At 54.8% G+C, this 115,343-nt stretch carries 95 protein-coding genes (2 of these 95 only partly in view); 47 read left to right on the plus strand and 48 right to left on the minus strand.

What is annotated here, in order from left to right; genetic code table 11:
• Nucleotides 1-242 carry the 3' end of a DNA-3-methyladenine glycosylase gene (locus K0V07_RS07030; protein ID WP_220623828.1) on the plus strand. It extends 301 nt beyond the left edge of the window, so only the last 242 of its 543 coding nucleotides appear in the window; its start codon lies beyond the left edge, outside the window; its stop codon occupies nucleotides 240-242.
• A gap of 100 nt (nucleotides 243-342) precedes the next feature.
• Here K0V07_RS07030 and K0V07_RS07035 read toward each other — a convergent pair whose 3' ends face one another.
• Together K0V07_RS07035 and K0V07_RS07040 are read right to left on the minus strand one after the other, a co-directional pair.
• Entirely contained in the window at nucleotides 343-1,113 is a 771-nt protein-coding gene (locus K0V07_RS07035; RefSeq protein ID WP_220623829.1) for a superoxide dismutase, read from the minus strand.
• 82 nt (nucleotides 1,114-1,195) lie between these two features.
• Nucleotides 1,196-2,059: a helix-turn-helix transcriptional regulator gene (locus K0V07_RS07040; protein ID WP_220623830.1), complete on the minus strand. Its 864-nt coding sequence runs from the start codon at nucleotides 2,057-2,059 to the stop codon at nucleotides 1,196-1,198.
• A gap of 109 nt (nucleotides 2,060-2,168) precedes the next feature.
• On the opposite strand from K0V07_RS07040, the gene K0V07_RS07045 reads away from it, so the two are divergent.
• The 3 genes from K0V07_RS07045 (at nucleotide 2,169) to K0V07_RS07055 (ending at nucleotide 5,038) form a co-directional block, all read left to right on the plus strand.
• On the plus strand, nucleotides 2,169-3,335 hold the full coding sequence (locus K0V07_RS07045; protein WP_220623831.1) for a mandelate racemase/muconate lactonizing enzyme family protein: 1,167 nt from the start codon (nucleotides 2,169-2,171) through the stop codon (nucleotides 3,333-3,335).
• Between the two features lie 50 nt (nucleotides 3,336-3,385).
• On the plus strand, nucleotides 3,386-4,162 hold the full coding sequence (locus K0V07_RS07050; RefSeq protein WP_220623832.1) for an SDR family oxidoreductase: 777 nt from the start codon (nucleotides 3,386-3,388) through the stop codon (nucleotides 4,160-4,162).
• 183 nt (nucleotides 4,163-4,345) lie between these two features.
• Nucleotides 4,346-5,038: an SGNH/GDSL hydrolase family protein gene (locus K0V07_RS07055; RefSeq protein ID WP_220623833.1), complete on the plus strand. Its 693-nt coding sequence runs from the start codon at nucleotides 4,346-4,348 to the stop codon at nucleotides 5,036-5,038.
• Between the two features lie 50 nt (nucleotides 5,039-5,088).
• Here the strand turns inward: K0V07_RS07055 and K0V07_RS07060 are convergent, their stop codons facing one another.
• The 3 genes from K0V07_RS07060 to K0V07_RS07070 form a co-directional block, all read right to left on the minus strand.
• Complete coding sequence (locus K0V07_RS07060) at nucleotides 5,089-5,760, minus strand: hypothetical protein (RefSeq protein WP_220623834.1); 672 nt, start codon at nucleotides 5,758-5,760, stop codon at nucleotides 5,089-5,091.
• Between the two features lie 20 nt (nucleotides 5,761-5,780).
• Complete coding sequence (locus K0V07_RS07065; RefSeq protein ID WP_220623835.1) at nucleotides 5,781-9,254, minus strand: hypothetical protein; 3,474 nt, start codon at nucleotides 9,252-9,254, stop codon at nucleotides 5,781-5,783.
• 260 nt (nucleotides 9,255-9,514) lie between these two features.
• Entirely contained in the window at nucleotides 9,515-10,501 is a 987-nt protein-coding gene (locus K0V07_RS07070; RefSeq protein ID WP_220623836.1) for a hydroxyacid dehydrogenase, read from the minus strand.
• A gap of 372 nt (nucleotides 10,502-10,873) precedes the next feature.
• On the opposite strand from K0V07_RS07070, the gene K0V07_RS07075 reads away from it, so the two are divergent.
• Nucleotides 10,874-11,908: a LacI family DNA-binding transcriptional regulator gene (locus K0V07_RS07075; RefSeq protein WP_220623837.1), complete on the plus strand. Its 1,035-nt coding sequence runs from the start codon at nucleotides 10,874-10,876 to the stop codon at nucleotides 11,906-11,908.
• A gap of 74 nt (nucleotides 11,909-11,982) precedes the next feature.
• Here the strand turns inward: K0V07_RS07075 and K0V07_RS07080 are convergent, their stop codons facing one another.
• Nucleotides 11,983-13,461: a sialate O-acetylesterase gene (locus tag K0V07_RS07080; RefSeq protein ID WP_220623838.1), complete on the minus strand. Its 1,479-nt coding sequence runs from the start codon at nucleotides 13,459-13,461 to the stop codon at nucleotides 11,983-11,985.
• A gap of 178 nt (nucleotides 13,462-13,639) precedes the next feature.
• Nucleotides 13,640-15,010, minus strand: coding sequence for a sulfatase (locus K0V07_RS07085; protein ID WP_220623839.1), 1,371 nt, complete (start codon nucleotides 15,008-15,010; stop codon nucleotides 13,640-13,642).
• Between the two features lie 336 nt (nucleotides 15,011-15,346).
• On the opposite strand from K0V07_RS07085, the gene K0V07_RS07090 reads away from it, so the two are divergent.
• Nucleotides 15,347-16,738 (plus strand): sulfatase, encoded by a 1,392-nt coding sequence (locus tag K0V07_RS07090; protein ID WP_220623840.1) that lies wholly within the window; start codon nucleotides 15,347-15,349, stop codon nucleotides 16,736-16,738.
• Nucleotides 16,739-16,877: 139 nt separating this feature from the next.
• Here K0V07_RS07090 and K0V07_RS07095 read toward each other — a convergent pair whose 3' ends face one another.
• Nucleotides 16,878-18,128: a Gfo/Idh/MocA family oxidoreductase gene (locus tag K0V07_RS07095; protein WP_220623841.1), complete on the minus strand. Its 1,251-nt coding sequence runs from the start codon at nucleotides 18,126-18,128 to the stop codon at nucleotides 16,878-16,880.
• A 460-nt stretch (nucleotides 18,129-18,588) separates the two neighbouring features.
• Between K0V07_RS07095 and K0V07_RS07100 the strand changes: the two genes are divergently transcribed.
• The 3 genes from K0V07_RS07100 (at nucleotide 18,589) to K0V07_RS07110 (ending at nucleotide 21,018) form a co-directional block, all read left to right on the plus strand.
• On the plus strand, nucleotides 18,589-19,065 hold the full coding sequence (locus K0V07_RS07100) for an AraC family transcriptional regulator (protein WP_220623842.1): 477 nt from the start codon (nucleotides 18,589-18,591) through the stop codon (nucleotides 19,063-19,065).
• A 146-nt stretch (nucleotides 19,066-19,211) separates the two neighbouring features.
• The gene (locus K0V07_RS07105) at nucleotides 19,212-20,054 is read left to right on the plus strand and encodes a PEP-CTERM sorting domain-containing protein (RefSeq protein WP_220623843.1); all 843 of its coding nucleotides are present in this window, start codon (nucleotides 19,212-19,214) and stop codon (nucleotides 20,052-20,054) included.
• 148 nt (nucleotides 20,055-20,202) lie between these two features.
• Complete coding sequence (locus K0V07_RS07110) at nucleotides 20,203-21,018, plus strand: heparin lyase I family protein (protein ID WP_220623844.1); 816 nt, start codon at nucleotides 20,203-20,205, stop codon at nucleotides 21,016-21,018.
• A 153-nt stretch (nucleotides 21,019-21,171) separates the two neighbouring features.
• Here the strand turns inward: K0V07_RS07110 and K0V07_RS07115 are convergent, their stop codons facing one another.
• Nucleotides 21,172-22,197: a hydroxyacid dehydrogenase gene (locus K0V07_RS07115; protein WP_220623845.1), complete on the minus strand. Its 1,026-nt coding sequence runs from the start codon at nucleotides 22,195-22,197 to the stop codon at nucleotides 21,172-21,174.
• A 221-nt stretch (nucleotides 22,198-22,418) separates the two neighbouring features.
• Between K0V07_RS07115 and K0V07_RS07120 the strand changes: the two genes are divergently transcribed.
• The 3 genes from K0V07_RS07120 to K0V07_RS07130 all read left to right on the plus strand — a co-directional run bounded on the left by K0V07_RS07120 (nucleotide 22,419) and on the right by K0V07_RS07130 (nucleotide 27,128).
• Nucleotides 22,419-23,246 carry an AraC family transcriptional regulator gene (locus K0V07_RS07120; protein ID WP_220623846.1) on the plus strand — a complete coding sequence of 276 codons (828 nt, stop codon included), beginning with the start codon at nucleotides 22,419-22,421 and terminating at the stop codon, nucleotides 23,244-23,246.
• Between the two features lie 157 nt (nucleotides 23,247-23,403).
• Nucleotides 23,404-24,609, plus strand: coding sequence for a trehalase family glycosidase (locus K0V07_RS07125; protein WP_220623847.1), 1,206 nt, complete (start codon nucleotides 23,404-23,406; stop codon nucleotides 24,607-24,609).
• A 551-nt stretch (nucleotides 24,610-25,160) separates the two neighbouring features.
• Nucleotides 25,161-27,128, plus strand: coding sequence for a polysaccharide deacetylase family protein (locus K0V07_RS07130; protein WP_220623848.1), 1,968 nt, complete (start codon nucleotides 25,161-25,163; stop codon nucleotides 27,126-27,128).
• A 96-nt stretch (nucleotides 27,129-27,224) separates the two neighbouring features.
• Here the strand turns inward: K0V07_RS07130 and K0V07_RS07135 are convergent, their stop codons facing one another.
• The 4 genes from K0V07_RS07135 to K0V07_RS07150 all read right to left on the minus strand — a co-directional run bounded on the left by K0V07_RS07135 (nucleotide 27,225) and on the right by K0V07_RS07150 (nucleotide 32,381).
• Nucleotides 27,225-28,928, minus strand: a complete 1,704-nt coding sequence (locus K0V07_RS07135; protein WP_345778162.1) for a glycoside hydrolase family 3 N-terminal domain-containing protein — start codon at nucleotides 28,926-28,928, stop codon at nucleotides 27,225-27,227.
• A gap of 261 nt (nucleotides 28,929-29,189) precedes the next feature.
• On the minus strand, nucleotides 29,190-30,056 hold the full coding sequence (locus K0V07_RS07140) for a hypothetical protein (protein WP_220623850.1): 867 nt from the start codon (nucleotides 30,054-30,056) through the stop codon (nucleotides 29,190-29,192).
• Between the two features lie 66 nt (nucleotides 30,057-30,122).
• A complete protein-coding gene (locus tag K0V07_RS07145; protein WP_220623851.1) occupies nucleotides 30,123-31,121 on the minus strand; it encodes a hydroxyacid dehydrogenase in 999 nt (332 codons plus the stop codon).
• A 198-nt stretch (nucleotides 31,122-31,319) separates the two neighbouring features.
• Nucleotides 31,320-32,381, minus strand: coding sequence for a LacI family DNA-binding transcriptional regulator (locus tag K0V07_RS07150; RefSeq protein ID WP_220623852.1), 1,062 nt, complete (start codon nucleotides 32,379-32,381; stop codon nucleotides 31,320-31,322).
• An 88-nt stretch (nucleotides 32,382-32,469) separates the two neighbouring features.
• Between K0V07_RS07150 and K0V07_RS07155 the strand changes: the two genes are divergently transcribed.
• From K0V07_RS07155 to K0V07_RS07165, 3 genes are all read left to right on the plus strand, one after another.
• Nucleotides 32,470-33,114, plus strand: a complete 645-nt coding sequence (locus K0V07_RS07155) for a type II secretion system protein (protein ID WP_220624074.1) — start codon at nucleotides 32,470-32,472, stop codon at nucleotides 33,112-33,114.
• 443 nt (nucleotides 33,115-33,557) lie between these two features.
• Nucleotides 33,558-34,949: a sulfatase-like hydrolase/transferase gene (locus tag K0V07_RS07160; RefSeq protein ID WP_220623853.1), complete on the plus strand. Its 1,392-nt coding sequence runs from the start codon at nucleotides 33,558-33,560 to the stop codon at nucleotides 34,947-34,949.
• A 55-nt stretch (nucleotides 34,950-35,004) separates the two neighbouring features.
• Nucleotides 35,005-36,333 carry an FAD-dependent oxidoreductase gene (locus K0V07_RS07165; protein WP_220623854.1) on the plus strand — a complete coding sequence of 443 codons (1,329 nt, stop codon included), beginning with the start codon at nucleotides 35,005-35,007 and terminating at the stop codon, nucleotides 36,331-36,333.
• A gap of 468 nt (nucleotides 36,334-36,801) precedes the next feature.
• Here K0V07_RS07165 and K0V07_RS07170 read toward each other — a convergent pair whose 3' ends face one another.
• Nucleotides 36,802-38,226, minus strand: coding sequence for an MFS transporter (locus K0V07_RS07170; protein WP_220623855.1), 1,425 nt, complete (start codon nucleotides 38,224-38,226; stop codon nucleotides 36,802-36,804).
• Between the two features lie 201 nt (nucleotides 38,227-38,427).
• On the opposite strand from K0V07_RS07170, the gene K0V07_RS07175 reads away from it, so the two are divergent.
• The 4 genes from K0V07_RS07175 to K0V07_RS07190 all read left to right on the plus strand — a co-directional run bounded on the left by K0V07_RS07175 (nucleotide 38,428) and on the right by K0V07_RS07190 (nucleotide 42,909).
• The gene (locus tag K0V07_RS07175) at nucleotides 38,428-39,270 is read left to right on the plus strand and encodes a hypothetical protein (RefSeq protein WP_220623856.1); all 843 of its coding nucleotides are present in this window, start codon (nucleotides 38,428-38,430) and stop codon (nucleotides 39,268-39,270) included.
• A gap of 178 nt (nucleotides 39,271-39,448) precedes the next feature.
• On the plus strand, nucleotides 39,449-41,083 hold the full coding sequence (locus tag K0V07_RS07180) for a hypothetical protein (protein ID WP_220623857.1): 1,635 nt from the start codon (nucleotides 39,449-39,451) through the stop codon (nucleotides 41,081-41,083).
• On the plus strand, nucleotides 41,080-41,721 hold the full coding sequence (locus K0V07_RS07185; RefSeq protein ID WP_220623858.1) for a type II secretion system protein: 642 nt from the start codon (nucleotides 41,080-41,082) through the stop codon (nucleotides 41,719-41,721). The genes K0V07_RS07180 and K0V07_RS07185 overlap by 4 nt, the downstream gene beginning before the upstream one ends.
• 42 nt (nucleotides 41,722-41,763) lie before the next feature.
• Nucleotides 41,764-42,909 (plus strand): LacI family DNA-binding transcriptional regulator, encoded by a 1,146-nt coding sequence (locus K0V07_RS07190; RefSeq protein WP_220623859.1) that lies wholly within the window; start codon nucleotides 41,764-41,766, stop codon nucleotides 42,907-42,909.
• Nucleotides 42,910-43,488: 579 nt separating this feature from the next.
• Here K0V07_RS07190 and K0V07_RS07195 read toward each other — a convergent pair.
• The gene (locus K0V07_RS07195) at nucleotides 43,489-44,868 is read right to left on the minus strand and encodes an MFS transporter (protein WP_345778163.1); all 1,380 of its coding nucleotides are present in this window, start codon (nucleotides 44,866-44,868) and stop codon (nucleotides 43,489-43,491) included.
• A gap of 233 nt (nucleotides 44,869-45,101) precedes the next feature.
• On the opposite strand from K0V07_RS07195, the gene K0V07_RS07200 reads away from it, so the two are divergent.
• On the plus strand, nucleotides 45,102-46,022 hold the full coding sequence (locus tag K0V07_RS07200) for a hypothetical protein (RefSeq protein WP_220623861.1): 921 nt from the start codon (nucleotides 45,102-45,104) through the stop codon (nucleotides 46,020-46,022).
• 262 nt (nucleotides 46,023-46,284) lie between these two features.
• On the opposite strand, the gene K0V07_RS07205 is transcribed toward K0V07_RS07200, so the two are convergent.
• The 3 genes from K0V07_RS07205 to K0V07_RS07215 form a co-directional block, all read right to left on the minus strand.
• Complete coding sequence (locus K0V07_RS07205; protein ID WP_220623862.1) at nucleotides 46,285-47,289, minus strand: hydroxyacid dehydrogenase; 1,005 nt, start codon at nucleotides 47,287-47,289, stop codon at nucleotides 46,285-46,287.
• Between the two features lie 37 nt (nucleotides 47,290-47,326).
• A complete protein-coding gene (locus K0V07_RS07210; RefSeq protein ID WP_220623863.1) occupies nucleotides 47,327-50,188 on the minus strand; it encodes a GDSL-type esterase/lipase family protein in 2,862 nt (953 codons plus the stop codon).
• Nucleotides 50,189-50,464: 276 nt separating this feature from the next.
• Nucleotides 50,465-51,187 carry a prepilin-type N-terminal cleavage/methylation domain-containing protein gene (locus K0V07_RS07215; RefSeq protein ID WP_220623864.1) on the minus strand — a complete coding sequence of 241 codons (723 nt, stop codon included), beginning with the start codon at nucleotides 51,185-51,187 and terminating at the stop codon, nucleotides 50,465-50,467.
• An 11-nt stretch (nucleotides 51,188-51,198) separates the two neighbouring features.
• Here K0V07_RS07215 and K0V07_RS07220 point away from each other — a divergent pair, with 11 nt between their 5' ends.
• The 4 genes from K0V07_RS07220 (at nucleotide 51,199) to K0V07_RS07235 (ending at nucleotide 55,003) form a co-directional block, all read left to right on the plus strand.
• Nucleotides 51,199-52,299, plus strand: a complete 1,101-nt coding sequence (locus K0V07_RS07220) for a LacI family DNA-binding transcriptional regulator (RefSeq protein ID WP_220623865.1) — start codon at nucleotides 51,199-51,201, stop codon at nucleotides 52,297-52,299.
• A gap of 68 nt (nucleotides 52,300-52,367) precedes the next feature.
• On the plus strand, nucleotides 52,368-53,147 hold the full coding sequence (locus K0V07_RS07225) for a hypothetical protein (RefSeq protein WP_220623866.1): 780 nt from the start codon (nucleotides 52,368-52,370) through the stop codon (nucleotides 53,145-53,147).
• A gap of 34 nt (nucleotides 53,148-53,181) precedes the next feature.
• Nucleotides 53,182-53,958 (plus strand): GDSL-type esterase/lipase family protein, encoded by a 777-nt coding sequence (locus K0V07_RS07230; protein WP_220623867.1) that lies wholly within the window; start codon nucleotides 53,182-53,184, stop codon nucleotides 53,956-53,958.
• Between the two features lie 40 nt (nucleotides 53,959-53,998).
• Nucleotides 53,999-55,003, plus strand: coding sequence for a glycoside hydrolase family 130 protein (locus tag K0V07_RS07235; RefSeq protein WP_220623868.1), 1,005 nt, complete (start codon nucleotides 53,999-54,001; stop codon nucleotides 55,001-55,003).
• Nucleotides 55,004-55,432: 429 nt separating this feature from the next.
• On the opposite strand, the gene K0V07_RS07240 is transcribed toward K0V07_RS07235, so the two are convergent.
• Complete coding sequence (locus K0V07_RS07240) at nucleotides 55,433-56,461, minus strand: LacI family DNA-binding transcriptional regulator (RefSeq protein ID WP_220623869.1); 1,029 nt, start codon at nucleotides 56,459-56,461, stop codon at nucleotides 55,433-55,435.
• A 135-nt stretch (nucleotides 56,462-56,596) separates the two neighbouring features.
• On the opposite strand from K0V07_RS07240, the gene K0V07_RS07245 reads away from it, so the two are divergent.
• The 5 genes from K0V07_RS07245 to K0V07_RS07265 all read left to right on the plus strand — a co-directional run bounded on the left by K0V07_RS07245 (nucleotide 56,597) and on the right by K0V07_RS07265 (nucleotide 63,500).
• On the plus strand, nucleotides 56,597-57,712 hold the full coding sequence (locus K0V07_RS07245; RefSeq protein ID WP_220623870.1) for a Gfo/Idh/MocA family oxidoreductase: 1,116 nt from the start codon (nucleotides 56,597-56,599) through the stop codon (nucleotides 57,710-57,712).
• An 86-nt stretch (nucleotides 57,713-57,798) separates the two neighbouring features.
• The gene (locus tag K0V07_RS07250) at nucleotides 57,799-58,647 is read left to right on the plus strand and encodes a hypothetical protein (RefSeq protein ID WP_220623871.1); all 849 of its coding nucleotides are present in this window, start codon (nucleotides 57,799-57,801) and stop codon (nucleotides 58,645-58,647) included.
• Nucleotides 58,648-58,870: 223 nt separating this feature from the next.
• Nucleotides 58,871-61,186, plus strand: coding sequence for a DUF4962 domain-containing protein (locus K0V07_RS07255; RefSeq protein WP_220623872.1), 2,316 nt, complete (start codon nucleotides 58,871-58,873; stop codon nucleotides 61,184-61,186).
• Entirely contained in the window at nucleotides 61,186-61,899 is a 714-nt protein-coding gene (locus K0V07_RS07260) for a prepilin-type N-terminal cleavage/methylation domain-containing protein (RefSeq protein ID WP_220623873.1), read from the plus strand. Before K0V07_RS07255 ends, K0V07_RS07260 begins: the two co-directional genes overlap by 1 nt.
• 128 nt (nucleotides 61,900-62,027) lie before the next feature.
• Complete coding sequence (locus K0V07_RS07265) at nucleotides 62,028-63,500, plus strand: MFS transporter (protein WP_220623874.1); 1,473 nt, start codon at nucleotides 62,028-62,030, stop codon at nucleotides 63,498-63,500.
• Between the two features lie 78 nt (nucleotides 63,501-63,578).
• On the opposite strand, the gene K0V07_RS07270 is transcribed toward K0V07_RS07265, so the two are convergent.
• Nucleotides 63,579-64,547 (minus strand): hydroxyacid dehydrogenase, encoded by a 969-nt coding sequence (locus K0V07_RS07270; RefSeq protein WP_220623875.1) that lies wholly within the window; start codon nucleotides 64,545-64,547, stop codon nucleotides 63,579-63,581.
• The gene (locus K0V07_RS07275) at nucleotides 64,544-65,362 is read right to left on the minus strand and encodes a hypothetical protein (RefSeq protein ID WP_220623876.1); all 819 of its coding nucleotides are present in this window, start codon (nucleotides 65,360-65,362) and stop codon (nucleotides 64,544-64,546) included. The genes K0V07_RS07270 and K0V07_RS07275 overlap by 4 nt, the downstream gene beginning before the upstream one ends.
• Nucleotides 65,363-66,221: 859 nt before the next feature.
• Here K0V07_RS07275 and K0V07_RS07280 point away from each other — a divergent pair.
• Both K0V07_RS07280 and K0V07_RS07285 read left to right on the plus strand, forming a co-directional pair.
• On the plus strand, nucleotides 66,222-67,328 hold the full coding sequence (locus tag K0V07_RS07280; RefSeq protein ID WP_220623877.1) for an oligogalacturonate lyase family protein: 1,107 nt from the start codon (nucleotides 66,222-66,224) through the stop codon (nucleotides 67,326-67,328).
• 438 nt (nucleotides 67,329-67,766) lie between these two features.
• A complete protein-coding gene (locus K0V07_RS07285; protein ID WP_220623878.1) occupies nucleotides 67,767-70,640 on the plus strand; it encodes a cellulase family glycosylhydrolase in 2,874 nt (957 codons plus the stop codon).
• A gap of 322 nt (nucleotides 70,641-70,962) precedes the next feature.
• Here K0V07_RS07285 and K0V07_RS07290 read toward each other — a convergent pair whose 3' ends face one another.
• Entirely contained in the window at nucleotides 70,963-71,685 is a 723-nt protein-coding gene (locus K0V07_RS07290; protein WP_220623879.1) for a prepilin-type N-terminal cleavage/methylation domain-containing protein, read from the minus strand.
• Nucleotides 71,686-71,977: 292 nt separating this feature from the next.
• Between K0V07_RS07290 and K0V07_RS07295 the strand changes: the two genes are divergently transcribed.
• The 3 genes from K0V07_RS07295 (at nucleotide 71,978) to K0V07_RS07305 (ending at nucleotide 76,489) form a co-directional block, all read left to right on the plus strand.
• Nucleotides 71,978-72,694: a PEP-CTERM sorting domain-containing protein gene (locus tag K0V07_RS07295; RefSeq protein WP_220623880.1), complete on the plus strand. Its 717-nt coding sequence runs from the start codon at nucleotides 71,978-71,980 to the stop codon at nucleotides 72,692-72,694.
• Between the two features lie 262 nt (nucleotides 72,695-72,956).
• Nucleotides 72,957-75,257, plus strand: coding sequence for a hypothetical protein (locus K0V07_RS07300; protein ID WP_220623881.1), 2,301 nt, complete (start codon nucleotides 72,957-72,959; stop codon nucleotides 75,255-75,257).
• Nucleotides 75,258-75,481: 224 nt separating this feature from the next.
• Nucleotides 75,482-76,489, plus strand: coding sequence for a LacI family DNA-binding transcriptional regulator (locus K0V07_RS07305; protein ID WP_220623882.1), 1,008 nt, complete (start codon nucleotides 75,482-75,484; stop codon nucleotides 76,487-76,489).
• 110 nt (nucleotides 76,490-76,599) lie between these two features.
• Here the strand turns inward: K0V07_RS07305 and K0V07_RS07310 are convergent, their stop codons facing one another.
• Nucleotides 76,600-78,537, minus strand: coding sequence for an alpha-galactosidase (locus K0V07_RS07310; protein WP_220623883.1), 1,938 nt, complete (start codon nucleotides 78,535-78,537; stop codon nucleotides 76,600-76,602).
• A gap of 105 nt (nucleotides 78,538-78,642) precedes the next feature.
• On the opposite strand from K0V07_RS07310, the gene K0V07_RS07315 reads away from it, so the two are divergent.
• Entirely contained in the window at nucleotides 78,643-79,743 is a 1,101-nt protein-coding gene (locus K0V07_RS07315) for a LacI family DNA-binding transcriptional regulator (RefSeq protein ID WP_220623884.1), read from the plus strand.
• A gap of 143 nt (nucleotides 79,744-79,886) precedes the next feature.
• On the opposite strand, the gene K0V07_RS07320 is transcribed toward K0V07_RS07315, so the two are convergent.
• Nucleotides 79,887-81,269 (minus strand): SGNH/GDSL hydrolase family protein, encoded by a 1,383-nt coding sequence (locus K0V07_RS07320; RefSeq protein WP_220623885.1) that lies wholly within the window; start codon nucleotides 81,267-81,269, stop codon nucleotides 79,887-79,889.
• 822 nt (nucleotides 81,270-82,091) lie between these two features.
• Between K0V07_RS07320 and K0V07_RS07325 the strand changes: the two genes are divergently transcribed.
• Nucleotides 82,092-83,282: a site-specific integrase gene (locus K0V07_RS07325; RefSeq protein WP_220623886.1), complete on the plus strand. Its 1,191-nt coding sequence runs from the start codon at nucleotides 82,092-82,094 to the stop codon at nucleotides 83,280-83,282.
• Nucleotides 83,283-83,444: 162 nt separating this feature from the next.
• On the opposite strand, the gene K0V07_RS07330 is transcribed toward K0V07_RS07325, so the two are convergent.
• The 8 genes from K0V07_RS07330 to K0V07_RS07365 form a co-directional block, all read right to left on the minus strand.
• Nucleotides 83,445-84,395 (minus strand): hypothetical protein, encoded by a 951-nt coding sequence (locus tag K0V07_RS07330; RefSeq protein WP_220623887.1) that lies wholly within the window; start codon nucleotides 84,393-84,395, stop codon nucleotides 83,445-83,447.
• Between the two features lie 98 nt (nucleotides 84,396-84,493).
• Nucleotides 84,494-84,991, minus strand: coding sequence for a hypothetical protein (locus K0V07_RS07335; protein ID WP_220621405.1), 498 nt, complete (start codon nucleotides 84,989-84,991; stop codon nucleotides 84,494-84,496).
• 78 nt (nucleotides 84,992-85,069) lie between these two features.
• A complete protein-coding gene (locus K0V07_RS07340) occupies nucleotides 85,070-85,705 on the minus strand; it encodes a hypothetical protein (protein ID WP_220621406.1) in 636 nt (211 codons plus the stop codon).
• Between the two features lie 10 nt (nucleotides 85,706-85,715).
• Nucleotides 85,716-86,399, minus strand: coding sequence for a hypothetical protein (locus K0V07_RS07345; protein ID WP_220621407.1), 684 nt, complete (start codon nucleotides 86,397-86,399; stop codon nucleotides 85,716-85,718).
• A 97-nt stretch (nucleotides 86,400-86,496) separates the two neighbouring features.
• Nucleotides 86,497-87,141 (minus strand): hypothetical protein, encoded by a 645-nt coding sequence (locus K0V07_RS07350; RefSeq protein ID WP_220621408.1) that lies wholly within the window; start codon nucleotides 87,139-87,141, stop codon nucleotides 86,497-86,499.
• A gap of 38 nt (nucleotides 87,142-87,179) precedes the next feature.
• On the minus strand, nucleotides 87,180-87,638 hold the full coding sequence (locus K0V07_RS07355; protein ID WP_220621409.1) for a hypothetical protein: 459 nt from the start codon (nucleotides 87,636-87,638) through the stop codon (nucleotides 87,180-87,182).
• 16 nt (nucleotides 87,639-87,654) lie between these two features.
• Complete coding sequence (locus K0V07_RS07360) at nucleotides 87,655-88,212, minus strand: hypothetical protein (protein ID WP_220621410.1); 558 nt, start codon at nucleotides 88,210-88,212, stop codon at nucleotides 87,655-87,657.
• 78 nt (nucleotides 88,213-88,290) lie between these two features.
• Nucleotides 88,291-88,794: a hypothetical protein gene (locus tag K0V07_RS07365; RefSeq protein ID WP_220621411.1), complete on the minus strand. Its 504-nt coding sequence runs from the start codon at nucleotides 88,792-88,794 to the stop codon at nucleotides 88,291-88,293.
• 568 nt (nucleotides 88,795-89,362) lie between these two features.
• Between K0V07_RS07365 and K0V07_RS07370 the strand changes: the two genes are divergently transcribed.
• Nucleotides 89,363-90,484: a hypothetical protein gene (locus K0V07_RS07370; protein ID WP_220621412.1), complete on the plus strand. Its 1,122-nt coding sequence runs from the start codon at nucleotides 89,363-89,365 to the stop codon at nucleotides 90,482-90,484.
• Nucleotides 90,485-90,681: 197 nt separating this feature from the next.
• Here the strand turns inward: K0V07_RS07370 and K0V07_RS07375 are convergent, their stop codons facing one another.
• Complete coding sequence (locus tag K0V07_RS07375; protein ID WP_220621413.1) at nucleotides 90,682-90,969, minus strand: helix-turn-helix transcriptional regulator; 288 nt, start codon at nucleotides 90,967-90,969, stop codon at nucleotides 90,682-90,684.
• A 93-nt stretch (nucleotides 90,970-91,062) separates the two neighbouring features.
• Here K0V07_RS07375 and K0V07_RS07380 point away from each other — a divergent pair, with 93 nt between their 5' ends.
• Nucleotides 91,063-92,367 (plus strand): hypothetical protein, encoded by a 1,305-nt coding sequence (locus tag K0V07_RS07380; RefSeq protein ID WP_220623888.1) that lies wholly within the window; start codon nucleotides 91,063-91,065, stop codon nucleotides 92,365-92,367.
• 195 nt (nucleotides 92,368-92,562) lie between these two features.
• On the opposite strand, the gene K0V07_RS07385 is transcribed toward K0V07_RS07380, so the two are convergent.
• Nucleotides 92,563-92,832 (minus strand): hypothetical protein, encoded by a 270-nt coding sequence (locus K0V07_RS07385; RefSeq protein ID WP_220623889.1) that lies wholly within the window; start codon nucleotides 92,830-92,832, stop codon nucleotides 92,563-92,565.
• Between the two features lie 83 nt (nucleotides 92,833-92,915).
• On the opposite strand from K0V07_RS07385, the gene K0V07_RS07390 reads away from it, so the two are divergent.
• Together K0V07_RS07390 and K0V07_RS07395 are read left to right on the plus strand one after the other, a co-directional pair.
• Complete coding sequence (locus tag K0V07_RS07390) at nucleotides 92,916-93,464, plus strand: hypothetical protein (RefSeq protein WP_220623890.1); 549 nt, start codon at nucleotides 92,916-92,918, stop codon at nucleotides 93,462-93,464.
• A gap of 1 nt (nucleotide 93,465) precedes the next feature.
• A complete protein-coding gene (locus K0V07_RS07395) occupies nucleotides 93,466-94,311 on the plus strand; it encodes a hypothetical protein (protein ID WP_220623891.1) in 846 nt (281 codons plus the stop codon).
• A gap of 347 nt (nucleotides 94,312-94,658) precedes the next feature.
• Here the strand turns inward: K0V07_RS07395 and K0V07_RS07400 are convergent, their stop codons facing one another.
• On the minus strand, nucleotides 94,659-96,515 hold the full coding sequence (locus K0V07_RS07400; protein WP_220623892.1) for a protein kinase: 1,857 nt from the start codon (nucleotides 96,513-96,515) through the stop codon (nucleotides 94,659-94,661).
• A 135-nt stretch (nucleotides 96,516-96,650) separates the two neighbouring features.
• On the opposite strand from K0V07_RS07400, the gene K0V07_RS07405 reads away from it, so the two are divergent.
• A complete protein-coding gene (locus tag K0V07_RS07405) occupies nucleotides 96,651-97,235 on the plus strand; it encodes a hypothetical protein (protein WP_220623893.1) in 585 nt (194 codons plus the stop codon).
• Nucleotides 97,236-97,244: 9 nt separating this feature from the next.
• On the opposite strand, the gene K0V07_RS07410 is transcribed toward K0V07_RS07405, so the two are convergent.
• The 12 genes from K0V07_RS07410 to K0V07_RS07465 form a co-directional block, all read right to left on the minus strand.
• Nucleotides 97,245-98,336: a patatin-like phospholipase family protein gene (locus K0V07_RS07410; RefSeq protein WP_220623894.1), complete on the minus strand. Its 1,092-nt coding sequence runs from the start codon at nucleotides 98,334-98,336 to the stop codon at nucleotides 97,245-97,247.
• A 171-nt stretch (nucleotides 98,337-98,507) separates the two neighbouring features.
• The gene (locus K0V07_RS07415) at nucleotides 98,508-99,818 is read right to left on the minus strand and encodes a hypothetical protein (protein ID WP_220623895.1); all 1,311 of its coding nucleotides are present in this window, start codon (nucleotides 99,816-99,818) and stop codon (nucleotides 98,508-98,510) included.
• A 6-nt stretch (nucleotides 99,819-99,824) separates the two neighbouring features.
• Complete coding sequence (locus tag K0V07_RS07420; protein WP_220623896.1) at nucleotides 99,825-101,789, minus strand: serine protease; 1,965 nt, start codon at nucleotides 101,787-101,789, stop codon at nucleotides 99,825-99,827.
• A gap of 43 nt (nucleotides 101,790-101,832) precedes the next feature.
• Nucleotides 101,833-103,020: a hypothetical protein gene (locus K0V07_RS07425; RefSeq protein ID WP_220623897.1), complete on the minus strand. Its 1,188-nt coding sequence runs from the start codon at nucleotides 103,018-103,020 to the stop codon at nucleotides 101,833-101,835.
• A gap of 243 nt (nucleotides 103,021-103,263) precedes the next feature.
• Nucleotides 103,264-104,556: a hypothetical protein gene (locus K0V07_RS07430; protein WP_220623898.1), complete on the minus strand. Its 1,293-nt coding sequence runs from the start codon at nucleotides 104,554-104,556 to the stop codon at nucleotides 103,264-103,266.
• Between the two features lie 135 nt (nucleotides 104,557-104,691).
• On the minus strand, nucleotides 104,692-105,165 hold the full coding sequence (locus tag K0V07_RS07435) for a hypothetical protein (protein ID WP_220623899.1): 474 nt from the start codon (nucleotides 105,163-105,165) through the stop codon (nucleotides 104,692-104,694).
• A 50-nt stretch (nucleotides 105,166-105,215) separates the two neighbouring features.
• Complete coding sequence (locus K0V07_RS07440; protein ID WP_220623900.1) at nucleotides 105,216-105,929, minus strand: hypothetical protein; 714 nt, start codon at nucleotides 105,927-105,929, stop codon at nucleotides 105,216-105,218.
• 429 nt (nucleotides 105,930-106,358) lie between these two features.
• A complete protein-coding gene (locus tag K0V07_RS07445; protein ID WP_220623901.1) occupies nucleotides 106,359-106,793 on the minus strand; it encodes a biopolymer transporter ExbD in 435 nt (144 codons plus the stop codon).
• Nucleotides 106,790-107,326: a MotA/TolQ/ExbB proton channel family protein gene (locus K0V07_RS07450; RefSeq protein ID WP_220623902.1), complete on the minus strand. Its 537-nt coding sequence runs from the start codon at nucleotides 107,324-107,326 to the stop codon at nucleotides 106,790-106,792. Before K0V07_RS07450 ends, K0V07_RS07445 begins: the two co-directional genes overlap by 4 nt.
• On the minus strand, nucleotides 107,319-107,843 hold the full coding sequence (locus tag K0V07_RS07455) for a hypothetical protein (protein WP_220623903.1): 525 nt from the start codon (nucleotides 107,841-107,843) through the stop codon (nucleotides 107,319-107,321). The genes K0V07_RS07450 and K0V07_RS07455 overlap by 8 nt, the downstream gene beginning before the upstream one ends.
• Before the next feature lie 32 nt (nucleotides 107,844-107,875).
• Complete coding sequence (locus K0V07_RS07460; protein ID WP_220623904.1) at nucleotides 107,876-108,784, minus strand: hypothetical protein; 909 nt, start codon at nucleotides 108,782-108,784, stop codon at nucleotides 107,876-107,878.
• 52 nt (nucleotides 108,785-108,836) lie between these two features.
• On the minus strand, nucleotides 108,837-109,388 hold the full coding sequence (locus K0V07_RS07465) for a hypothetical protein (protein WP_220623905.1): 552 nt from the start codon (nucleotides 109,386-109,388) through the stop codon (nucleotides 108,837-108,839).
• A gap of 140 nt (nucleotides 109,389-109,528) precedes the next feature.
• Here K0V07_RS07465 and K0V07_RS07470 point away from each other — a divergent pair, with 140 nt between their 5' ends.
• The 6 genes from K0V07_RS07470 (at nucleotide 109,529) to K0V07_RS07495 (ending at nucleotide 114,712) form a co-directional block, all read left to right on the plus strand.
• Nucleotides 109,529-110,119, plus strand: a complete 591-nt coding sequence (locus tag K0V07_RS07470) for a sigma-70 family RNA polymerase sigma factor (protein WP_220623906.1) — start codon at nucleotides 109,529-109,531, stop codon at nucleotides 110,117-110,119.
• 97 nt (nucleotides 110,120-110,216) lie between these two features.
• Nucleotides 110,217-110,768 (plus strand): FHA domain-containing protein, encoded by a 552-nt coding sequence (locus K0V07_RS07475; RefSeq protein WP_220623907.1) that lies wholly within the window; start codon nucleotides 110,217-110,219, stop codon nucleotides 110,766-110,768.
• A gap of 80 nt (nucleotides 110,769-110,848) precedes the next feature.
• Nucleotides 110,849-111,814, plus strand: coding sequence for a hypothetical protein (locus tag K0V07_RS07480; RefSeq protein ID WP_220623908.1), 966 nt, complete (start codon nucleotides 110,849-110,851; stop codon nucleotides 111,812-111,814).
• Nucleotides 111,815-111,850: 36 nt separating this feature from the next.
• A complete protein-coding gene (locus K0V07_RS07485; RefSeq protein ID WP_220623909.1) occupies nucleotides 111,851-112,039 on the plus strand; it encodes a hypothetical protein in 189 nt (62 codons plus the stop codon).
• A gap of 1,052 nt (nucleotides 112,040-113,091) precedes the next feature.
• Entirely contained in the window at nucleotides 113,092-113,319 is a 228-nt protein-coding gene (locus K0V07_RS07490) for a hypothetical protein (protein WP_220623910.1), read from the plus strand.
• 139 nt (nucleotides 113,320-113,458) lie between these two features.
• The gene (locus K0V07_RS07495; RefSeq protein WP_220623911.1) at nucleotides 113,459-114,712 is read left to right on the plus strand and encodes a hypothetical protein; all 1,254 of its coding nucleotides are present in this window, start codon (nucleotides 113,459-113,461) and stop codon (nucleotides 114,710-114,712) included.
• A 438-nt stretch (nucleotides 114,713-115,150) separates the two neighbouring features.
• Here the strand turns inward: K0V07_RS07495 and K0V07_RS07500 are convergent, their stop codons facing one another.
• A protein-coding gene (locus tag K0V07_RS07500; protein WP_220623912.1) for a S8 family peptidase crosses the window boundary here: on the minus strand, nucleotides 115,151-115,343 show its end. It continues 2,372 nt past the right edge of the window; only the last 193 of its 2,565 coding nucleotides appear in the window; the start codon falls outside the window, past its right edge; its stop codon occupies nucleotides 115,151-115,153.

Genomic DNA, 115,343 nt, shown 5'->3' on the forward strand with positions numbered 1-115,343 from the left:
CCGCCATCCTCGTACGAGGCGTCGAGGGCATGAGCGGACCTGGGCGCGTGACGAAGCATCTCGCCGTGGACCGGGCGTTGAACGCCCGCCCGGTTCGCAAAACCTGCGGGCTCTGGGTGGAGGACGACGGTATCCATATTTCGGATACACAGATCGAGCGCACGCCGCGCATTGGGATCGGCTACGCGGGTGAATACTGGATCAACCAGCCGCTGAGATTTGTCTTAGACACAGTAAGATAAAGGTCTCCGCCCTGAGCCGCTAAGCCGTATGGAGGGGTAAAAACAAGAAGCCCTTTTGCGGACAAAAGGGCTTCCGGTATTCGTTAAAGGTGATCTGGCCTTAGGAGATTTTCATCGCGGCCTCAGTGCGCTCGGCGACGTTGTCCCAGTTGACGACGTCCCACCACTTGTCGACGTATTCACCGCGACGGTTCTGGTACTTGAGGTAGTAGGCGTGCTCCCACACATCGAGGGCGAGGATCGGTACGACACCCCACTGAGTGAGGTTCTGGTGCTTCTCGGCCTGGAGTACGACGAGCTTTTTTCCAAAGGACTGGTATCCGAGCAGCCCCCAGCCACTGCCCTGCACGCGCTTGGCTACGGCGGAGAACTGTGACTTAAAGTTCTCAAAACCGCCGAAGTGATCGGCGATCGTTTTCTTCAGGGAGGAGGAGAGCTTGGTCGATCCGGCCGGGGCCATGTTCTGGAAAAAAACAGTGTGCAGGTTGTAACCGGCACCGTTGAAGCTGAGCTGATTCTGCCAGTAGGAGACTTCGGGGAAGTCCTCTTCGGCGCGTTGCTCCTTAAGCTTGGCCAGTGCTTTGTTCAGCCCGTCCATGTACCCCTTGAAGTGGATATCGTGGTGCAGGCGCATGGTCTCGGCATCGATCGAGGGTTCCAGCGCGTCATAGGCGTAGGGGAGGGGGGGGAGCTCGTACTGGCCGTCGGCGCTCATCGGCACCTCGAAAAGCACAGAATCAGTAGAGGCGGGGGTGGGGGCGGCCTGTGCCCGGGAGGCACCCAGGAGGCCGAGGCCGGCGAGACCGGCTGCGCCGACAAAACTGCGGCGATTCAGAGCAGAGGGGGGAGTTTGATCAGGTGTCTGTTCCATGCAGGAGCATAGGGGAGGCTCCTTTTCAAGTCAACTGGCCCCCACCGATTTCTGGAGTCTTGCAGTTCGTCAGTAGGCAGGCTCAGGCGTAGGGGCGGTTGCGGTAGCTGCGGGGAGACTCGTTATGGCGGGCCCGGAACCAGTTGGAGAACTGCGATAGGTGCCGGAAACCCAGATCGGCGGCGATCTCCTTGACCGAGACCGCCCGGCGGCGCAGTTGTTCGCAGGCGTACGCGAACCGCCGGTTGTCACGGTACTGCTGCGGGGTCAGCCCCAGCTCCTGCCGCCAGAGTCGGTCAAGCTGGCCGGGGGTCAGCCCCTGCTCGGATGCCAACTGCTCCCGCGAGAAGCGAGCCTGCATCGCCATCGTGGCCACACAGAGATGGCTGTCGCGCACGCGGGGGTCTCGGATCGGGGGCACCTCGTAGCGCATGCCCAGCGGCAGGGCCAGGCGCAGCAGGTGTGCGAAAAGGCTGGAGGCCGCAGCGTGGACGCAGAGGGCTGCCGGTAGCTCCATGGGCAGGCCCCGGATGTCGAGCTGCCGGGGTGGGATACCGGCAGCGGTGACAGCTCGCTGTAGCTGATGCAGTGCCTGGCGTGCAGGCTCGTCCGGGATGGCTACCACCAGCGGCTTACCGCGCCACTCAGCCCCGTTGCACGGATTACTCAGGCACAGGTGGACAGAGATGATATCCGGATCGTCGGAGAAGTGCTGGGTACGCTCGCCGGGGATATTAAGGATCCATGGGCGCTCGGTCGCATCCGTATGGATGGCGATATCGTCGTGACTCATCTCCAGGCTGCCGCGCTGGAGTTGGCACAGGGTAAAAACCGTGCCGGGATAGGTTCCAGAGAGCCCGCAGGGGATGCCCTCGTAGCACCGGTCGACTGTGAGCTGGAGGGCCTGCCAATCGGCGGGCGGGAAGGGTGATTCGTCGGTGGACATAGTCGCCAATGCCCATAATTATTAACTCTAAGCCCACCTGCGTAAAGCTCCTAAACGTGCGTCAGCAGGCAAATATGTTAACTTTATCCCACAAGAGAAAGACATCGTTATGAAAATTGTTTCCCTTAAGCCCTTTATCGCTGACTGCTTCCGCACCAACTGGGTTTTCCTGCGCGTCGAGACCGACGACGGGTTGATCGGCTGGGGCGAAGCTTCGCTCGAATACCGTGAAAAGACCGTGGCCGAGGCCATGCTCGAAATCGGCCGCAACCTTATCGGCCGCCGTGCCAACGACATCGAGGCGATCTGGCAGGATGTGAACCGCGAGGTCTATTTTCGTGGTGGTCCCGTCTACATGTCCGCCCTTGGCGCGCTGGAGATGGCCCTGTGGGACATCAAGGGCAAGGCGCTCGGTGTGCCGGTCTACGAGCTGCTCGGCGGTAAGGTCCGCGACAGCATCCAGTGCTACGCCAATGCCTGGTTCGCCGGAGCGAAGGAGCCCGAAGAGTTTGCTACCAAGGCCAAGGCCGCGATCGAGGCCGGGTACAAGGGCCTCAAGTGGGACCCCTTCGGCTCGGCTTATCTGGACATTGCTCCGCAGGAGTTCGTCAAAGCTGAGGCCTGTGTCGCTGCCGTGGCCGAGGTTGTCTCTGGCCGTGCCGAGCTCTTGATCGAGGGCCATGGCCGGTTCAATGTTCCCACCGCTGTGCGTGCTGGCGATATGCTCTCAGCCTACAATGTGGGCTGGTTCGAGGAGCCGCTGCCCCCCGGTAATCTGGACGCCCTCGCCGACGTACGTCGCCGCACGAAGGTGCCGATCGCTGCGGGTGAACGCCTCTACAGCCGCTGGGACTATGTGCCGTTCTTCAGTTCCCGCTGTGCGGACTTTGCCCAGCCCGACGTGACGCACGTCGGCGGTATTTCTGAGCTGCGCCGTATCTCGGATATGGCCGAGGCGCAGTTCCTGCCCTGCTGCCCGCATAATCCCTGTGGTCCGGTCGCCAACGCCGCTACGCTCCATGCTGCCGCCGCCACGCTGAACATCCGCCGCCTCGAAACGATGGCCACCGACGTTCCATGGCGTGCTGAGATTGCGCGTGAGGATACGGACTTTGTCGATGGTTGCCTGACCATCCCGCAGTCGCCCGGCCTGGGCGTCGATATCGATCTGGAGGCGCTGGAAAAGCATCCCTACCAGCCGCACGAGCTGCGCCACTACATCGGCACCTTGACGGACATTCGCCCGGACGATGCCGGCTTCATCTTTAAAAAGTAACCCCGCTTAGATCCTAAATTACCATGGACGCGATATTTCCCTCTTCCCTTATGTCCTTCGCTGGAAAGACCGTGCTGGTTACCGGTTCCAGCCGTAATCTCGGCTATACTATCGCAGCAGCTTTTGCTGAGGCAGGCGCACGTGTGATCATGCACGGCTCGCATGGCTCCGTCGAGGCGTCTCGCGATAAGCTGGCCGCCGCTTTCCCGCAGGCGGAGCTGCATGCCGCCAGCTTTAACCTCGGCGACTCCGCAGCGATCGACGCGGCTTTCGCGAGCTTCAAGGAGCAGGGCCTGATGCCCGACGTACTCGTTAACAACGCGGCCCACCTCGGGCTGGGCGAGTCCGATTTCCTCAAGCAGACACCGGAGCATTTCCGTGAGGTGCTGGAGGTAAATCTCTTTGGTGCATTCCGCTGTGCGCAGCTCGTGGCCCAGCATCTCAAAGAGATCGGCGGTGGTGCTATCGTCAATATCTCCTCGCTGGCCGGTGAGCGTGGCATCTTCGGGCGCAGTGGCTATAACACCAGTAAGGCTGCCCTCGACGGCATGACCCGCTCGATGGCTCAGGAGCTCTCGGGAGATGGCATCCGCGTTAATGCCATCGTCCTGGGCTATGTCTGGACGGAGCGCTGGAATGCTCTCAGCGAGGCTGACACGCAGCGCCGCCTGATGAACACCCCGGCCGCTGCCCCCAGCTCGCAGGAGGAGATCTCGCGCCTGGTGCTCTTTGTCGCCTCCGAGGCTGTTCCTACGCTGGTCGGTGCCCGCATCGTCCTCGATGGCGGTCTCAACGTGCAGCAAGTGCCCCGCGACGTCGTGGTTTGATTTTGAGTAAATGTGTGTGACGTGGGCCGTAGGCGTGAATCGCCGCGGCCCCGTCTCAATTTCCTTCGGCGCCCAAGTTTAGCTTGGGCGCTTTTATGTTTCCGTATCTATTGGGCAGGCGACTGTTTATAGTTAAAATCGCAAGGAGTTCGTTTTTGGCAGTGAGTTGAAGAGCATAGCTGCATGATTCAAGAGAGTCACTTTGAGCGCATAGGCAGTTTGGCTGAGCGCCGCCGCATGGATCCATCCTGGCAGCCGAGGCTATTTGTCTACGGGGACAGTATTTCGATCCAGTATGGACCCCATCTCAAGCGTATGCTTGAAGGCAAAATCCGCTATGACCGCATCACGGACAATCCCGGCGAAGTCGCTCTTGCGGACCTCAATCGCCCGATCGGTGCCAATGGGGGAGATACAAACCGCGCCGTCGGCTATATGCGTCGTCGCCATCGAGATGATCCGATCCCGGCTGATATCCTTATGATCAACTGTGGCCTGCATGATCTGAAGACCGACCTGGAGACTGGTCAGAAGCAGGTGCCTCTCTGCCACTATGTAAAAAACCTGCGGCAAATCCTCGAATTGGCAGAGGCGATGAACTTGGTGGTGATCTGGGTTCGTATCACTCCAGTGATGGATGAGGTGCACGATGCGGTTCAGCCGGTCCTCAGCCAGCGTTTTGCCCATGATGTCGATGCTTATAACAAGGAGGCGGATCAGGTAATGCTGAGTGCTAAAGTCCCTGTCCTGGACTTGTATGGTTTTTCGAGCCACTTTGTCCCCGCCGGATACAAAGATCATGTGCACTATAAGGACGAGGTCTGCGCGCTGCAGGCAGCCTACCTGGCTGGAGCCATCGAGATGCTGCTTAGATAAGACCCTGCCTTCAGCTTCTCAGCAGAGCAGCTTGTGTGTGGGGGTTGCGGCTAGAGCACCAGATTGACTCGTTTCACAGATACCCCTCCTCGCTGTCCCTGTGGGAAGAGAAAGACGAGCGTGAGGGCATCGGGGTTCCTTTGCCAAATGGAGCTGTAGACACGCTTCCATTTTCCATTGTCGGGGACAGCCATCTGCACTTGCTCACCCTTTCTGTCTGTCTGGTTACTGCGGATGACTTGCTGAGACTGTTGTTGGATAGATATCGGGGTCTGAGAGCCTGCCTTGAATACGAGAGGCGATTGTGTGAGGTTATAGACCAGCCATGAGCCGGGGGCAGAGTTTGCGCGATCATAGGGGACTGGAAAAACCTGATACCGTCCGTTTCCGGTTGGAGAAAAAACGAAGAGCCACTTGCCGTGCATTCCGCTGAGGTTGACGCTGGCAATGGGGGTTCGTGTGTTTATGTTCTCGCTCGTATTTTTGCCCTTATAAAAGGTCAACTGTGCTGGGCCGTTATATGACTCTAGCTCGGTATGTGAGGCATTGGTAATGAATAGCGTGTGCACACCGGTAGTGTCGCTGTAGCTGCAGTCAGGTATCGAAGATCCCAGACTGAGCGTGGCAAACTTTAGAGAGACATTTTCCTTTTGCTGAGCCTGCGTACTACCAGTAGCCAGTGTTGCTAACAGCAAGATGGTAGATATGGATCGAATTGACATCGGGGTGATGGGGTTCGGGGTTAAATCTCGTTTTCATTGAGCCAGCGGAAACTGACGATGACGAAGCGTCGGTTGGCATCGCGGTCGAGCATGTCCCGGCCATTGACGGTTTCGTCGGGTAAGCGCTGTACGATGGCCTCACACCAGGCACGGGCCTGGATACTACCGGTGAGGGGGGAGGTGGCATCTCCGTAGCTACGGATCACAAACGTGTCGGAGCGTGCACTCAGGACTGGCCCCAGGGCCTGAAGGATATCGGCCTGCGTCAGATATGAGGTGAAGCCCACTCCTTGGTTGGAGCCGTTCAACTCGTCATGGGTGACTTCGCCAGGCAGGGATTGTCCGGATATGCTTGAAGAGGCTACCGAGTTGTTCAGCCCCGCTGCATCGATGGCCCTCTGCAGCAGGCCAGCCTTACCATTGGCACTGTTTTCAAGCGGTCGGTTCACAAACTCTGCCAGGTTGGCGAAGGGGCTGCCGCGGGCTTCAATCTCGGTAACGATAGCCTGCGCAAGATCATTCAATTCACTATCCGAGAGACTGCGATAGCCGCTCCAGTAGGTCGCGCTGTCGCCGCTGCTGTAAGCGGTGTTTACAGGGTTGGGTAGATGGGAGATGGCTGTGTCTGCCTCGGTCTGTGTCCCTGTGTATAGGCCTGCGTTGCTCCCTTGTTTTGCGTACTGTGGGATCTCCAGCTCCTTCAGCGATCCAAGCAGTGATTTCCAGGCAGCGACCGAGGTGGAGTTGATGTTGAAGGCACCATTGACCATCAGGTGGGTGGCGTTCTTATAAAAGGTATCCGCGTCATCTGCGGTGTCAGTTAGTTCCAGCGGAGTGATCGTTTTGGCATCGACGTAGAGACTTAGACGGTGGTTGTTGAGTGCGGCAGTGCCGTCGGTGAGCGTGTCGAGCTGTGACTGATCGAGGTCGTCCGGAATGGTGGAAAAATAATAACTGTCCCAGAGCTGTTGGTTGATGAGCCAGCTCAGGTCCCAGATGTCATAGCCGCTTTTGCCAGCGAAATTCGTGGAGTAGGGATTGTTTAAGCTCTTGAGTCGAAAGGGGGCGAAGCTATGCCCGACGATGTAAGTGGGGTCGGTATTGTAGCGTCCAAGGTTGGCATGCTGAAAGGCTCCGAGCGAGAGTATCGGCTCGCGTGGGATGTCGAAGAGGACAACGCGCTCGGTTCCGCCATTTGCCGTGGTACTGTTCCCCCAGAAGCCGCTCAGACGACCCATATCGCTGATCTGCGGAAGCGGGTCTGTTGTCACAAATCCGTACGTTTCGGAGCCTTCGATTTCACCGCTGTACAGGCCCATGAAATTGAAACTTCCGCTGGGGTCTTCCAGTCCCATGTGGCCGGTGACGGCGCGCAGGTTAGAGTCGATCAGTGTGCGTGTCTGAGTGCCCGCCTCGTTTGCTGTGCGTAGCCCGAATCCCCAGCTGGCCAGAATCGGATTCGCGCCATTGGAATAACTGCCGACGGGGACCTTGCTTGCGACTGTGAAGGATTGGGGAGCGGGAGCTACTCCTGTAGGCAGCGAGCTGGAGGCAAGAGATACAAAGCGTATGGCGTACTTGTTCTTAGCCTGAACATCGTTCAGGAAATTGTTTGTCGAAAGCCGCAGGGCCCCACCATTTATTTTGTCGAATGTGATGGTTACGATGTCGGAGCTGTCCTGGGCTTGAAGCTGTGTAATTTCATTGGCAGTCAGTCCAAAGTCTCCCGACGAAACGTCCTCGGAGAGACCGTCGACAGTGGCGACCCAGCAGGTCGTTTCATCTTTAGACGTGTCATAGAGGGGCAGTTGAAGGTAGCCTTGAGACTCATCCCAAAGGCTGGCACTGCTTTCCAGGGTAGCTTCGAAAGTCGAGCGCAGAGAATCGTTGGCGAATGTGAAGTAGCGGGTTTCACCGGGTTGGAGGTCTGTATTCGGGAGTTTGAATGACAGATATTTGGCGGCTTTGTAACCTATGCTCTGCCGTTCTTTGCTGCTGAAAATCTCCTGAAGGGAAAATGACACGGTCGTGTTTCCACCTACGGTTATGTTCAGTGTCGGTGAGGACTCCCACTGGAAGATGTTTGTCACCAGAGATCCAGAGGCATCCAGTCCTGGGTTTAGTGTGACGTTATAGGGGTTGTAGAGTGCGACAATGGGCTTCAGCAATATCGTGGGGCTATAGACATTTTCCGTGGCGCCCGTAATGCTGTTGGTGATTGTATGCTGGTCGAAGCGTAGACCGATACAGACCTGCATCCGTGCTACGACGGGCAGGACAGGGTTGTTGCGTTGATACTGGTCGCTCGCATAGGTGTCCTTCCACGGGAATGCCTTCGGGGACAGCGATGTGTCGCCATTGGCATCCTTGGGGTTGGGCATCGTCATGTTAATTCCACCGTTGGATACCTTGTCTTTGAGGAGGTAATAATCGCGCAGGATATCCCAATTGGGAAAGCCCGAGACGTAGCTATACTGGTCAATGTCGATAAAGTAGAGCGTGTTATCTGTCTCATTGAAGTAGCGTACGAAGAGTGTATCCGATTCGAAGGCCTGGCTCAGGTCTCCCCTCATGCCACCCCATCGGGTGTCTGTGAGCAGCCCGTAGGAGCTGAGAGTGAGATCATGCCACCTCCCGCGTATTCCCTGTTTCTGCGCGTCGTTGGCAGCGTATATTTCCAATGCTTTCCGGTTGATGCAGCGTGCCAATGTTGATTCGTCCCGATCAAGGAATTCCAGTCCACCGATGAGCTCCGGATTTGAGGCGCTCGGAAGTTGAAAGGCGAGCTGTGTGCCAAGGCTAACTGTGTTACCGAGCGGCACAGGTGTTTCGCGGTACTGGACACGAGCCTTGACCCCTTCGTCTCCGACCCACCAGGCATAGTGACCTTCGGTTGCATTATTCGTGCCCTTAACACGGACTTTGGGAGCGACGACATTACCTGTCGCACCAGCTACGGTCTCCTCTCCTGATCCGATGAGCGTGCCAGCGCCAACCAAATAAACGGCTTCGGCAGTGGCGCTGTGCCCAAAGTCGGCGTTGCTCTCCAGATTCCGCTGTGGACTGATGATTGGTATGGCATCCGCACCGTCCACCGTTTGTGTGCCCTCATTACCACTGACGAGCCAGTTCATCAGGTATAGGTTGGAGTCGGTGTAGGTTTCCATCCCGTTCATGCGGGGTGGGATGGGGGCGAGAGCGTTGTACTCCAGAGGGGGGGTGCTCTTCCAGACGCCGGTCCACATGGGGTTGGGGGTGGCGGCAGCGGTGATTTCTGCTCTCGCTGTGACACGCCTGTCTGGCCCTGCCAGTTGCTGAAGCTTCCCCATCGCGACAAGTAGCCCGAATTTCGCATTCTGACGGGCTACGACCTCCGAAGAACTTGTTTGTGTGGACATCGTTTCGACTCTCACCAGTGCTGTAAGGCTGGTGAGCAGCAGAAAGATAAACGCCATCAGTACCAGTGCGACCAGAAGTGCGAAGCCTCCGCGCATGAATGGTTGGTAAGCGTCTGGGGTGGGGCAATTGATCCGTTTACGGGGCATCCAAAAACCAATGAGCTTGTGCACGGCTGCTCGGACTTATGGGAAAGTCCGTGCAGTGGCTGGGTGAGATGAAGCTAGATTGAAATGTACAAGAAAAGAGATCGAATACGCCGGGGAAATGGGGCGCTACCCGAGCTTGACTGTTTTGGGGGTATGGTGATCAAAAGGGTATGAGACCCCTGCTTACCGCGGTGGTGGCTCACCGGGGATCACGTGGTGATCTTCCATACCTCGGGGGTTATGACGTTATCCAGAGGCTGGCCCTCAAGATAGTGGAATATCTGGCGAAGCGCATAGGCTCCGATATCCTTGAGACGGTCCTGGGTCGGGCCGGCCTGATGGGGCATGAGAAAAACATTGGGGTCACTACGCAGGGGAGAGTCTGCGGGCAGCGGCTCCTGGTGGTAGACGTCCAGTCCGAGACGCAGGTTTTTGCCCGCAGCGACTTCAATAAGGTCGTCTTCGCGTACGACTTTCCCGCGGCCGACATTGATGAAGCATGCTCCGTTCGGAAGTCGCTCCAGCAGTTTGCGACCGACGAGGAATTGTGTCTGCGCGTTCAACGGCGCCGCCTCCACGAGTATCTCGGACGTTTCAAAAAGCTCCTCTACGCTCTGGCAGAAGTGTATGCCGTTCCAGTTGCCATCCGGAATAAAGGGCGTATAGGTCTGGATGTTGCAGCCAAAGGGTTTTAGCAGCTCGACGAGTGACTGGGCGACATTTCCAAAGCCATGGATGCCGACCGTGCGCCCGAACAGACTGCGCTCAAGGCGTTCCTTATTGTGTTGGCTCTTCCAGCCTTGACGGTGATGTAGAAGATACTGATGGCTGGCCGCATTGCGCAGGGTGGCAAGTATCATCATCAGTGCGCATTCTGCCACCACGCGACTGATGGACGGTCCCCAGTTTGTCACCTGTATGCCGCTCTCGATCCAGTCCAGCGGGATGCGTGTACGGACGGTTCCTGCCAGGTAGCAAATATACTTCAGCTCACTCGGGGGAGCGAGCTCCTGGATAGGAGGCAGTGCAGGCATACTTCTGCCCACGAGCAGAATCTCGCAGCGAGTGCTTTCTAAAAAGTCCTTCCAGTTTACGCCGGAGGGTTCCTGACACCATACGAATTCGGAGACCCGCTTTTTGAGGTCATTGAGACCGTCTGGGAAGTGGTCCTCGTACTCGCGTGGCGTCAACAGCATGCTCACGTGAGGCTTGCTGGTTGTGTGACTGGTGCTTGACGCCGGAGAATGAGTGTTCGGGACAGTGATGGACATGATCAGGAAGCGTTACGGTAGGGGGTGGGGTAGAGCTCTGCCCGTTAGGAGCTTTGCTTGATGCGTGTTATCATGCGCATTCGTGGAGGAGGATAAATCAGTCCTGTCCTGTAACTATAAAATGACTTGCTGATCGGAATCGCTGATGATTATTGTCGGGTACTGTTGCTACAGGGTGAAATTCCGCTTTTGCGTACGTTTTTCAGGCGTCGTGAGGGGATGACGCCCTCGGCAGCTTACCCACCCCCATCCGCTGCGCCTTTTCATTACGGCTGCGGCAGTTCTTTTTCTCTCTCGATGCCTACCCTGAAAAGAGTTTCCATGCGCGAGATCGCCGACGCGGTCGGTGTCAGCGTGATGACCGTCTCACTCGCTTTACGAGGGCAGCCTCATGTAGCTGCTGAAACGCGAGATCGTGTCTTGAAGATGGCCGATAAAATGGGCTACAGGCCTGATCCTGCTTTGTCGGCACTGGTCGCCTACCGAAGTGTGAAGGCAACGCCGAAGTTTCATGGCCTGATCACATACCTGAACTGCACGCCTTATCCCAATGTCGAGCACACAAACCAACTGCATACCGACTACTTCGAGGGAGCCTGTGAGCGTGCCCGGGAGTTGGGCTATCGGTTGGAGCCATTTTGGCTGAACGAGCCGGGTATGACATCGCGTCGTGCCAGTCAGATTCTCAGCTATAAGCAAGTCGCCGGTATATTGGTCGCTCCGGTGCATCGGCTGGACGTGTCGATTGATCTGGAGTGGGAGCGTTTTGTTAGCGTCTCGTATGGCTTCTCGCTTGCGCACCCGAAGCTCTCCGCCGTGAGCACGCACAACTTCCAGTGCATCTCGCTGGCGATGGAGAAGATCGTGGAGTATGGCTACAAACGGGTGGGCCTGGTCATTAATAAAAGCCAGGACAAGCGTAAGCTCGGTGCTTGGTCGGGTGCCTACCTGATGCAGCAGAGGAATTTGATCAAAGCGAAAGACCGCATCCCCATTCTCTCGATCGACGATGAAAATCTCGAACACTTCGAGAAATGGTATAAGCGCTATCGGCCGGACGCCGTGCTAGTCGGCTACACCTCCGTCATTGATGCGTTCGATAAGATGGGGCTACGTATCGGGGAAGATGTCGGTGTCGTGCTGGCCTATACGGGGACGACGCACTACGACCTGGCCCACGTGGACCATAACAACCGCATCGTCGGGCGGGAGGCGATGAATGTACTCTCCGGCTTCATCTATCATAACGAAAAGGGCCTCCCCTCTCATCCTGTGCAGACGCTGGTTGATGGCGAATGGAAGGACGGCTACTCCCTGCCAGACAAGCGGTAACTCTTCGATACTGTCGTGCGACGAAAAAGCCTACGCTCCAGCGTAGGCTTTTTGTGGAAACGAATGCACTGCCCCTATGGGTTCTTCGCTGTCGTGAAAGGCACAGCGGGTAGGCCTTCGCGGTTGTACAGATTTACCTCGGGGGCGGGAGCCCAGCCATAGCGGACGGCCGCCGGGGTCGCGACTGCATCACTACTGACGACGACGCACTCACCCTCGATCATGGCCTGCGCCGGATGGAACTCCCCATCAGCCCCGGCGATCTCAAAGCCGGTCAGGTGGTCGAGTGCCGATGCGGGTTGCTCACCGGGCTTACGAGGCGGGTTACTGTCAATCATCAGCCCGCTACCGGTCTGGGTGTAGTGAATACGTGCCCGGTTGCCCTCGATATCGAGAGAGGCAAACATCGGCCCGGCATAGACGATATCCTTTCCGTATGCGAGAGCCTGGGCGGCCAGTGCCAGCCGCTTTGCCACCGTGCGCTTGTTACGCGGGTGAATGTTGCCGGCGTTGCCGACATCGATGGCGAGTGCCATCGCGGTGTTGGGGACTGAGAGCGTGGCCGTCTGCTGGTCGCGGAGGTCGGGCAGTGTGGGCGGTTGTTTGTAGGCGGCCAGCTGGACGTAGAGGAAGGGGAACTCACCCTCGCCCCACTGCTGTCGCCAGTCCTCGATCAGAGTGCTAAAAAGAGCCTGATAGTCACCAGGGCTTTTTGCGTTGGCCTCGCCCTGATACCAGAGCACACCCTTGATCCCGTAGGGAATGAGCGGGGCGATCATGCCGTTGTAGAGGGAGGAGGGGACGCGCTTGCTGAGCGGTGGAAGGGGCTTCCACGGTGCCTTGCGGTTCGCGGGTTTGCGACCGGCGGCCTTGGCCTCGGCGACTTCCTTTTCCCAAGCGTCGTATTTGACCTGCCAGGCCGGTAGGAATTCCTCGTCGTAGCGCTTTTGCCGCGCATCGAAGTTATTGACCACGTTTTGGTAGGCATCTGCGTAGGTCTTGAGGGTCGGATTTGCCTCAAGCGCGCCCAGACGGATCCATGCCTGTGCATGGGTGCCGCCCCAGTTGCTGCCGATCAGGCCAATGGGGATACCCTCGCTTTGCTGGATATCGCGCGCGAAAAAATAGCCGATAGCAGAAAAGTCTTTCACGACCTCAGGGCTGCACCTGCTCCAGCTGACGGGAACTTCCGAGACGGGCTTAAACTGCGCGTTGCGGGGAATGTCGATCAGGCGGATAAGCGGGTTGTTGGCGGTGGGGATCGCTTCGTTCGCGCTGTACGACCATTCCACGTCGAACTCCATGTTTGACTGTCCCGAGCACACCCAGACATCCCCGACCAGCACGTCAGTAAACGTCAGCTCATTGCCTTCTCCGCTGACGCGTAGCTGCTGCGGCGTGGTAGAGGCAGAGAGCGGTTGCAGGCGGACGATCCATTTCCCGTCTTCTGCAGCGGTGGTTTCGGCGATTTGCCCGGCGATGGCGACGGTGACTTTCTCGCCCGGATCAGCCTCTCCCCACACGGGCAGAGGTATCTCGCGCTGCAGGACCATGTGATCCGAGAATAGGGTCGGTAGGCTAACGGTCGCGTCGAGCGTGACTGCGCCTAAGCATAGCAATGCGGCCGCGAGGCCAGACGATAGGGGAGACGATGGGTATTTCATGTTTATTTAAGGGGGTGAAAATGGTGATATCCGGTCGCGTGGTAGACGGTAAGGTTCGGGCGATAACTCACGCAAGTGGGCGAAGTTTGGACTGCTCCTTAGTGATATTTCCGCTTTGGTAATCCACCAGTAGCCAAGGGTCTTGTGTTTGTTGGCGAAGCTCGAGCAGCCGCTCACGGTATTTCCGGGTGAGTTCCTGATGCCCGGTTTGATCGGCAAGGTTATGCAGCTCAAGCGGATCGTTATCCAGATCGTAGAGCCCCTCCGGGGGGTGATGCAGAATACGCTCTGGCGGACGGCCACCGTGGTCGCCGGACTGTTGACAAGCAGACCATGTGGGTGACTCAAAAATATCGCTGGCCAAGGGCATGGACATCTCGTGGGCCAGACACTGGACATACTTGTAGCGGTCGGTCCGGAGCACACGGTACGGGAAGTAGTTGGTGATCTCGTGGACGCTGTGTGAGTAGTAAGTCTCCTCGCGCCAGGGGCCGTCGGGGGTTGTCAGTAGGGGGAGCAGGCTCTCGCCGGTCAGCTCTTTAGGCCAGCGCTCGGTGGGGATATCGAGTGCCTCTAAAATCGTGGGCATAATGTCCGTCCAGTTGACAAGAGCGCGGGTGGACTGACCGGCCCCGACGCCGCCGGGATGGGCAATGATCAACGGGCAGTTGTGCCCTGCTTCAAAGGGGCTGGCCTTGGCGCCGGGGAAGGGCATGCCGTGGTCGGACATGAGCAGTACCAGCGTTTCGTCCGCCCGTCCGCTATCCTCAAGTCGTTGCAGGGTCGAGCCGACGAACTCGTCGAAGCGTGTGATCTCTGTGTAGTACGCGGCCAGATCCTGGCGCACCTGTGGGAGGTCGGGAAGCCAGGCGGGGACGATGACGTCCTCGGGCCGGTACTGGTCGTCGAGATCACCAAAAGTTTCCGGGTCGGGAGCGGCCTTGAACGTGCCCCCGGAGCGGTGCGGGTACTGGGCGGCAGCGTGCAGGTAAAAGGGCTCATCGCCGATTGATGCCAAGCACTCGGAGATAGCCTTTCGAAGGCGTGGAGCGCTGTTGGGGGCCAGCACCATGTAAGGATCAAACGGATACACGCTCTCCGGCGCGATGTGAGACTTTCCGGCCAGTGCGGCTTGGATGCCGCTTTCGCGTAGAATGGTCGGTAGACTGCGGACATGCTCGTGCGTGCGGAATCCATGGCGGTCGTGGCAATGGCCGTATTGCCCGTGCTGGTGGCTATACAGCCCGGTCAGGATGTTGGCGCGGCTGGCCGCACAGGACGGGGTGGTGCAAAAAGCCCGGTCGAAGCGCATCCCCCGGGCGGCCAGTCGGTCGATGTTGGGGGTACGGATAACCGGGTTGCCGTAGCAGCCGGCGATCGGGGACCAGTCATCCGCGATCATGAGTAGGACACCTTTGATGGGGTTTGGTTGGGGCATTGGAATGGCGAGGGTGGTTACAGCGACAGCTGCGTGTTCGTCTGTGGGATAGAGCTGTCTTTTCAGATAGCGTTTATGCCGTAGATGGCATGCTGGTTATATTGACTCTTCGATTAGAAAAGCGGCGAGTCAGGGCGTGCTTTAACTATAAATATTCTAGCCCGATCCTATGCCTGTGAACCTGATTTACATTGGTCTGTTAGGGGGAGGGGGATGCATTTTACAGTTACAAGGCGAGGAGAGTGGTCAGCCTGAATTTCTCCCTCGCTAATAGTGGCCACGTTGGCGAAAACCATTTCGTTTTCATCCGTAGTAGAATCTCAACCCTGTTTCCCCATGAAGCCGAATATCCTGCTCCTTCACAGCCATGATCTTGGCGACCTTATCGGTTGCTACCCGGGTAACTCCTCGGTCACGCCGCACCTGGATAAACTCGCTGCCGAGGGTGTCGTCTTTGAGCAGCATTTCGCGGCAGCCCCCACGTGCAGCCCGAGTCGTGGTGCAAACCTGACCGGGTTGGCCCCCACCCGTAACGGCCTCATCGCACTAGCCACTGATGGCATCTGGGAGGTCAACCGTGACGTCAAACTGCTGCCTGAAATGATGCAGGAGGCCGGGTATAAGACCGGTAACTTCGGAGCGTGGCACATCACCGGTGACGAAACGCACCGTGGCTTTGACAAGTTTTCCGGTGAGTTCCCGGACAGCGAGATTGTCGATAATGCTTTGGCGTGGATGGAGGAGGTCGAGGGTGATCAACCGTTCTTCTGCACCGTGGGTCTGATCGCTCCTCATCGCCCTTTCACGGATAATTGGCGCGACTTGCAGGATCCGGACGATGTGGTCGTACCTCCCTACCTGAAAGATACGCCCGTCGTGCGAGAGGAGATGCGCCGCTTTTACGGGGACACCAGTATGGCCGATGAGCAACATGGCCGCTTGATCGACTTCATCAAGCAAAAGGGACTGGATGAAAACACGATTATCATCTTCACCGTGGATCACGGGATCGGCATGCCACGCGCCAAAGGCTCCCTCTATGATCCCGGCTTGAAAATCCCACTCATCGTCCGCTGGAAGGGACAGGTCGAGGGTGGTCGCCGCTTTGGCGGATTAACTTGTAACACGGACCTCGTGCCGACGATCATGGAGGCCATCGGGGAGAGTCGGATCGTGCCCGAGGGGATCGACGGAAAAAGTCTCTGGTCTTTCGTTAGCGAGGGAAAGGATGTCGGGCACAAGTATGTATTTGCTGAGCAGACCTGGCACGATTTCTACGAGCCTATTCGTTCTATCCGTACCGCTTCGTACAAACTTATCTGGAACTTCGAGCCCGGCCCCGGCTTGCAGTTGCCGCCCGACACCCTCTACTCCTCTACAACCGGTGAAATGCGCCAAATGCTTCGTGACTTCGAGCGCCCTGAGTTCGAGCTGTACGATCTGGATGCTGATCCAGACGAGCAGGTAAATCTAGCAGGGCGTGTCAAGTACAGCGAGATCGAGAAAGAGCTGAAGGCGACGTTGCTAGCCCGACTGGAGGAGATCGAAGATCCGATCCTGAAGGGGCCCATTCCGAGTGTGCCCGGCTACTTCGAGCACTTCCTGTATCACTTTAACTGCGGAGGGCTACCTCTGGAACCAGGACGTGAAAACTGGCTCCCGATCAAGTGGCCTTTTGGCAGAACCGCCCGCTATCGAAAAGTAAGCCCGGATAAGGGCGTGCAGTAGCCGTAGAGGGCGGCGTTTCAGTGCTCAGTTGTGCTTAATAAAAGAGCCCCGTCGAAAGGCGGGGCTTCTTTGTTGCGATGATCGGACATAAAAAGGCCCGGTAGGTGCTATTCCGACCGGGCCTGATACTGCGTGTAGCTTAGAGAAAGTCGCACTTGAGCAGATCACTCACCTTGACCGGCTGGCCGGTGGCGAATGACCGGTTAGCGGCTATGCCAGTCAGGATGGAAAGTGCTCCGTCAACATGGGTGGCACTTCGCCCAAGGGCATCTGTGACCGGTTTGTCGCTGAACAGCGCATTAAGCAGAAGGGGGTCGCCGCCACCGTGGCCACCTTCGCCGTGCGGGACTTCTACCTCGTAGGGCTTCTCCCAGTGCGGAAGCACTTTAAGCTGTCGGGATTGTGTGACGCCATCGGTGATGTGACCACTGCCCGCGCTGATGTATGAGCGTTCCATCTCGTCCAGTTCGATGCGGCCGCGGGTACCGTTAAAGGCGATGCGGTATCCTTCCCAGGGGGAGTAGGCGTGAAGAGAGTAGCTCATTTGGGCACCGTTGCGGTACTTGACGAGAACGTTCATGGTGTCCTCAATGCTGATGCCGTCACCAAAAACATTCAGGTCGCGTACGTATCCATCAATGTGTTCAGACTTCCAGTACAGATTGTTGAGCTTTTCATTTTCGCGCATATCCAGGCCGAAGGGGTCGTCCCTGGCGGCAGGATTGTCGGTCGAGCGCAGGTAGGGGTAGTAGTTACCCTGAGCCATGCCGTTAATCTTCCCGTAAAAGCCGAGTGATCCGAGCCCGAATACCGTTTCCGGGACGGAGTCCAGCCACCAGTTGACGAGGTCAAAGTGGTGAGTGGCCTTATGGACCATGAGCCCGCCCGAGTTGCGCTTGTCGCGGTGCCAGCGGCGGAAATAGTCCGCCCCGTGGGTCGTGTCGAGCAGCCACTCGAAGTGTACTGAACGCACCTGACCGATCGCCCCTTCCAGTATCAGTTCCTTGACCTTGCTGCGGGAGGGTGCGTAGCGGTAGTTAAAGCTGACACGGACTTCTTTTCCAGTCTCCTTGACGGTATCGATGATCTGCTGACACTTGACTTCATCGATCGTCATGGGCTTTTCTGTGATGACATCACAGCCAGCTTTGAGAGCCCGGATAATGTATTCATGGTGAGAGAAATCAGCCGAGGTGACGATCATGACATCGGGTTTTTCTCGCTCGATCATCAGGTCGAAGTCCCGGACATGATAGGTTGGGAGTGGCTCCAGTCCGTATTTTTCCTTGTAGATCTTATTGTGATAAGCACTGCGGAGTTCATTGGTGTCACACAGGGCAACGAGATCGTACTTCTCCTTGTAAGTCGTTAGAATTGCTTCTGTGAACATGAAGGCTCGGCTTCCGCTTCCGACAACTGCGTATCTGCGTTTTTCTTTCGATGTTATGTTCATTGTGGAGTCATGATAACATTTTCATGGATGCCTCCGTAAATAGCCCTTTCGATCCTTATGTTGACATTTTCGATCATCATGATGGTCTTTGGGGGTGCTCTGTTATGTGAACGAGGGGGAACGTGATTACGCTGATAGTCCGGTGAACCTCTCCCGGCGACCCTATTGGTCTTTTCAGGCAGTCCTGACAGGTCGTATCGCTATGGTTCGTGAAAATCAGACACCCGTACTGTGCTCGCGCAGACTGTGGTTATGTCCCCCTCGCGATCCGCATGGGTGGACAGGTGAGCCTGGTCGAACGGCGGAGATTGTGGTCTTTCATTTTATGACGCTCCCTGAGCCTTTGCTCCGGCGGATACCCACAGGAGGAAGACTGGAAATAGCGCTTCAGCCCGGCATGAGTAAGCGACTTCGTGAGCTGGCGCGCTCGGCGAGAGCTTCCTGGTATAATCCGCAGCCCGATATGCTCCTGCGTTACGAACATACTTTGCTGGAGTTAAGTCTGCTGGTCATGGAGGCGGCCTTTACTCACGAGGTGAAGGATGTAAACCGCGAGCACGAGCGTGTGCGTACTGCGATCAAGTGCTTTACCGAGCGTATCGGTGATAATCCCAGTCTGGAGCAGATTGCCCGCGAGGTCGGTAGCTCCGCCCCCCACCTGCGGCGGTTGTTTCATCGGGTGATGGGAACATCCCCTAAGCGGGCCTTTGACCAGATTCGTTTCCAGCGCGCGTTTCAGCTCATGGCCGAGCCTGAAACAAAGCTGAGCGAGGTTGGAGAGAGCTGTGGCTTCGAGAGTCCGAGTGCGTTTTCCCGTGCCTTTAAGAACAAATTCGGGTGTTCCCCTGATCGGTGGCGCAACGGAGTAAGATAGGGCGCTGAGGGATGCTTGGGGGCCTCCGTTTTTAGGGTTTTTATAGTTATAATGGCGGTTCTTTTGACCGTAGGTGGCCTTGGACTACGATGATGTCTGTATATACAAACCCTAACCCATATCCTAACCCCAAGTATCTACGTAGCATGAATTACCTCGTTAAGACCCTTACCTCTACTGTTTGCCTCCTGGCCACTTGTGCCTTGGCTCAGGCAGACGTGATATTCACCGACGATTTCACCGAGTATACCGCTGGTGAGCTGATTCCCACGGGCGGAGATAACCTCTGGTCGGGCACCTTGCCTGTGGGTGAGTTGACCTTTACTGCCGAGGATGACACTGAGCACTATTTTTCTGCCGGTAGCAATAAGTACGCAGTCATGTCAGTGGCTACCACCGTCGACAATGCGAATGTCTTAGTGACCACGGGGATTTTCGACACCACATATACCGGTCAGATGACATTCTCTTTCTACGATCCCTCATCAGCTACTCACGATGGTACCGGGTGGCTGTTGCGTCTGGGCGCGAGTGCGGGTAATGGTTCCTCAGCTTTTGGTGTCTATATCAAGAATGGGACCCTTATCCTGGCTGCAGGCTCGAGCTTAAATGCCTCAGGAGGCACGATTTCCACTTACACAATGGATACAGCACACGAGCTCAGCATTGTGTTTAACAACTCGAACTCCTCTCTCACCTATGCCGGTGGCACTGTTGCCTCCGGGACGATGGATATTTATCTCGACGGTGAGCGGATCGGGGATGACCTGGCCGGTTCCGGTGGCGCTGGTGTTGATAGCGTTATCTCGAATTTCAACTTCACTGCCAAGACGTGGAACTCGACCTTCGAAAGCACCTTGTATGTGGACGACTTTAATGTCGATACCTCGATCTCGATCCCTGAGCCCAGCTCCTCCGGCCTGATCTTTGGCGGTTTTCTCGGTTTGGCTTGGCTGCTGCGCCGCTTTAAGGGCCATAAGAAGGGTTGATTGCTCGTCCTCGCCTCATCGGTAGGGGGAGGCGAAGCGTCTAAATCGGTTAGGGCACACTGGGGATTTCGTTCCCCTTTGTGTGTAGGGATGCCATGTCTTTAAGTCTCTGAGGTTTTTAATAAATACGTAACTAGAGGTATTCAAAATGATAGAATTTCATAACCTGAAAAAGTGGGCCAGGGGCCTGTGTTTGCCTGCGGCAGTCATCTTTACTCCTATAGGCCAGGGCTACGCGCAAATGATCTTCGAGGAAGATTTCGAGAGCGCAGAGCTAGATCTGACCAAGTGGAAGTACCATCTGGACGGTAATACTGCTCTGGTGGATATTGTGGATACGACTGCTCGTAGTGGCAGCCGCTCAGCCCATATGAAGACCGTCGCCGCCAACGGTGATCGCCGTGCCGAGATCGTACCAAAGTTCCCTCGCTTTGTCTGGGGAGAGGAGTACTGGGTCGGTTTTAGCCTGATGGTGCATACTCCCGTGGAAAAAGCAGGCGCAGTCCACCAACACCATTCGGTCCCTAATAACAACAACTGGGACTGTGGAGCGGGGCCCAACTCATTTACGATTCAGGCCAGAGATGATGTAGACCTGCTGATGAGAACTGCGACTAACCCTGAGTACATCGAGGCTGTTCCGAAGTCGAATTCAGCACTCGGAAACTCTGTGCCGACGCCTGTGGCCTACCTGCCGGATGAGTGGACCGATATCGTTTACCATTTCAGATATGCACCGGATGAAACCGGATTTTTCCAGATATGGGTGGATGGCGAGATGGTGCTCGATCACCAGGGGCCCACCGTCTACCGCATAGACTACTGCGGTAAGCCGAAGGTGCAGGAACAGTACATGAAGATCGGACTCTATCCGGCCGCCAAAGGTGGGGATGGGGAAATCTATTACGACGAGCTTCGAGTTGCTGGTGCCTTGTCGTCGTATGCCGATGTCGCCCCACGCTGATTGGAGCCGTTTTGTGGCGTAGCTAATTGTGGCCTTGGCTAATCGCACAAAGGTATAGCTGCTCGGGCGGCTTGCCTTTGTCGAACATCGGACCCTGTGTGCGGGACGGTGTCGCAATGGGGGAACCGGCGGCATCCTCGAATCGACCAGAGTCTACTCAACCGGCTTGCTCCTCAGCTTGGCGACCGTTTCCAGCTGTGCCCGCTGACAGCGTTGCGGTGGCAGACCTTTGAGGATCTGCTCAATGTCATCAACGACCCGCTCACCCATCCAGGGCCAGACCTCTGGGATATTGCCAGCGCGGTGGGCCTGCAGAAGGGTGTTGGGGGTCCGCCGGGCCCGGTGATCCTTCGGGATGGGCTCATCCGGCCACACATCGATACCCACGCGCAGGTGGCCTGACTCCGCCGCATCCAGAAGCTCATCGAAATTCACGACACCAGCACGGCTCATCAGAAGCAGCAGGCTGCCTTTGCTCATCTTATCGAAGTAGGTGCGCCCTATGCCGCCGGCATTCTCGGTCGTGACCGCCCCGGTCAGGAAGACGGCAGCGGACTGCTCGAAGCATTCCTCCAGCGTCGCTGGGACCATCCCGAGCTCACGCAGGACGCTGGGGTGGATCCAGGGGTCGTGCGCGAGGATCTTACCCCCGAACGGCTTGAGCAGGGGGAGCAGGGAGCGGCCGACATTCCCACAGCCGACGATGGCGGTCGTGCGCCCCGTGAGGAGGATGGAGTCCTGGTTGTCACCCTCTCCGTAGAGGGTCTCGGTACCCGCGCGAATGGCCGCATCCGCCTCATGGACGCGACGAGCCAGCGACAGAGCCATGCCGAGGGCCATTTCCGCCACCGGTAAGGAAAAGACCGGAGCGGTCGAAAGGACAGGGATGCCGCGTCGGTGGCATTCCTCGTAATCAATGTTGGGCAGAAAGTTGCTTTCCACATTGAACACCGCCTTGAGGTTCGGAGCCCGATCCAGGCGCTCTTTCGGGAGGGCGGGCTGGCCGATCAGAATCGTCGTCTCCGGCAGATACTTATCAATGTACTCGTCCGGTGCTGGCGTCCCCTCGTGCCAGATCACCTGGCCCAGACCGTTGAGGCGTGCTTTTTCCGCTTCACTGAAAAGCAGATCAATCGGGCGAGGGTGGGGGTCAAAAAGGATAAGTGGTTGTTCGGACATGGGCTAGGGTTTTGGTGAAACTTGGTTGGCCTGAGTTGGCTTTGTTTGATGAATGACTGAGGGCGTCGCGTTGGCACCTCAGAGGGAGGAAGGGCTTTTCATGCCCCTGAGAGCCGGAGTCGCCAGAGGCCTCGCGTCAAGTTAGCCCAAAATTATATACTTTTTTAATTGATGATTCATCGGTGTTTATTGACTAATGTATATCTTAAATTGATCAGGCCGTGCTGATACTAAAATGGAGAGCGAAGACTGGACAGTTCGGACAGATCGTGAAGGTCTCGTGCGAGCGAGGCTCGCCTCTGGAGGAGCATAGCCACGAGTATCCAGAGATTTTCTGGATCGAAGAGGGGCCCTGCCTGCATCGTATCAACGACACACAAGAGCGACTGGAGGCTGGAGATCTGGTCTTTATCCGGGCCCATGATCGGCACCAGTTTGTTTCGCTTGGGCGGCAGCGGTTCACCATGACGAATCTGGAGTGCCACCCGCAACTGGTTGCCGACATCCAGCAGCGCCATCCGCAACCGTTTGCGGAATGGTTTGAGCTCAGGCGGAATATGCCTCTGCGCCGCAGGCTGGATATCGGTGTGCTGCGGCAGCTCAAGCATATAGCCCTGGATTATGCCGCCCGCTCTGCCGATGCGCTTCATACGGAGGCATTCTTGTTGGATTTGGCCCGACTGTTGGAGGCGTCATCGCCATTAATCACGGAGCTGAAAAATTGTCCGGACTGGTTGCGCAGTGCGCTCCTTCGGGCAAAAGAGCGAGAGGTTTTCGTCGATGGGGTGGCGGGACTTGTTCGTGTGACGGGGCGCTCGGGTGAGCACGTGGCGCGCTCATGTCGCAAATACCTCGGGCAGGCCCCGACTCAAATTCTAGAATCTTACCGCATGGCCTATGCCGAGCGCTGCTTGCGGTTGACGACGGATCCGGTGACCGAGATTGCCTACGCCTGCGGCTATGCGACGACGACCCCGTTCTACCGGGCCTTCCGCCGCCATTATAAGCAGCCCCCGCTGGCTTATCGCCGTTGGCTGCGAGGAGGGTAGCACGAGCCAAGGACTTCCCTGGTGTCTTTCTGGAATGCCATATTCAGGGCGCAAGGTAGGCTGACTCTGGTGCTTCTGCTGTGTGAAGATATTATTTATCTAGCTTTTTTTTGTGTGATGTCCGTAGATTGTGAATTTTAATCAAATTGTCATTGATATGAGCGAACTTTCATCAATATCAAGCAACGCCGTTGGTAAGCCCAATTGGAGTTCAATGCTTCAATACTTGGCGAGATTACACCAGAACAGTACTTATGCGACGGACGGAGCTTTCCCTTATGACTGGGAAAGCATTGGAACGGGCTACTGCTGCGGTCTTGCCTTTGGGCATTGGGATATCATCCACGAAGTACTAGACCATATCCCAGAGAATCCGCAGTTTGCCTGTAAGCAGATTATCAACGATCTCTACCACCAGCGCTCTGATGGTTTTCTGCCCGGATCTATCTGGATTAAAGATGACGGTGCTGATTATTCGGATATTTTTGGCCATCCGCCTCTCTGGATTTATGCCGTCGATGAGTATTATAGGCGTTATGAATCTGGAGAATTTGTCATCGCTGTTCTGCCGAACCTCCTGCGCCAGATCAGCTGGTTTGAGAATAACCGAAAGGCTGACGACGGCGGCTATTTTTACTTGGATATCCTAACTCACGAATGGGAAAGTGGTATCGACGAAGGCGTCCGCTTTAAGCAGGTTCAACAAGGGAAAAAGGCCTGTATTGATGCGACCTCGCATGTATATGCGATGTACGAGAGTGCTGCCCGTTGGTTGAGCATTGCTGGGCAGAGTAATGACCAGTACGTCCAGAAAGCTCAAAGCCTCAAGGAGTTTATTGCCACTCAGTTATACTCCCATGAGAGTGGTTTTTTTCACGACATATGGTCGGTCAATGATGCCAAATACAGGGTGCGTTGCTTTGATGGGTTTTGGCCATTGATTTGCGGTGCCGCGACTCCAGAGCAGGCGACTGAGCTGATTGAAAATAATCTCTTAAACGAGGAAAGGTTCCTGTGTGAGCATCCCGTTCCAACCGTTGCTCTGTGTGAGCCGGACTTTGAGCATCGGATGTGGCGCGGCCCCTCATGGAACAGCATGACATACTGGATTGCCAGAGGGTGCGCGCGGTACGGTAGAGCTGATGTCGCTGCGATGCTCCTGGAGAAGGCTCTTGATGCTACTGCGATACAGTTTGAGAGGACCGGTACGATATGGGAGTACTACCACTGCGGACTTGGTGACCAGAAAACAGTCGAGAGAAAGCCTGATACGAGCAGAAATATGCCCAGTTGCGATTATCTCGGACATAACCCACTTATCGCCATGGCCTATCTCTATATGGAATGTCGTGAGGTGTCATGAGGCTTGGCTGAAGGCATTCAGCTTCTTACCTGGAGTCAATCGATCGCAGAAGCATGCTTTCACGCGCGGCTTCCGCATTCGATGACTCCTCGTCGCGCCTCTAGCTCAGCGCGGACCTCTGACATACGTTGATGTGTCAATGGTCTGCCTACGCAAACGGTACCGCGCTAATGATGTGATTTAGGGTGTAGACGGTAGTCAAGGTTGGGCGGAGTGAGTCAGCGTTGTAAAGGTCGTCTGCCTCTGCCCTGTTAGAACAACGGCCTCCCGGCAGATGTCTGGTCAACGGGGCGTGGTCATGCTCCATCCTCCTTCATGGGGTGGATGCCTGAGTAATGTTGCATCAATTGTTGCTGCGCCTGGTGCATCGGCAGTGTGCGTGTATTGTAGTCGTACGTGTTTACTCCGGCTCACTCGGTAGATGTTCGCTCAATCCCGTGGGTAGTCTGTGCGAGCATAACGTAAATTGACCTGCGATGACTTTGAACGCTCACTCAGCATGAGTTAGCGCAGCTTTACCCTCTTGATTGCGCTATCCGTGAAAGCGTATCATGAAAAATAAGTTCATCTTGTACTACCCCCTTCTGATGCTGGCTTCTGCATCCATCCTGCAGGCGTTAGATGCCCCCGCCATCCCAACCATCGAGCAAGAACTGGTCGTGGTGGGTGAGCCGGTCCATGTTGCTATCGAGCCCGTTTATGATGGAAACGCATGGGCGTTTACGGCCCGGTGGGACGATAACCACAAGATCAATCTGATGATGCGGGACGCGATGGCCGACATCGGGATGAAGGGGACCTTCTACCTCAATCGTTCCGCAGGGCAGTACGGCGCCGGTCAGGAGTATGCCCTGGCTCTGATCGAGCGGGGGAGCAGTATTGGTGGCCATACGACTTGGCATTACTCGCTGCCGACGCTCAACCCCAACACGCTTTTTCGCGAAATCCTTCTGAACCGCATCGAGCGTGAAGCCGAAGTTGATACACCGATAACCTCCTTTGCCTTTCCCTTTGGTCGCTACTCCGACCGTGACGAGGCAGACGCCATGGAGCGCGTTACCGATGCCTGGCTCAGAAACGGGTACCATCATAATGTCTATCATGGCTTCGTCTATAACAACCCGCATATGCCAGATGGCTATGCCTCCTCCGTCCATCAGGTCAAACCGGGTGACTTCACTATCGATGCGGAGAGCTTTGAAGCGCAGATCAACAGAATCCTTGCGAACCCCCAACAGTACCAGAAGGACGATCCTGCGATCAGCCTGGGTGTGCACGCCCGACAGTCTCCCGAGGAAATGGATAAATTCAAAGCCCTGATATCGGGTTACTCAAGCCGGGACGATTTCTGGAAGTGTAACGAAACCGAGCTGGCCGCTTACCGGTTACAGGCCAAACATACCCAGATCCTCCCGGATCTGGACACTCCCAATGACTGGCACATGGTCCGTCCGCGTGCAGCCTATGCCGGGGCTGATGTCCCCCTCACCCTCCGCCTGCGTGGACCTGAGCCAGTGCGGGTCATGCTTGACGGGCAGGAACTTGAATGTCGCCCAGATGGCGACAGTTGGTTGGTTAATCTGCCCTATGGCACCGAACAGGGCGCCCCCGATAAGATTAGCTGGCTGCAAAACGGCCCCGGTGAACACCGCCCAACACCTGACAATGAATTTCCGGGTCTGGATTTCCGTCTGGAGCCGACCCGGGATGAGGGGTGGTCGCTGACGCTAACCAACGACAGTGATGTCACCGTACGCGACATACAGGTTATTATGCGACTACCCTTATACTATGCCGATGGGGTTCGCATGTCGAAGGTCGGCGAGTTGCCCCCGGGGGATTCAGTCAAGCTGCACTTCGAGCGGGGGCCGGTGGTAAGTGATCCGAGCTATCAGGATGGGGCAGTGTTTGCCGCCGCCGAAATCGATTTTAACCATGATGGTGTGCCCGGTCGCATTTACGCCTCATATATCGGGGAGGCCGCCGTTCGTCTGGTTGAGGATGTGCGCGATGCGGCTGTGGTTGTCGGACCCTTGCCACCAGATTTTTCCGTCAAAGAACTGTTGGCATATTCGCGGCCTGGAGCACCGTTTTCGCCGGTTATGGATTCTCCGCTCGGGCAGTGGCGAACGGTCAGCGACGAGGTCCGTGCCGAGTTTGCCGCCAATCGCTTCGTCGTTTATAACCGGGAACGGGCCTGGCGAAAGGCCGCTGAGGCCTACGAACGCAAGCCCGCTCTGGTCGGTGTCATCTGTGATGTTTCACTGGACCAAAGCGGCCCTTTGAAAATTATTGCCGGTCTGAAGCTGACGAGTGTTGGGGTCGATGGTGTCGAGGTCTCGCTCAAAGACGGTGTGACCTCAAGTGTGAGCGCAGGTACACACCGTATACTGCTAGTCTTTGAGAAAAACGTCCAAGGCGCCTACTACAAGGAAATGCCGACTTATCTGAATGTGTCCATTAACGGACAACCCATTCACTTCCTGCCCGCAGCGCCCTTGTCGCTGGCAGTGGAGTAGGTGTCGTGTGGGTTTCCGTCATGGAAACTCAATACAATCATAATAGACAGCAAGCGCCGCTTGCTTATCTGCGGGTGAATCAAAGAGCCAGCGAGTTTAGCGCAGCATAAGGTCGACCGGGCATGTCCCCATGAACGGAATTTTTCCCAGCAAGGCCTTGGCATAAGCCTCCACCATATTTGGTTGGCGAGAGTAGGCGCAGACATAGTTATCGATGATGCCTATTTCGCGGATGGCGTATGGGTTTCCGAAAGAAACGAAATACGCAGCTTGCCCATTCTTAATCGCTGGCCAGTTGATGCGCCCGTGGCAGTCTGCGCTGAGGCGGATAGTTCCCCCCTTGGCACGCGGGCAAGCCTGTGTCAGGTAAATCACCGCCTCATAGGCGCTTGTGTCTCCCGGCACCACATCTGTCCCGTTGACACAGGTCACTTCATAACCGTCCGATTCCAACTCGCTCGCCAAGAGGTAGATCGGCTGTGTATTGTCACGGTCTTCCCCGACATTGAGGTCGAAGGGCTTGGGCTCGTCTGCGGGCAGATCAATCAGCAATATCTTCGATCCCGTCGGGGCTTTAAGCGGGTAGCGGTTTTTCCAGTCGCGGACGAGTGTGAGTGAACGCTCGGCGACTTCATGCGGTAGCTCGATTGCCGCAGGTTCATTCACAAATTGATCAAAGGCAGCTTCATCCGGCAGTGACGGTTTGTCACTCAACAGGCCGAGTTTTGCTTTCATTGAGAGGATGCGATCGACCGAGGCATTGATTTGGGTTTCGTCGAGACGACCGTCATTAAGGGCCTGCTCAATGACTTCGACAGTGCTGTCAACACTGCTGGAAATGAAAAGAAGCATATCTGCGCCTCCTTGCAGGGCTCCGATTACGAGGTCATCTTCATTGGTGTAGACAGAGTCGAGGCCGCCCATGCCAAAAGCATCGGTAATGATGACGCCCTCAAAACCCATCTGCTCGCGCAGTAGGTCGATCTGAATCGCTCGGTCCATCGTGGCTGGCAGGAGCAGTCCGGTCCTTGGGTCGCACTGTGATCGCCCCTCCAGTGCGATCCAGCCGGTCATGATGCTCATGACGCCAGCATCTATCGCAGCTCCAAAGGTACGACCATAGGTGGCTTGCCACTGATCGAAGGGCAGGGTGTTGTGCGTGACGATGATGTGCTGGTCCCGCGTATCGACGCCATCGCCGGGGAAGTGCTTGGCGGTGGCGGCCATGCCATTCTCCTGAAAGGCTCGAATGTACGTCTGCGAGAGACTGCAAATACGCTCAACATTGTCACCGTAGGCCCGATGGTTAACGATGGGGCTATCCCAGTTCATGCTGATGTCCACAACCGGCGCAAAGTTCCAGTGGCAGCCTAGCGCGCGCGCCTGTTGAGCGACGTTGACAGACGCGCGATAGAGGAGCTCCTCGGCTTCTTCGATCGGCTCGATTGCTCCAAAGTTCATCGGCCTCCCGCACTGCGGAGCTCGTGTCGCGCGACACCCGCATTCGTGGTCACCAGAGACGAGCATAGGAATCTTCTGTCGTTGCTGGGCCTCCCGTAGCAAGGGTCCTTGGTCACATACATCAGCAGTCCCGAGAAAGCCTCCGCCCCAGGGCATTTTTCCAACGCGTCCCAGGACGCCCTCAGTGGTTTCCGTGCGCCAGTGGGCCCAGAATATCGGGTGCAGTAGCTGGGCCAGTTTTTCCTGCGCAGTGAGGCTTGCCTTTGCGCGTTCAAGTTGGAGCGCTTCTAGTTCGGTGAGGGATAACGGAGATGTTTTGCTCATTAAGTTAGATAGCATTGAGAGGTACGTTTCTTCAGGGCACTCCGGCTTCTGCTCTCAAGATAACCATAGATAGTAGGGAGCAGAAGCCAAAGGCCTGAGATTCTAGCTTGTGCGGCCAGAGCTTTCGGAATGTATAGACAGACGAAGTGTAGCGGGAGGCACAACAATCGCGCATCACACAAGAATGACCAATGTGACAGGCGAATGTCGCATCCTGATGGCCTGGCTGCGGATATCTGGAACGCAATTACGCATCGGATGTTAACTGTGCTCGTGCTACTGAGCGAGGGCCTTGCGGCGACGCTGAACCAACGCAAAGAGTGTGGCACCGAGCCCAATCAGAAGCGCAGAAGAGGAAGACTCGGGGATCGAGTTGTCCACGGTGATGTTGTCGAGGTAGATGGTTCCCGCGAAATCGTCAGCGGGCTCCGAGCTGGTGATGGAAGTAAAGTTGAGTAACTCAATCGCCGAACCGACGGATCCACCGGAGCCGCCGAGGTTATCGCCGATCAGGACGCCATCGAGATAGATATTCATCGTGTTGGAGTCGATGGTGTCACCTTCGTAGCCGACAGCATCGCTGCTATTATTAAAGACGATGTTCAGGTTATGTGCAGTGTTCAGCGTATAGCTCGACAAGGAGGTCGATTGCCAGCTTCCGGCGCCTGTGGCTGAGTATATCGTTCCGTTTTGGATCCATAACCCAAAAGCGGTGCCTCCATTTCCCGAGTCCGGGCCTATGCGAAGGAGAAAGCCCTCACCATTAAACAGACTCTGCGACGAATCATAAAAGTCGAAAGTGAGCGAGCCGGTTTCGGTCGCCGCAAACTTGGTCGTGGCAATCGAAATGGATTGGTTATTGGTCGTGCTCGTATCAGAGATGACCCCGTACTGGTTCGAGCTGGAGCTGAAGATGTCTGTGGCGTCGTCTTGAGCGGTAAAGGAGACATCGTTCTTGTTCGTGGAGTATAGCCAGTGGCTCTCGGGATCCACATTGAGCTGCTGGATGGCTGATCCTGCCGTGTAGCTTTCGAAGTCTTCGGAGTAAATGACAGTGGCCTGGCTAAGGCAGGGCAATGTCGCTACCAGACTGATGCCGAGAAGGGCAGAACGTAGAGGGGTGGGGGTGTTTTGGGTCTTCATTGTATCTATGGTTTTTTAGGGTTACGGTTTGAGAATAATGAAATCCGTTAACGGGCGTATTCGTGCTTAGCTGGACCGAAGGTAGCTCTGGATATCGACGATTCCCGATAGCGGCTGCTTATTTAAAAAGCATCGGATATTGTTTAAGGCGAATTCGCCGCAATGCTCGAAGATGTCGTGTGTCGGTCCTGCAATGTGCGGAGAGAGGATGACCTCCGGGATGTCCCACAGTCGGGAAGAGGGGTCGAGCGGCTCGATCGCATATACGTCGAGTCCGACGCGCAGTCGGCCCTGCTCGGCCATGTCGGCGAGCGCGTCTTCGTCCACCAGCGCTCCCCGTGCGACGTTAATAAAGATAGCATCCTCAGGCAGTCGCTCCAACAGGCTGCGAGACACGCAGCCCTGGGTTTCATCGGTTAAGGCTTCGCACTCTATGAGGATGTCGTTGTTTTCGAAAAGTGCTTCCAGGCTGGCACACGGCTCGACGTCATACTCGCGCATCATGGATGCGGGGACGGGCTTTGAATAGGCGCTAAGCTTGACGCCAAAAGGCTGAAGAAGGGAAACTAACTCTCTGGCAACCTGGCCGAACCCGTGAATACCTACGCTCCGGCCCTTTAATCGCTTGGTCTGGAGGCTGGTGATGAAGTCGATGCGGGGCTGCTCCTTCAGATGGCGAATGTCTTTCCAGACTGGCATCCTGCGCGCACAGCCCAAGGCGAGCAGCACCGCGTGCTCGGCTACGGAGGTGGAGATGAGGTTACCCCAGTTCGTAACAACAACGCCCCGCTTGAGCATGTCCACGCTGAGTAGGTTTTTGACCGAGCCAGACAGATTACAGATGTAGCGAACGTTGAACCAATCTGCATCCGTAATCTCATCAACGAGCTGCGGGGTTGACCACGCCGTTACTATGATATCGGGCTGGTATGACTTTAGGAGACTTTCCCAGTTGCCGCCTTCAAGCTCTTCGGGATTGGCTATGCGCCAATCGACTGCGACGCCCTCTGCAGTAGTCCCGTGTGGGAAAAAACGCTTACGGTCACGGGGGGGATAGGGCGACAAGGATTCGTGCCGGGGACGCACCACGGGCGACTGTCTCTGTTGCCCGTTTGTTACTCTCTATATCCGGGTGCGATATTTCTGCCATGGATTGTTTTTAATCCCGACATGGCAGGAATGAGAAGAGCGCCTCTACTAGCACAGACTACTTTAACTGGGTCGTGTCGTATAGCTGCGCCCTAAGCCTTGAGTGTAAATGGGCTATGTCCGCTGCGATCTCGATTTTCCCTTTTTACTGCGCGATTTTACCGGTGGCAGTGTCGTGCCATCCTGCCAGATCCCTTCGATATGGATGCGCTGGACTTTGTCGGGGATGCCTTTCTCTCCCCGGATTACCATTCGGGTCAAATGATCCACAGCGACTTCGCCGATGTGGTAGGCATCTTCCACGACTCCTGCTACCTCGCCGTCCAGGCGATGAAGAACCGGGCAGGCTACAGCAATATCTTTGGGCACCCGGAGCTTGGCCTGCTGAAAGAGCTCCATGGTGATCACACTGCCAATCACAATCGCCTCAGGTTTTTGTTCCTTGAGGCGCTCGATAAAGCCCTCGCGATCATTCCAGAGATTTGTGTGCACAAGTGGAGCCTCACCGATCTCGAACTGTGAAGTGAGATACCCGGCGAGGTAGTTATGATCAGCACGGGCATCATGGCTTTTATCAAAGGCGAAGGCGATCCGTCGATATCCCTTCTCATGCATTTTCTGCATGGTTTGCATCGTCGCCCGGTATTGGGTGGTGCATACCGTGTGTAGCTCCGGTTTCATCAGGGAATAGCCGAAGGTGACGAAAGAAAAATCATCCCAGACAAGTTCCAAAGCGGTGTAGGCCTGGGCCTGTGGACAGAGGAGAACACCGCGTATGTCGCGTGCTTTCAGGATCGAAGCCAAGCGCTTGGGAGTGATTTCAGCCGGATCAATCTCCAATGACTCCAGGACAAAGCCATGCTCTTTGCAGCGCGAAGTTGCACCCGCATGATATTGTGCAAAAATCCCTTCTCCCTTCCATTTGATTTCGGTATTCTTGAATACCAGCCAGGCAAGCGTACCCTGAAAGGAACGATCCTGGATCGAGCTGCGGTACATCGCCAGAGCCGACATCATGGGGTCGGGGGTGTAGCCCAGCTTCTCCGCGGCCTTCATGACCCGCTCACGCGTGGAGGCGGGGATGCTTGGATGATTTCTGAACACCAGCGATACCGTGGCACGGTGCACGCCGGCCTCTGCTGCTACATCTCGCTGCGTGACACGTCGCTGCTTCATGGTTACTCGTCTGTGCAAATGATCGCTTGATTGATCCTTGCGTCAAGTGAAACAAACTAGGCGTCAGAAACTGCTCATACCCCTAGATATGTATACCTCACGCCGCGCTTTTAGTTTGATCGAATTACTTTCTGTCATCGCCGTCATCGCGTTATTGGCCGGGATTATTATTCCGGTCATCGGCAGAGTCCGGCAGCACTCCCATAGTGTTGAGTGTTCGAATAACCTGCGTCAAGTTGCCATGGCCATTCATCTGTACGGGCAGGAAAATAACGGTGCCTTACCGGGTCCGTTACTTGGTGGGCAGATCGCTGATTATAAAATGGGAACCGGACAGATATCCGGGTTTATCCGGGAGTACGGCGACTTCGAGGTGACGAATGAAACATCACCGAAGATCAAGGCCCTCATCTGCCCGGGTAGCGATGAGCTTATCGAGGGAGACAGTCCCCGCTACTATTCTACGCGCCAGACTTACGTCCAAACGCTGTCCAATGATCGTGCGATTCCTTTCGGACGCCCCAACGGAGATCCAAGTAAAACCGTCCAGGCCGTGCGTATCATGAATATCCTCAAGCCTCAAAGCGAATGGATGATGCGCGATCTCGATGCCATCGGAGCTGCATCGTACGTGGGGAATGATAATGCCTGCCAGCAAATCGCTCATGGAGATTTTCGCAACGTGTCTTTCTTTGACGGGCACGTCGAGGCTGTGCCGGTCGACGAAAGGTGAGCGGACCGGATACATTTAAAATGGTAACATACTCGAATCCTTTCGTTCATATGACTCGTATTCTATGTGCGGCCAGTCTCCGTAGAGAAAGCCGGTTTCTATCCCGTGAGCATCAGGTGCTGTATGTGCGATGGTAACAGTAGCTTTGATCTGCTTGCTGGTGGTGAAGCCCCCTCCACGCAATGCCTTGGTCTGCCATTAACGCCTGCCGGCGGCTGGTCGAACAAGTCTCACGATTGGAAGATTGTCACGCTTGCCGAGGACAAGGACCCGCTGTTGCGCATCCCTCTGCGCGCAGGGTCGCATACCCTTGAAATCAGCAGCCCCTCAGGCCCCTTTAATTTTGACTGGCTGGAACTACATGGCGCTAAGCCTTAGTCGGTTGAGTAACAAATGCCCTATCACATCCCTGCAACAGGCGCCAGCTCGGTGGCCGCTTCACTATGAGTACGAATAAACCCAATCTCCTCTTTGTTTTTAGTGACCAGCATCGTTGGTGCGATCTTGGATGCTATGGGAATGGAGAAGTTGTCAGCCCACATTTTAACGCCTTCGCGGGTGAAGGGTTGCGCTTGGACCAATGCTACTCGCACTGCCCTCTTTGTGTTCCGGCTCGGGGCACGCTCTTGACCGCGCGTCATGCGATGAAGCATCGTGCCGCTGCCAATGATCTGCCTATCGATACCAGCCTCGAAAGCGTCGCTCACGTGCTAAACCGAGCCGGCTACCAAAGCGGCTATATCGGGAAATGGCATCTGGCGGGAGTCCCTCGCGAGCAGGCCGTCGCACCGGAAAATCGCCTTGGCTTTCAACACTGGAAGGTTCGCCAGTGCAGCCATGATTACCTTAAGCCGGAGTATCACGACAAGGAGGGTGTGCTCCATCAATGCCCGGGTTACGAGCCGGCAGTCCAAACCGATCTGGCTCAAGCATTCATCCGCGAGCATCAGGACCAGCCATGGGGACTCGTGCTCTCCTGGGGGCCGCCCCATGACCCCTATGCTGCGGTCCCAGACCGTTACAAGACGTTGTTCGATCCGGATAAACTCAGCCTGCGTCCAAATGTCCCCGAGCGCATCGAGAAGTCATACCGTGGGCCCCTCGATCGTGATGCCATACGCCATGACCTGGCCGGGTACTATGCACACATAGCGGCCCTAGACGAGCAGTTCGGGCGTCTGGTCCAGCATGTTAAGGATCTTGGCCTCTGGGAAAATACGCTCATCGTTTACAGCAGCGACCATGGGGATCTCATGGGGAGTCAGGGCTTCACACAGAAACAGCTGCCGTACGAAGAGTCTGCTCATGTCCCTTTGCTTATCGGAGGGGGACTGCCGCAGCTTCGCCAGGGCACCTGCTGTGAGCTTATTGGCTTGGTCGATCTGTTCCCTACGCTGCTTGGGGCGTTGGGCTTATCCTATGCCTCAGACATCGACGGCAGCGACCTGAGTGCTTTGCTTTCGGATTCATCTGCGAAGGGGAGAGAAGCCCTCTACTTGAACAATCCGATCCCCTGCCACTTTGGGGCAGATCGGGGGGATGCCTCCTGGCGTGCCATCCGCAAGGGTAGCTACTGCTTTGCGATGAATCTCGACGATGGTACCGACTGGTTCCTCTACGACCTGGCTAAGGACCCTTACCAGCAGGAGAACCTGCTGATGAAAACGCCGGAAATGGACCGACTCGCCAGTGAACTTCGCCAGGAGCTATTCTGTATGGTACAGGCGTATGATGACGCGCTCCCAGGGGAGCAACTGATTGCAAAATACCAGCTCACGGAAGCCTGGAACACGAGCCAACGTTTTTTCAACCTGCCTGCCTTGAACGAATCGTAGGCCATAGTGAAAACAGAGAGATGCTTTAACGTCTCACTTAACCCATATACAATAAATGCACATCAATACAGATTGCCTGGTAATAGGAGGAGGGCCCGCGGGATATGCCGCAGCTTGGGCCGCTGCGCACATGGGGGTGAAGACCGTCATCGCCGAGCGCTATGGTTTTCTGGGTGGCATGGGTACGGTTGCCGGTCTGAACTCCTTTCTGAATCATCATTACGAGGATAAGGAAGACCTCTCAGATGGCGTTTATCGGCGTCTGGTGCGACGACTTTACCAAGCCGGGAGTATGTATCGAGCCTGGGAGCCAAATGTCGATGTATTCGACCTCGAAGATCTCAAATCTACGATGGAAGTCTCGTTGGCGGAAGAAGGCGTCCGTATCTTGTATCACTGTGCCTTCGACACAATCCGCAGGTCAGGAAAAGGCCATACTCTCCGGTTTGTTGGCAAAGGCGACGAGGTTTTTGTCGATGCTCAATACGTCATCGATACGACCGGTGACGCCGATGTCTGCGCCAAAGCAGGTGTTCCAGTCTCGTATGGCAACAACGGCGCCAGGGATATGGCACAGCCGATGAGTATGATCGTACAGTTGGCTGGCTTTAACCCTTCAGCGTACGCGGCTGCGGGTTTTAGCCTGAGCGCGACCGGCCATGCCTGTCAGGGCGATTGCTGGAGAGAGGAAATCCATGCTGCCCGAGAAGCCGGGGAATGGTCGATCCCGCGGGACAGTATCGCTATGTGGTGGAGCTCGCCCAAAGACTCTACCCACATCTTTATAAATGGGACGCGCGTACAAGGGCTTTTGGGGTGTGACCCCGAACAACTGAGCCAGGCAGAAATGGAAGGCCGACGTCAGGCCAGGGAGCTCGCCATGTTTTTCCGTAAATACGTCCCCGGCTTTGAGCATGCCTATCTTCTGGCGACAGGGCCGCAAATCGGTGTGCGAGAAACGAGGCGCATCGTTGGGGATTATGTCCTGACGAAAGATGATGTGTTCAACGGCTATCATCCTGATGACACGGTGGCCGAATGTGCGTATCCGATCGACATTCATGCTGCCCAAGGCCTTGCGACCAATGTCTACAAAGACAGATCCATTCGCTACTGGGTCCCGTATCGTTGTTTAGTCCCCAAGGGCGCGGATAATATGCTGGCCGCAGGCCGCTGCATCAGCGCAGACCATCAGGCGGCAGGCAGTTTTCGTGTCATGCCGACATGTATGTCACTGGGGGAAGCTGCGGGGACCGCCGTGGGGATTGCCGCTCAAGAAAAAACCTCCTTGGAGAACCTGAATGGAGCAGCCGTGCGCCATGTTATGGATACGCGCCGTGGCAACGCATTGACCGACCCCGGCACGGGCGTCTTTACTCCTTGATTCCATACATGGCTATCAATAGGGTGATTATGATTTTTTGAGCGTTTGACGGCTGTATTTTCTGTTCGGGGAGAGCTATTCAGCACCAGGCTTCCGCACCACTCGTGGTGGTAAGATACTTGGTCTTGAAGCTGCTTCTGGCAGCAAGGATTTACCTCTGGTTTTGGAGATTGATCCCATCTCTATATGAAATTCTCCACGAAAAAACCCGCAGTGATTGCTGCGGGTTTTTAAATAGTGGCGGGATGGACGGGACTCGAACCCGCTGGTGGACTTCACCTATTTTCACTCGGTTTCCCTTCCTGTTACTCAACAGCAACTTGAATAAGTAACCGATGGCATGCAAATGCAGGTAGATGCACCAACATGCTTCGTTTTTGGAAAATATGAATGCGGCTTCAATGTGCCATCAGGTAACGAATGTTTGTCCATACGCGAAGCTCATATCAAGGGGTAGGGGGGGCGGTGCTATAGCTTGCCTCGGCGGGTTTCCAGTCGCAGACGGATATCCGCCAACCGGTTGCGCGTTAGCGGATAATAAAGAATCAACCCGAGTGATAGCATCCAGATCGTTACTGGAATAAGCAGGAACATCCACGTCATGCGGGCAAGGACTTCTGGTGTTTGTGTTGTCTCAGATACATCGAAGCCAGATAGCTCTAACGTGAAGCCTCCAATACCCATTGCGCATGTGTTGGCTGCCTTGATGAACCAGGAATAAAATGCATTAAGTGATCCTTCCCGTCTCCTTAGGGTTCCCAATTCGTCATAGTCGGCTACGTCGGCCTTCATCGATGGAAGAAATAACCAAATGGCAGAGAAGCCTCCTGCTTGCATCGCGGCGGGAATAAGCTGGAGGTAGGGCCTACTCGGATCGAGACAGAAGTAGTAAATAAGTTGACCTGTCATGGCGACAAGTAGCATGGCTATAACAAGAGTTTTCTTGTCATATTTTTCACTGAGCCTCGTTAGTATCGGAAGTGAAGCAATGCCCACTACAACGATGACGGTGTAGCGCCAGCCATCGATGACCGAAGCGCTAGCTAAATTCCCGTTGTTGATGAGATATATGTTAACGTATTGCCCCAGGCTGACAACGGAACTGTTGCCGAGTGAGAGGAAAAACGAGGAACCTACAAGAAACCACAAGGGTTTACAGGTAATGCTTTCCCGTAGGCTTTGCCAAAAAGGTTCTTTGGCCTGCTTGGAGGCCTCCTTTTCATAGTAGCGTTCTTTGACAAAGAGCGCTGGCATAATTCCGATGGCGACGATGAGCGCCGCGAAGTACCAACTGCAGCTCAAGACGCCATTTACGATGTCAGGATCACCCGTGACGGGGTCTGCAAACCAAGGACCTGTGACAATGGCCATGATCCAGCCTCCTCCAAGTGCGACAAGCTTGGAAAAGAATGACATCCAAGCCGTCAAGTGGGTGCGTTCGTCGTAGTTTGGCGTCAACTCCAATTGCAGGCCGAAATAGGGCATCGACCAACACGTGTACGAAGTGAAAAAGAGCCACCCAACAAACAAAAGATAGAAAAAGACACCCATTTCGCTCCAGCCCTCTGGAGGTCGCCAGAGAAACGGATAGACCATCGCAGTCGCTATTGCCCCAACGAACATGAACGGTCTTCGCCGTCCCCAGCGCGTGCGGGCATTGTCTGAGATGTTTCCCATTACGGGATCCGAAATCGCATCCCAGCCTCTTAGGATCATCAAGCAAGTGCCCAGCAGGATCGGGCGAATTCCCAGACCAATATTGAAGTACGGCATCCAGAGGATGTTAATCGTCACTCCTGTGGCGAAGTAATCCATCTTACCCCCCAAGGCGAAAGCGATCTTTTGTCCCAAGGGTATGCGGTCGGACTGGGGAATCGGAGATTTCGAAGACATATTAAATATAACTAAATGAATATTGCGTTGGGGGATCGGTTGTTGTGTCGCTGGCTATGTGCATTGCGCCTACTATCTGACTGTCAGGCTTGGAGAAAATAATCTGAATCCTCGGGCGTGACTGTGCGTTGGATGCATCAAATTAGCCATGTGAAATTCATTATTGACACGCGTCAATTTTCGTCAACGATAAACTCCATTATGAAAAAAACCTACCCAAACCCTGTCCGTTGTTCTTGCCTTTTGACGTTCTTATTCGCCCTGTTGATGCCCAATATCGGGATGTCTCAGCTTGTGACGAATGCGACATTTGAGTTAGATACCATTGGGGATGCGCCGCCCGCCCCTTTTACTACTGCGTCTGATACTGGTGCCAATAGCATCACCGTAGAGGATACATCTTCCATTGCTTCCAGTGCCTTGGGAACTGGGGTAAAATCCGTTTATATCGTCAATGGATCTAGCACCAGTGGCAGCCCTGCGCTGTATGCTCCGGAATCAGCTGATCTCAACCAAGCATTAATGCTATCCGCCGATTTCTACCTTCCCGCTGCGAGTTGGACGAGTAGCAACAACATTAGCCTGGCCGTTTATGGGGTGAGCAGCTCTAGTGGCCTGGAGGTGCAGGCCTATCGTGTTACATTCAGGGGGAGTTCCGATGATATGAACCTTCAAGACAGCAACGGGACTTCCTCTCCCAGCCTTGCCATTAACAGTTGGGGTACGGGAGTTGACGAATGGTATCGAATCACTCTGTCTGTTGGGGCTCTTGATACTAGCGAAGATACGCTCACGCTCAGCATCTATGATTCCAGTGGCACACTGATTAGCAGTGCAGCGAACCGGTCCATGGCAGACATAACGTCGATTACTCAACTTCGACTTTGGGACAACTCGGCAGGGTCTACTGTCGGTAGTTTTTACGTGGACAATGTCAGTCTCTCTACGATCCCTGAGCCGCAGGCCTCCTCCATGTTGTTTCTTATAGGTGTAGGGCTGCTAGCTGGAGCTAGCTTCTTTAAGCTACGCGCCGCGAAGCGCTAGAATTGTTCTCGTTAATTTGCAAATCGACCCCTGCATGCACCACAGTAATTATCCTCAAAGCCCCAGTCCCATTTATTCTCGTTTGGGCAATCGTGTGTCCCTCCTGTTACTATGCCTGGCGGCTATATTTGGAAGTACACCACTCTTAGCGGCAGGTGAGGGTTTGACCCGCTTATCGTTGATTAGTCCCCATTTTCAAAGCATCTTTTTTCCGGATGAACCTCCGATCATAGATCTGCTATTAGATAAGGGGGATAAGGATGCCACCTATTCCATCGATTATACGATTACGGATTATTTCGGTAAGTCGGTTGGCAAGGGGATGGTAGACTATACTAATCCTAGAGGAAGAAGATGTTGGGCGAGGGTGAAACTGTCATTTGATGACGAAAATCCGATAGGATGGTTTGAGACGCTCTTTACGGTTCGAGACGCTGGTGGCAAAGTGGTCGCCACGTTAGTGAGCGATATTGCCATTGTTCCTCCCTTAAACCCAAATGCGCCCATTGATGATTCTTACTTCGGTGTGTCTGATTTTTTTGGGAGCGGTGGGTCGGCGCCGCCGTTGACGGCTGTTACTGTCTTGCCCGTGAAGCGATTGGGAGCCAAGTGGGTTCGTCTGATGGTGGGCTGGCAACAAATGCAGGACGGTCCGAACTCGCCGGTGGATTGGCGGATGATGGATCAAATTGTAAACAGTGCCGTAAATGCGCAGATACGAGTATTGCCGATGATGGGCCTTTGCCCTGAATGGGCCGTGGATTCCCCTGAGACAGTAAAAGAGATAATGCAAAATGAGAGAGGGGACAATGGAAAGGCGTTGAGGATATGGGCGTTTCGCCCGCAAAAGGATTATTGGGAACGTTTTCTTTCTGAGGCCGTCACTCGCTACAAGGATAGAATCTCTTACTGGGAGGTTTGGAATGAACCGAATGCCTCGAGCTACTGGCAGGATGGGGACCCCACCACCTACGGAGACTTTTTCGCTGAAAGTTATACGGTGATCAAAGAGGCAGACCCGCATGCGATTCCAGTGATGGGGGGTATTTCTGGAGTCAAAGCGAGCTGGCTTAAGGAATTGGGAAAGACTCCGGCAGGTCCGCTTATTGATATTGTTAATGTGCATCCGTATCGGCCTCCTGCGTCGCCTCCCGAGAAGGGGAGTCCCGAGTCCTCTCCGGGATATGGGCGTAATACCCTCGTTAACGATCTGAATGCGGCAAAGAGAATGATGGCGCATTTTCCTCCAACGCTTTCCGGTAAACCACGTGAACTGTGGGCTGGAGAAGCGGGATACAATACATTGCCAGGTTTTCCGCCTCCTCTTCACAAGGCTGTCTCAGAAAAAGAAATGGCCAAGTTGCTTGTCAGGACAATGGTTTTGGCTCACAGCGCAGGAGCAAAGAAGTTTTTCTGGTGGCGGTTGATCGATACGTACGGAGCGGGTATGGGGCTGCTTCGTAATCCCTCGGGGCATTTCCAGCCAAAGCCCGGCTATGCTGCCTACGCTGTCTTGGAAAGGATGATTGGCCAGGCTAGTGGACCGGGAAAAAGAATGCCTGATGAGTCGGGCAATGTCTACGCCATCGTCTTCCAGCGCCCACAGGGGCCCGTATGGGTTGTTTGGGGAATCGAAGACGGGATGACGTGGAATGTAGATGCTCCACAGGGCATTCGTCTGACGAATATGATGGGCATGTCGGAATATCAATCCGCTCAGGATGGTCGTGTATCTATCGAAGTAAGCACCGACCCTGTGTATATTGAATTTCTGAATGAAAAAGATACTCCTTCCGTAGATAGGCTGCCATGAACAGGCAAGTTGGAGTGAAGAGCAGAATGAGGCTCCAGCAGCGAGCATTTACGTTAGTAGAAATACTCGTTGCTCTGATGGTCGTTGCGGTGCTTGCAGGGATCATTTCGTTAGCCCTGCCGAGTGTGGTAAAGCAAACCAGGCAGTCCAAATGCCTGTCAAATCTCCGTCAGATAGGCATCGGTTTTAAACTCTATGCCAGCGATCATCAGCAGGACATTGTTTCAGGAGCTGCCTCGCCTTCTTGGTATCGAGTGCTTTGCAACGAGAACTATATTTCCAAGGACGTACTCTATTGCCCTGCGCGTGACAGTATCTCTACCACTCCCAATAATTATTCCATGAACGGGCGTATAGGTGTAGGTCAATCGGGGACGATGGGTATTGAGAAAATGCCCCAGGCAGTCAACCCTGCTCAGACCATGTGTGTGGCAGATGCCCCCATGAGGAGCAAAGGCGTATTTTACTCTCTCATGTATCCCGCTGGTGATGCGAGGGCGCAGGCAGTTCACGACGACGGGTTGAATATCCTGTATTTAGATGGTCATGTCAGTTGGGTTCAACTTTCTGACGTTTTCACGACTGGCGAGTCTCAGAAAGCAGGAAGCCCAGGCCACATGTTTTGGTTTGGTGATTGAAGCGTTTTTGATCGATCCGGCCACATTTAATCATGCTGATTCTTGCCTAATTTCTACATGCCAACCGAGTATCAGGCTACGCCAAAGAAGGTATTGTTGTCCAGTCCGCCCCAGCAGCCGATGTTCAGTGTTGCGAAAGCCGTCGGTGGCAAGCATGCTATAAAGGCAATGCGTAAGCGGATCACGTCGCAACAATTGGCTGATTATTTAGGACTGGCCCGTTCAACGGTATCCATGGCCCTCAGTGATTCACCTAAGATAAAGAAGCAAACCAAGGAATTGGTTCAGAGGGCGGCCCGTGAGTTGGACTATATCCCAAATGTGATTGCCAGGGCTATGCCCACCGGCAAAACCCGAGTGCTTGGATTTATCACTCAATTGACTACGCCGGAAATCAAGTTTCGCTTGTTGATGGGAGTCATGAATGCGGCCACTGAGGCTGGGTATCACATCAAACTGATCCCAACAGAGTGGAAAATGGATTCTGCCGAGATTGCTCGTATTTGCATTGGAGAATGCCTGGGAGGGGTCCTGGTGACTCAGGTTTGGGATGAGACGATAGGTGAGTTGGTTGAAAGTCTTCACGCGCGCTCTATCCCAGTTGCTACTATGTTAAGTGGCTTTTCTCACAGAAAAGTGGCCAACGCACTCTCCGATGACAGTGTGGGCATCCATGAAGCGATCGAGCATCTGGTGGGGTTGGGCCACCGGAAAATAGCTTATTTGGGGGGCGATCCTCAGGTGGCTTCTGAAAGGGCTCGTCGCGATGCCTTCCTGCATGCGGTTAAGATTCATAAGTTAGCGCTCCCTTCGCGATTTCTTGTGGAAAAGAGCTTTATTGCTGACGAAGCAAAGGTGGCCTTTCGGACTATGCTTGAATCCGGCCCGCCTCCTAGCGCGGTACTGTGCGGGAATGACCAAATTGCCATGGTGGCCATACGTACGGCACGTAGCATGGGGGTTAATGTCCCCACAGACATTTCGGTGGTAGGCTTTTCAAACACGGAAATGGCGAAGTGGTGTGATCCGCCTTTGGCATCTATTAATCAAGGCTTCGAAGAAGTTGGCAAAATGGCGACACAGGCGGTGCTGCGGGCATTAGCTAAAAATCGCATCAGCACATCAGTCCGAAAGAGTGTTCCCAGCCATTTTATTGCCCGTGCCTCCACGGCTCCGGCGCATAAATGAGCGTTTTATGTTGTGAGTCGATATGACTTTTCGTGGGTATCTGAGCCCTCTGCTGCGACCCCATTGCTAGTGATATGGTTTTTCTGTATAGGACAGATAATCTATATGAAGCGAGGTACGACGCCGATCACCGAGTTCCTTCAAGGAATTATCCACTCTAACTCCATACGAGTATATGGCCTGACTAAACACTCTATAAACATACGGAATTTAGAGAAACAAGTAACTACACAGGGCCCTATGTCTGGCTCCAAATGATCATAAAAACCCCTCTCTTGTTCCTGTTTTATCCGCTCCTGACACTGAATCACTCTACCTGAACTGGCCCCGCTGGCTCACGCTGCTGGTGCTGTGCATGAGCTCGATCGTGAGTGGTGTGCTCATCCCCAAGGCGGCCCTTACTCGTCTGGATCCGGGATAAAAGACATATGCCAGTCGAGGTATAGACACGAGCGTTCGTCCCCAAACAGGGGCTCCGGTAGCAGCTTCGAAACCCAGCCAGCATTCGGGCTCAAGTTACCGGGTAGGTCGGCAGTGAGCAGGGCCCAGGTGTTGTCAGGATCGTTCAGCCACCTACGTTCATGGAGCTTCGTAGCTTTTCGTGCCTCCGAGTTGAATAAAACGCTTCAGCACGTAAGCACTGCAGATCAGGGCAGCGATGGTTAAAAGGGCAGCGCATAGAAACGCATAGCGATAAGCGTTTCCAGAAAGGTCGATGACGAAACCGAGCATTGGCCCGATCAGAATATTCGCTGGTGAGTTAAGCGTACTTTGAGCGGATGAAAACTGTGCATATTTATCATGCGGGTAGAGGCGTTGCCCCAGTGAGGCCGCGGAAGTATAAAAGCATCCGGATAAGACCCCGTGAAGCACCCAGGCGATCAGGAAACTTTTTTGGTCATTCGCAAAGATGAATCCCCAGCCGGTAACGAGCATATAGCCTGTTAGCGAGATGATCACCATGCGTAAGGGGTGAAACAAGTCGACAAGCCACCCAAGGAAAAAAGAAAGGCAAAGTGAGATAAGGAAGGCGAGCGAGAGATAGTCCCCGTAAGTGTCCATGTCGATGTCGAGACTTTTGGCGTAGGGAAGCGCGAAGATGTTTACCGAACTGATGGCAACCAGGGAGAACATGATCATTGCGAAGATCGCAAGATAGTAGGGGTTGGTATAGCAGTCTCGGACATATTCTTTCACTCCGGCCCAAAACCTGCCGCAAATGCCCGGTTGGTTAGATGTGACAGGGGACGGTGGCGGATAGTCCCCCTCCTTAACTTTTAGGCAGACCCACAGGAATGAGGTCCCATAAAAGACTGCGATAATCAGCATTATCAAAGTAAAGTGCGATGGGACCTCTCCCATGATCCAGTAGTTGAAAAACATGCCGTCGATGAGGCTGATGGCTCTGAAGAAACCATAAAATCGACCAAGCAGTTCTTTCGGAACCACATCATTAATGAGTCCGCCGAAGACGGACTGGCCTATAATCGTCGCAAATTCAAAAGCCGCCCAGAATACGCTAAAGCATGCTACTGAAACCACCCATTCGCTCTGTCCGGAGAAGTGGTGGGTATGCAGCCAATCCGCGATCAACGGGGTGACCGCGATGCCGATCATTCCAAAGGCCGCGATGGGCGTCGTCACGAGTAAGAAGGGTATTCGCCGCCCCCATTTACTTCGATAGCGATCCGACTTGTAGCTGATAATGGGGCCGAGGAAAAAGCCGATCAGGGCGGGGAAGGAACTGAGAATTAAAGCGAAAACCAGGTTTGGGACATTGAGGCTGTTTAAATACCATTGAGCCATCGGGCCGACAGAGCGTTCGCGCATGGACCAAGAGAAGTCACCGAATAGCAGGATCATGAAAAGGACCAATATCCCGCTGGAGGTATAGGTCAGGGTTCCGCAGCGCCATTGTTTCCGGGGGGCGCTTGGGGAGTTGGAAAGAGGGGAGGGCATAGAATGTCGGCAAAAGGTTCCAAGAAGACAGGTTTTCCCACTCTGCTAAAGAATGGCTCTCTGGCTTTTATTGCGCAAATATAGCGATAGGAGAATGCCAGGCCGACTCATACTGATGAGCGAGCCCCAGCTCTGAGGCTGTTGATGTCCGTTAAGATGGGAGAGAAACGGGCATGGTAAGCGGTATTCCCGGGGCGATATTTTTTGGGATAAATCGGCAATCACCGCACCCCATGGCTCATATGTATGAGCGTGAAGTGTGTGGTGTTCGCATGTACGCCATACATACTGGTCCTTACATATTCACCCTCACCCCGAAAAACTTGATCATGAAATCTGGCATTAAGACATTCTACATATCCACTCTTGTTGTATTCGCTTCGCTTTCCGTTGCGTCGGCTCAACTCCTGCTGGAGGACACCTTTGGTGGTTCAGCCACCTCCAACTTGAACGGAGAATCCGCAACCTATTTTAATACCCTGCTGACCGACTCCGGTGGTAGCGCAACTTGGCTGGCAAAGACCGGCACCGAGGGCAACTTTTGGGCAGACGGATCACTGACTTCCACGACGCAAGGCAATTTTGACGGCTCCGCTTTCCTTAACATTGGAAGTTATATCAACGACAGCAAGGGCAACAGCGATGCCCTCTTTAAACTCAGTGCTACTGTTGAAATCACAGGGGGGAGCCAATCGGGGCGATTCGTCTCTCTGGGATTTTTCGATGGTACGATGTTAGTCGGGGAGGCATTCTTTACTAAGTCCCGGGGGCTGGGGACGGCGATACAAAGAGCCGTAGACGTTGATGCTACAAACTATTTCGCAGGACCGGGAAGTACGAATTCTGATGACCCTGGCGATCTCTCCAGTGGTTCGGTCACCTTTTCCATCCTTCTGGATCTGCGCACGTATAACGGCATAGACGACTTCGGGACGGTTTCCTTCTCTAGCGATGGCGGGGATTCATACGGTTTTTCTTATACTTACAAGTCAGACTATAGTTTTTCCCAGATTGGGTTCTCCTTTAACGATACTCCTAGCAGTGCACAATTCAGCGACCTAAGCCTCACCCAAATACCAGAACTGGGAACGTTTTCCCTGCTGAGTGGCTGCAGTGCTCTGGCATTCATCCTGGTTCGCCGCCGCAGACGGTAATACCCGCCAGCCCCCGAGGCATACGCCTATCATCGGCTGCGTCTTGGGGGTGCGCACGCGCAGCTCCCCGGGTCCCACGGTGCGTGGCCGCACATGACATGGAGGGCCTTCCCCGGGGCCTCTTCCCCCTGCTAAAAGCCGGGGGCTACACTTTCGATACTGCGTATCGGATTTGGCATCTGCGCAAACCGCCTGAGGGCGGTACTATGCCTCAAAAACGTAGATGGAGTTGAGTTCCGGCCCTCTGGGCGCGCAATGGAACTCAGGCCATCAAGGCAACGCCCGCCTCTGTGATCGGACACTGGGGCGGCTTCCCGCTCAGGAATCGACGACATTCTTCCACGGCCAAACTACCCATCCGGTGGCACTCATATCCATTGGAGCCAGCGATATGCGGGGTTAGAAAGACGTTGGGCATTGTTGCCAGTTCGCTCAGGTGGTACGTGCTCTCGTTTCTAATCACATCGATGACGGCAAAAATATCCGCTCGTTTGCGCAGCACTTCGATCATCTCCGATTCGCGAACGATAGCTCCCCGTGAAGTATTGATAAAGCACGCTCCTGTCGGCATCAACTGAAGCAGGGACCCCGTTATCATATTCTCTGTCTCTCGTAGCCAAGGCGTGTGTAGCGTGACCACGTCACACTCCGAAAAGATGGTCTCCAAATGATCAACGCGTTTCGCGCAGCACGATTCAAATAACGATGCGTCGGCATATGGATCGTAAGCGTAGACATCCAAATCCATATGCTGAAGCTTCTGGCAAACCAGTTGGCCAATAGCCCCCAATGAGATTACCCCAACTTTTGACCCAAAATAAACGCCTTTGATCTTTTCTGTTTCGTCAACTGCCTGGCCGTTTGCCAGGTTTCTATTCAGCCGCCATGCCTGCTTGAGCGCAAAAATGGCAGATGCCACCGTATATTCCGCAACGGGAATGGCGTTCGCCTGGTAGGCGCTGGTCAGCAGTATGTCCCGCTGCCAGAAGGCGGGGGTTGCCAGTTTGCGCACACTGCCAGCTCCGTAAAAGAAAGCCTTCAAGTTCGGGAAAGCATTCAACAAATCTTCCGACAGAACGGGAGCACCCCATCCGGAGAATATGATTTCCACATCTCCAAAAGCAGACGGAGAGCTCAAAACAAGTTCTTCAGAATATGTTTTTCTATCGTTTTGTGTTAGCTCATGAATGCGAAGGCAGTCATCATCACTATAAATTCGCGATTTGGCTCTTGTATCCAATAAGAATATGGATCGCGGTTTTTTCATTTATGGAAAAATCGTATTCATCAGTCAGCGCGGCATGTTAATGTGATTTTTCTTCCAGCCAGGACTTCATAAGGGGCCAGGTATAAAGGAGACTCCCTTCTTTGTTCGGATGGCTGCCATCGGGAACATATTCTTGATACTTTTGCGGCTCATAAAGCTTTAGCGCATGCCACACAATGAAGTGATCCAGAAGGTCGTAGCCGTTCTTGTCGGCGTAGATTCGATAATTCTGATTGTATGCTTCAAGCTGCGGCCGCACAGAGCGGCTGCGGTTCCCGTTCGGCGCATCCCAGCCATCATTCATCGTCTGGAGAACAATGGTCACGTCCGGGTTGTTCGCCCGGATACGGCTGACGATGGCATCAAGATTGGATAAACCTCTCTCGATGGGCATCTGGAATTTTTCATGCGCATCGTTATAGGCGAATTCGATAACGACCAGGTCGGGATCGTGCTCGATGACGCGCTTCTGGACGTGCCCCAGGCCCCAGTCCGAGTTCTGGCCTGAACCGCCTGCATTGATCGTCGTCACTTGCCCTGGATACCGTTTCTCAAACCACTGTGCCATTGCGCGTGTCCATTCGCCGGTCACCGTCAGACTGGTTCCATAAAACACGACCGTCTGCTTCTTCCCTTCGGCGAGAGACTTGAAGAAATCTGGACGCGCATCGCCGTTCAGGCGTATCAACGGCGACTCTGCGAAATACAGACTATGCTTACCGGCTGGCACAAGCAGACGCATGCCTCCATCATCGGGTTCTCCGACTGGCACCACCTTCCCATCCAAAAGAATGCTTTTTGTCTTGGGCCGGTAGAATGTCATTACACTGGGCTCGCCAAGTTCAACACGCCCGGAATCTGCCTTTATGTAAACGAGAGCACTTTTTTCACTCGAAAACCCAAACGTCCCGCTATTGTCCAACAGTTTAACTCCTTTTGCAAAAAACCATTTTAGCTTCCCATGGTCCTTCCGAAATAATGCCTGATCTGCCTGCAAGGTGATGTCGTCGATGTTGCAGGGTTCAGCCGTTTCATCAGCATTGATGACATAGTCCACCACGCCCGGATGATGCCCTATGGTCAGGCCTGAATAATGGTCGCCCTCAATTCTCGCGATCGGAGGTTCGGGATAGGCATCATCCGAAGGATATAAAACACTTAAAATGGATGCATGTGCATCCGTGTCCGATGTTAAGAAGTTTGCCTTGAGATACTTCCCTACAAGCCCCTCCTTCCATGAAAATGATGCAGTAGCGCCATCGTGAAACTCAACCGAATCCGCTTCCGTCCCAAAATGGATTGATAGTTTCGGGTGATTTTCCCCGGCCATATCCCATTGGTAGGCACACCCGTCATCAAGTACTGTGTAATTGGCGGAGTATGGATGGAAAATGACATTCGCGTACGCTCCCGCCTCTTTGGCGACCACAGTGTCCCAAAGCACAAAATAGCCGCCCATTCCGTCCTGGGAATGCACGAATGCTAAAGCGCGATTCTGTGTGCCGTTTGGGATCGCATTTCCTGAGCTGGCGGATGCGTAGTCAAAATCCGCCGCGGTGAATCCCGAGGTGATCCCGCTCCCGTGACGCTGAACATGATTGTTCAACGTCGAAGGCTGCCGGTCTTCGCCGACTGAGTAATCAATAAGCACGGTGTTGGATGACACCGCGCGCTTTTTGATGTAATCCCAGCTGAACCCTTTGTAGGGGCGGCCCCATCCATTGTAGCCGGAATTAGCCATCAGCAAGCTTCCATATCCGGCCAATGTGATTGAATTCACGTCGAAATGGGCGTGATCACCCGCTGTTTTTGTATTCCAAAGTGCCGCCGCAAGGGCATGGTCCTCTCCGTTCCTCTCGCGGAAGAAGGCGCCGCCATCCGTATATATCCGACTTGAAGCCTCCGATCCATTGCTGTGCGGATTGTACGTGAGGTATGTGGAGAGTCGTCCGGGTGCACTCTCAGGCGCTTGGAGCGCTCTGGCATAAGCACCGGCGGTGGCTGAAAAGGAACCTGCTCTCAAAAGCCCCGATTTGTTTGAGCTAATGAATCGTTCCGGGGCTGTGTCTCCAAAAGTCCAATTCTGTTTCGTTGGGCTTAAGGCAGAGCCTGTCATCCACTCATAACAGGCGACCATCTGCGGATCATCATACCAATGATCAGCGCCCTGATATTCCAAAATATCCATAAAGAGGTGCTTTTGCTCTCTATCAACATTGGTCAGACGGGCTAAGGCATACCCCGGCCCATCCAAAAACACTCCGTCCTCTGAGAGGTACGATGACATATGCGTACGGTAAGCTGTTTTGGCCGCGTCGAACGCATCAGGGTTGTTGTCATACAATGCCCAAACGCCACGGACGGCATCATTACTGATTTTCCAGGCGGGATTAGTGTTATTAAAATAATCAGCAACGTCACTCAGCAGGCTCTCCGCCCTTTTTATCTGGTCCTCAGTCAGGTCGTTATAAACGATATCCAACGCGAGAACTGAGTTCATAAAGGCTGCTCCCGGGGGCACGGTGGTATCCCATTTTGCGCCGTTGAGTTCGTCCCTCAGGTTGCCCGGTGTGCTTTTGTCCCAAATTTCAATCCCCTGAATGATATGCTCAAGATAGGTCTGTCGATTCGGCTCGTCCAAAATATAGGCCAATGCATTCACACTCATAATAGTCGAGAGCGTCCTTGCGCGGTGCTTGTAGGACTCCGCGCTGTTGAACTTTAGGGAAGACGCATCCTCCAGCGCCTTGTGCTTCAGGCTTTTCCATGGCTCATACTCAGCCCGCTCCTGTAAGTCGGTATAATCCTGCTCTCGGACAAGTATAAAGGGATGCTCCGCGTAAAGCGGCAATTGCATCAAAAATACAGCCGCAATGATAATTGATTTAAACATGCTCATAATGAAAAATATAGTTCCGAAGAAGCACTCAGTCGGGAGATCCCGACGGGCCTGGATGGATGTTCTGAGACGTAAGCAAGGCAGCCTCGGACCAGATCGCTTCGTCCAGATGGCCGTCTATATTTGGCGTTGCCAATGTCAGCGACACTTGGACTTCCGATACAGCTTGCAGGAGATTAAACATCGTCACGAGTAGCCACGGACATACGAAAGCACAGCATTTCAAGGCTGAATACATACTTAGTTATTTCCCTAAACGAACGCTCATTAATAACCCTATATGTGCTCCTTTAAGCATTCGACATGGCCATCAAAGAACAGGTAATTTCGCTTCCCCCCATGGACTGGGTGCTGTGCCGCAAGAGAATTTCCTCGGTAGGATGAGACTACATCTGCATCCAAATCAAAAAGCATGACTTGCTGCCCCGGATTATCTAATTCATGCAAAGTGGCGGGGGGAGTGGTAGAGCTTCCACCGGCATAACCGAAAGGGCGGATGGATTCACCATTCATTAATGTAACTCTGTATTGGACCGCATAGACCCGTGCGCTTGGGTTTTCGGCAACAGTCTCCCCCTCTTGATCGGCCCACGCGGGACAAAGAAAGATATCAGCTCGCTGAGGTGTCGAGGTCCCTCCCGGCAGATCCAGATAGGGGGCAATGTAATTCAGCAACACGCCGTCCCTGATATATTCGGGGGCGCGGTACCACGCTTGCTGGGCAGACCATAACGGGCCCGGCAGCTTATTTGTATGCTCTCCGGCGTAGAGCATGGTGGCAGTGTGGATCTGACGCATACTTGAACTGCACGTGGCAATGTTCGCCATTTGGCGAACGTGGCTCAAGCTGACGACCAGTATCGAAGACAGGATCGCAACCACGGCAATCGTCACAAGCAACTCCAGTAAGCTAAATGCATAACGTAGATTTGTGCTTGGAGGGGGCATTGTGCTAGCCTGAACTTTTTGATTCATTGACACTACCCAGACGTCACTCATACTTATGAGCGATGGCTGAGAAATTACGGATAACCCAACGAGACGTTGCCCGCGAAGCCGGGGTGGACCAGTCAAGCGTGTCATTGGCACTCAAAAACCATAGCAGCATCCCTCAAGCGACCAAACAAAAGATTCGGGATGCAGCCCTAAGACTCGGCTACACCCCGGACCCAATGCTGTCCGCACTGGCCAATTATCGAACGCGCCTGCGTCCGGCTACACTGCATGGAACCGTTGCCTGGCTTTACAGCTCTCATAACGGAAAGAATAAATGGTGGACCGATGTGCCGCAGTTCAATGAATACTACAAGGGGGCTAAAAAGGCGGGGAGCGAACTCGGTTTCCATGTCGAACCCTTTCAATTAGATGAGGCCGGCATGACACGTACCCGTCTTGCCGGAATACTGAAAGCGCGGAATATTAGCAGCCTGTTGCTCTGCCCACAGCCAAGACCCAACTCGAGCTTGGATTTTCCATGGCAGGATTTCAGCGTCATTACCTTTGGCTATACCCTCGCGAGCCCGCATTTCAGTCTGGTAACAAGCTCACACTACAAAGCCACAGTGCTTACCATCCGTAAGTTGATTGATCTGGGCTACAAGCGGATCGGCTTCTCGCTCTCTCCGACGCACAATGAAAAAGTCGATAATGCCTTCCTCGCCGCCTATTATACGGAACTTGCGTTACACGGCCTTCAGCATTTTCCCCTGGAATCGGAATGGAGTGACAGCGATGTGTTGACGGACTGGATTCGAAAGAACCGCCTGGAGGCAATTATCACTGGCCGCTACACGGGCATGAAGAAGCTCAGTGAGCTAAATATCAAGATTCCTGAAGAATTGGGTGTTGCCTGTCCGTCGCTAGGCGACAGGAGATTGCCCGTAAGCGGTGCCGTCGAGGACAGTTTTTACATTGGCGAAGTTGCGCTCCGTATGCTCAGTGAGCAAATCAACCGCGGCGAGAAAGGGATCCCTCTGAAGCCGATTAGCATCCTGGTTGATGCGATCTGGCAGGAAGGCGAAACATTGCGCAAAATCAGGGACGACAAAGCCTCCTATCTGCTCGATCCCAAGACGGTTTGGAAAACGATCAACGATGCGAAGAGCGAATAAACGTCGACTCATCAGTATGAGCTGAAGGATGGTTGTCGCTACCTCCAGCAAGGCGCATAGATGGGCGCATGATTAAAAGCTTTGTTTTGCCCATCCTCGTGGGGACCCTGGTTTCTATCCAGTCAGGATATTCCCAAGACGTTTACCAAGAAAATTTCAGCCCGGCGGAAGGGCATGGCCAGTATGCTCCTGATGCCGTTATTCCAGAAGGGAAATCAACAAAATGGGCGCAAGCCATAAACAATCCGAATAACGGAATAACTGCATTCGTCCGCCAAGACGACACGAATCAGATATTCGGCCAGGGCCCCGACAATCTCTATGGTGCGTTTAGCGATACGATTGCAGATGCAACCGTGCCAGTTGAGCGTACCAGTGGAGTACGTATGATGGCCGGTAAGCTGAGTCTTGATTTTTATGATCCGGGGCAGGGGAGTTCGAGCAACTGGGTCTTTCGCCTCTGCGTAGGGGGCGCCAGCAACTCCAGAACGGTCTTTGGCTTTATTCTGCTGAACAAAGGAGATGGAACCGGTTTCTTGTGCCCGGCTGAAGGCCCCCACGTCAACCCCCCTCGAGATCTGCCGATGTTGGGAAGCTATCCGACGAATGCGCGCAACGCGCTCGTCTTGGTTTTCAACAACCGTTCGGATAGCACTGTTCTCAACTACGACGGCGGTACCGTCGCGGCCGGACGCATGGACATATGGCTCAACGGCCAATTAATCGCTGATGATGCTGGGGCGGCCAACTCCCTGCAAGGTTCTCCAATTACAAATCTGAATTTCACCCTGAAATCGGGAGGCCACGGGACTATTTACCTGGATAATATCACATTGACCGAACTCTAGGCTCCGCACGCCAACGAGCTCATGTCTTTGCATTATGTCAAAAACACTCATCATACTGGTACTTCTCGGGTCAATGATTTTGCATTTATCCTCTGCCACCGCACGCGCAGAGGATAATACGACTTCGGGACCGCCGCCTCCGGGCAGCGCCGATGATCCTGCCTGGGGATATTGGTCTAAGCTTTCCAACCCGAATGCATGGCTCAGCGCTCACCAGCGCTTAACAAGAGCAGCGCAGGCCCAGGACGCGGAGATTGTCTTTCTGGGGGATTCCATAACCAAGGGCTGGCTGGAGCAAGGACGATCCCAGTGGGATAGTCACTACAAGGCGATGAACGCGATCGACCTGGGGATCGGTGGTGACAGCACGCGCCAGATTCTTTGGCGCCTCGACCACGGAGCTCTGGGGAATCATGCCCCCAGAATCATTGTGCTCATGATTGGCACAAATAATATCCTGAATTCGAAGGCAGATTCCGTCGAAATCATCGAAGGCATCAAGGCCATCATAACGCGCATCCAGCAACTGGCGCCGGGAGCAACGACGTTATTGCTGTCACCTCCGCCACTGGGGGCAGCCGCCAAGAACGATAGAGTCATCGATTTAACCCAGCACCTGGCAGAGCTTGAACTGCCCAACGTCGTTTTTCTCGATATCACAGGCGCATTTACCGATGACCTTGGCGTGGTCGATTTGGAGCTTTACCGCCCCGATCGCATTCACCCAAACGCCGAAGGTTATGCCCGTCTTGATGAACAGCTTTATCCGAGCCTGACGCGCTTATTGTCGAAGTGCGCTTCGGATAAATGAATGATCACAACACCCGGCCCTCATTGATTGAGTTTCCAATATGAGCTTACTTAAGCGCTATCCGAACAATCCCGTCCTGCACGAGGATAATATTCCATGGGACTGCATGTCCGTTTTTAATGCGGGCATCTGCAAGCAGGGCGACCGCTATTTGATGCTGTTCCGAACGGATTCAGGCCCCAGGGAGCGTCCTGTTGATCAGCGAACGAAGATTGGGGTCGCACAGAGCGACGACGGATTTAATTGGAAGGTGGCTCCAGATCCAATTTTTGACAGTGAGAGCATGCATGAGCTCCTCGTTGGGCAATATACCAATCACTTCCCCAGAGAAGAAATCGTCCGTATCTACGACCCCCGTATTACGATTATTGATGGGGAGATTTATCTTTGTGCCGCCCTCGATACCAAACACGGGATACGTGGCCTCATTGCAAAAACGTCCGACCTGGGTAGATGGGATTTGCTCCACATCACGTTACCGGAAAACCGAAATATGGTTCTCTTCCCGGAAAGGGTGAATGGAAACTTCCTGCGGTTGGATCGCCCTTTCCCCCTTTATTACACCGGGGGTAAAGAATCTTTTGACATCTGGTATAGCTCATCTCCAGACGGCAGGCATTGGGGCGAGCATCGGTTACTCCTCGCCGCAGAACAAGTTCCTTTTTCCAATTGTAAAATCGGTCCCGGTGCGCCTCCCATCCGAACGGAAAAAGGCTGGTTAGCCGCGTTTCATGCGGTGATCAAAAATGAAAACAAGCCCCTGTGTGGCTGGAGCCCGGAACCATGGACGAAGGAATATGTAGCCGGTTTAATGTTATTGGATTTGGAAAAACCGTACAAGGTAATCGGAATGTCTCAAACGCCACTCCTGACGTCGGAGGAATCGTATGAAACCGAAGGGTTTCGAGGGTCTGTCATATTCCCCGGTGGGATGATCGCCGAAGAGGAAGGCTCCGTGAAGATGTATTATGGCGCGGCTGACACTGTTGTCGCGCTGGCAACTGGAACGGTTGACGAGTTGCTCTCAGCCATCACCCCATTCTGAGCCAGCCATTGTAAATCTGTATTTAGATGCGGTTTAATATCATGCATCGCCCCCGGAGCCTACCGGGAACAGCACCAGAACGAAGCCGCCCGTCGGAGCTGAACGGGGTCCTGTCACGCATTCACCCGGGCTATGCCCTTCTTCCGCGCAAGCCTTCACTCCCTCTAAACCCAACTTTTGATCACATCATTAATCCGCTCATGCTAACTATCAACGCGGTACAGTTTGCGTAGGTGGTTCAAGGGGAATGCCTTCCTCGGGAACAGGAAAGACCATCGGCGCGATCTATGGTCCGCCCCGAAGCCGTCCCGTCCAGCGACTAAGCTTGTTGCACCTCCAGACTGTCTGGCGGAGGATGTCGTACTCGAAGTGAGTGCCAACACTCCATGTCGATAAGCCGGGGACTCCAGAAGCTCTACCGGACTGTCGTCACGCGGCTGAACCCGCTTTCTGCGACTTTTGCCGGGTGAGGGGGCGCAGGGTAGAGCCCGGGCACCAGATACCGTCGATGTGCAGGCGGTGGGGGATTTTCGGGATGCCGCGCTCGCCGCGCTGAATCATGGCAATCAGGAAGTCGGCGGCGGCCTCGCCGGTGTGGATCGAGTGCTCATAATAGCCCGACAGCTTGCCGTCCGGTTTATACAGCGGGGTGCAGGCGATTCCGATATCTTCAGGACAGGACAGCCCGCAGCGTTCGGCCACTTCGAGGATTTGGGAATCCGGGGTGACGATCGCATCGACTTTGTAGCGGCGGCACCATTTGAGCAGTTCCTCGGGCCTTTCGCGGATTGGCGACACCAGCGGCGGGACAACCAGGCGTTTGTAGTCCTCCTCGATGGTTTCGACCAGGTAGCCGGCCATGTAGTTGTGGTCGGTGCGCCGGTTGAACTCGCCGTTGTAGGTAAAGCCGATGCGTTTGTAGCCCCGCTTTTTGAGCTCCATCATGGTCACGCGGTTGGCGCGGTACTGCGAGGCGGCGACGACGTGCAACTGCGGCTCGACCAGCGTGTAGCCAAAAGTGACACTGGAGAAATGCTCCCAGGGAAAATCGAGGTGGACATTGGGCGTCGGCTGCGGGCAGAGCAAAATGCCGGGAATGTTGCGCGAGCGGAAGATGGATGCGACCCGGCGGGGCGAAATTTCCTTCGTGTTCAGCTCGAATATCTCTAGCTTGTAGCCGTACTGAGCCAGCCGCGCGTAGGCGCCCTCGTAGTACTCCACAAACATCGGGGTGTCTCGCCAGTCGTAGATCTTCTGGTCTTTGACGAGCCAGACCACGGTGGCCTTATAGTCGGAGGGGTGCTGCCGTTTGCGGTAGGCAGCGAGCGCGGCCAGCATCGGGTCAGGGGTGTAGCCGAGCTTGTTCGCAATGGCCAGGATGCGCTCGCGGGTCCCGTCCGGGATACTCGGATGGTTTCGGAATACCAGCGACACGGTCGAGCGGTGGACGCCGGCCATTTGCGCAATTTGCTTCTGAGTGGGACGCTCCGTGCGGGTCATTCTAAGGTGAGTTTAAATGCGCTCTACTGGGCGAGTAAATCATAAATTGAGGCACAGAGTGGGGGAGCGTAGCTTCACTCCATCGTGAACCCCATGTCCTCCCATTGCCTCCCGTCTGGAACTGCTCAGCACAGCCCGGTCGGGCTTGACGAACTGGAAAAGCGCCTGCCCCTGACAGGGCAGATGTGCGGCCCGCTTCGGGTCGGGATCGTCGGCCTGGGCTGGGTCGCGCGGACCTCGCATCTGCTTGCGCTTGATCTATTGCAGAAAAGAGGGTGGCCGGTCTCGGTGGCTGCTCTGTGCGATATTGATCCCGAGCGCCTCTCGGAAGCTCATGGTAAATTCGCCTCTGCTCACGTGTACCGGGATGCCCGGCAGATGATGGATGAGCAGGCGCTGGACGCCGTCTATATCCTTACACACCCGCCGGCGACCGTTCCTTTGGTGCAATACGCCTTGGAGCGTTCGCTGGCCGTGTTCGTGGAGAAGCCGGTGTCATCCCGGCCGGAGGAGATCGAGGAAGTGGATGCGCTGGCGAACCGTCTGGGCAGACCGGTACAGGTGGGATTTAACCGCCGCTTTCAGCCGCTGGCCGATCGGTTCCGCGCCCAGTTAGCGGGTATCCCGGACGTCTACAGCGTGCGTGCGCGGCTGTGGCGACGCAGCCGCAAGGAAGCCATCTTTTACGAAGACACGTTCGTTCACATGCTGGATTTTATGCACCAGTGCCTGGGTGATCTCCAACTGGATCGGGCCTGCCGTCTGCCTGTGCGGGATGAACGCTCGCAGTTGTCCTCCGCCCTGCAGGCGCGTTTCCGCGCGGGAAAGAACACGGTGGTCGAGCTGGATGGCCGCCCCAGAAGTGGCTTTAGTCTGGAGGCCTATGAAGCCTTTGGGCAGGATCAAGCGGTGCGTCTAGAGTACCCCGGTACGGCCGATACCCAACTGAGCCTCAGCACTTGCCAGGCGGGGCAGCGTGAAGCCTTGCGCCTCGATATCGCCGTGGATGACGCCGCCGGCATGGCGTACGCGCGCGGTTTTGTGCAGCAGGCGGCAGCCTTTTGTCGGCTGGCCGGCGGCGGCGACACACAGCCGCTCTGTGGCCTGAGCGATGCGATCTGGACGGCGCGTATGATGAGCCGGGTCTTCGATCTGGCGAGCAGGCATGACGCCGAGTCGAACCCCATCCTGGGAGCCATCGAATCATGACCTCGCTACTTCCCGGCATTCCCCCCCCATTTCTCAATACACCCTGAAAGATAACGAACCCCCAACTGTATAGATAAGGACCCAACATGAAGAAAGTAGTTACCTTAGCCCTGATTGGAATGCTCGCGATAAATGCCTCGTTGCTGTCGGCAGCGACGATCTTCTCCGACAACTTTAATGAATACACCTCCGGCGCCGTGTTGCCGTCAGGAGACGGCTATGACTGGGACAGCGTCACCGCTGACAACCAGGCCTACGCCTACGTCAACGTGGAGACGGACTCCGCCAATGTGTTCGGAAAGGGCGTCACGAACCAGTACCTCTATCTGGCCAACCTGACCGGCGCCACCACCGCGATCAAGCCGAACGCCTCGAGCCAGACCTTTACCAGCAGCACGACCGGGCAGATATCTTTCGACTTCTACGACCCGGATTACGAGGACTTCACCCAGCGCGGTTTCCTGCTGCGTCTCGGTACCGCCAACTACAACGGCGGCACGATCTTCGCCATCTATTTCCATAATGGCACTCTGTACTATGGGACCGGCAGCTCGGTGAACATGTCGGCCGAATCCTTTGCCTCGTACACTCTCGATATGCTGTACCAGCTCGACATCGTCTTCAATAACAGCACGACGTCGCTGGACTACGGTAACGGCCAAAGCGTGAACTCCGGCACGATGGATATTTGGCTCAACGGTGTCCTGGTGGCCGAGAACGTTGCCTCGACTGGAAACCAGGCGACCGGCGTCAGCGTTAAGAACATCAACTTCACCGTCGGTGGCTCTGCGCTTCAGCTGGACGAACTTTATGTCGATGACATCGCGATCACCAATACGGTCCAGGTCCCGGAACCGGCTGAATCCGCGTTTCTGCTGGCTGGGCTGCTGGCGCTCTCCGCGTCGCTTATCAAGCGCTACCAGCGCCGCAAGTAAGTCCGAACACGCGGCGTGCGGCTTACTGCGCGCCGGGGTCATAGATTATCTTTCAGGCGACGTCCGCAGCTACGCGGGCGCCGCACAGGGTGCCCTTATCTTCTCGAACATAACCAGCGGCCTTCCCCTCGGGGCTGTGCCGGATTGATAAACGCATACAATGTTACCCGTCCCCCATTTTACCCGCCCTCTTTCAACGATCGCCGCGCTGACGTCCTGCGGCATGGCATTGCTGTTGTGCCCGGCCTGCGGTGGCCCGGTGTCACCGTCCTCTGCTGCCAGCTCGCCCGCTCCTTCGGCGGACGCGGCCACGCCCGCAGAGGGCCAGGAAAACGCCGGGTTCGCCGTACGCCCTGAACTGGCAGGTGGGCATCCCCGGCTGTTTGTTGACGAGGTCGGCCTCCAGTCCGCTCAGGAGAGGTTCCGGCAGGACCGGGGTTGGGCGGGTGCTTACTTCCCGGCTGACGGGCCCGAGCTCAGCGCCGTCCCGAAGCCGGTGACGGGGAAGTCCTCGTCCGTGCCCTGCAAAGTTATCGGCAAGCTCGCCGTCGGCTACGCGGTGACAGGACAGGAGCGCTACCTCGAGCGGCTTAAGCTCTGGCTACCCGTGCTCGAAAAAGAGCCTCCTCTTGAGATCAAGGGCATTGGCGCGCGGGACAATAACGATTTGGCCTGCGGCTATATCCTGGCGGGGCTCGCCATCTCCTACGATGTGCTGGAGGGGCGGGTGGATGCCCAGGTTTCGGACGCGCTCCGGGACCTGCTGATCAAGCAGGCCAGCCAGACGTACCATGATTTGCGCGCCATCAAGCACTACCCCTACGAGCAGAACCATTTTTCAATCCCCGTCGGCGGGCTGCTGGTCGCCTCGATGGCCCTGCTAGGCGAGTATCCCGAGGCGACGGAGTGGGCGCAGTGGTCGAGCGAGATGATGGCTCGCTGCCTGCATGCGCTGGCTCCGGACGGATGGTTCTTCGAGGGGATGAACTACTGGGGCTACACTTTGCAGTTCCCCGTGACGGGGGCCCTGGCCCTGCGACACGTCACCGGGGAAGACCTCTTCGAGATTCCCTTTATGGAGAACACGGGCCTGTACTTCGCGCACAGCTATCTGCCGGGCCGCGATTTTGTCTTCGACTTCGGGGACTGGGGGCCGCGTGTCAATCAGGACGGAAAGACGGCCCAGCGCGGCTATGAAAAGCCCTGGCATACGCACCCCACGCGCGTGCCCAAGTTTATCCCTTATGTGCTCGATCATGAGCGTCCCGATCCACGGGTGGAGCAGCTGGTTACGCGTTGGAACAGCGGAGGACGTTCTCTCGACGGCATGGTTGGCGCATTACTACAGATACCTGCAGAGGCTGGCAAGTCGGTGGTGGTTGATGACAAGGCGTATCCACCGTACCACTACTTCGATGACGAGGAGGTTATCCACTGGCGAGGTAGCTGGAATGATCCGCAGACGACGGCCATCGCCTTCAAGTCCGGTCCTCCTGGAGGCCACGCGATGGCGGAGTTACTCAAGCAGTACCCGGACTGGAAGCCCTCACTCGGGCACGCGCATCCCGATGCCGGTTCGTTCATCCTGTTCTCGAAGGGCGCTTTCCTGGCCAACGATACGGGCTACGCCGTCAAAGAAACAGCCTGGCATAACTCGATCCTCGTGGATGGCGTCGGACAGGAGCAAGGGGGCACGGCCTTTACGTGCTTCAAATATCTGCCCTATGACAAGCTGAACAAGATCCGGATGGACCATGTGCTGCTCGGGCCTCAGGTGGCCGCGGGGCAGGCGGATTTCAAGGCCGCCTACAGCGACAGCTTCGGGCTGGAGCAGATGCAGCGCGACCTGATGCTCGTCGGCGGACACTACCTGGTCGTGCGTGACCTCATGGCGGCGGCGGAGCCGCACCAGTACGAGTGGCTCCTGCATGGTGACCGCGAGGCGCAGCCGCTGGGTGAGGGCCGTTATACGATGACCAACGGTGACGGGCGGCTGGTTATCCAAAACCTGGGTCCGATCGTCGATGCCCAGATCGCGCCGACCATCGTCGAGACGGAGCTTTATGAACTTAAGACGCGTTCGCGCCCGCAGCAGCGTGGTTACCACCTGGCGATGACGTCTGAGACCTCCGAGCAGGCGGGCTTCCTGACCGCGATGCTCATCCAGGCGACTACCGATGATCCCGCCGCTTTTGAGGTCGAACAGGTGACGGAGAACAAGCTCGTTATGAGCGATGGAAGCAGCCGCTGCATCGTCTGGCTGGGGGGTAGCGAAGAGCTGGAAGGCGCCTACGCCTATGTGCTCTACGATGCCGAGGGGCAGGCGGTTTCCGCCGGGCTTCAGGGGGAGTGGGTCGAGAGCGCGGAGCTGTCGCTGGAGCTGGATACCGCCGGCTCGTTGACACTTGAGCGCGACTCGGAGTCTGGCACGTGGAGCACTTCTTCCTGTTCCGAGCATACAAAACCCGTCATGTTTTCCCTGAATGGCAAGCCGAGGCAGGTGCCGCCTGTGGCTGCTGTTCCCAACCCCGCTCCGTGATGAAACTGGAATCTACCCCTCCTGCGTTCACCAGCACTTCTCAAGCCCGGGGCGCGACGCCCTCCGGCCGCCCCTGTTCGTCCACGGCCTGGCGACGGACGATGGGCTTTAGCTTAATCGAGCTACTGGCCTGTATTGCGACCATCGCCATCCTCGCCGCGATTCTCGTGCCGGTCCTTGCGCAGATGCGCAACCGCGCCGATACGACCGGCTGCGCGGCCAACCTGCGGCAGATCGGGATGGGGGCCGCCATGTACGCCAACGACCATCAGGGCACGCTGCCGGGGCCGTTGCGCATTTTGCAGAAGGCCACTTACAACGCTTCCGACGCCGGGCACCTCGGGCACTACCTCTATCTCTACTGGGCGCTGCCCACTCCTCGTGGCGGGAGGCAATGGGCTCCGGCCCTCTACTGCCCAGGGTACCGACGTCTGGATTCTGACCCGGACAATGTTGATGTGACTCCGTACCGTCTGGCCACGACCGGCACACTGCCGAACAACCGCAACGGAACGCCCTTCGGCTACACCGGGAATGCCGGCACGGCTACGACCTATCCCTACCGGCTCAGCGCCATGAACTGGGAAGAGCACTCCAAGATCCCGGCGGTCATGGATTACGATCACACGGTAGATGGTGTCAAGACGCTCTCCCACGGGACTTTCCGAAACGTGCTGTACTTCGACTGGCACGTCGAACAGGTCGAGCCCTGAGCGCGAAGCGTTCGCCGTCGCACGACTACACCCCTTCACGGGGATCATCGACTTTTCGTCAGATGGGGCGAGAGGGGCAACCCTACTGGCCACAATCCTATTTGCTTCAAACGAAACCTAGCATACCCATGAGTTCATCCCCGTCGCCCGACGACACAACCGAAATCTACGCGCCCAAGAAATGGAAGGCAGGGACGCTGACCTATACGACGGGCGGCATTGTTGTCCTGTTTTGCTGGCTGCTTCTGGGCGATTTTTCGTGGTCCATGCGGGACCGCTCCGTGGCCCCGATGTCGCAATGGTACCTGAACCATCTGATGGTTCCGAGTTTGGTCTTCGCGCTGCTGGTAAGCTCCCTGCCGGGGATCATCCAGCTGGTGGTAAGTCCGCTCATCAGCACGATGTCGGATCGTCATCGCGGCAGGCTTGGGCGGCGCATCCCGTTTCTGCTGATCGTTACGCCTGTCGCAGCCTTGGGGATGGTCGGGCTGGGGTGCACGCCTTTTATCGCTAGGTGGGTGCATCGCCTCTGCAATTCCGAGGCGACGGGGGCCTGGCTCCACCGGACGCTCGACGGCTTCCCTTTCGGCGCATGGCTGTTGTCGATGCTTGCCAACGAGGTCGTGGTGTCCGTCGCCTGCTTCGCGGTGTTCTGGACGGCCTTCGAGGTCGCCGCCATCGCGAGCAAGCCTATCTTCGACGGCCTGATCAACGATGTCGTTCCTCGGCCGTTGCTGGGGCGTTTTTACGGCCTGTTCCGAGCCATCAGCCTGATCGACGGCATGGTTTTCAATTTCTGGATCATCGGCTACGTGCCGACGCATTTCACGGTCATCATCATTGCGGTCGGTCTGTTTTATGGAATCGCGTTCATGTGCGTCTGCTTCCGGGTCAAGGAGGGGCAGTATCCGCCGCCGGAGAAAATCGTGAGCAGGACCGGTACCCTGGGCTTTGTCAGTGAGGTGCGGCACTACTGCCGGGAGTGCTTTTCCCACCCGTACTACCTCGCCGTTTTTTTGCTCATTACCACCTCGGTCATCTGCTTCAACCCGATGAACGTCTTTGCCATCCCCTATGCGAACCATGTGGGCGTGAGCATGGATACATACGGTAAAGCGGTCTCTCTCACCTTTCTTATCTCCCTGCTCATGGCCTATCCGCTGGGGTGGCTGGCGGACCGCTTTCACCCCATGCGACTGGTGATCGTGGTATTGAGCGGCTATGCGCTCGTGACGATCTGGGGCAGTCTGTTCGCGGTTAGTGCCCATACTTATCTGATCGGCTGGGTGCTGCATGGCGTTTTCTCCGGTGCCTATTATACGAGTGCGGCTTCGTTGGCCTTGAGACTGTTCCCTCATGAGAAGTTCGCACAGTACGCCTCGGCAGCAGCGATTTTCGTGGCCGTGGGTAACATGGCCATGGCTCCTGTGGTGGGCATGGTGATCGACGCCACAGGCCATAATTATCGCTATGCCTTTATCGTCGGTTTTTCCCTGACGCTCGTAGCGCTCGTGAATGCCATCATTGTGTACGCGGCGTTCAAGCGCTACGGCGGGCCGAACAACTACGCGGCCCCCGACTTCGAAGCGTCGAAAAAGTAAACGATTGGAACGGGGATCTGCACCGACCGCAGGAGTTGTGAATGTCAGCGGCTTCCGGTGATGCGGGATCGGCCGCGCTCAGGTCATGCGGTCATACTCCGCCAGGTCGATCAGGCCGGCCGGCGTTTCTCCGCGCAGGAAGCGTTCGATATTGGCGAGGGCAAAGCGGCCCATCGGCTCGAACTGGTCTACGGTCGGCCCGGCAATATGCGGGGAAAGGAGCGCGCCGGGTGTCTGGTAAAGTGGGTTTCCCGCCTCGAGCGGGTCCTGATGGCAGACATCCAGGGCCACGCGGAGGCGTCCGTTGGAAGCTTCGCGCCGGAGGGCGGCTTCGTCCACCAGTGCGCCCCGGGCAATGTTAACGAAGACGGCACCGTCCGGCAAGAGAGCCAGGTCCTTGGCGTCCATACTGCCCCTGGTCGTCTCCGTCAGGGCTTCGCATTCGAAGAGCACATCGCTGCCCGCGCAGAGTTCGTGCAGCGAGTGACAGGGCGTTACGCCATGTGCAGCTATATACGCGTCGGGCACGCCCGCGGAGAATGCCCGGATGCTCACGCCGAAGGGCTTGAGCAGCTCCGCCAGTATCCGGGCCACACGCCCGAAACCGTGAATGCCCACCTGCCGGTTGTGCAGAGAGAGGGTGTTGAGGTCCTGCCAGCGGCGTTCATCGGGCTGACTTTCAATGTAGGCGGCCCAGCGCGGCAGGCTGCGGAGCGCGGCCAGCGCGAGCAGGAGCGCATGCTCGGCGACGGCGCTGGCGCACTGCGCCCCCCAGTTGGTAACCCATCCCCCGCGCTCGATGAAACTGCGGGGCACCACCCTGCGGATGGAGCCGGCGACGTGGCAAACATAGTGCAGGGGACAGTCAGCCTCGCTCAGCCAGCTTTCGGGCAGTGGAGGTGTGCTCCAGAAGGCAAGAATCACACAGGGGCGCAGATGTCGTAGCCCGGCCTCCCATGCGTCCAACTCCAGGCGCTCTGTCGGAACTTCCGACACTGTGGTGGGTACCCCTTGCGGGAAGAAGTACCCCTGACAGCGTTCATTCATCGCATACACGATGGGCAACCGCCGGGAAGCATTTGCCGGGAAGGTCCGTGAGGCAGGGGAGGTTTGGGTGGAATCGACAGGCATAACTTGATGATGCCTGTGTATCCGGGCAGAACGGCTTTTGCGACGCAGGCATGACTCGCCCAGTAGAGCCAGGTGGGTAAAAAAGAAGATCGTGCGGTCTTCGTGTGAAATGGCCTATGCAGGAGGGAAAAAGTGAGGGCGAAATAGGGGACAAGGCTACCCGGCTCAGCCCACCATGATCCGCCTTTGTTCTGTTTCCCACGGTAAGTTTCCAGCCAATGCATTAATTTCTGAGTCTGCTTCGCTGAAAAAGTCTCTGCGGTACCTCGACGGTTTTTGATCTTAAATTTCGGAACGGAAATGACTGGGTCTTCTGCGACATACTTACGGGAGAGGCAGAATTTGAAAAAAGTGCTGAGATAGCCTCTGCGATTATTCCAGGTCTTTAGAGAGTGAGCACGCCTGGTTCCCTTTTGTTTGCCCTCCAGATACTCTTTCAGCTCTTCGGGTTGGATTTCGCGAATGATTTGTCCCTCAAACACGATTTTGAAGGTCGCGAGTTCATCGAAAATCGAGCCAAACTGCCGAGAAGAGAGGATGCCTCTATCCACTTCCCGTTCTTTTTCCTCACGATAGTCTAGGATGGCGTCCTCCACCGATTTTGCCTCAGCAGCCTCCTGATAATGTTCGAGCAGGTAGTTGACTGCGAAAATCAGAGATTTTTCTGTGCCCGATTTTTGGAGGAGGCTGATCGCTGCTACCGCGTCCTTGTTCTGGTCGTAAGTCAGCATTGTAAGGATCGTCTTCCCTGCAGAGGTTTCGTTTGAGTGCCGTACATTCGGTTTCTGCCTTTCGGCGGTCAGACTCGTTGCGACCTCTGAGGTTTCGACGGACGCGTTGGCTGTTTTGGGGGAGAGGATCGGCGACGGACTGCTTCAGCACTCGAATTGAGGGCTGCGAGAGCTTGGGGCGAACTGTGGGCCATTGGTTTTGGTGGCAACAGCTTGGATGATTGGCCGATCCAGTGGTTACAGATTTCGACGAAAAAACCCGCAGTGATTGCTGCGGGCTTTAAAAAGTGGCGGGATGGACGGGACTCGAACCCGCTGGTGGACTTCACCTGTTTTCACTCGGTTGCACTTCCTGTTACTCCGCAGCAATTTGAAGAAATGTCCGATGGCAGGGAAATGCAGATAAATGCACCAAAGTGCTGCGTTTTTGGCAAATAATTGACAAATCCTTCTCGGCCTATCGCTCAGGGAAAGCCGTTAGGTATTGTTGTCTAATTCAGGAGTCCCACCTTATTTGCTAGGGCATGGGCGATTTGGGGTCGGGTTTTTGTGTCGTTGGCTGTAGATGTCCTCGCGCAGAGAGGCCGTCGGCCGAACAGAACCGTAGAGCTGGTGTGCCGTTATATGTAAAACTGGAAGTGTCTTTTTAAATCACCGTTCAGCAGCCATCTTAATCATGCATACGCAATCGATGATGAGACTGAATGTTGATGCTAAAAAGAAAGGCCATGTTTCTCCGGCACGGGGGAATACGTTCGTTCGTACAGGAAGCGAGATGGAGCCTGCTTTTGCATTGGTCCGATTTGCGTGCTGCTGAGCTCAATGTTTCACCCTGAAGAGTTTTTCAATATCGCTTTATATGCACATCGAATGGACAACAGAACCAGATCGCCTCACGGGTATACCGGTAACAAAGCTGACTAACTACCGGGGGCACAGTCATCACCTCTACTTTACCAATCCCGGGTGGTATGATAACGGTCGTCGCTTGCTGTTTGCCTCCGAGCGTTGCAACCGTAACAACCTCTACGGTATCGATCTGGAGACAGGAGGAATCGAGCAAATTACCGATCTGGACGAAGCCAACCGCAGCTTCCTTCCCACTTGTGTGAACCCTGTGCGCGATGAGGCCTATTACCGTGATGGGAACGGATTCTACGCTGTCGATCTGCATACTCGATCGACTCGCCATTTGCTTGATATAGGACCGGATTGGAACCTTCAAATGAGCAATTGCGATGCCGCCGGAGAATTTGTTTATGTCGCAATCTTTCAGGACCCCGAGCAACTGATTCCCCGCCTGGGGGCGGCGGCGGCACCTTTGATCTGGGAGTCGCGCCCGACCAGCCGTATTATACGCGTATCCACAATTGATGGTAGGATAGAGCTCGTCCATGAGGAGCAGCGCTGGATGGGACACGTCAACACATCCCCCGTCCGGCCCGAGTTGATATCCTTCTGCTACGAGGGGCCTTGGCAAAAGGTTGGGCAGCGCATTTGGGTGATGGACGTTAACACCCGAGATATCCGCCCCGTACGGCCCGTCTCAGGGCGTGAAGTTGTCGGGCATGAGTATTGGTACGCCGACGGCGTTCGCATGGGCTATCATGGCTGTAGCGATTCAGACGAGCCTTTGCTCGGGCATATCTGCTATGACAATACAGGTAAGTCCGACATGATCTTTACCACCGGGGGTAATACAGGGCACATCTTTTCCCTGGATGAGGAACTCATCGTTGGCGATGGCGACGGTGTCATCAAATGCTGGCGCAAGGAAGGCGACACTTACTCGGAGGCACGGGTGTTCTGCCGCCATGATTCCGGGATGAGGATTCAGAAGACGCATCCGCACCCGCGTATTTCCCCGGACCGTACTCACATCATTTTCACCTCTGACCATGGGGGTTACGGTAATCTATACCGTGTCCCTCTGGTGCCTTTTGAAGAGCTGAAGCCGCTTAAGTGATCGCAAACAAACCATCTCTGAGACAACATACCCATATACCCGATGACATTCATAAATAAACGCATACTGGCAATACTCCTCCTGATACTGGGCCTCGCTGGTACATGCCAAGCTGTCCCAGTAAAGACATGGAGCTATCCCGATTTTAATGAACTGGGCCAAAACGGGATCCAGCTCTATCTCGCGTCGGGCCAGACCTGGACACCATCTGTCTCGGCGGAGGACGTTACCCCGGACGGCTACCCTTCGCTTTCGGTACATATCGACGGCACCCCTGAGGAATCGTCTATATGGGGTAAGCAGATCAATTATCAATGGGCACAGTCGGCCCAGCCAGGTCAAAAATTCAGCATCAGTTTCTATGTGAAGGGGAGTGCTGAGATGGATATCCCCTGTTACGCTGCCTTGGCCAGGTCACCCTACTCCCGCCTGGGAAGGATGTGTAGCTGGACGGTGGAGGTCTCGCCCCAGTGGCGCAAGGTCGTTCGTGAGTTCACGGTAGAGATAGACGCTCCGTCCCCCCTGGCGATGCTGCGTCTGGCCCTCGGAAACATTCCTGCCGGAGAGACGCTTTGGTTAGGCCCGGTGACATTGGAGCGTGTGGACCTATTCTCGTCTCTGCTGGGCGACGATTGGCTCTATGCGCCAGAGGCAGCAGGCGAGGCCTTGCCTCTGGACAGCATTCCGGCTCAGGCCACACCGGTGACTCAGGGCGAAGACGGCATTGATCTTGGCGCTTTGGCCGGGGAGTTCGGAGAAGGCCTTACGGCGGTGCTCTACCAGGAGTTCGTGGCACCAGCTGACGGCGTAATGACGGTGGGTATGGGTGCTGACTGGTACTTTGAGGCTTTTTGTAACGGCCAGAGCGTCTACAGTACGATGGAGCGCGGCAACCTCGCCAGCGACATTGCGCCCACGAACCATGTCTTCAATGTTCCGGTGCAAGCTGGGATAAATCTTTTGGCAGTAAGGGTGAGCTCGGGGTCTGAGGGCTGGAGCTTCGTCTCCGGCACGGTGCCGGTCGTCTTTGGTGACGTCGCTCTTGAACGGCTCTTTAGGCCCGTCGCGGGTAAGGACTATCGACCGGTGGACGACACGCGCTTTCTGGAGGTCCAGCCCGGTACCGCGCTGGACTTGTCCGGTCTGGATGGTCTACCGCGTCCAGCCGGCTCTTTGGGGCGTGTGATTATCGGAGCCACGGGTAAGCCCGTTTTTGAGCAACGCCCAGATATGCCTGTACGTTTCTATGCCTTTAGCATGCCACTCAACGGCAAGGGAATGTGGCGCCAGTACTATCATGAATGGGACAAGGCTACCATCGACCGCTATGCGGACGCAGTCGAACGCCGCGGGTACAACCTGGTTCGCCTGCACCTGCCGGAGACATTTCTCACTGGCTGGCAGACTATGCTCGACTCCCGCAATCGCCCGCTCGATGAGGTCATGATTCCGCAAAACGTGGCCGAGTTGGAGCAGAATCTTGATGCCGGGAACTATGATCGGATGGACTACCTCATCGCCGCCTTTAAGGCGCGCGGTATCTACGTGACGATCGACCTGGCCGCACGTAACATGATTACCCGCTCGGCTGACAACCCGCATGAGAAAAGCTTCAAGACCCGCCTCTTCACCGATCCTGCATATCGCAACCATTGGAAAGTGTTCGTCGACTACTTCATGGGCAGGGTCAATCCCTACACCGGGACCGCCTATAAGGATGAGACGTCCATTGCCTTCGTGAGCTTCATCAATGAGCAGGACTTCCGTATCGCCACCGGCATGGAGTTCCTGACTCCATCCTTCCGCGAGTACCTGCGCACTAAATACGGCAGCGACGCGGCCCTGGCTACGGCCTGGGGGCAGGACATCACCTTTGACACGGTCCCCGACATCACAGAGTCCGATATGCGTACGGGTGATCAACGGGCCGAGGATACGGGTGAGTTTCTCATCGCTACCATGGCGGAAATGACAACCTGGTTTTATAATCATCTGCGCGCCACTGGTTATCGGGGGCTGGTGACACACTGGGATATGATTATGCGCATGCTGGAAATCCCTGGCAGAGCGATGATGCCTGCTATCGCACAGCACACCTACTTCGCTCATCCCGGTTCGCTGCCTCCCGGACAGGTCATCCCCAAGAGTGTGCGTCCGAACTCCTTTGCGGGGAACTATCCCAACGACACGGTGATAGAGCAAACCAGCTCACTTGACTCCAGCTACGTTCGCGCGGCTGCTGCGGCTCGTTTTTTCGACCGTCCCTATTTCAATACTGAGTATTCGCACAGCGGCCCGAACCGCTACCGCAATGAGCGTGGGCTGTATTTCTCCAGCTATGCCGCCTTACAGGACTGGGATGCCATTACCGTGCACAACACCACGGTCCAGCTGCACCCGGACCCCTTCCTGACCTTTGATAGCGGCATGGATCCTATCTCGCGTATCAACGAGTTTTTGGCCGCAGTTATCTTCCTGCGTGGCGATGTGAGTACGGCTCCAAGCTCAGTTGGCCTGCAACTGGAAGACTACGAAATGTTCCCCGACCATTATCTCGCCGCCATCGGGGACGAATACGCCAAGCTCGCGCTGGTGACGCGCATCGGTGTGCTTTACTCCGAAGTCGCGCCGCTCGAGCCGGTCGGTTCGTTTACCCCCACGATGTCTTTCCTGATTCAGGACTTTACCGATCTGAACGTTTCGCAATGGTATGTAAAAGCTGACACCGACGATAGCGGTCGAAGCGAGCCCCTGTTCCAGGCCTTGCGCCAGAATGGTATCCTCGATCCCGCCAATCAGACCGACCCCTCCAGTAGCTTTTACGAGAGTGAAACGGGTGAGCTGAGACTGGACGGAGCCGCTGAGACTATGCAAGTCATCACGCCACGATTGGAAGGTGCCCTTGTTAAGGATGATACTCCCGTCACGCTGGATCGACTCACCATCCAACGTGCAACCCGCCCAGCCGCCATCGCGGTAGTAGCTATCGACGGCCAGAAGGATCTTGGGCAGGCCAACCGGCTATTGCTCATCCTCAGTACCAATGCCTTCAATACCGGCGATATCTTCGAGACTGACGAGCTGCATATCTGCTACGAAGTGGGCAATACTCCGGCTCTGATTGAAACCATGCATGCGACCCTTTCTTTGGACGACGAGCGCGATGATTTGCCTGAGGTGTATGCCCTTAATTTCGATGGAACCAGAGCTGAGCCTATCGCTGTCACGAGAGTAGAAGGGGAGCTGAAGCTCGACCTGGATACCTCTCAGTTGACGTACGGAGCCGGGTTTTTCGAGATCGTCTATCCCTGACCTGTGTTATTGCATGCCCCGGGCTGATGAGTCCGGGGCGGCCCGTTACAAACAAGCTCATCGCATTCATGCGACGGGTGCTAGCTGAGGACCTATCCGTCTGTGGTGTTTCCTTGGGGAAGCACGTTCTGTTGATCGCTCAATTCGACCCCCTCCTGTATGGGGGGGCTTTTCGCCGGACTTGCTGATGCCGGATTGCGGGGGCTATGCGTGCTTGCCCTTTAAGCTAGCAGACGGGCACCGAAACGGGATGCATTCCCATTTCCTTTTGGACTAAATGAAGAGGCCCATTCTAGCTGCCTGATCGTTTGCCTGGAGAGGTCTAAAAGTGCTCCAAGTAAGTGCCCTGAGGGTTCCAGAATATGTTGTTATTAGCCCCAATGGTATCGATCTTTTCAATGTCTTCCCGTGTGATGATACCTGTGTGGCCGTCAAAGTAAACGAGTAAGGCCATGTCCGTCGGGTAGCGATACGATATAGCACCGTTGCTGCTGGTATTAGGGTCATCGAAAAACCGAAAACGTCCCCCATATCCCACGATCCAGTCACTGGCAGTCGCGAACGCCATCGTACGGGCAGGATGATCGATGTCGAATACACGCCAGCCATATCCATCGGGCGAAAAATCGTTCCAGTTAATGCTTAGGCCATTGGTGTTATAACCATAGCTCCGGTATATGTAGTCGGGGCGATTTATCTCCGATGAGCTGGCGAGCGGGTCCAGCATGTTTTTGAAAACATCATAGTAACCAATGTTTTCACTGTCCATGCCCAGGGCAGCGAAGAATTCGCGATTGTTGTACCATGGCCGGTACCCTGTCTCAGTGCGGGAGACATTAGGCACATACTTGCCGCCGTGCTCATTCGCGTAGGTCATATTGGCCAGCTGCAAGGAGCGTAGGTTAGACAATGATACGGTCTTATGCGAGTGGGTTCGGATCGCTCGTGTGCTGGCTATAAGAATCGCAGCTAGGATGGTAATGACCGCAATCGATACGAGCAACTCAACGAGGGAAAAACCTTTCAGGGGGCGGGTAATCAACATGTGGCTATCAAATGGTGGATAAGCGTAGTTTATTGTTAGCGCCGGCGCCGACAATAGGAAGGGTATTTTACATAAATCATTTCGCGCCCGCTCATATAGGCATGAGCCGTGTTGCCTGGCTTACGTTTTATGTAAAACCTGCGAAATCTTGTTCTGCATCCATGGGGGCATAAAATGCTTTTTATATCGCAGACTATTGTAATACCAAACAATTCTATGATCAGGCGGTATCGGGTATGAGTCCCGGTCCGCTGGCATCACAATATTAATCTAATTCTACTATATTAAGAATATGTTCCCTATCACAAAAAAAAGCATCGCGCTTCTTATTGCTACTATCGCTGCCCCATTACTCCCGGCCCAAACTGTACTCCTCGATGTCGGGTATTGGTGGAATGCCACGTCCGGCCAGCCGCAAACCTGGAACAACGTCCCAAACATTACCTTTGCGGATGATACAGAACTCGTTGCGAATATGGTGGATACTTCCGGTACGCCCACGGGTATCAAGCTGACAATGACAAATGCCGCCATCGCCGCAACTTCCAGTGGTTCGGAATCGTCCACGCTTTACCCGAGTACAGCTACGGCCGATACCTACTACGACTCCACCAGCGGCGATGCCAAAATAGAATTTGAGTTCAGTAACCTCGATACCGACAAGACGTATAGCTTTACCATTTATGCTTCACGCACTGGGCTGTCGACGAACCGTAGCGCCCTGTATACCATCACAGGCTCTAACACCGGCTCTGGCTCTCTAAATCCGACAGAGAACGTCAATAACACCATTACTATATCCGGCATCACGCCCACCGAAGGCGGCATCATTACACTCACTGCGGTGCCCGATGCCAGTAACGCAGATCCCCAGAAGGTCTTCTATATCGGTGTGATGGAAATTACTGCTAGCGTTCCTGAATCCTCGTCCACCGGACTCGTGCTGGCCCTGGGGGCGCTTAGCTTCATTCTGTTCAAGCGTCGGAAGGCTCTTCAGGCACGACGCTAGCGGGTTATCCGCCAGATAGATTAGACGTCCTATACCGGCTTTTGGCCCCGGACATCGCTTTGATGAGAACGACGTGCGGGGCTGTGCCATGCCGCGTACAAGCGTTGTTCGTGGGCCCATCTCGAAAAGGGCTGAGTGCTGCGGGCTGAACAGATCGGCCTGCAGCACTTAAGCCCCGAGTCGGTAGGGTCGGTCAGCCGGGAGCGGCAGGGAAGGGGTAAGTTTTTGCTACGCATTTAATGGTTACTTTGTTTTTTGCTATATGTCTTTAATCGATTGGATGATTGTGATTGTGCCGGTCTCCGTGGTCTTGTTCATGGCGGTGTACAGTCGAAAGTATGTGCGTGGCGTCGTTGATTTTCTGGCCGCAGGGCGAGTTGCTGGCCGCTATGTGATTTCGGCGGGGGATCTGACCGCTGGGTTGAGCGTGATCACACTTGTTGCGCTGGTGGAGTCTAAATACCAGGTCGGCTATGCACTGACCTTTTGGGAGTACCTGACCATTCCAGTGGTCATCATCATGGGACTGACAGGGTTCTGTATTTATCGGTTTCGTGAAACCCGTTCGCTTTCCCTTGGCCAGTTTCTGGAGATGCGCTACTGCCGCTCGTTTCGCATCGTTGCGGCGACGATACGTACGCTTTCAGAGATTATGACTAACGCCATCGGCCCGGCGGTGGCTGCCAACTTCTTCATCTACTTTCTGGGGTTGCCGCACCGCGTGGAGATACTCGGGATAAACTTACCGACCTTCGGGGTGGTCGTGGCGCTGTCATTGTGTCTGTGTATCCTCGTGATCTGGCCGGGTGGTCGTATATCGCTGTTGATTTCCGATGCCTTTCAGGGACTGATGAGCTACCCGATTTTCGTTATCATCGCCGGTTATGTTTTTCTACACTTTGGCTGGAGCGATACCATCGGGCCAGTGATGATGGACCGGGTAAGCGGCGAAAGCTTTATCAATCCCTTTGACATCGAAAAGCTGAGAGATTTCAACATCTTCGCCCTGCTCGTGACGACCATGGGCAACGTCCTCAACTATGGGAGTTGGATCGGTAATGATACCAATGGCAGTGGACGTACCCCTCACGAGCAGAAGATGGCGGGCGTCCTGGCCAAGTGGCGTTCGCTTTATGCATCACTCATGATGATATTGGTCGCGGTGATGATCATTGCGTTGATGGCTCATCAAAAATTTTCTGAGCAATCACATAGCATTCGCCAGGATCTGAGTGAAAAAGTCGCACAGGAAGCCGTCGTCGACCCCTGGATGCGTGAGCAACTGACCACCAGCCTGGCCGATATCCCGATGCAGACACATGTGATCGGTGTAGATGAGCCGCTTTCACGCGATAACAACATAGACACGGCCTACCTGCAAACCGCTCGCGATACATTGGACAATACGCCAGAAGGTAATCTGGCGTTTCAGAAGTTTCGTACCCTTTACCATCAGATGATGCTTCCTGTAGCCCTGAAGAATATTCTGCCGGTGGGTATGATGGGCTTGTTCTGTCTATTGATGATCATGCTACTGATCTCGACCGACGACTCGCGTGTGTTCAATTCCGCCGTGACCATTGTGCAGGATATGATTCTTCCCTTTCGCAAGACCCCTTTTTCTCCCAGGCAACATCTGTGGGTAGTGCGGCTGGTCAGCCTCGGCGTGAGCCTGATTTTCTTTACCATATCGATTTTCTTCGTCCAGCTCGATTACATCATGATGTTCACGGTCATCATGACAGGGCTATGGATGGGGGGGGCGGGTCCCGTTATGATTTTCGGGTTGTACAGCCGCTTTGGTAACTCTGTGGGCGCGTACGGATCAATTATCTTTGGGTCGGGACTCTCACTGGCAGGGCTGATCCTGCAGCGCAACTGGGCTGAGACGGTTTACCCCTGGCTCGATGCCCACGGCTGGGTGGTGCCCATTGGACATTTCCTGGAAAAGGTTTCGCATCCGCTGAACCCGTATATCGTCTGGCAGATGAACCCCGTTAAGTTTCCGATCAACTCCTATGAGCTGTACTTTATGGCTATGGTCAGCGGTATCGCTGCCTATGTCATTGGCTCGGCTCTGACCCAGAGGAAGCCCTTTAATCTCGATCGTCTGCTACACCGAGGCGTATATGATGTAGCAGGCGAGTATAAGGCGCCCTTCAAATGGAGTCTGCGCAGTGCCTTTCAGAAGATAATTGGCATAACTCCGGAATACACGCTCGGGGACAAGATCATTGCTTGGTCTGTCTTCAGCTACGCCATTATTTACAAATTCGGATTGTGCTTTTGCGCTGTGTTAATCTGGAACCTGATCTCTCCCTGGCCCCTGCAGTGGTGGAGTACTTACTTCTTCATCACAAGTCTCTGGGTGACGGCCATCCTTGGGGTTATCTCCACCGTCTGGTTCTTGATCGGTGGTGTCGTCGATATTCGCCGCCTCTTCCGTGACCTGGCTGCACGTGTCGATGATCCACTCGACAACGGTATGGTTGAGGGCCACGTTTCACTGGCCGACAAGGCAGCTTTCAAGGGGCGGGGAGTGGACATCGAGGATGATGATTGATCTGCTGCCTGTGCCGCCCCGCAGTGCTGGATGAAAATCTGTGGGCCTCGACGCTCATAGGAAGTCGCATGGGGACAGGTTTTTATCGAAGCTTCCAGCACTGGCTGGGGGGGAGCCTAGGCCTTTACTCAGTTGGGATGGTTTATGTAAACTGTGATGTCGATCTATTGGCCGACCTTCGCCTTGACGCAGTGAGTTGGCAATTTTACATAAACAACCAGCTTATGCCTAAGGACCCTGATGTTGTGAGTTTAGCTAAGATTGCTGAGGCGGCCGGTGTCTCGCGTATGACGGTTTCGCTTGCGCTCAGAAACAGCACACGAATCAGTACAGAGACAAAAGACAGAGTCCACAAAATCGCCAAGGCGCTAAAATATAAGCCAGATGCCCGCATCACCGAACATATGGTAAAGGTTCGGGCTAGTAAGCATCGCTCACTTATGCCCATTGCCTGGCTGGATATGAATGAGGATTACGGTAAATGGAACACCCTGGACGCTATTAACCCTTACCTCGATGGTGCCAGTGAGTTATGCGAAAAGATGGGCTATCAGCTCCAGAACTTCTGGCTGCGTGAGCCTGGTATGAGCGTGCGGCGCATGTCGCAGATACTTTATAGCAGAGGAATTCAGGGCGTGATCGCGGCTCCCTCAAGTCAACACTGCCTGACTTATCTGCGCTTTCAATGGGATCGATTCGCCTGCGTATCTTTTGAACGCGGGCTGGAGGTTCCCCTCTTGAATCGGGCTGTATCGGATTTATACTACAATCTCATGCTTGCACTAAAGGTGATTTCGCGAGCCGGATACAAGCGAATTGGCATCGTCTATCCGAATCAGCTAGCGGTGAGATCCTACCACACCATCGAGGCGGGGGCCTTGCTTTATCAATCCCAGCTGAAGCGCTCAGAGCGCGTCCCACCTCTGCTACACAGGAATAGGGGAGTGGCTGAGGAGGGCTTCATCAAGTGGATGAAAAAATACCGGCCAGAGGTCGTCGGTCTGGCTCACCAACTGGTTGACTGGGTGCAGGAAGCGGGCTTCAGTGTGCCTGACGAAGTCGGTGTCGTTCATCTGGCTGTTGACAATGACTGTCTGGACTGGGCAGGTATCTATTCCCGCAAGAGACAAATAGGGGCGATGGCGGCCAATATCCTCATCCACCAAATCCAAACTCACTCTTTTGGGATTCCAGAGGTTCCGATGGAGACTTTTGTCCGTGGTTGCTGGTAGGACGGAAAAACTCTGCTGCCTTCACCTGGCAATAGCCTGCATGCATGAGTTTTAGGTATCTTTGCTGTCTAGCTAGGTCTCATTCTTGTAGATCAAAATCAAGCCTTGCATCACTGAAACCGGACCAACGCAAACGCATAAGGCTCAGACAAGGTTACGGTAATCTTGTTGTCGATGAATGTGGTTTCGACCGGGCTATAGACCGGTTCAACCGTCGTTCCAAAAGGAAGAGAAAAGTCGTAGCTCGCATCGTCGGCGCCATTGCGATAGACGGCCAGGTACCCTTCTGATTCATCGGGAGCGATCGAGATAATGCCGCTCCAGGAACCTTCCTCAGGCAAGTCACCCACTGCGTTGGTCAAGTAATCTGCGAGTTTTTCTCGGATGGGGGCCATCTTTTGAAAGAAAGCTTTCATCCGACTACGTTTCTCGTGGGAGGTATTCTCAATCAATCCCCAGTAAAGCGGCGTGGCAAAGAGGGTGGTGCCAAGAATGTAATTGAGGGGATAGTCGTCGATTTGCGGCATCATCTCCAGCTCGCACTGGCGCACTGGCGCATACTTGAGCGCCTGCCAGAGGTTCCCCAGAGCCATATGGGGATGGTAATAGCGATGATCTGGGATATCGCGTCCACGGTTTTCCAAAAAGAGACGCCCGTAGTCCAGTGCGAAGTCCAGGTTGGGCCTGTTGCGGCGGGTGACATCCATCGATACCACCAGCCCAGGGATTGCTGCCTTGAGCTCTTCCATCAATTGGCGGTACATCTCGTAATGCAGGTTTGCATCACCGAGCATCGTGTTGAACGCGGTTAATTGGTAGAGGTCGAATTTGAAGTGCCGGATACCAAATTCTGTGTAAAAAGAAATCAGCTTGTCCTTCATAAACGCGAAGCAATCCGGCTTCATCAATTCAATTGGACTATAGCCGCGCCCATCGCCGATCTCTCCGTTTAACTCTGTGCACTTGAAGTCGTCCGTGCGCGCGAGCCAATTCCAGGGATTATTTTCAAGCATCGTGTCGTGGCATTCTGCGCCGTCCCACTGCACCATCTTGGGGTGGCGAATATCGAGGCCCAGCGGATTGCACCAGAGCCCGAGTTCGATCCCCAACCGCTTCGCTTTCTGAGCCAATACGGTGAAGCGATTAGGGAACTTAACCTCATCAATCTCGCCCATGAAGAGGGAAAACCAACCATCGTCGATGAAGACGACGTTCACGCCAGACTCTGCGGCACAGGTGAGCTCACGGTCGATCGCCGCTTCGTCGACGCCAAGAGTCAGGTCCGGCCACGAATTGGATAACACCTCGGTATACGCACTTGCGGGAAAGTCGGCGTAGCGTTCCCGTTGATAGCGCTTTAGTCCCCAATCAGACGACAGCCCGACGACTACACCATTCGCTCGGCGAACCTCGTCGGGGCGCAAATTGTCAAAGCCCAACCCCACCATGCGTATGGCAGAGGTGTCTTCGTTGACGATGAAGTCATACTCGCCCTTGATCGGCTGGCAATCAGGCATCGGACCTTCCTTGTAGACGAATATGTCATCACTTACAAAGAACGCCCCCTGATGTTTGCCTATGGTCGCCTCAGACTCAATCAGGCGACGGTTGCTCTGATCGGTACAATTGAAGTAGTTGACGATCTTAGCATTCCTAGCTGGGTCAGCAAACGCTAGCGCTGCCAGGTCAGAGTAATACATCGCCGCCTTCGGGGACTCAGTAGTTAGCGTATCATACCAGCGCAGCGCCGGGGCCTCGCGGTAGAAAAACAGGTGCCGCATCAGTGTAATATCCCCGATCTGGTAGCGGATCCGATACTCGGTCTGCGAAACAGATTCGTAGCCTTGGTAGACCGGATCGGGTAGATTGACATCGTCGGCCACCAGCGTCCCCCCTGTGGAATACAGGACATTTTTACCGCTACGTTTGTCCACCAGCTCAGTGATCGCAAATACAGGCTCCAGCTCAATTCCGATACGGACGAACTTGTTCTCCCAAGCTATGGAAACTTGGATTTGCTCTTCTAGTTCAACACTCTGTTTCATCATCGGTTGTTTATGTATTCTAAAAATGGCCACTAATCTTTGATTTAAAAAGGCACATCCTATTTTACATACAATTTTGAGGCCTGTTTAGTTGCTATTCTACCCCTGATGCCTCAAAAAAAAGACGTCATGAAAGAAAAATCCGGCAAACCGGTTAGCCTCGGAGACATCGCCAAGGCGGCAAACGTCTCCCGCATGACCGTATCCATGGCATTGCGAAATCACCCTGCAATCCGCCTGGAAGTTCGCAGAAAGATTGCCAAGATTGCAAATGAGCTTGGCTACATCCCTGACGCAAGAATGGCGCACCGCATGGAGAAAGTCAGGGAGTCCAAGAAGCGCGAATATGTTCCGATTGCCTGGATCGATCAAAACGAGGAGGAAGGCCTCTGGCGCAGCCGACCTTGTCTTAGCCCTTACCTGAATGGTGCCAAAGAACAGTGCGAACAACTTGGGTATCAGCTACAAGAGTTTCGACTCAAGGACGTAGGCATGTCCACGAGACGCCTTTCTCAGATACTTTTCAACCGCGGCATTCAGGGGATCATCGTGGCCCCTCCCAATTCCGTCTTCATGACGAGCCTGGATTTGAACTGGGATCGTTATGCCGCCGTAACCTTTGGGAAGTCACTCGCTACACCTCGTCTACATTGCGTAGTGCAGGATATTTATTATAACATGATGCTGAGCCTGAGACTCCTGCACCGGGTCGGCTATAGGCGTATCGGTGTCCTACTACAGGCTCAGGCAAATAGGCGCTCCCGTCATCTCCAGCAGGCAGCCGTCGGTTACTTTCATTCTACGCTGCCCAAGGAAGAAATCGTTCCACCCTTGGAGCATGATTACGAGCACATCATTGGGGGAGAACATGACTATACTCGCGTTGTCGGTGAGAAATTCCCCGATTGGCTAAAAAAGTATCGCCCCGATGTAATTGTGGGAGAGGATAGCCGACTCATTGAGTGGCTCGGTAAAGAAGGCTATCGGGTCCCTGAAGATATCGGCGTTGTTCATTTATCGCTGGATGACGATTGCCTGGATTGGGCAGGTATCTTTTCCAAGAAGCACAAGATCGGCGCGGCTGCGGCCAATACAGTGATCTCACTGGTGCAGAACCATCAATTTGGTCCGCCCGAAGATCCGATGGAAATTACGATCCAAGGCCTATCCCAGTCTGGAAAAACTCTTTTGGTCCCGAAACCCCAATAACACCAGAGCCATCTAACGATTTAAAAACGTTTACCGGCACTGGGGCTCCTGGCTGCTTGGACTTCAGCTCACCGAGCATTTCCTAGTGCCTTTGCTATAATATGGCTCCAACTCAGGGAACCACAGGCATCAACGGTTATCTCTTAACTCTCGGGTGAAAGTCTCTTAATCGTGTAAGTATGCGCAACAGGCTTGTTGAGGGAATAAATGCGATCAAAAAGAGGCTGTATCTCTTTTAGCATGTCACCCTGCTTGGGCTTTATTTTGATATAATCTTTATAAAGATTAATGTAATAGTTACGGTATGCGCTGTCGGTATCTTCAAGTCTGGATATTTCATTTTCTAAGCACTTGATTCGGTCATCTATCGTAGGATCAGTAAGATTGTCAAAGAGCGATCCGTGCTCAACTTTAGCGATGTTACGCAGTTGCTTAGTAAGGTCAGCATAAGCGTAAACGGCATTTTTAACTGCAACTGCCTGCCTGTATTGAGGAGTCTTTTCATTTACAGCTAAATTGACACCGGCAGCAAATATGTCCGCACTGCCGTAAAGCACAGGCTCCCCATCAATGGACAGCTCGTAATCACCTTTCTTAAGTCCTGAGACCGTCAGCACCTCCTGATTCAGGTCTTCTGTGAACGGAACCAGTTCCAAAGCATATTGTGCGTCGCGACTAACTGGAAAGGGGAGCGCTTTAGCCAAACAGGTAAACGAAATGCCATCATCAGTCTTCGAGCACTGCGTGACATCACAGTTCTCTTCTTTCATTATACTTGGCTGGGTGGCATCAATATTGACTGTCGACACAATCGGGCTGACGCCCTGTGCCTTGAGAATGAGATAGGCCATGACAAGGTGCCCCACAGCCCTTGGGTGTACGCGATCCGGCCCGATCAACGTAAAGTCAGGATGGTCCTTTTGCTCCTCAATATTGATTCGCTCCATCTCGCCTGTTATGTCGATAAACTCAGCATCGTACTTGTCCGCAATGGCCTTGATCTTTGGCGAGAAGCTCTTGATTGCCTCGTTTACGCCAACCATTCGCGCTCGTGCCTGTGTGCCAGTTTCATCGACGGGCGTAAGTGTGATCAGCGTTGGACGTACTCCATTCTCTGTTAGCATTTTAACTAAACCATCCATACTCTCCAAATGTGAGTCGATGCGCCTTTCTTTTTCATTTTCTTCGACGCTACCATTGTCTTCGTATAGCCAATAACCAATGTCATTCAGGCCTATGTTGACCGTGGCTCGGTTGGGGTTGAATGGCTTAATGTCCCAATCAAAACGCTTAAGGACTCCAGATGCTGAATCACCTGCAACGCCAAAATTGCGCGAGACGATGTCCTTATAGGGGTAGCGAGTGGCATAAAAGGTTTGCAGCTGCCAATGGTACGTACCGGCATGAGTGATACTCGCTCCAATAAATGCGATACGATCGCCATCCTCAAATGGGGTAGCACTGCTGCCAAACGTAGCCAAGGACAACCCTAGGCAAGCTAGTATAATACTAGATATTTTTTTCATACTTCCATGTTTTATTCTTAAATATCTAATGGACATGGCCTTGCGGCATATTAATCCGTCCATGGCGGCACTAATACAGCGATTAGACCCGAACGGATCAACAAGCATTCTACTTTATATAAAACTCACCTCGACCATACGCCTGCAACACACCCAGGCTTTTCGCGTAGAAAGAAATCCCAACCGTACAACCATCAACCCAAGGCTCGGCCCGGCGTTGACTCCCTCAAGCACCTATATCAACCCTACTGGCTAACGAATCACCGTGGCTCACATCGGGTAACTCGACCAAGACCGCTGCTGCCGCGTCCTTGTTCTGGTCGTGAGTCAGTGTTGTAAGGATCGTCTGCCCTTCAGAGGTTTCGTTCAAGTACCGCACCTCTAATTTCTGCCTTTCGGCGGTCAGCCTTGCTGTGATTCCTGAGGTTTCGACGGACGCGTTTGCTGTTTTGGTGGAGAAGATCGGCGACGGACTGCTTCAGCGCTCGAATTGAGGGCTGCGAGAGCTTGAGTCGACCTGTGGGCCATTGGTTTTGGTTGGATGATTGGCCGATCCAGAGATTACAGATTTCCACGAAAAAACCCGCAGTGATTGCTGCGGGTTTTTCAAAAAGTGGCGGGATGGACGGGACTCGAACCCGCGATTCGATTTTTCCTTTATTGAGATTATTTTGAGAATTTTATTTGTTGTAAATCAACATCTTACGTTTTTATTAGACGGATATGTGCATGCTGACAGCTATTTAGTGTGGTAACTTTGTGGTAACCTTGACTATCAAATCTAATTGGATAGATGGTATGTGTATGGCTTCAATACGTCGCATGAAAAAGTCCAAATATTGGATAGCGACCTTCCGCGATAAGAATGGAAGGAGCCTGACTCGTTCGACAAAGATTGTCCACGGAGGAAGCGTTACGGATCGCGGGCAAAATCGTAAGCGTGCTTTAGAGATAGCTAATGAATTCGAGGATTTGGCACGGGGATTGGCCCGGAATGAGGCCGCGATCAGAAAAACAGCCTTTGAGTTAGCATCTATTGCTTCCAAGGACCGTGTTTCCGAGGTCTCTGTTCGGGAATTTTTTGAGGAGTATATAGAATTCAAGGCCAATCAAGGTAAAAAACAGAGCACAATGGCTCGCTATTCGGGGGTTGTTGAGCGCCTTTTTGAGGCGATAGGGGATAAGGCCCTGGCACCGATCGAGTCGCTCTCTCCGCAGGATATTGAATCGTTTATCGCCTATAGGTCTAAGCAGGGGAGAGCCCCCAAGACGATATTGAATGACCTAAAGAACCTAAAACCAGCATTCACCCGTTCAATGCGTTATGGTTCACTTTCCTTTGATCCGATTGCTGCTGTCAATTTTGAGAACTCGGACAGTATGCCTCACTTGCCCTTCCAGCCGAAAGAAATATATGCAATGTTGGATACTTTGGAGAGAGTCGACTTGAGTTTGGGAACGGATCCACAAGATTGGATGGTTGTTATTGCGTTAGGCTATTACACTGGGATGCGTCTTGGGGACTGCTCAAACCGGTTTTGGCATGAATTTGATCTGAATAATAACGTACTTAAATATGTGCCAGAAAAGACAAAAGGCCGGGGTCAGCTTAAAGAAGTTATCGTTCCGGTTCATCCTGATATGCAGGATATCTTGGCTGGCATGAACAGAGGAATGAAAGGTTTTCTGACGCCCTCAATGCGTGATACTGATAAGCATCGGGACCGCTCGTGGCTTTCAAAGCAGTTTATCAAGATTATGGAGGCAGCCAATGTTAATTCCATGCCGATTCGAAATCCTGTTAGTGGTAGGTTGTACAACCAGCGGTCATTTCATAGCCTAAGGGCAACATGTAATTCAGTGATGGCTAATGCTGGGGTCAGTCAGGAGATCCGTATGCGTGTGGTTGGGCATGCCTCTAAATATATAAACTCTGGCTATACTCATTTTGAGCCTAAGGTTGTTGCTGATGCTGTTTTCCGCATCCCACGACTTAAGGGGCATAAAAGCTAAAATAACATCATACTAACGTAGGTGTGTGTAGTGTGTGTGAAAGGTGAATTAAAAAATAAAGCACCTATATATTTCTATGGGTATGAGCTATAGCCCCAGAATATGTAGAGCATGACGTTGCCCCCCTTTCCGCTTTCGCGGAGGGGCAACGCCGCTTGGGGCTTATTCCAAAATGACCCCTTTGTTTTCATAGGGCCTCCACCACTGGTAGCTATTGCCCTGGCAGTGGTGGAGGAAGCGCAGCTTGTGGGGTGCGATCTTTTTCACTAATGCGAGGTAGGCTTGCCGGGCATGGCCTTCGCGGCGGTAGCCATCCATGGCGTCCGGTAGTTGGTAGGCCAAAGTGGTGTAGCCTGCTTGCAGCAAGGCCTTGGCGGTCGTGCGGACGGAACTTTGGTGCCGGCTGATGAATTCTGTCCAGACGTGCTCACAACGCATGGGGCGGATGGCCTGGAAGATGTCGCGGGCAAATTTCCGATACTCCTTCTGTGGCAAGATCGGCCCGACCACGACGCAGGTGCGGTAGCCCTCGTTTTGGAGTTGATGAAGCGAGGCAATGCGTTGGGCGGGAGTCGGTGTGCCCGCTTCGAGCGCGGCAGCGAGCGACTCATCGAGCGTGCTCAGTGAGACGCCGTAGATCATCCGCTCTTTATGCTCTTTTAATGCCTCGGCGATCATGGGAAGCAGATTTCCCCGGCTGAGCAAACGGATCTGCCAGTGAGTGGCTTTTAGAATACTGCGGCAGATTTCAATGGTCTCATGGGAGAGTTCTTCGTTGGCGCCGACATCGACTTGGGGCGAGCCCAGCACGACCCGCCGATCGTTCGGGTCGCTGTACTTGGCGGCATAGGTGCGCCCGTCGTAAAGCTGTCGATGCAGGATGTCGGCCGCGTGTCTGCGGCGGATAACGGAACCGCCCAGTGTAAACGGGCTGAGAGGAGAAAGCGGCGAGCACTTTTTTAACAGTTCGGGCGTGAGGCAGTATGCGCAGGAAAAGGCGCAGGTGCTGCCCGCACTGAAGGAAAAACCGTCGCACAATTGCTTCGCCTGGTAGTGCGGGTTTTTGCGCAGTATCTTGGGGGAGGATGTGTAGAGAACTGGCTTTCCGTTCATGGTTTTGGGTGTGATTGACATCATTGAAGTGTGGGTTGGTGATTGATGGGTTGAGGTGAATAAAAAAGGCCGACCTGGCGGGTCGGCCCTTGCGGAGTTCAGTCATCGGAATCGGTCCGGCTGTTGAAGTAATGCATGGCTCGGTCTCGCCTGGCATGCATCCATGTATTGATCTCGTGGATACACATGTCGTTTGCCTCGAGGAGGACGCGCTCCATCTCGTAGAGTTGAAGCAGGCTAAGCATGTGCTGGGCTGGCAGGATGAACATAGGTTCGCAGCTCGGATGAATGCTGTGCTCAATCAGGATGGAAGTGGCCTCAATGGCCGAGACCGTGCCTTGGCGGTAGCAGTCCCGCAGGCAGTCCATTTCTGGCCGCTGGGATCCGGTAAACGGAGACGCCGATGGCAGCAGCCCGCCGGGGATGTCTCCAAGTCGGTAGTGCTGATCCGGGCTGGATGTGTAGAGCTGGATCGCTTCCAGAAGCGTGAATTCGGCGCCGATAAGGTTGTTTTCGGCGATCAGTTTAAAGGCGTCCCAGAAGGCTTTTTCGGCCTTGGGCGATACGTAGTTAGGTTTTGGGGATGATGGTGTCATGATGGTGCTTGAGTTGTGGGTTGAGGGCATAAAAAAGCGCAGGCAGCCGGAGCCACCTGCGCTGGTTTCGTTATAGGTTTAGTCTGTCGTCTGGTCGGTTTCTTCGGCTTCTTCGGCCTGATCTGTGGGCGTTGATTCTGATTCCAGCCCATCTGCATAGCTGTGACAGAAATCCAATACCTCATCATAGTACCGGGCGCGGGCGTTGCGGCGTGTGAGCCAGCGCATCAGGTTTTCGGTGTTGTGTATGGAGTATTCCAATACACCGGCTTCGATCTCGTATAACTCGATCAGGGCCTGCATGTCCTCTCGGCTTGCTTTTAGCAGCGGGTTGGGGACCAGCGGTGGTGACATTTCGATCTCAGCGTGGATTGCGTGAATCGCTGCGATGCGGCCCGCGTGAAAGAGGTCCTTCAAGGCGTCGGTCAGGCGTGCGGATGCCAGCATGTCAGCGAGGTCGAGTTCGTCAGCTCCGCAGTGGCGACCTTCGCTGTGAGCGCTGATGCGGCGGATGCGCGACGAGTCAATCGGGTAGCCCTCTTCGGTGATGTATAAGCCCGATAAAATGTCCTGGGCTTGGCGTACCTTGCCTTGCTGCACGCAGGCGTACGCGGCCCAGAACTCCTGGCTTACCGGCGTGAGGGCCGGACCTTTTTCCATGTGCGAAATCAGGTGGTAGGGTGTGGTTATGAGGTTGGTTTTTATCTTAGTCATTTGTTTGGGATTAGTTGTTGGGTTTGAGGTTGATGGCCTGGCCGTGGACAAGTCCTCGGCAAGCCTCGGCGGAGGCGTGGATGTCACCTTCTCTCGGTGTGCGCGGTGCGAAGGCGTACCCGTGTGAAGTGACGTAAAAGACGAGGCGGATGTCCGCTCGCTGGATGACGATGCAGGCCTCTCCCATCGTCGTGGTGTCGGCCTTGACTCGCGTGATCCCTTTTTCTGGGAGATGCTGGAAGGCCAATCGGAAAGGCACGGCGTCGAAGACCAGGATGTACCCTTCGTGCTGCACGTAAGGAATACCCTGATCGTTGAGGTGGAGCGTGGTCTTGGCGCTGGATGCCAGCTTGCGGTCCTGACCCGGGCACAGAATAAGAATGCCCGCGTCGATGTCGGGCGCGTCAGTGTCTGCGGTCTCCTCGGTGTTGCCTGTCTCGCCGAAAATTTCATCGAATGTATCGACGATGTTGGTGGTGTCGTTGGCCGACTGGGAGAGCGTCAGCAGTTGGCTCACGCGGTCGTCGTCGAGCGGAAGGATGTACTGCTCTTCGCCGGGGGTCGCGCAGCCGAAGTAATACCAGTCGCCGGGGCAACGGTAGAGGGCCCAGGCGCTTTCGGGGCTGCCGAAGCGCTTGTCTTTGCCGATGTTCAGAATCGGAATGGTGGTTGTATTGGGAGGTGATTGTTTCATGGTTTTATGGATGGTTGAGGGTTGGCTCTTGGGTGCAAAAAAGGAGCAACCGGTTGGGGTTGCTCCTTGCGAAAAGAATGGTTTCTTTCGTGATGGATCAGGCATTCGGGTCGCTCTCGATGATTCGCGATGGCGTGACATGAATCGCCTTGTCATGGGTTTTAACTACGGTCTCGTCGCAGTAATGAAAGACGATGGTCGTCTCTGCTTGCCGCAGGTTGAACGTGGGGTTGTTGTCAGTGTCAGCTAGGCTGCCTTCAATGCTTGTGCAGCTGTGTGGGCTGAGTTTTTTGATGGCCGAGCGGTAGCTCGGGGTGTCAAAGACCAGGCAAATATCGCCGAAGACGAGGTACGGGATTCCGGCATGGTTGCAGAGCCCGACGGCCTCCGGCCCGACTCCCCAGATGCGGTCACGGCTGGGAACCAGAGAGAGGATATCCTCTTCGAGTGGGGCGTCCTGCTCCGCGTTGGCGGATTCATCGGCGGACTCGCCAATGATGGCATTTTCGAGTTGGCGAAGGATGGACGTTGTCGCATTCGCCGTGTCAGCGACGGCTAAAAATGCCTCCTGCATGGACGTGCGGACCGGGATCAGGTAGCGCGGTCCTGTGGGCAGATCGCTGGCCATGTAGGGCAAACGATCCGGCGTAAGATACAGTCCCCATCCGCCTTCGGGGCGACCCACACGGGTGTCATGAGTCATGGATACGATGAGGGGTGAGTGGTTGTTGGCTGGTGTCATAATAGGTAATGAATGGGTTTGTGGTGAGTGCGTGTGAACTAGATGTACCAAATGATTCTTTTCCAGGGCGCGTGCTTGTGCTCGCGGGCATTGAGTGTCGAGGGGCGAGCCAGAATTACGGCCTTGTCCAGCCGTTGCGGATCGACGTCCGTCTCGTCGTCGAACATCGCGATCAGCATGAGGTCCTGGCCGAGCCAGAAGCCAAGCGACACCCCGTTCTCGCCTCGGATGATGCCGATGGGGGTGGCGGAAAGTTCGATCAGTTGCAGAGCGGTGATGAAGGTGGGCGGTGTCAGCTCGACGGTCTGTGAGTTGACCAGGTCAAGCAGGCGGTATTGGCCGAGCGCTTCCCGGATGAGCATGGCCTCTTCCGAGAGAGTGAGCATGGCGCAATCGGGAGGAAGCAGCACTGGAGCGTTCTTATCCGCGTTGCTGGATGCATTTGTATTGGCGTTTGGATACGTGTGTTTACGTTTCTTTGAGAATGGATTTTTCATAGTAATGGGGTTGAGGTTAGCATGTGAGGGTGGCGATTCGGCGTGCGGTTTGAATGGTCGAGAAGTAGTACTGGGCGCGGTCCTGTCGCTCGCTTAGCCAGGTGCCCAAATGGCAGCCGCCGATGTTGGCCGAGTTGAGGGTTTCGGCTTCCATTTCATAGAGGGCGGTCAGCGCTTGGGCCTGAATAATGCGCAGGTCCGTGTCGATCATGGGGAATATGCGTGGACTCAGCTCGATCTCCAGGTGTGCGGCGTGGATCGGGCGCAGGCGTCCCTGCATGACCAGGTCGTGGAGGACATCGCTGGTGCCGGATGCGGCCAGTAGTTCCTCCCACGTTAGCTCGGTCGCGTAAAGCGGCAGGCCGTGTGCGAGGGCATCCAGCATGGCGACTCGCCGGGGGCTTTCGTCCTGGTTTTTATCGGAGGTGTATGCGGCGTTGAGGGCTTGTTGGGCCGCTTCGTCATCGCCGTTCACGATCGCTTGGTACGCGTCCCAGAATGGGCCGCTGGCCTCGATTTGAGGCCCACGTGCCATGCGTCGAAACAGGGTTTTGGGTGTGATAATGTTTTTCATAGTTGGTTAATGTAGTTATGGGTGAATACGGAAAAGGCGGGGCCGTTCAGACCCCGCCTCGCTATGCGTGCTTGCCGCTTAGGCGACAAAGGCTGGTTGTAGTTGGGCTTGGGGAGTGACAGGTTTGTCCACCCAGGGCGTGTCCAGCGCAGAGAGCCGGGTAAGGAGCGCGTCGGCTCCGTCGATAGAAGACAACTGTCGTTGTAGGGTTAGTGCGGCGGACTTTGCGCCTTTGATCCGTGCGCCTTCGAGTACTCCGCCTAGCAGCGAATCGAGGGTGTCGAGCGCCGCTTCCAGTGCGCTGATTGCCTGCTCTGGTGAGGCTTCGGGCGGTACGACGATCAGAAATCGTCGCCAGGCTGCCGTGTGTTTGCGGCTGCCGGATTTGTCCAGCGGAGCGGCTGCTCCGAGGGCTTCAGAGCGGTCTTTGACGAACTGGAACTGCTCTGCTTTGAGCCTATCGCGGAAGGGGTAACCTCCGGTCACGTCGATGATAAGTTCGACTTTTTGGTCGGACTCTCGACGTGCGATCAGGTGCGCTGTGGCGGATGTTTTTGTGTTAGTGTTGGCTTGGTCTTGCATATGTTTTTACGTGTTGGTTGATGGTTGTATGAAAAGAGCGCGGCTTGTTTGACCGCGCTCTGAAAGGTTTTATGGATTTTATATCTGAGGTGGCTTATTGACTTTTAGTTTCTTCGATCGTAGCTCCACGGGTTGTGGTGCCGGTTTTTGCTTTCCCTAAAAATAGCTACTACAAGAAAAGAATTACTTCGGGCAGCAGTGCTCCCCGAAGGGGGGCGGGGATGCCCAGTGACATGAATACCTCCCTGAAGAAATAGCGAAGCGGTCTGCTTTTGTGGCCAATGAAACACGTGTTGTGTGAGGTGGATCGGTTTGGTTTTTGCCTATGAGCTTTTTGCCATGTCATGGGTTTATAAATACAAAAAAAGCGCACTGTGTTGGTGCGCTTGATTGGTGGGTTTGCCACTTTTGTCCTTGGTTGTTGCCACTCTTGAGTTTTTCCTTGGTTAGCATTTAAAAGAAGTACATTTTTTCAGTGACTCGGCCTGGGGCGACGCCCGTCAGGTTGACTCGCTATTGGTGTTACACCAGGGCCAAAGGCCCGTCCTACCATACGCTGCAACGCAGCATGCTCCCCTCCGAAGTTCCCTTTTATGCATTCGTGTCGGTTGGGAAGTTTTTAGTCAATACCGACAAAGAGCGGTTTTTGTTGACGCACCGACAATCGTCGGTATTTCTGGGTTGTATCATGAAAAGGTTGTTTCAGATTTTTGGGTGTTTGGTTGCAAGCCATGCCCTGCTTTTGCTCACTGGCTGTGGCCAAAGTGATAACGAACCCCCGTCGGAAGAAGTCCGTGCGGCTGTTGCCAAGGCGATTCCCGCCTCGCTCTCGGTTGTGTCCGTTGAGTACGAGGCGATTCATGTGTCCGAGGGTGCCAGTCTGCTGAAGTTGAAGGCGACGCTGAAGCCTCGGGAAGATTTATGCCGGTCGATCGGGAAAGTGCTGCGAGGGGCTTCGCTGTTGGAGGTTGTTTACCGCAAAGGAGAAAAGATCGTTGTTTACGGTGAGGTCGGGGCTCGTCGTCAGGTTGACCGTTGGACGTTGGGACGTGTTTCGATGGAGAAGGACTGGAGGAATTTTCCCCGACCTGTGTCCGGTTTTCCGGCCGGCAGTGTTATTGCCGGTACGGCCGAGGGTGATGAGGCCGTGAAAGCCTATGAGGCCTGGAAAGCAGAGCAGGAGCAGGCGCGAATCGAGGCTAAGCGTCAGCAGCAACTGCGTTTGCAGGAAGAGGCTGCGCGTCAGAAAGCTGCGCAGGAAGCCGAGTTGGCGCGTGCGGCTCAGGAAAGGCAAGCGCGGTTGGCACGCTTGCAGACAGCGTTGACGCCGGGCAGGCAATACCTCGGGGAGCTGCACTATCGTAAGGATATCCAGCCGGTTCGGTTAAAGATTATTTCGCGGGAAGGGATTGCCGTTGTGGCCGAGTTGAGTAACCCGGTCATGCCCAGTGCTCGCGGAAAGTTGACCGGGACGATAAATCCCGATGCACAGTCAGAGGAGTACGCCGTCGTGTTAGCGATGGTGCCTGATGACAGTGAAAACCCGCTTGGTTGGCACCTGTATGGTGATCACAAGGGGATCCTTTCTTTGAACCTGACCGATGCCGGTGGGTTTGAGGGCGAAGCGGTTTGTGAGTCAGCCGGGCGTGAGTACAGATACAAAATTCGTCTGCAAGCGCTTGGTAATTGAGGCCGTTGTCAGGTCGGTTTCGCTGGGGGATGAGTCGGCTACGCGGTTTAGCCTGCGGCCGACCACCCCGATCTTGTTATATGAAAAATCTCGATGTGAAGTTGCCCTGTCTCATTTTTTTAAAGCGCAAGCAGGCTTTTTACTACCCCTTGCCAGCCACCGCAGGTGGGTGGATTTTTTGACTGCGCTGGGCTTGTTCAGCGCCGGGGAATACCACGGTGCTTCATGAGCTTTATCACGCGTTTTTCGCAGGAGTTATTGAGCTTGGGTAGGTTGGGATGGAACAGCTGCCAGAGATCGATTTCGTACCCTTCGGCAATCTTTTCCAAGGTGTCCAGCCGGATGGCGGTTCGCCGTCCGCCCTCGATGGCCTGGTAGGTTTTGTATGGCAGGTCGAGTAACTCGGCGGTTTCTTCCTGATAGAGGGCGGTGGTTTGCCTCAGCTCTAAAAGGCGCTCGCGAATGGAAAATGGCTGCTTTTTCACGCGCCTATTTTGCCGACTTTTAGCGTTTTTATACACCGACACAGAGCGGTTTCTTATTGACCCCGACAACTGTCGGTACAGAGTTGCCCTGTCATGTCCTACGTATCATTTACTATTGCACGTAAAATTGGAAATTTAGCTGCCGTGCTCGTCCTGGCGGTTGTATGTGCCGAAGCAATTGCTTCTGCTGCCACTACGGACGGAGACATCACCAATGTAATGGATGCGGGTGGAACTGAAGCTTCCCCGGCCCAGTACATACTGGGCGCGTCAGGCCCCTACGATTTGAGCTTGTATGGGACGACAGTTGGGGACTCCACAAGCTGGAATCAATTGACCATACAGAACGAATCGAGCCTCACCATTAATACCGGGAATGGATTGACCGTAGGCAGAGAGGAAGGAAGCCATAACAATCGTGTCGATCTCAACGCCTCCAGTTTGCGTGCAGATTGGGTTGTCCTGGGGTTCTCGGGGCATGACAATCAAATGAATATCTACAACGGTAGCACCGTCAGTGCGGCCGAGGATTTTCGCATTGGCTACAACGCCTCTGCGACCGGTAATAGTGCCACTGTCAGCGGGACAGGATCAAGTCTGACGACTGGGACCTATCTGACGGTGGGTTTCTACTCGAGCGAGAATAAGCTGAGCATCACAAATGGAGGTCAGGTTACGACAGGAGGAGGTGTGACGATTGGCAATGGTGATTCTTGGTCCGGTTCTGGGAACAAAAATCAGGTGGTGGTCGCTGGCTCTCAATCCAGCTTGAGCGTTACCTCCGGGACGCTATGGGTGGGCCGTCTGGGAGATGAAAACAGCGTCCTGGTCGAGGATGGTGCATTTGTAAATGCGGCCGATGATGTGATTATTGGGGCTCAGGGTGGCAACAACAATGACATTACGCTCAGCGGATTTAACTCCATCTTATACGTTGAGAATTCGCTATCATTAGGAGGTGTTGATCCCATGACCAGTTCCTACTCTGGCGGAAATACCTTAACGGTCGAAGATGGCTCCCTGGTTAATGTTGGCTTCATAGAGATCAATGAGGGAAATGAGACTGCTGGGGATAATGTCATCCGCCTGAACGGAGGTTACATTGCCTTGTGGGGTGACGTGAGCCCAGAAGTCGATGGATGGCTGAACGATGGACTCATCCTGGTGTGGAACCCTGAAACCTTGTCCTGGGAAGATGCGCTCGGCAGCGAATACTTTGATGTGAGGTACCTTGAATCCCCGGAGGATGCTCTCGCTTTTACCGGCTATGACGACCTTGGTGGATACACCATTTTGACATCCGTGGTTCCCGAGCCCTCGACCTATGCGGCAGCTTTCGCGGTCCTGGCCCTTCTTGCCGTGTGCATGGTTCGTCGTCGTCGCGAGCGGCGGAGGTAGACATTCCGATAGAGGGAAACAGTGTCTTCCCTCTGCCCGCAGGGGGTGCCTGCGAGGTAGCTAAGTAAGGCCCGCATTGCCCGTCTCCCTGGGAGTGCGGGCCTGCGGCGTGGGTGGTGGATGGGGTGCGAGGATGGCCCCGAAAAAAGCCAGATCAAGGATGCTAGGATGCTCAACGACGAGAGGCCTGCTGCGTTACAGCAGATGGACCGAAAGCTCGGACTCTGGGGCGACCTCTTCCAAGTGCATTTGCAAGTAGCTGCATAAGATATCGCGGCGGTTTTGTTCCGATAGTCCCGGCAGCGAAAGCACGCGCCGGATAAAAAGATGACCGGGGAGTCGGCCTTTTAGAACGTCGTACATTCGTGCTCGGTCACAGTCGAGTGCCCGGGAAAATTCGACCCTATTGAGGTTCATATTCTCGCGGATGCTTTCCAGTACGTCAGAGAATTTTTTCGCTTCCATGGAGGATTCTTGTTGTCTTTTAGAGTGTAGCCATGTAAGCTACATGCACAAGCATTGTTTGTTAATCAATTAACAGAAAAACCATGAAATCAGCAAAGAAAATCGCTCAAGAATCAACCCTCCCCATCACCTACGTCGATTGGTCTCGCCGGGACATTCACGTCCCTGGAGAGAAGACCATCCGCCCCCGAAGTGGAATCTGGGCTGGGAATGCCCTCCATGAGGCTCTGCAATTTGACCGTGATGATCGAGGGTTATCACCGATGGTTAAGGCCTTTAAGAGCCACGTTGGTCGTATTGCGCATGAGCACCGATCTGACTGGGAAGTCTATGTGTCGGGAGTCTTCACCGGACGGCTTGACTGGGACCTTTTCGGTTCGAAATCGATACAGGTGATGGAGTTTAAATGGATGACGGATTTCCTCCCGTCAAAACCTCGCGATGTCGATGTGCGGCAGATTTCATTGTATGGGTATGCCCTGAGCCAGGCCTTCCCTCAGCATGATCTGTGGCTAAAAATCGTCTATTTTTTCGGCGGAGATAGAAGCTCACGACCACGCATACGCATCTTCAATTTCAAGTATCAAAACCAACTCACTGGCATCGCTCGCCGCCTACTGGAACGGAACTAACATGGACTCAGAGAAGGTAAAAAACTGGAAATTTGTTCGTGGTTTTGAGTCAGCTCGACAGGAGGGGTTTTCTGACTATGAACTCCTAATGCTTAGGCTGCGTCTGGGGCGAGAATGCGACAACGAGATTCGCCGTCGGGTTAGTTGTGTCGAACACGACATCCGACAGTACATACACTGGGAGGGAGCTATCGAGTGCATGATTGCTCCCAAGCGCCCCGACATCCGGCCTTCGGAAGCCTATTTTGTATTGCCGGTAAGAGATGGTGAAGATGAACAATTTTCGGTACTCATCCTTCCGCCTGCCCCTAAGCGCTGGGCGCTGACCACGTGGTCATACGACAGTGAGTTTGTCCAAAAGCTCACTCATGCCGACCACCGAGTGAGCGCGGATTGGCTCGACATGATGGTCGAAGAGTTCGGCGTGTGCGATGAGCAAATTCCTGCCTGGGCAAGCCCTCATATTGGAACGAGTGTGCTCGACATAAGGGCGCATGCGCGATTCCGGCGAGAGCTAGCGGTTGCTCGTGAGCAAGAAGCACGTTTCAGACTGCATGGACTTTTACCCTGGCTTCAGCCTCGTGGTCTGGACGGCAACGTATCAACTCAGAAGCATATCGTTATCCCAGCTTCCAATTTGGACTATGACCCCGAGGAGTCTATCTACATTTTCGAGGTTCGCCTTGGGACTCTAGGTGTCAGCTATTGCCTGATTTCTTGCCCGCATTTTGACCATCCATTACTCCTACTGGAACCCTATGTGGGTGCGAAGGAATGGCACCTCTCCGAACCGATCGAAAACCAGTTTTACGAGTTGGTCTCAATGATTCTGCTCCGGATCGATTGAGTGCAGAGTATGAACTCAACGTTGTTGTCTGTGCCCGTTTGACTTAGCAAATGGTCGAGGCAATATGAGCGTGTGCCTTTCACCGGGCTTAAGTATGCCAGCGGCGGCGTTTACCTGCCGCGTCTGGGATTATGGATGGACCCGTCGCGTCCCAAGCCGGGTGCAGTTTTTGTTAGTCATGCCCACAGTGATCACACAGCGGCTCATCGGGAGGTTATCGTCAGTGCACCGACGGCTAGTCTCATGAGCCTGCGACTTGGTGGTGATCGCCGGGAACATGCGCTGGCGTTTGGACAGTCAAAGGTTTTTCATCAGGGTGAGATCCCTTTCGCTGGACGCATGCAGGCTTACGGTTGAATGAAAATGACCTCGCCAGCAATAGGGCTATAGGAGCGGTTTTGAAGTCCAAGAGTGAGGCTGACCGTTTTTCTCCCGTCTACGTAGGCTTCCATGACATCCCCGGGAGCAAGTGTGCGGGAGCTTTCTCGGTCAGTCTGGCGGATATTGACCGTGAGTTTATCTTCGTACGTCTCGGGGAGATAAATCATTACTGCCGCCTGATTCCTGCGCGCGAAGTTATCACGTAGCTGCTCCTTCAATATCGCGTAATCGTCCCATAGGATTTGTGGTACGGCTTGAATGGCAGGTGATGAATCGTTGCCGCCAGGGGGAGTGGTTTGCGAGCGGGTTGGCTGCCTCACATGGGTTTCCAATTCTTGCGTGGTGCTGACCGGCACGGCCTCAGTCGTGACCGCTGCCTGGGTCGAGGGGCGATTCTCCCCGGGGATCAGCCACAGCAGACAGGCTATCGTTGCGAGCCCGAGGGTTACCAGCGCTGCAAACGCGTAAAGGGGCTTCCTTTTGTGGGGTGGAGGCGTGTCATTGGCTGCAAGTAGCTCTGTAAGCCCTTGTCCGAGCGCAATAGCGTCTACCGGGCGGTCTTCGGGCCGCTTGCTTAGGCAACGTAGGATGACCGACTCCAGGCTGGCTGGAATATTGGGATTGACTGCGCGGGGAGGCGGCGGAGGGGCCTCCAGTATTCGCTTGAGCATGTCGGATATTTGCTCGGAGGCCTGAATTGGTCTTTTACCAGTCAAGGCAATGTACATAAGAACTCCGATGGCGTAAACGTCTGCCTGGGTTCCGATTGCGGCAGTCTTGGCCCCGGCCTGCTCGGGAGCCATGTATTCGAGGGAGCCCATGACTGAAGGAGCCATTGAAAGGTCTGAAACCGTACGCCCGACCTTGGCCAATCCGAAGTCCAGCAGGCGTACATGGTGGTGTTCGTCGACAAGGATGTTAGCCGGCTTGAGGTCCCGGTGGACGAGATTGTTTTTATGCAGGACACCAACGACTTCGCATAACGATATAAACAGTCGTATTATTTGAGCGACATTGAGATGCTCTTGCTCAATATACTGGTCGAGCCGGACACCGTTGATCAAAGGCATGGTGTAAAAGGGGGTGCCTTCAACCTCGCCGGCCTCAAGGACCGGGACGATGCCGCCATGGTCGATGCCCGCCGTGAGGGCGACCTCACGCAGAAAGCGTTGGCGCGACTCCTGTGTCAGAAGAATACCCCCGCGTGGGATCTTAAGAGCGACTTTCCGCTTGGGCTCCTGCTGCTCGGCCTCATAAACCAGTGCCATACTTTCCGCGATCAGGCGTGTCAGTCGATATTTACCGAAGGTTCTGGGCACTTCGTCACTGCGGCCGCCTTTGAGTGTTGGCAAATCTCTTGGTGTTACGGATGGGGGGGATGTGGTACTTCCGGAAGGGGCTTGCGTGGGGAACATGACGCTCTGAAGTTCCCGGGCCAGTTTGTCAGCGATTGCATCAAGTGAGTCGGGTGAAAGGTCTACCCAGTGTGTTGATGAAATGAAAAGCTCGAGTGACTGGGCGGGGGAAACGCTCTGCAATCTGACGGGGAAAATCGGTTTGCGGTGGTGCACGGCCCGCTCGACCTCGCGTCTGACGAAGGGTGACTCATTGGCGGCTTCTGAGAGCATCAGGATTAGGGTATGGCTCTGTCGCAGGCCGTGAATGATCTCCTCAGCATACTCTTTACCGGGGCGGATGTTGCGTGGGGCCACCCAGCAGGATAGTCCGCGTTTCTCCAGAGCTTCGACCAGCTTGAGCGCATCTTTGGCATCGCTGGAAGCGTGGGAGATGAAGGCCGAGAAATCCGATGAAGAGTTTGTCATGAGAGCGTGAGGATGAATTCTTTTTCAGCCGTTGTTAAGGTCGCGCGCCGGTGCCCGGGTGGGAAAAATGGTTGAGTGTATTTGAGAGTTGAGAGAAGCATCTGGTTGGTTTTCCTGTTTATTATTCTGAAAAAAATGAATAACTTACGTTTCCCGGTTGGTTTTTCTGGCAATCGCCCGTCACAAAAGTCCGGAAGGACATTTGTAGAAATTGAGGCCGCGCGACCGATGCTTGAGGTGGCTATGCGGGGAATGCAGACCGAATTGCTCACGGAGGGGCAGATGTTGTCGTTGGTTTGCAGCGCAGCCGCCGGTGCCGATACGATGGCGTGCGAACTTGCCTTGGAGATGGGGGTGCCGGTGAATCTCATCTTGCCGAAGCGACGGGAACGCTTCATGAAGGACTTCACCGCCTACGGTCCGCAGGTGTGGAAGCGGGTGGAATGGCTTCTCGAAGCGGTTGAAAACAATTTGCATGGTTCTTCGGTTGAGGTCGTGCCGGACTCAGTCAACGAGCCGGAATGCTATGAGTGGGTTAATCGCTTGATACTCGCCAGAAGCAGGGCTTTTCTGGTGGTATGGGATGGCATGGATACCGGGTTGCCGGCTGGGACGGGAAGCCTGGTTCGGAAGGTGCGGGCGGGCGATTGTCCGTATGTTTTTTTGAATACGCAATGTCCTGATCTAATTGAGTCTCGGGGCCTGAGCAGATATTCGTAAGTGTCTGTGTCAGTCTTCGAGCAATAAGTGGGTGGGATCGACAGTCTCCTTGGCATAGCTAAGACCTGCTTCCTGGAGCAGTGGCATCAGTTCAAGGTTGTCGAGGCTGATGCGGAGGTCGGGCGAAGCGCCTGTCTTGCAGATGTGGTCGTCGAGCGGGCTGTCATAGCGGACGTAGCTGAACTTTTTCTCCTCCTCGGGGAGAATGCCGGCTCCTGAGAGCGTTCCGAGCTCCAGATCAAGTTCGGTTCCGTGAAGGCACTTGCCGAGCACACGGCAGAGCATGTCCTGCTCAAGTTTGACCGAATCGATCAGGGCGGGGATCATGAAGCTGAACTGGTCGCCGAGGTGAATGGATTTGGCGATTTGCTTACGCATCTTTGATTTTACTCCCCCGACGCCGACTGAGGTGACGTGGAGCTGTTTTACGCCACAAGGCCAATTGATCCGGTACTCCGGAAGTGTCGCCATCAGTACGCTGATGAGCGACGGGTTGTTGTAGGGCGTGATGCCGCCGTCCACGAAAACATAGCGGGACGTGCCCAGCATGATTTCCTCCGGCGGGAAAAATGTAGGAGCCGCCGTGCTGGCGCGTAGGAGCTTCCAGATGGGGATGTTGAGGTTGCAGTCCGGGAGCGATGGATCGTTAAAGCGAGCTTGGGGGTTGTTGCACACCGGCCAGGGCGAGCCAGTGGTGGCGTTGCGCATGACGACCAGAAGTAGGGTCTTGAGTTTCTGGCTGCTCAGGAGGGCGGGTTGGCCGTCCTCATGGAAAATCTCCCGGAACATGCTGGCCAGGTGTTCGGCGCGGTATTTGGATTTCCATCGCAGGTGAAAGCGTTCCCGGGAGAACATTCTTTGCCCGTAGTCGAGGTACAGCTTCTTAAGCTCGGCCACGCTCAGGCCCCAAGACAGGCCCGCGGCAATAATGGCCCCGGTACTGGTGCCACCGATAAAATCATAAACTTCTCCCAGAACGAGGTCGTTTTTCTGGCGGTGTTGTCGGAAGATGCGTTCAATCTCGCCGAGTATTTGCAGGGAGAAAAGGCCCAGGATACCTCCTCCGTCAAGTGTAAGTATCCGTTTTATCTGTCCACTCATCGGAGGATTTTCGGTGCTGGACAGGCATGCTGCGCCGAGCGGGCGAACGCAGGCCGAATGGAAGGAATTTTGGCTGGCCGGGTCAAATCAGGTATCAGGAAGGGGGTGGGGGATTCGTAGGCCTTGGATGCTGAGTACGGCGTGTCCGTTTGCCTGTTCGTGTGTAAAGCTTCAGGTGGATGATTTCTTGCGCGTGAGAAAAAACACCACACCGGCTACGACTGCGAGGCCAAGCCCGATGCCGCCTAAGCTCATACCTGAGAGGCCGGAGAGGGGCGAGGAATTTTCTTCGTCCAATTCCTCTTGTTCCGGTTCCGTGAAGTTGAACTGGTGGAAGTTGCCCGTGCCCGCGTAGCGTGTGCAAGTACCACCAGAGGCTCTGTTAATGCGGGAGGCCAGGTTTGTGCTGTCGAGACGGGTTTCCAGATCGAGAATGGTGAGTCCGTCTGCGTCGAATTGCCGAACCCAGATACCGGTGATGGCATCCTCGGATTCAAGTTCATGCTGAAGGTTGGACAGGGCTGCATCATTAATGCCTGTGATTTCAATCCGTTGAATATGCCCGAGATCAGACTCGATGAGCCACTGAGTCAAAATACGGTCGAAAAGCGTTTGCCCGGAAATGTTTCCACTGCCGCCTGCGAGATATTTTCCTACAATATCCCGGGCGGCGCTTTCGGGATCGCTCATGCGGCTGGATATGTTTTCGCGGGGCGGAATGACAACTCGGGCCACCATCAACCCGGTATCCGGCTGCACGGCGGAGAGTTCTCCGCTGACGGAGTAGCGGTGAGTGGTATAAAGCCCATCCACGTCATCCTTGCCCAAGTAGCGGCTTGTGATCTTGCCCAGAATGACGATGTCGGCGTCCAGGCCCAAAAGTGCTTCTCTGAGTTGGCGTTCACTGTCGCGTCCGGCCTGGGCGTCAATCGCGGCCAAGCGGTCATTCTGCCGTTGGGCCAGTGCGGTTTGGACGAGGTTCATCTGCGATTGGCGCGCCTGCTCTTCAAGCCAGTTGGCCGCGTACTCGGGGTTTCCGGGCACGCCCTCATACAGTTCGATGATGTCAACTGCCACGCGGGGAGAGCCACGTGTGCGCACAATGTTTTGCAGGGCCATGGTGTCATGGCGGTCAGGCGAGCCGCGCCCGACTTCGGCGGATAGCGTGACACGGTAGATGCCGTCCACGTTGAGTGAGGAGTCGGTGACGGTATAATCGCGCACGTAGCCGAAGGCAGAACTAAGGATTTTGTCTGACTCCAACTGGAAGTCTTTGACCCGGGACTCGCTGACGATGTCCACACCCGCGCCTTGGCGAACGGCTTCGCGCATGGCGTCCGCGAAGGCGATAGCCCGCGCGTCGGCTGAGTCCCCAGGGGCCATCCCGGTCACACTGACCAGGCGGGTATCGGCTGCGATGGCCAGGGCGGAGAGGGACAACCAGGCCAGTACGGAGGTAAAGATGTGTTTGCTGATATGCATGAGGTGTTATTGGTCCTGGTTGTATTCGCCAATGAGCTGCTGCAGTATGTCGACACGTTGGCCATAGTTGATCCGCCCTTTGGAATCCTTCAGCCCAGCATTGTGGACACCAATGACGGCTCCATCTCCGGTGAAGATCGGGCTACCGCTGGCACCGCCGGCTGTAGCGATATTATGACGGATGGATAGTCGATGTTGAGAGTCGGCTCTTCTGCCTTGCCAATCGCTCATGTTGATGATGATGCCGTCTTGCATGACGGGTTGCGGATGACGTAAATCCGTGATGCGTGATCCGTAGGGGAAGCCGAGCAGCGCAATCGGAGTTCCGAGTTCCAGGCTGAGCAGCTTGTCCTCGTCAGCGAGTTGGAAATACGTGTCGAAAGTGTGATCCACGACAAGGATGCCCACGTCATAGATGCTGTTATTGTCGCTGTAGTTCGGATGGTAGCTGGCAGCGATAATTTTTAAAACCGTATTCTGGTCGTCATTCATGATGACGCAACATTCCAAACCTTTCTTGAGCGATTCTATGACGGGTTTTGCCACATGGGCATTGGTGCCCAGCATGTGCGGTCCCACCGCCCAGGCGGTTCCGGTCGTTGCTCCTTTTTCGGATTCGGCGTAAACGAGGCCGACACACTGCTCGTAGCGGCGGGCAACCATCGCCAACGCAGTCGACGGGTCCGTGCTCACAGGCTGATCGGATACCTTTTGCTCGACCAGGACGGTGGGCAGGCTTGCCAGGTCGATGAGGTCCTGCGGACGGTTTTCAATGATGGCATTCATGACATCCCGGTACTCGGGGGAGTCGGGCGCGATAATGGATTTGTTCAGCGTAGTCTCAGCCAGGAATTCAGGGGCGTGGTCGTGGTAAGAGTCCGACTTTACCCATTGGTCGAAGGCGCGGCGAAGCTTGCGGTGGCGGATGTCGGTCAGTTCTTTGGTCCGGTAGCGGACGACAAGAAGATCTTCGCGGAGCGCCGTCTCATCGAGAATGCGGCCGTGGGCTTCGAGTGCGTCGAGCATGAAGTCCTGAAACTCCTGGGAATCATGGTACAGATGAATTGTCATCAACTGGCCTTTTTCATAGCTGGTGTTCCAGTCGCGGATCAGGTTGCCAATGGACTGTTTGGCCAAAATTTCCGCCACAGTACTGGCGGCGGCTCCCATCGTAGGGCGCATTTGATCCCCGCGGACAGCGGCGTTCTCGGTTTTCAGGGCGGTGAGGCGGCCGGTGCTTTCGTAGGCTGAGATGACATCGCCGTTGATGCTTATCTGCACATTGATCTGGCCGCCCTTTTTAGATGTGTCGAGGGTGGCTGTGCCGACCACGAGATAATCAATTTCAGGGTCGAAACGGGCCAGTGCGCGTACATTTTCCTGAAAGGCGGTGAGGTGATCGGGGTCGCCGGAGAGGGCGCCCATTTCCTTAAACAGCCAATCGGGCGTGACGACGTTGATCCGGTGTTCGGCGAAGATCGCCTTCATGTCTGAGTTAAGGACCTCGGTAAAGTACTGCTTGTCCGCCTTGTCGAGCTTGGTGCCCTGGGGGGCACGGGGGACCATCGCAAACGCCACCTGTGGCTCACGCTGGGCGTCGAGGAGTTTTTCCAACTGTGCCTTTCCCAGGTAGCTCTCCATCTCATGGTCGTTAAAAGTGTAGTCAATGTAGAGCACGCGTACGTCGTCTTTGTCCACTTCGCGCACGATGGTTCGTTTCTCGAAATATGGCCTGAATAGGCTGAGGATTCTCGCCTTCTGCTGCTTGCTTGCGTCGAGGTTCATCTCGTCGAGGTAGGAATCAAGCGCGGTGGCGGCACCCTCGCGTATGGCCTCGTCTTCGGAGCTTTCGACTGTGACAGCGATATCGCGTATCGTTTTTGCCTCAGCCATGTGGACGGAGCAGAGCAGTCCGGCCAGCAGAACGGGAGCGAGCAGATGTTTCAGATTGGGGAATGCAGGATTTTTCATGTCGGAAGCAATTGCGGTGGTGTGTGTAGCGTATTGTTGGATTTCAGTTTTTCTTACCCGAAAGTTGCAGATGAATGAGGGCCAGAAGGTTTTTTATGGCCATGGGAGTGACCTTGCCGTTGGCGGCGACTTTGAATTTCTGGGTGCCGGAATCCGTCAGCGCTGGGCGTGGGGTACCGCTGGATGTGTTGAGGGGAGTCAAGGTCGAGGCGTAGCGATAGTCACCCAGCTTGAAGAAGCGCGCGTTTTTGAGAACATTGACATCGAGCGAGAGCTGGAGCTTCAACTGGTAGTCGGGGACAGGAAGCCGCAGGGGCAGGTAGTAACGTCCGGACTTCTCCTCCGCGATGCCGGACTCATCGAGCATGTCCGTGAAGACCTGAAGTCTGTACACGTTAACGGCGATGTCTTTGATCTGCTCCTGGGTGGGGTTGACTGAGGGGCTGGCCACCACCAGGAAATCATCCGAGGCTTCCGCTTCCACATATTTCTGGAAAAAACGCTGCATCGAGGCAGGGTCCTGAACCTGATTCTCGCCCGAGGCTAATGCTCCGGTGAAATCCACTGCATCGGAGGTAATCCCATATGTGGTGCTATATGGGCTGCGAAATGTGCCCCTTTGCAGGGCTTCCGCGATAGCGGCGATATGGAATCGTGCGCGTGGCTGCGTCGGGTCGAAACTTCGGATGATCGCATCGCGGAAACGGGCTTGGGCCTCGGGGTGCCCCGGAGGGATGCCAGTCTCGAACTGTGGGTTGATAATGAGTGTGCGTGCGTACAACACTGTTCCGTCACTGGCTCTGAGCAGGTACAGAGACAGGAAGATGTAAGTATCGTATTGAACCGTTTTTCCCGTCAGCGGGTTGTCGATAACAACGATGTCCGCAGGGTGAAACGCCACGGTGGCATAGACCGCATCCTCCATCTCCCGCGTGCGGTACTCCCGGGAAGTTGGATCAATGACCGTGATGTCCAGTTCGGGGTATTCGCGTGCTATTGCTTCCAGGAAGCCGCTGACGGCTTTGTCGAGGGTTGCGCGACCTTCGTTGCCGAGCAACGAGTCCGTGACCTTGGGAATAATCGGATGGGAAGGGGCAGGGGCGTCCTCTTGCGATTCGTACTGGGAGGGCCCCAGGTAGTGTATGGTCGCCTGCGCATGGGAACTGACTGTGCACAGCCCCCAGAGTGTCAGTGTGCCAGAGACTCGCTTGATTCTGGAAAGCATACTCATCTGTCTGCCACGTAGAGGTGGGGCCAGGCGTCAGTAACGCTGGCGGCCCATGGCCTCCTGGGCTGCGTGTTCGGCGTCGTTGGTTTCGATACCTGTGCCTTGGTAATGCGTTTGGCCGGACATGGGCGGCGGTGTTTTAGGGGCACTGGCACAGCCAGCCAGCAGTAGAACTGTAATTCCGGATATGATAGATATTTTGCTTAGATGCATGGCAGCTTGGAAGTGAGAATACACGCGCGGGTTTTATTTCTGGGAAACAATGATGACTGGAGTGCTGGCCGCATCGCTTGCCCGTTCCTGTTCGGCGGCATAGAGTTCTGCCAGGTCGGCGTCGGTCTTGATGCGTTCGGCGACTTCGACCTGTAGCGGTTCTTCGAGGCTGTCGACGAGTTCCTGAGTCGATTTGTTGCTCTGCTCCAATTTATCAAGACCTTGATTGAGTTCAGCAATTTTGACCCGCGCCTGCTTTTCGAACGCCTGAAACTTCTTCGCCTCCTGCTGTGCCTGTTGTGCCTGCTTGCGCATGGTCTCAGGGTCGATGCCCAGTTGTTCGAAAAGGACTTTCAGGGCCTTTTCACTCGCATAGCCCGCAGCGAGGCCACCCAGATAGTCACCAGCCCTGTTGCCGGTATCAACATTGTTCGCCACAACGGCCGTTACGGTGATTTTGGCGACCGTGACACCGACAATGGTTCCCTTTTCCGCGATCTCAGCGGCTCTTTGCATTGTTTGAGCCCGCTCGTTCAGGTCGTTTAGCCGAAAGTTAATCTGGTAAGTCGCCACTTCGCAGGTGGCGGTGGACTCCACGTGATAGCGAGAAACGGCCTGGCTGGAAATTTTGGCATTGTTGAGGACGACGATGAAGTCGGACAGGTCGAGGTCCTTTTGCTTCATTTCGGTTTTATAGGCCGCGAGTTCTTTCTGGAGAGCCTGCTGACTGAGGATGGATTCATTGATGTCGCCCATGTAAAGGGTCTCCAAGTCTTCCAGAGTCAGGGCGGTATCCTGATCCTGATAGATGTGCTGGGCAGCAATGATTTCTCCGTATCCTTGTTCCTGATATTTGACGATCTCGACCCGCTGCTGGAGCTTGTTGAGATTCACCTTGAGATCAGCAAGCACTTGTTCCTGGATCTTGTGTCCACTGCGTACGTCGTCCAGCGCCTTGCCCAGAAGGCGATTGATCTCCGCGATTAACTCGTTCAGTTCCTCGATTTCGTTGAGGGAGAGTTCCAGGAAGTTACGGTGTTGCAGGAGCGCGTTGATGGCATCGACATCCGTCTCGTATTTCTCCTGGATGGGGGGCAGATTATCAGCGAGTTGCTGGTAGGTGTCTGGCGAATAGGTGACAGGGGTATCTTCGATGACAACCGCCGGGGCGGAGGCTTCGGCTGGCGCGTCGGGTTCGTCGTTGGAAAACGGTAAATCAACCTCTTCGGCGAGATCCTCCAGCTTGTCCCAGAACGCGTGGGTGGGGAGGGCGCAGATGAACGGTGAGGCAATGATAAGTACGGCGAGGCGGATTAAGTGGGTCATGGCAGATTAGGTTGCGTATTTGTGTGATGCGATTTTATTAGTAAATTTAATTATATGGTAATATTGGCTAATGTGCGTATTAAAAAAATATATATACAGTTTAAACAAGCATAATATTAGGGTGGAGTTCCCATGTTAAAGGAGGGAGAAATAGCGTATGATTCCGCGTTGCTTCATCCATTTTCTTACCTGTTGGGCCTCAAGATTATCTGGGCTTATCTGGAGTATGCGTGTGACTGCTCTGCGCATTTTCTCCCAATCGCAGTTGGCGTGGGATTGACGAGCTTCGTGCCAGAGTATCCTCAGGCACAGGGCTTGCATCGTGTCGATCTCCTCAAGAAGTTGTCGGGCTTCCCTGCGCCGGGTCTCATTTGCAGCCGTGTCATAGGCGTTGCGGGCGCAATATTTCGCCCCGTGAAAGTCTTCGTTGCTAAGCAGATAGCGGGCGAGAACCAGATCGGCTTCAAGCGACTGGGCGGAGACGGGCGAGGGCGACTCGGCACCAATGCTTGACGCGGTGGTATGCGCCGCGACGGATGTGCCGTAGACAAAGGGAATGACCAGGCAAGTGCATAGCAAGGGGCGGAGCCGTGAAAATAGTCTGTTCATGCTCACGTATTGTGGCCTGGGAGATTTTCTTAGGGTTATTAGAGGATATTTTAAAAAAAGACGGTAAAATCGACTGGGGCATTTTTTCCGCGTGACCCAAGAGCACGGTGGAGCTTCAGGGCTAGGCGAGGACCGACAAGCACATACTCTCCCTCAAGAACCTGCCAGTCTCCAGGAGGTAAATCACCTTGGACGAATCCGGCTTGCAATTGACGGGTCAGGGCTTCCTCGAACTGGGAGGTGACGGCGACTACGAGTGTCAGGCGCGCGCCTGGAAACTGTGATCGTAAACCGGAGAGGGCTTTATCGACGGATGGATCATGGTCCAGTTCACGCAGGCGTGGGCTGAGGCCAGAGAGGCTGTGTGGTGCAATCGGACTGCTCTTCCCGCTAAGTGGGTCCACGTTTGCGAGCAGTTTTTTACGTGTACTATCGTAGATAAAAAAACGGCAGCCGAGGCGGATCATCTGCCGGGCATAGCCTTCGAACCGGATGGTTCCCCGGTAATCGGCGGCGAGCGCCGGAAGTGTCTCGGGCGGAGTATTCTGAAGGGGCGCCTCCATGGGCAGAGGCGGCAGCGGGGCCTGCTGCTGGGCGATAGGGGGAGGGAGCGGCGGAGGCGTTGGTTCTTTCTCGAAAACCTGCGGCTGGATGCTGACCCGCATGGGGTGGGTTTCCCGTTGGGTTGGTGTGTCCAGTCTCAGGCAGGCGAGAACGATAAGCACGACTGCGGCCCCCGCCGCGAATGCCCAAACTCGTTGCATATGAATCCGTGGTCTTGGAGTGTACCTGCAAAGTATTTCAGACTGTCTGCGAGGCTTTGCTTTTCGGGGCCTCGGTTTGACAATCTCTAGCGTAAGTTCTTCAGCGCCTGCAGGCTGTTGCGCATGGCGAGGCCGAGCGGATCTTCGTCATCTGTAGGCTGCTGATTGTCCCCCGTTGGCTGATTTTCGGGTGTGTTTGTCATTTCTGGCAAGGGGGGTGTCTGCCTTGGGATATCGGCCTTTTCGTGGCTTGTGCCGGATGGCATTGAAACCGCCGGAGAACCCTGCTGAGCCGTTTGAGCAGCTATGGGCGGCGGAGGAGTCTCTGAGCGATGGGAGGTACGATATCCGGCCCAGAAACACAGAGCGAAACCAAGCCCGAGGATAAATGTTTTAATGAGCGTTTTCATATATGTTTTAATAAGGTGTTTAGGAGCGGGGCTGGTAGGAGAGAGAGACTTCACGGATGCCGTGTTGATACAGCTTTTCCAGCAGCCGGGCCAATTCGCCGTAGGGAACGGCGGCAGCAGCACGAAGTTCTACGGAAGCGGTGGATTCGGAAGAAAGCCGATTCAAAAGCGCGTCCATTCCAGAAACTGGTTCCTTACCCAAGAGCAGGGATCCGTCGGCCCCCAGTGTGACGATTTCTAACTGTTCGGAGATGCCCTGACCTTGTTGCACGGGAGCATCCAGCTCCGGTAACTCCATGGGTGGCAGGGAGGCTTCCCTGCCCGCTGATTGAGGATGGACATTGGCCAGGCTGGAGAGGATCAGGAAAAGAAAGACCAGTACAAAAGCCAGGTCCACGAGCGTGGGATGCACGCCTGCCAGACGGCGGTTTTCGTGAAGCAGTCCCGGCATCATGACTTCTCCTTTGCGGGTGAGGCTTTACGTTCGAACACATGCAGAGTCGTGTCGGCGGCAATGGCCAGGACGATGCCTGCAATGGTTGAGAGCAGGGCTTGGCTTACCAGCGGAAACACACCCAGGACGGCTGCGTTCCCGTCGGCTTCGACCTCTACGGCAAGCCTTGCCCCAGCGGCGGCCAGCGCGATAACCGTTCCCAGCAGTCCCAGCAGTGGGCCATTTCTGGAAATAAAGCCCAGGTCAAGGACGGCTGATGCTGTGGGCTCTTGCTGACTGATCGTGTGGCGGGCGATGATCCTGAAAAGCCATAGCCCCAGCGGAATCAGCCCGATGAACGCGATCCCCAATCGCTCCAGGCAGAGGCGAACAAGAGCTTCCGTTTGGGGAAGGATGCCTTCTGCCCATGGCTCCAGGTCGAGCGGTGAGTGTCCGGCGACCCACCCCAATACGAGTCCCGCCGGAAGCATTAGCCACCATCCTGCCAGTCGGATGGGATGCGCGGCGTAAGGATATTGTGTGTCTTCAGCCATGACGTGGGCCTCTCTGTGCCGGGCTGCGGTTGGCGGCGGATTCGTCGCTCGGGGCGGAGGGTGAACGCGTCTGAGGGGGCGGCGTGGTGTCCTGGGTCGGCTGGGGAACAAGTGTTTGTCGGCGTTGGGCGGGCTTGACGTCGAATTGACGTCCTTCTACGAATCGGCCCGAATTTGGATCCCAGCCGGTCGTTTCCAGATAGTCGAGCGCGACGGTACGCACCGCGCCGTCCAAGTCTTTGATGGTGCCGAGTTGTGCGGTGTACAGGTACATATCTTCGCGGGTGCTCAGGCGGACTTCCAGTGTGATCAGACGCAGAAGCATGCCCTTGAGAGCGGGGTCGCGCTGGTTTTCAAGCCAGGTGTCGGAGATCGTTTCGATGCACTCATCGCGTTCGTTGAGCCAGCGCTCGCTCAGGGCGGCGAAGCCGGGCGGCTGTTCTGCCGCCGGAGCAGCCAGTGGGAGGAGGGCCACGAGGGTGGCGAAACAGAGGTTCTTGAACGAAGTTTTCTTCATAGTTTTAATCCTTTCAGACTTGGCGGTTGGGGCTACTGGGGGACATTGCCGTTGCGGATGTTGCGCAGGATGGTCTTGTCTCCTGCGCTCTGGGTGGAGGACGGGTTGGTCAGTGACGAACTGTTGAGCACATCGCTGAAGTTGGCGTTGCGGGAGGCCACACCGTCCTGAAATGCCTTGGGGACATTGACCAGGTCGCGGTCGCCGAAGCGCACCTGGCCGAGGCGGGCGAACAGGAGTTCTGTGATGCTGACCTGCGAGGCGACTTCGAGTTGGTAGCGCTCCATTTCCAGCAGTCCCTGGACGATGGCTAATTGCGCGGCGACTTCTTCGAGCGCTTCTGTTGTGGCATTGATCTGGTTGAGCATCCCGCCTGCATCGACGGAGGAGGTGGCTTCGAGTTGCTGGTAGAGCAGGACCAGCGTCTGTTCGGTTGTAGCCGCCTGGGCCTTGGCCTGGGGGCTGTCTAGACTCTCTCCGAGCATGCCCAGCAGCGGCCCGACACCGAGGAGCACCTGACGGATCTGGCCTCTCTGGCGGTTCATTTTTGCGGGCCCCATGACGCCGTCGCGGAAGACCTCCTGGAGCCGTTGCAAGTCCTCGTCAACAGAAAGAAGGGTGTCCATCGACTGCGCGATGAGAAGTCGGTCATTAGTGTTGAGTTCGCTCAAACCTTTGACGATTTCACTCTTAATGGCGATGCGCTCGCGCTCATCATCGGTGTCGGTCCAAGTCTCGCGGAGGGCTTCCAGTTCGCCTTTGACAGCGGTCTGGGTGCTTTCCTGTTCGCGCATGGAGGCTTCGAGGTTGGTCAGCTTGGTGTCGACGCTTTCCACGAGACTGGCCAGGATATCTCCGGTTTCTTCACGGGCATGCAGGCCGGGATGGAGCCCGAATACGAGTGAGGCAGCCAGAATGGTAAGGTGTACGTGTTTGTTCATAAGTGATGCCTTGTGTTTGGATACGTGTGTCGAGGGAGCGTGCATCGGTAGCCTAGATGCGTTCGCTTGTGTCAGGAGCAGTCCGCATGAAGACGAGCCCGTCACCGTCAGGGCTGACCGGCGTGAACGTATTGTGGCGGCCCGCTGAAGTGGTACGTTGACGGTCGCGTAACTGGTACAGGCGGCGGGTTTGCTCGTCCCAGGCCGCGCGCTGGTAGCGGTCGGCGAGTTTTTCGGCGGCATCGAGAGTACGGGTAAAGCCCGTCATATCTCCGGCTTTGAGGTACTCATTGGCGGCGGCGAGGTAGAGACGGATGTTCAGTTCGTTGCGGCGGCTCTTAACCTCTGTGGCTTTGCTTTCGAGCAATTGGGCGGCATCGAAGTGGCGACCTTCCGCCCCAAGTGAAACGGCGAACGCCGTGACCGCCTGCACGTCCTCACCTTCTGGTGCTACCTGGGTATTCCAGCCAGAGGTATTTTCAAATCCGATACGGCTGTAAGGGGTGGGGGAAGCTTCCGGTTGCGGGCTTGAGCAAGCGCTCAGAGTCAGGAATCCACTCAGGGCGAGCGCACCGCCCAGTGTCTGTACATAGTGTTTTTTCATGGTATGAATGGGTTGGTGTTTGCGGGGTATTGCGGAGTTCAAGTGTTTCTTACGGGAAATTTTTCAGCGTGAGTGAGACAAGGAGGAAGGGATATCTTTTGTTTGACCTGAGCATGCTTTCATGAAATGGAAATCGCCCTATGGAAGAAACCCGGACATCATTATTGGAACGGGTGCGTTCATCCGACAGATGCGCGTGGGAAGATTTTTACCGCATCTATTGGGAGCCGATTGTGCGCTATGCCAGAAAGCTCGGAGTAAAGGAGCCGGATGCTTACGATGTTCTTCAGGAGACCATGGTCGTGCTGATGGATGTGCTGCCGCGCTTTCGCTATGATCGGTCGAAGGGGCGCTTTCGTAACTTTCTGCTCACGATCGTTCACCGTAAGTGCCTCGCTGCATTCAGACGCGGCAAACGCCGTCAGGAAACCTCGTGGGAAGCGCTGGGTGAGCCCGCCGAGCCCACGCCAGAGCCTGTTGACCCGAACGAAAGCCTGTGGCGCGAGTCACTCATGCACGAGGCATTACGGCGACTGGAGGGAGATTCTCGCATTCGCCCGGCGACTTTGGCTGCTTTTCGCGAATATGCCTTGGAAGGACAGTCCGCGTCTGAGGTCGCAAAAAAATACGGGCTAAAGGAGAACGCGCTCTACCAGATCCGTAACCGAATGGTTAGCCGATTGAGCGAGGAGGTCGAGCAGTTGGCGCGAATGGCGGACCTCAGGGAATGAATCGCAGGTTTGCTCCTGCCTGATGTAGGATGGAGCGACCTTGAGAATATTTAACATATGCCGTAAGAAACTCGATGGGGAAACAATACGTGGGACAATGAATAAAAAACATAAATGGGAACCTTCACTTGACTTGCTGGCACAGACCATGAAGGAGACGCCGGGTGCACCGTTGGCTTTGTTTGACCGCCTGAAGTTTGCTTCAGAGCTCATCGCCGAAATGAACGGAATGATGCCCTTTGCTGCATGCTTGGCTTATCGTGGGTCCGGCCGAGTGGTTAATTCCTGCGGCCTGGAAAAAGTGCGGACAGTGGTTGGACGATCGGAGTCTGCGGAGTTGTGTGTAGCTGGAGACAGGCGGTTGTCGCGTCGGCATTTTGCGATTTCCCGGCATGGCCAAGACTATACGGTTGAAGAACTCGGTTCGACCAATGGAACCTGCGTCAATGCTGAAGCGCTCAAGCAGCCGCGCCTGCTTCGTTCCGGAGACCTGATAGAGGCTGGCAGTTGTGTCTTTGCTTTTATTATCGCATCGGATTTGGAGGAATATGCGGGAGTCACGCTACAAAATAACTCTTCTACACTGATGGATAATAGTCCTGATCCTATTTTGTCCGATCAGAAATTAATCCCTGATGAGGAGGGCTGATTGCCTTTATCATGCTCTCCGGCGTGTCTATTAAATTACCGGAATAAGCGTCGTTTAACCATAAGCAATCTGTATTCATAATGAAAAATCTAATCCTTTTAATTTCTCTGTTTTTGTCTGCCGCATCTTCAATGGCCTATGTCAAGCCCGTGGACGCGACATCGTCTGGAGCCGAGCTGCCAGCCGTCTTCCAGGCGGCCTCCCCGAGAGAGAGGATCAAGGCGATCCGTGTGGCGGAACTCGATGCCACTCGCAAGCTGGTTGAACGCATTTATGGCGTGTCCATCAATTCCGACACCGTGGTTTACGACTTGGTCTTGGCTGACGACCAGGTCGGGGCAGCCGTGAATAACCTGATCCGTGGCGTCAGAACGGCCGAGGGGCCGATCTATCAGGAAGACGGCCAGGTATGGGTGTTGAAGGAGGTTAAGCTCGCCACTGTTATTGAGGAAATCAAGAAGACCGTGAGACGCACCTATAAAGAGGGCAAACAGGTTACCGAGGAAGAATTGACGACGGTGACGCGCGAGCATGGTCACACGACTCTGGATGCTCTCGGCAATGGCGCATTGCCTGGGACATCCGGGTTGAAGAAGATTCAGGCTAAACGGGCTGCCGAAGTCGATGCTTATCGCCGCTTGGCTGAGCGTATGCTCGGGGTACAAATAACTTCGACGACCACGGTCAGGGATATGGCTCTGCGTTCGGATAAAATTCAGGCAAGGCTGGCGCAGGTTCTTAAAGGGGCCAAGCCGATTGATGTCGTTTATTCCGATGACGGTTCATGCACAGTCACCATGCAGATTAAGCTGGCCGACATCTACCATGTGATCGAGCACTACGACAGCGAAGATAAATCTATTCTCAAGAGCGATATCGAAACCGATACGCGTACACTGACCGAGAGCGGTTACGGGTTGGCCCGGCTCGACGTGGAACTTCCCGATGGGCCTGTATCGGATGGGGAAAGTAACGTAAAATCGGCTTTTCCTGAAACCACAATCGTGATTCGAAAGCTGGTGGGAACCGCTGTTGTCGCCGATTGACCAGCGATCGTGAAATTTGTGTTGAAAGGAGCACCTATGAAGACTCTGTACCAAACTATTTTTCTCGTGCTGCTGGTCACAATGGCCGGCTGTTCAACTCCGCAATCCCGTTATGAAGAAGGCTCCTACACGGAAGTCGAATCACAGACCGATGGTCGGACATACTCATATGAGCCGGTGGTGGGAGCTGATGAAGAGTTTATTGAGGAGGAAAACGGGGGCTAGCCTAATTCATCATATGGCAGCTCGCGTTGTTAGGACACTCGATTAACTTCGTTGGACTCGGGCATTGAGGACGGCACTTAGGTAAGCGTGTGAAGACCGGTAGTAAGCTAGAATAACCTTTTCGATATCTTAAAGCGCGCGAAGAATGCTTTGCAGCACAAGAGCCAGGAGTATCCCGGACTGTGTTATCCGAAGATCACGCGTCTGCTCCGGCCTGGGTAAGTGGTTCGGGAGAGCGCGTATCCGCGTGCTTTCAGCGATGTGTGTTAACAACTGAGTTGGTCCCCTTGTTCGGGGTTTGAAATACGATCTCTCGAAGCTCCAAGTAGGGATTGTCTAGAGTTCCTTCGAGGAGCGTTTGAAGAAGGAGGTGCAGGTTTTGTTAGCGCCCGTTTTTAGCCGTGAATTTGCGGCTACGCTATCGTTGAAAACGGTGGCCGAGACCAAGTTCGTCCAGCCTCTAAGTATTTTGTTCAAGAGGCGACGCGAACGTCATATTGATCACCGTTTGGGGTGGTGGTGGCAATATGTGGACTCGCATTATTGGCCACGGGTTGTTTGTGGCCAACCTGTAAGGAGGCTGCTAATCGCACTGATTTTGTGTGTCGTTGGGCATGCCTCCGCGCTAGTTTTGAGTGGTAAGTCGGGTGGACTTGCCACGAATACCCGGGAGGCGTTTTGCCTCTCCTTTTTAGGGGCGAACGGTGTTTGATGTTAGTCTCCTTTTTGCGGGATATGTTTTTCCCGCTTATGGGCCGTGCTGAGACTTTGGATCGGAACGTGCCCGCAGTCGGAAATTGATGTTGGTTTCTGACTGGTCTTGGCTGGGCTAAAGGCTTGTGAGTCTTTGCCTCCGCCTTGCTGAATCGAGCATGGTGCTCCGCACGTAAGTCTAGGTCCGTTTATACAAAGCACATTCAGCTGAAATTGCCACCCGCTGGGCTTTTTTAGGCGACGGAAAAGGCGTGCGTTTTGGTCATGGGTGACTAAGTTTTCTTGCGTAACCTCGCATAAAAATAATGGACAAAGAACCGACAATCATATCCTCCCCCTTGTCCCAGCCTTTTTATTTGGATGGGGCCACCGTTTTTATCGAAATCTACCGGCTTGAAGAGAGCAAAGGTTGGACGCTTGAGATCGAGGACGAGTACCATAATACCACCTTGTGGGAGGATGAGTTCTCGGCTGACACCGCCGCTTTTGATGAAGCTCAAATCGCGATCAAATCCCAAGGCATCCGCTCCTTTATCGGACCGGAGGATGGTAAGGGAACGTGGTAGCTGATCGACGGGGCATTCCCTTTGCCTCGGAATGAAAATAAATGTCATCTGTAGCCTTCTCCCGGATCGGGAGAGGCCAGCCAATGGACTCATTGCAATTGGCCTTGATGGCATTGAGTCGCAGTGGTATTAGACCGTAATGAATCCTGCCCGCTCTGTGTGTTTGTTACTTTTGCTTTTCCCGTTGATCCTGCTTGGGAATGTAGGTGTCTTTGACGGCGGGGGAGCTGATTTGCAGTTGTCAGGAACCGACCACATTCAGATGGTTTCAGAGCAGGTCGAAATCACGCTTGTTCCGGCGGATGGCCCTGTCACTGGTAATCTCAAACACCGCGATCTGGCCCGATTCCAATGCCGGTTTGTGTTGAAGAATCTGTCGGATGTGGCGGTGACGGCGCAGGTTGGATTTCCGATTACGGCTGAGGATGGACGAGCCGATACAGAGGGAGATGCCCGTTTCCAAACCGAGCGTATGGAGCGTTACGGCTTTGTTGCCCGCAGTGGTGACGATGTCTATGAACCGGAGTATATTCCCAAGGATAAGGAGAAGCAGTTTAGCCATCTGTTCGCCTGGGAAATGACTTTTCCTCCATCAAGCACAAAGGTGCTGGAAGTTTCCTATTTGACTCATGGCTACAACGGTCTGGGGTCGACCCGTAAGCGTCCCATTGACTGGGAGCTGCAATACAAGAAACCCTACCTTGAATCGCTGGAGTTCGGAATTGCTCAAGTTTATCCTTATGTGACCCGGACGGCAGAGAGTTGGGCTCCCCCGCTGGAGAATGCGGAGTTTATCCTGAACAACGCTGCCTTTGAGCAGTACCTGAAGGAGCGTGGGGCCTTTGATGAAACGGAGCCGGACAAGGCATTATCCGAGCCGCAAAAGACTCAATCCGATTTGTTCCGTGATGGTCAGTTTTACCGTGCGATTACGGCTGGAGACTGGAAACCTTCGTCCGATGGGCAGTCCCTCGTTTGGCGAGAATCGCCGTTTACTGAGCCCGAGGATTTTGCGATCAGCTATATCTTTACGATGTATCCGAAGTCTCCTCAGGGTTTTGAGCGACTTCTGGGGATCATAGAGACTGAGTACGAAAAGACTCGTTCCCAATACCAAAAATCGCTGTCTGATCTTAAGTCTGAGGATGATCCCAAACAAGAGAAACGCCGGGCCTACTTACAGCGAAAACTTGAACAGTACTACGCTAAACCTTTTGGCAATGAGGATCGTAAAAACATAGCCGATGCCGTGCTTGAGTTTTACGGCATTCAAACGGACAACGCAGCGTTAGCTGAGTTTCTCGCCCATCAAAGTTGGTATCCCGTTAAAAATCCCCCAGTACTTAGCCCGGACCTGGAGTCTGCTCTCATGGCGTGGCATCGTATCGAATAGAAGAGGTTCGAGCCCTTTGTGCATTGATATTTTCAATAAGGGTATCGTTGTAGCGATCGGGAGGTGCCTGGACTGCGGCCTGCTAGGCGGTAATCTTTTTTACCTTTGAGATATTTCTATTCCATCTCGTTGCTGTTTTCTCCGTCTTTCAGTGGAGCTGGGTGCGCTGCAACTCTTTTGACCGGGCGTACTGACTATGCGAAATTGCCCGCCTACCCACGTCAACCGCGCCCGCTTATCCCTGATTATGGGTCTGCTCAAGCTCGCCGCGGATATCTAGGAGGAAATCATCTTCCTTCCCAAGACGGTCAAGGGCCGAGACCCCATCAGCATCCGGGCGTTGTTCAAGTTGCCACGCTGGAGGACTGGCGGGCACAGCGGAAGCAACGGAGGAAAATTATCGAAGAAAGCTAAACGAGCAATAGACCTATTTCAGGATCAGATTAATTGTTCAATTGCCAACTCAGTCTGAACGGCAGTTCTGACCTCTTCGTATATTCGGACATCAGCTTCAAGAGCTTCAAATGAAACCACCAGTGAGAATCGGGCCTTCGCTTCTTCATTACCGCGATCCCATCCTTTGTGGCCACGAACGATGATGCCAAAAGTATCCGGCAGTTCGTTACTGCGA

The organism is Ruficoccus sp. ZRK36, from assembly GCF_019603315.1.
In the GTDB taxonomy this organism is placed as follows: domain Bacteria; phylum Verrucomicrobiota; class Verrucomicrobiia; order Opitutales; family Cerasicoccaceae; genus Ruficoccus.

Coding starts and splice junctions, on each gene's coding strand:
- K0V07_RS07035 (WP_220623829.1), bottom strand. CDS start 1,113: ATGGAACAGACACCTGATCAAACTCCCCCCTCTGCTCTGAATCGCCGC.
- K0V07_RS07040 (WP_220623830.1), bottom strand. CDS start 2,059: ATGTCCACCGACGAATCACCCTTCCCGCCCGCCGATTGGCAGGCCCTC.
- K0V07_RS07045 (WP_220623831.1), top strand. CDS start 2,169: ATGAAAATTGTTTCCCTTAAGCCCTTTATCGCTGACTGCTTCCGCACC.
- K0V07_RS07050 (WP_220623832.1), top strand. CDS start 3,386: ATGTCCTTCGCTGGAAAGACCGTGCTGGTTACCGGTTCCAGCCGTAAT.
- K0V07_RS07055 (WP_220623833.1), top strand. CDS start 4,346: ATGATTCAAGAGAGTCACTTTGAGCGCATAGGCAGTTTGGCTGAGCGC.
- K0V07_RS07060 (WP_220623834.1), bottom strand. CDS start 5,760: ATGTCAATTCGATCCATATCTACCATCTTGCTGTTAGCAACACTGGCT.
- K0V07_RS07065 (WP_220623835.1), bottom strand. CDS start 9,254: ATGCGCGGAGGCTTCGCACTTCTGGTCGCACTGGTACTGATGGCGTTT.
- K0V07_RS07070 (WP_220623836.1), bottom strand. CDS start 10,501: ATGCTGTTGACGCCACGCGAGTACGAGGACCACTTCCCAGACGGTCTC.
- K0V07_RS07075 (WP_220623837.1), top strand. CDS start 10,874: ATGCCTACCCTGAAAAGAGTTTCCATGCGCGAGATCGCCGACGCGGTC.
- K0V07_RS07080 (WP_220623838.1), bottom strand. CDS start 13,461: ATGGTCCTGCAGCGCGAGATACCTCTGCCCGTGTGGGGAGAGGCTGAT.
- K0V07_RS07085 (WP_220623839.1), bottom strand. CDS start 15,010: ATGCCCCAACCAAACCCCATCAAAGGTGTCCTACTCATGATCGCGGAT.
- K0V07_RS07090 (WP_220623840.1), top strand. CDS start 15,347: ATGAAGCCGAATATCCTGCTCCTTCACAGCCATGATCTTGGCGACCTT.
- K0V07_RS07095 (WP_220623841.1), bottom strand. CDS start 18,128: ATGTTCACAGAAGCAATTCTAACGACTTACAAGGAGAAGTACGATCTC.
- K0V07_RS07100 (WP_220623842.1), top strand. CDS start 18,589: ATGAGTAAGCGACTTCGTGAGCTGGCGCGCTCGGCGAGAGCTTCCTGG.
- K0V07_RS07105 (WP_220623843.1), top strand. CDS start 19,212: ATGAATTACCTCGTTAAGACCCTTACCTCTACTGTTTGCCTCCTGGCC.
- K0V07_RS07110 (WP_220623844.1), top strand. CDS start 20,203: ATGATAGAATTTCATAACCTGAAAAAGTGGGCCAGGGGCCTGTGTTTG.
- K0V07_RS07115 (WP_220623845.1), bottom strand. CDS start 22,197: ATGTCCGAACAACCACTTATCCTTTTTGACCCCCACCCTCGCCCGATT.
- K0V07_RS07125 (WP_220623847.1), top strand. CDS start 23,404: ATGAGCGAACTTTCATCAATATCAAGCAACGCCGTTGGTAAGCCCAAT.
- K0V07_RS07130 (WP_220623848.1), top strand. CDS start 25,161: ATGAAAAATAAGTTCATCTTGTACTACCCCCTTCTGATGCTGGCTTCT.
- K0V07_RS07135 (WP_345778162.1), bottom strand. CDS start 28,928: ATGCTATCTAACTTAATGAGCAAAACATCTCCGTTATCCCTCACCGAA.
- K0V07_RS07140 (WP_220623850.1), bottom strand. CDS start 30,056: ATGAAGACCCAAAACACCCCCACCCCTCTACGTTCTGCCCTTCTCGGC.
- K0V07_RS07150 (WP_220623852.1), bottom strand. CDS start 32,381: ATGAAGCAGCGACGTGTCACGCAGCGAGATGTAGCAGCAGAGGCCGGC.
- K0V07_RS07155 (WP_220624074.1), top strand. CDS start 32,470: ATGTATACCTCACGCCGCGCTTTTAGTTTGATCGAATTACTTTCTGTC.
- K0V07_RS07160 (WP_220623853.1), top strand. CDS start 33,558: ATGAGTACGAATAAACCCAATCTCCTCTTTGTTTTTAGTGACCAGCAT.
- K0V07_RS07165 (WP_220623854.1), top strand. CDS start 35,005: ATGCACATCAATACAGATTGCCTGGTAATAGGAGGAGGGCCCGCGGGA.
- K0V07_RS07170 (WP_220623855.1), bottom strand. CDS start 38,226: ATGTCTTCGAAATCTCCGATTCCCCAGTCCGACCGCATACCCTTGGGA.
- K0V07_RS07175 (WP_220623856.1), top strand. CDS start 38,428: ATGAAAAAAACCTACCCAAACCCTGTCCGTTGTTCTTGCCTTTTGACG.
- K0V07_RS07185 (WP_220623858.1), top strand. CDS start 41,080: ATGAACAGGCAAGTTGGAGTGAAGAGCAGAATGAGGCTCCAGCAGCGA.
- K0V07_RS07195 (WP_345778163.1), bottom strand. CDS start 44,868: ATGCCCTCCCCTCTTTCCAACTCCCCAAGCGCCCCCCGGAAACAATGG.
- K0V07_RS07200 (WP_220623861.1), top strand. CDS start 45,102: ATGGCTCATATGTATGAGCGTGAAGTGTGTGGTGTTCGCATGTACGCC.
- K0V07_RS07205 (WP_220623862.1), bottom strand. CDS start 47,289: ATGAAAAAACCGCGATCCATATTCTTATTGGATACAAGAGCCAAATCG.
- K0V07_RS07210 (WP_220623863.1), bottom strand. CDS start 50,188: ATGAGCATGTTTAAATCAATTATCATTGCGGCTGTATTTTTGATGCAA.
- K0V07_RS07215 (WP_220623864.1), bottom strand. CDS start 51,187: ATGAGTGACGTCTGGGTAGTGTCAATGAATCAAAAAGTTCAGGCTAGC.
- K0V07_RS07220 (WP_220623865.1), top strand. CDS start 51,199: ATGGCTGAGAAATTACGGATAACCCAACGAGACGTTGCCCGCGAAGCC.
- K0V07_RS07225 (WP_220623866.1), top strand. CDS start 52,368: ATGATTAAAAGCTTTGTTTTGCCCATCCTCGTGGGGACCCTGGTTTCT.
- K0V07_RS07230 (WP_220623867.1), top strand. CDS start 53,182: ATGTCAAAAACACTCATCATACTGGTACTTCTCGGGTCAATGATTTTG.
- K0V07_RS07235 (WP_220623868.1), top strand. CDS start 53,999: ATGAGCTTACTTAAGCGCTATCCGAACAATCCCGTCCTGCACGAGGAT.
- K0V07_RS07240 (WP_220623869.1), bottom strand. CDS start 56,461: ATGGCCGGCGTCCACCGCTCGACCGTGTCGCTGGTATTCCGAAACCAT.
- K0V07_RS07245 (WP_220623870.1), top strand. CDS start 56,597: ATGTCCTCCCATTGCCTCCCGTCTGGAACTGCTCAGCACAGCCCGGTC.
- K0V07_RS07250 (WP_220623871.1), top strand. CDS start 57,799: ATGAAGAAAGTAGTTACCTTAGCCCTGATTGGAATGCTCGCGATAAAT.
- K0V07_RS07255 (WP_220623872.1), top strand. CDS start 58,871: ATGGCATTGCTGTTGTGCCCGGCCTGCGGTGGCCCGGTGTCACCGTCC.
- K0V07_RS07260 (WP_220623873.1), top strand. CDS start 61,186: ATGAAACTGGAATCTACCCCTCCTGCGTTCACCAGCACTTCTCAAGCC.
- K0V07_RS07265 (WP_220623874.1), top strand. CDS start 62,028: ATGAGTTCATCCCCGTCGCCCGACGACACAACCGAAATCTACGCGCCC.
- K0V07_RS07270 (WP_220623875.1), bottom strand. CDS start 64,547: ATGAATGAACGCTGTCAGGGGTACTTCTTCCCGCAAGGGGTACCCACC.
- K0V07_RS07275 (WP_220623876.1), bottom strand. CDS start 65,362: ATGCTGACTTACGACCAGAACAAGGACGCGGTAGCAGCGATCAGCCTC.
- K0V07_RS07280 (WP_220623877.1), top strand. CDS start 66,222: ATGCACATCGAATGGACAACAGAACCAGATCGCCTCACGGGTATACCG.
- K0V07_RS07285 (WP_220623878.1), top strand. CDS start 67,767: ATGTGTAGCTGGACGGTGGAGGTCTCGCCCCAGTGGCGCAAGGTCGTT.
- K0V07_RS07290 (WP_220623879.1), bottom strand. CDS start 71,685: ATGTTGATTACCCGCCCCCTGAAAGGTTTTTCCCTCGTTGAGTTGCTC.
- K0V07_RS07295 (WP_220623880.1), top strand. CDS start 71,978: ATGTTCCCTATCACAAAAAAAAGCATCGCGCTTCTTATTGCTACTATC.
- K0V07_RS07300 (WP_220623881.1), top strand. CDS start 72,957: ATGTCTTTAATCGATTGGATGATTGTGATTGTGCCGGTCTCCGTGGTC.
- K0V07_RS07305 (WP_220623882.1), top strand. CDS start 75,482: ATGCCTAAGGACCCTGATGTTGTGAGTTTAGCTAAGATTGCTGAGGCG.
- K0V07_RS07310 (WP_220623883.1), bottom strand. CDS start 78,537: ATGATGAAACAGAGTGTTGAACTAGAAGAGCAAATCCAAGTTTCCATA.
- K0V07_RS07315 (WP_220623884.1), top strand. CDS start 78,643: ATGCCTCAAAAAAAAGACGTCATGAAAGAAAAATCCGGCAAACCGGTT.
- K0V07_RS07320 (WP_220623885.1), bottom strand. CDS start 81,269: ATGAAAAAAATATCTAGTATTATACTAGCTTGCCTAGGGTTGTCCTTG.
- K0V07_RS07325 (WP_220623886.1), top strand. CDS start 82,092: ATGAAAAAGTCCAAATATTGGATAGCGACCTTCCGCGATAAGAATGGA.
- K0V07_RS07330 (WP_220623887.1), bottom strand. CDS start 84,395: ATGAACGGAAAGCCAGTTCTCTACACATCCTCCCCCAAGATACTGCGC.
- K0V07_RS07335 (WP_220621405.1), bottom strand. CDS start 84,991: ATGACACCATCATCCCCAAAACCTAACTACGTATCGCCCAAGGCCGAA.
- K0V07_RS07340 (WP_220621406.1), bottom strand. CDS start 85,705: ATGACTAAGATAAAAACCAACCTCATAACCACACCCTACCACCTGATT.
- K0V07_RS07345 (WP_220621407.1), bottom strand. CDS start 86,399: ATGAAACAATCACCTCCCAATACAACCACCATTCCGATTCTGAACATC.
- K0V07_RS07350 (WP_220621408.1), bottom strand. CDS start 87,141: ATGACACCAGCCAACAACCACTCACCCCTCATCGTATCCATGACTCAT.
- K0V07_RS07355 (WP_220621409.1), bottom strand. CDS start 87,638: ATGAAAAATCCATTCTCAAAGAAACGTAAACACACGTATCCAAACGCC.
- K0V07_RS07360 (WP_220621410.1), bottom strand. CDS start 88,212: ATGAAAAACATTATCACACCCAAAACCCTGTTTCGACGCATGGCACGT.
- K0V07_RS07365 (WP_220621411.1), bottom strand. CDS start 88,794: ATGCAAGACCAAGCCAACACTAACACAAAAACATCCGCCACAGCGCAC.
- K0V07_RS07370 (WP_220621412.1), top strand. CDS start 89,363: ATGCTCCCCTCCGAAGTTCCCTTTTATGCATTCGTGTCGGTTGGGAAG.
- K0V07_RS07380 (WP_220623888.1), top strand. CDS start 91,063: ATGTCCTACGTATCATTTACTATTGCACGTAAAATTGGAAATTTAGCT.
- K0V07_RS07385 (WP_220623889.1), bottom strand. CDS start 92,832: ATGGAAGCGAAAAAATTCTCTGACGTACTGGAAAGCATCCGCGAGAAT.
- K0V07_RS07390 (WP_220623890.1), top strand. CDS start 92,916: ATGAAATCAGCAAAGAAAATCGCTCAAGAATCAACCCTCCCCATCACC.
- K0V07_RS07395 (WP_220623891.1), top strand. CDS start 93,466: ATGGACTCAGAGAAGGTAAAAAACTGGAAATTTGTTCGTGGTTTTGAG.
- K0V07_RS07400 (WP_220623892.1), bottom strand. CDS start 96,515: ATGACAAACTCTTCATCGGATTTCTCGGCCTTCATCTCCCACGCTTCC.
- K0V07_RS07405 (WP_220623893.1), top strand. CDS start 96,651: ATGAATAACTTACGTTTCCCGGTTGGTTTTTCTGGCAATCGCCCGTCA.
- K0V07_RS07410 (WP_220623894.1), bottom strand. CDS start 98,336: ATGAGTGGACAGATAAAACGGATACTTACACTTGACGGAGGAGGTATC.
- K0V07_RS07415 (WP_220623895.1), bottom strand. CDS start 99,818: ATGCATATCAGCAAACACATCTTTACCTCCGTACTGGCCTGGTTGTCC.
- K0V07_RS07420 (WP_220623896.1), bottom strand. CDS start 101,789: ATGAAAAATCCTGCATTCCCCAATCTGAAACATCTGCTCGCTCCCGTT.
- K0V07_RS07425 (WP_220623897.1), bottom strand. CDS start 103,020: ATGAGTATGCTTTCCAGAATCAAGCGAGTCTCTGGCACACTGACACTC.
- K0V07_RS07430 (WP_220623898.1), bottom strand. CDS start 104,556: ATGACCCACTTAATCCGCCTCGCCGTACTTATCATTGCCTCACCGTTC.
- K0V07_RS07435 (WP_220623899.1), bottom strand. CDS start 105,165: ATGAACAGACTATTTTCACGGCTCCGCCCCTTGCTATGCACTTGCCTG.
- K0V07_RS07440 (WP_220623900.1), bottom strand. CDS start 105,929: ATGCAACGAGTTTGGGCATTCGCGGCGGGGGCCGCAGTCGTGCTTATC.
- K0V07_RS07445 (WP_220623901.1), bottom strand. CDS start 106,793: ATGATGCCGGGACTGCTTCACGAAAACCGCCGTCTGGCAGGCGTGCAT.
- K0V07_RS07450 (WP_220623902.1), bottom strand. CDS start 107,326: ATGGCTGAAGACACACAATATCCTTACGCCGCGCATCCCATCCGACTG.
- K0V07_RS07455 (WP_220623903.1), bottom strand. CDS start 107,843: ATGAAGAAAACTTCGTTCAAGAACCTCTGTTTCGCCACCCTCGTGGCC.
- K0V07_RS07460 (WP_220623904.1), bottom strand. CDS start 108,784: ATGAACAAACACGTACACCTTACCATTCTGGCTGCCTCACTCGTATTC.
- K0V07_RS07465 (WP_220623905.1), bottom strand. CDS start 109,388: ATGAAAAAACACTATGTACAGACACTGGGCGGTGCGCTCGCCCTGAGT.
- K0V07_RS07470 (WP_220623906.1), top strand. CDS start 109,529: ATGGAAGAAACCCGGACATCATTATTGGAACGGGTGCGTTCATCCGAC.
- K0V07_RS07475 (WP_220623907.1), top strand. CDS start 110,217: ATGAATAAAAAACATAAATGGGAACCTTCACTTGACTTGCTGGCACAG.
- K0V07_RS07480 (WP_220623908.1), top strand. CDS start 110,849: ATGAAAAATCTAATCCTTTTAATTTCTCTGTTTTTGTCTGCCGCATCT.
- K0V07_RS07485 (WP_220623909.1), top strand. CDS start 111,851: ATGAAGACTCTGTACCAAACTATTTTTCTCGTGCTGCTGGTCACAATG.
- K0V07_RS07495 (WP_220623911.1), top strand. CDS start 113,459: ATGAATCCTGCCCGCTCTGTGTGTTTGTTACTTTTGCTTTTCCCGTTG.